Origin of the sequence: Chryseobacterium urinae (assembly GCF_030518295.1) — a bacterium.
Classification (GTDB): Bacteria; Bacteroidota; Bacteroidia; order Flavobacteriales; family Weeksellaceae; genus Chryseobacterium; species Chryseobacterium mucoviscidosis.
On record NZ_JAULSJ010000011.1, the window covers coordinates 57,672 to 138,431 of the forward strand.

The following is an 80,760-nucleotide window of genomic DNA, read 5'->3' on the forward strand; positions in this document are numbered from 1 at the left end:
ATCTTAAAGAGATGTTTCTGGAGTTAAGAAGAGATATTAAAGAAGTTAATGATAAACTCATTTAATAACATTCCAATACACCAGTTTTTGATGTATTAGAAATGTTATTTATCTATGAGAACAAACTCATGACGAAATTTTTCAATTATATTTTTCTTATGCTTGATATTTTTACACCTAAAGTGGCATTTGGAGTATACTGAAAAGATGTAGCAAAAACCTTAAATCTTACAGGTGTAGCCAGATTATTATCAATCATATTTGTCGCAACCCCGAAGCTACCATCGTCTTTGTAAATAGATGTTGTTACAAAATTTCCTTTTTTAGAAATAATAAATTTCATATTATCATTGATTCCCACATTTACTCCGCCGTATCCCCCTGTCGTAAAATAAGCATAATGAGCAGAGTTATTACCTACAGTAACCGCACCAGAATTTTTTTCAGATGTAAGAGTATCGTTAAGAGATGTTGTAATTCCGAATCCTATTGCACCACCAAAAGGATTGTAGTTTGTTCCTACTTTTGTGATCGTTCCTTCAATTACAAAATCGTCGGCTGCAGAAAGAAAGGACTGCGTGTAATATGCTAAGAGAACAATATTATCATTTTGTCCTGCAGCATTAAATAAATCGGCATCATATCCTATATTCAGTTCATTTGGGGTTTTTACCAATTCGTTATCAAACGGAAGATTTCCTATTGTAACTCTGGTCCATTCATTTTTGCTGATATCGACTTCATTTGCTGAATTTTTATCAAATACGGTAAATTTTGCAGGTGTATTATAATCTGCAACTCCATTCCACAATCTTATTGTGTAATCTCCCAAAGAATAAGTCTGAGTATTAAACGAAAAACTAATCATATTTGCATTGAGCAGAGTAACTTTAGAATTATCAATAGTTTCTACTACACTTCCTGATGAATTTATAATTTTAATACTGAAATTGCTCGGATTTAAATTAAGATTAGAGCCAATTAAAGTGATAAATGTCAAATTATTAGAATTGGTTGCTTTTGGAACAACTGAAGGATAAACCAGTCCCACATTCATCGCATTGGTCGTCCATCCTCCATTCATAGATGTCTTCCATGCCGTTTTCTCAGCTTCAGACATTATTGTCGGAATATTCAGAAAAGGTTTTACTCCATTTGACCGTCCAATTATTCCTGCTGCGTTTTGAGATAAAAATGCAGTGAATGTCGCATCATTGGTAACATCATTTAATCCTGTGATTGAATATTTTAGTCCTGAAGTATTTACTGTCCAGTCTGCTCCCAACGTTAAACCGGCTCCGGCTACAGAAGTTAGGGAAGAGTTCGCAATATTTTTCCCCAAATCTCCAGCTGCTTTGGGTGTACCATCTGCAAGAAGCACATAATTAGAATTAAAATATCCCATATCTACTTTCTTGTAATATTTAGCATCACTTTGCTCCTTAGTATAAGAAGTTCCTGAAATTAATTCTCCATTCCCTAATTTAATGTCATTAGTGGCAATATTTTCAGGAATGTCATTTACTCCAAGAATTGTTTTCCAAGATTCAATATCTTCCGGAGAGAAGTCTGAAGCATCTTTATTTGCTTTAATTAATAAAGCATTCTCTAATCCATTAACAGTATGTATAGATAAAGACTCGTTTTTGTGATAATAGCTGTCTATCCATTCCCAAAACTGCTCCTGAGTAGGTTTTAAACCTTCTGAAAACCAACTTTTTAATTCTTTTTTGTCTGTACTCATAATAAATAATTTGTTTTTTGTGTCTATTTTTAATTAAGATATTCCTGAATCTGAACCGTCAGTTTAGGGTGATTTTTCATGTATTGTGCAATTTTTAACCAGCTTTCCTGTTTTGGTTCATAATACTCCAATACATTATTTTGAGTATATCGCATTTTAGGAGGATACCATTCGTATGTTTTTACAAACTTTAAAAGTTGTGTCGCCTTTTTCGTTACTAAACTCCCTCCCTGCATATAAGAATGAAGAGACACCCTGTCGTACCAGCTTAAGACATTGTAAATACTGTCTAAAGCAAGTGCAGAATTTTCGTAGCTGTTACTATTTTCCATATTTTTTGATTTTGCATATGATGTTTGAAAGTTTTTAAAAAAAGTAAATCAGAATTTTTAAGTTTTCTAATGATTAAATTTCATTCCTAAAAACTGTACTTTTCATATCACAAAAATGGATATGCAAAACGCCAAAACTCGACGTATTAAAAATTAATTTTCTAATACAAAGAGCAGACGTTTAAATTTTAAAGCTAAAAATCAATAACCTTCTGGCTAACAATAATATTCTAATTCATCTCAAAACAATATTTATTTATCATTAAAATTCATAAAAAACACGTCACCTTTTGGCGTTTCCTATGTATAGCTTTGTATTTTCAAAATCATAAAATTTTAAATAATGGATAAAGTAAGTTTACAGAGAATTGAAAAACTTCATCCCTATGTAAGGGAAGAGGTAAAACAGATTGTGAAGGAATGCAATGAAGCATTAACCGGAAAAGCAAAAATAAGAATTACACAGGGCTTAAGAAGTTTTGAAGAACAGGAAAAACTTTACGCCATCGGAAGAATTACTTCAGGGAAAAAAGTAACTAATGCAAAAGCGGGACAAAGCATCCATAATTACGGATTGGCAGTCGACATCTGTTTAATGATCGATGGAAAAACTGCAAGTTGGGACACCGCAAAAGATTGGGATAACGATCAGGTTGCCGATTGGTACGAATGTGTAAAGATTTTCGCAAAATACGGCTGGGACTGGGGCGGAAACTGGAAGACCTTTAAAGACCTTCCCCATTTTGAGAAAAAGAATATTCCTACAAAAAAAGGGTTGGCAAAAACAAGCTGGAGAACGCTCTATAAAATGCCCAGAGACAAAGACAATTATCCTGTATTTTAATTCTCTTTTATTTGAAAATTATTTTTTAATGCGTCGAGTTTTGTCGCTGACCCCATTTATCTTTGCCTCAGTAAGATAACATCAAAGCAATTATTATATCAAGCTAAAACCAATAGTCATTTCCCGGAAATCTATTGGTTTTACTTGTCTAAAGTTGTTAAATGTTTCTTTAAAAAAAAGTGAAAATCATATGAAAAAGACAACCATTCTTTCTTTGGACGGAGGCGGAATAAGGGGAATTATCACCTGCATTATTCTGCGTTACATCGAAGAGCAGCTTCAGTTGTATGATAAGCCAAGCGCCAGACTTGGTGATTATTTCGACTTTGTTGCGGGAAGCAGCACCGGCGGACTGATTGCTTCTATTATTCTTTGTCCCGATGAACACCGAAAAGCAAAATATTCTATCCAGAAAGGATTAGAATTGTATGCTGAAAAAGGTGGCGACATATTTCAGGTTTCTTTTTGGGAACGTTTGGTCAATCCTTTCGGACTTCTGAACGAAAAGATCTCTCAGGAAGCTCTTGAAAAAAATCTGAATGATTTTTTTGGAAATTTAGAATTAAAAGAACTCATAAAACCATGCCTTATAACAAGTTACGATATAGAAAACAGAAGAGCAAAGCTTTTCAATTCCTGGAAAGCGAACTTAAGTACCGATAATTTTTATGTAAAAGACGTTTGCAGAGCGACTTCTGCAGCTCCTACATATTTTAGCCCGGTTCAGATAAAATCCATGTACGGACAGATTTTCAGCCTGATCGACGGTGGGATGTTTGCCAATAATCCGGCTTTGTGCGCGTACGCAGAAGCCAGAAAAATTCCGTTTGCAGAAGTTTTGAAAAATCATCAGAAAGCCAATCATCCGAGCGTAAATGATATGATTGTTGTTTCCATCGGAACAGGCATCGAGGCAAGATCTTATTCTTTCAAAAAACTGGAAAAATCCGGAAAAATTGGCTGGGTGAACCCAATAATCGATATTTTGATGTCTGCCAATGCCGAAACAGTAGATTATCAGCTTTCTCAGATGTTTCAGACTTTAGGATTGAGAAATCAGAAAAATTATTACCGGCTTAATCCTTCATTAAAAAATGCTTCTCCTGCAATGGATAATGTAAAAAGATCGAATATTGAAAATCTTATACAGGCAGGATTATGTTATATCGACGAAAACAGAGAAACTTTAAACCAGATAGTACAAAAACTGATTAAAAACAAAATATAAGCTTTAAACCTTATAATAAATCAATATAAGCTTTTTTAATTATATTTAAATAATAACTAATCATTATCAATCATGAAGACAATATTTACATTTCTTATACTCAACATTCTATCTTTTATTGCAGGCTGTTTTATTTTTTGTTAGACTACTTCAATCCTCCGGTCACAAAAGATGGACATCCATATATGCCGATTGAAAATGTAATATGTTCGGTAATCGCTGCTTTTGTCTCTACCATTCTATTTTTCATCTTCATCAGAAAATATATTACAGAAAAATTTTAATTTTTTTGAAAATAATAAATAATACGTCAAGTTTTGACGTTTGCTGCTCCTACATTTGAAATATAAAATAAAACAGAGCAGAAGAACAATTAAAATAAATTTTGAATTCAACATTTACGATAAAAACATATTCAATTTTTAACACCAAATAAAAAAAACAAAATGAAAACACAACATCATTATTCTGACATTATCTTCGACAGAACCCGTTACACCATTGAATGGAGCGATATTGAAAATGCTGAAACAGATTACGACAATTATCTTAATGACATCCAAACCTCTTGCGACGGATTTTTAAAAATGATGACCTTTAAGAAAATATATATCAATTAATTTTTAAACACATCAAGTTCTGCCGCTGTTCAGCAGTCTGGTATACTACTATCCTTGTTTCGTTTTTCTAAATTCTTCATTTTTCAAATGTTGAACAGCCGGAACTGTGTTTAAAAATCATCATCAAAACATCTACATAAATCAATAAACAAAAAATTACATATATTATGATAACAAAAGAAGAACTAAAACTTTACTTTGAAAAAGGGGATCAGCCCACACAAAATCAATTCTGGGAATGGATGGACTCTTACTGGCATAAAGAAGAGAAAATATCACTTAAATCTACTGATCTTTTAGCCACAGAACAACATCTTATGTACTCTTTAACAGACAGCACAGAATTATTAGGTGTAGCCAAAGCAATTGTTATTCCAGAGGGGGTAAAAGTTATTGGCGCAAGTAGTTTTTCTTTCAGCGGTATTACTAAAAATTATATTACAAAAATTACGTTTCCGGATACTTTAGAAAAAATAAAAAACACTGCATTTTTATCTCAATATATAACTGGAAGTATAAATATCCCTAATAATTGTAAAGTCATCGAAATCAATGCATTTAATAGCTATAATATTAATATATCTGAATTAATTCTGGGAGAAAATTTAGAATACATAGGAGCTTCCGCATTTTATTTATCCGGATCCACTAAACTATTCAATCTGTACATCCCAGATTCAGTAAAGTCAGTAGGACAAAACGCTTTTTATATCCCTTCATTACAAACCGTCTCTGCACCCGCTGGTTTAGATCTTAACACCGCAGGAATTCCTGCAACAGCAGTGATTACATACAGAGACTTACCAGAATAACTTTAAAATTAAAAAATGACAACAAAAGAAGAATTAAAACTTTATTTTGAGAAGGGAGACCAGCCTAAACAAGAGCATTTCTGGGAATGGATGGATTCTTATTGGCATAAAGAAGAGAAAATAGCTTTGGATTCTCTGCCAGATATAATTGATACCTCTGAATTTGCAACCTTAACTTACGTGAACGAAAAAATTGGAGCAGATGACGGCGGAGTCTGGATCTTTCCGGATAATTCAAAATAATCAATTATGAAATTTAGAGAAATTATAATAAAAAGTATAAATATTGCAGAAGGCAATTATACTAATAATCAGGACGAAATTAAATCTTTTGAGCCCCTTGAAATATATCTGGTTCCGAGAAAAGAAGGATCACACGAACGTTTTGTTACCGATAATAATGGAATTATTTCCAAACAATCTGCTGACAGCAGTGATACATTTGATAACATAACCAATAGAGGGAACTCTACAACAAAGAATGAAATCGTTTTGGCTTCTGCAAAAGGAAGATCTGCCGCACTTGGATTTAATGAAAAAACTTCCGGATATTATTTTGGTGACATGAATCCCGAGCATACCGGAAGTAATAATTTAGGTTTCGGGATTAATACTTTAAAAAAGTTAAGCTCAGGATCCTATAATACCTCTGTCGGTTGTTACAGTCTTTCTGAAGTCTCAGAAGGAAGCAATAACACAACTCTTGGATACGCTACTGCATATCAGCTAAATAGATCATCTACAAATGTATTCATTGGGCATTATACGGGGTTTAATTTGAGATCAGAAATATTAGAATCGGATTTAGCAAATATTTCTCCCGCAGCAGCAGCTTATATGAAAGAACAAGTTGCGTTATCAGGATACAACGGTACATCATTTAATTCTTCTTTAAACACTTATGTGGGTGGGGCTATCAATAGTAACGGAAGTACTCCTGTAAGAGCAGCCATGTCAACTATTATCGGAGCGTCAACTTTAAATAATACGTTATACAGAAATTTTAATAATATTGTAATTGGTGCAGGAAATTATATGAGGACAGCAAACTCTGCGATGAATAATTCAATCATCATTGGTAACTGCATTAATTTACCTAATCAGGTAGATGCTTTGGTAATTGGCTCAAATAAATCGCGCAGGATTAATTCATCGGAAGCAATTATATATGGAGAGCTGCCCAATAACAGACTATCTATTAACGCTCCTTTAACAATCCCCTCTCAATACATGCCAAATGCTCAGGGAAGTTCCGAGTTTTCCAAAAATATCGTAGCAAAACCAGACGGTACTTTTGGATGGGAAAACAAAACGGAATATATACCCTTTACTGGAGCAGATTCTACAAAACCTGTTACCGGAGATATTTTTATAAAAGACTCTTCTAATTATACGCAACTTACCTCACAATATATTTTTAGCGCAGATAATTCTGACACTGGAAGTCTACTCGGTTCTGATGGTATAAAATTTATTGAAATCGGTTCAGATGTTGCGAGCATATCAAAATCAGGTATTGTAACTCAAGGAGAATCATTTACCATTACTTGTAACAAACCAAAATCAAGAGGGCTCATTGGATATTATGATTACACCGATAATATAGACGAGCTAGATTATGTACAAAAGAAATATATTGACAAAAAATCATCTTACTCTAAAACAGAAATCAAAACAAACGGTAAATGGATTAATGGAAAAACAATTTATACAAAAACGGTATTTTATGATGAAATTCCCCAAAACGGCATTATAGAAATTTATAAAGATTTTGAGAATATAGAAACAATAATTTCCAATCAAATGTTTACAGAATGGTGGGCAAACGAAATTGCTTTTGCAGGAAACCAATGGAATGGAGAACTTTTCATAAGCATAAATCAAATGCTAGTAAGAATACTAAATGTGAAGATTCCAAATTCTGATTATTCTAAAATTGATTCATTTACTCTTACTTTAGAATACACTAAATTAACTGATTAACAAAATACTGATTCAAATTTATGCGAATCACAAATTAGATTCAGAATTTATTTCATAAAAAAATAAAACACGACAAGTTTTGTCGCATTAACCGCATATATTTGTGGTAGAAACTTTTAGCAATGAAAAAAGATTTTTATCTTACAAGATACGCTTTAATTATAAAAAGATTGGAAAGTTCTCCGGCTACCTATTCACAGCTGGAAGAGTATCTGCTTAACTCCTTTGAATTTCAGGATGCGGGGATAAAGGGTTACTCTATCCGTACACTGCAAAGAGATATCCGGGAAATTTCGGATCTTTTCAATCTCTCCATTCATAATAAAAAGAAGGGAGACAATCGTTATTATATTGAGAGCCGCCCGATTATGGAAGTGGATGAATACAACCAGAAGTTACTGGAATCTTTTCAGGTAAGCAATGCGCTGAATCTTCATCCTGATTTTTCTAATCTTATATTTTTCGAAAGCAGAAAGCCGACAGGTGTTGAGCATTTTTATGATCTTTTCTTTGCTATCCGTAACAAAAGAATTGTTTCCTTTGAGCACTACAACTATAAAAATAAGCTGATGACTTCCAGGAAAGTTCATCCGTTGGCTTTGAAGGAATCTAAAGACAGATGGTATCTTATTGCTATTGATACGAAAGACAAAATGCTGAAGTCTTTCGGACTAGACAGAATTAATTATCTGGATGTTTCTAAAAATAATTTTAGGGAGAAATACAAATACAATTTCCGCGAACATTTCAAAAATGCTTTTGGGGTAATGAATCTTGCGGAGCAAAATCCACAGAAAATTGTTCTGAAATGCAGCAGGCATCAGGGAGAATACATCAGAAGTTTTCCTCTTCATCAGTCTCAGAAAGAAACCAAAGAAACACCGGAAGAAATATTTTTTGAGTTTTTCCTGCATCCTACTTACGATTTTATGCAGGAAATCCTTTCCTTTGGAAAAGAAGTTCAGGTACTCGAACCTAAAGTTTTAGTTAATGATATCCGCAAAAATCTTCAGGAGTCTTTAAACAGGTATCTTGAAAGCTAAAAAACTTATCATTTCGATACGTTTTTTTGATTACTTTTACATAAATATACCAAAGTGAAATCTTTTTTTGTACTTCTTTTTTGCGGTGTTTTTTCTTTCTGCTTTTCACAGCAGACAGAGGAATTTAAACTCATTAAGAATTATTATAATCAGCATCGTTCAATGCTTGGCAAAGAGTTTAAGAAAAAATTTGATGCGGAGACCGATAATTATCATAAAGCATCCATAAAGCTAGATTATATGCTTTTCATGCAGAAAATGGACAGTGTAGAAAATGTCGCGCTTACAGGAGCTTTGTTAAAAACCAAAAACCTTGAAGATCTTAGCAAATTAAAATTACTGAAAACTTTGTCTCCTGAGCTTTCTGCGGCTCCTTCGGTAGTTACAGATAAAATGGCAGATTATCCGGGGGGAATAAATCAGCTTCGAAAAGAAGTGGCTGATCTTTTTTACCTCGGTGGTGTATATTCCGAAGTAAAAACCGTAAAAACTAATGTGGCTTTTATTGTAGAGAAAGATGGCAGCATCAGCAACGTTCAGGCAGAGGGAGATAATTTCACGTTCAACAGACAGGCAGAAATTGCTCTTTATTCTGTTTCACAAAAGTTTTCTCCGGCTATCATCAACGGTGATCCGGTACGATATCGTTTTCGGCTTCCTTTAACCATGAATATTGAACCATAAATGTTTACCGACGAATATTTCATGAAAATGGCTCTTCATGAAGCTGAAACCGCGTTAGAAAAAGATGAAGTTCCTATCGGATGCGTAATAGTCTCCAATAACAGAGTGATTGCAAGAGCCCATAATCTCACTGAAACCTTAAACGATGTAACGGCTCACGCAGAAATGCAGGCAATAACTTCTGCTGCCAATTTTCTGGGTGGAAAATATTTAAGAGACTGTACTCTCTATGTCACAATGGAACCTTGTGTAATGTGCTCCGGCGCATTGTCTTGGTCACAAATTTCGAAAGTTGTCATCGGAGCAAGAGATGAACAACGGGGGTTCATCAATAAGAACCTTTCTCTTCACCCCAAAACAGAAATCGTTACAGGTATTTTAGAAAATGAATGTTCTTTAATTGTGAAAGAATTCTTTAAATCTAAAAGATGATATAAAAGTTGAGGTTGAGGTTAAGGTTAGGATATTATTTATCAATCGCTTTTTAAATCTGAACCTCAACCTTTTACTATAAATTTTTACCCAAAAAATATAAGCCTTTCAAAGTATGCAATCTGTCCATCACGTGAATCTTATCCGTTAGAGGTTTGTAGACATGAGAGACTCCGCCGGTTGCCACCACAAAACAATCATCGTTTACCTCATCGTTTATTCTGTCTATGAATCCTTCTACCATTCCCAGAAATCCGTAGACCATTCCGCTTTGCATACAGGTTACCGTATCTAAACCCAGAACGGTTTTGGGCTTTACCAGCTCAATTTCCGGAAGCTGAGCGGTCTGGCTGATCAAAGAATTAAGTGCAGTAACAATTCCCGGGGCGATAATTACTCCCAAAGTTTCTCCGCTTTCTGCAACACAGCTCGCCGTGAGTGCAGTTCCGAAATCCAGTACAATTTTTTTTCTGTCGGGATACATATTATGAGCCGCAACAAGGTTTGCATAAATATCAGTTCCCATCTGTTTAGATTTTGCCTGGACTTCGGAAGGCGTATTTCTGTCAACAATCACAGGATGAATATTGTGGATCTTTTTTATTGCTGCACTCATCACTTTTGTAAGCTGAGGTACAACAGATCCGATAATGACTTTACTGATTTCTGCAGGCTCAATTTTATAGGTCTGATACAGCATCAGCATTTGTACGTATAATTCGTCTGCCGTTCTGTATGGTTTTGTATTAATTACCCAGGAAATATCACAGTTGTCTTCGTTAAAAAGTCCGAATCTGATATTGCTGTTTCCTATGTTTATTACAATTGACTTCATTTATTTATTTTCAAAAAGATGGAAATCTCCGATTAATTTTAAGGCACTAAATTTACTGATTTTAGTAAAACTACGGTTTAGATTTTCTTGTATTTAAGAAACTATTATTTATATTTAAACCTAAAATCACTTCAACTCAAATTTTCATGAAAAAACTGATTCTGCTATTTTTATTTCTTTCGGGAATTAACGCTTTCTCACAGACTGCCGCCGGCGCAAAAGAAGTATTTGAAAAAATAAAAAAAGAAGCAAAGATCGACGGAAGCGATAAGACGGTTTACCATATTCTGGACGAGTTCTACAACAAGAGCTTACAGGCTGAAAATGATGAAATGACCACGAAAACGATTGAAAAAATCCAGAATCTGCTTTCCGATCCTTCTACAAAAAATATTCACCTGCTGATGTTGTTTTTGATGTATCAACAGCATATAAGCCAGACAGCAATGGTTGGCAAAAAGCCTAATTCTGAATTTCAGGTAGAAACAATGAAAATATTGAATAGTGAATTTCAAAAAATATATGGGAAAATTCCTGCCATCATTTATATTTATACTTATGAATCTTTGGACAGTGCAAACAAGAAGGACGAAGCTAAAGCATTTGCTGCGCAGGGTTTAAAAGAATATCCCGATTCTGTTCCTTTAAAAGTTTATCATTATCTCAATACCAATGATGAAGTCCTAAAAAACGATTTGGTTAAAAATCATTCTAACCACTGGATGGTAAAACAGTTTGGAATTCAATAAAAATTCACTTTCAATTATCACGTAATATCATATAAAAAAATCCCTGAAAAAAACTCTTCAGGGATTTATTATGCTTCATTAAATTTAATTCTATTTCACCTCAACGAAATTATCCGCCATATTTACATCAGCAAGTCTTTGGCTGAAATCTATTCCTAAAACCGATAACTGTGATTTTGTATAAGGAATGGTGATGGAGTATTCTTTCTGCGTCCAAGGCCAGTAAGGCATTGTTTTGAATTCTCCGTAAGCATCTTTTTCCTTCCACGTACGAGTCATGTTCATAGGAATCTGATAATTGATTATTTTTTTGTCCGTAGTTATAACACTGAAATCAATCGGCATTGGAACCTGTCCGTTATTCACCAAAGTAATGGTGGTGGATTTTGCATCATATTTTACGTCTTTGATTCCGTAATCTATTGTTTTTGTGGTATTGATCCAGTAATTCTGAAACCATTTCAGATCCATACCCGAAACTTTCTGGGCAATATGTAAGAAATCTCTGTCTGAAGGATGTTTTAGCGCCCATTGATCATAATACTGCTCCAATGTTTCCGCAAGATTCTGTTCCCCCATAATGTAACCCAGCTCAACCAGATACAATTCTCCTTTTACATAAGAAGCATACGTATAGGAAGTTCCGTTATCATGATGATCTCCCAACCAGATTGCCGGTTCTTCGATACCTTTTTTTACAAAATTTCTGTAAGCATTTAAAGAATTGGCAAAAGGATTCGGAAGTTGTTTTGCAGGAGGAAACAACTGATTCATCACATATCCTTCCGCATAACTTGTAAATCCTTCATCCATCCAGGGACGCATCGGTTCATTGGTCGCAAGAATTTGCTGATACCACGAATGCGCTCCTTCATGAGCCATTAATCCCATCAACCCTTCAATATCATTTGCTTCACCTAAAATCATGGTACACATTCCATATTCCATACCTCCATCTCCTCCCTGAATAAAAGAATATGTCGGATACACATATTTCCCGAAATGGGAATTCATCAACTGATAATATTTTGTGATGTAAGGCTGTGCTTCTTCCCAGACTTTTGTTTTATCGTTATTCTGATATACTAAAAAAACTTTCGGACCTTGCGGAACGTCAAAACTTTTTACGATATAGTCTTTATCTGCAGCCCAGGCAAAATCGAGGATATTTTTAGCACTCCACTTCCATGTTGCTTTATTTTTATCTGCTTTAATTTTAGCATTAGCATCATAACCTTTTACTTCAGAAGGATTTTCCAGAATTCCTCCTGCTCCGATGACATACTCTTTGTTGATTTTAATGGTTACATCAAAATCCGAGAACGGTGCGTGAAATTCTCTTCCGATATAATCAAATGTTGCCCAACCGTCGTAATCGTATTCTGCGATTTTCGGATACCATTGCGTCATCGTCATATCCACTCCTTCCCTGTTATTTCTTCCGCTTCTTCTGATTTGCTGCGGAATTACCGCATCCCATTCTAAAGTAAATGTAGTGGATGAATTAGGCTTAATCGGTTCTGCAAGATAAACTTTCATTACCGTCTCCTGAATCTCAAACTTCAGTATTTTCCCGTTCTGTTTGATCCAATGGATATTTTGCGCTCCTTCCTGATCTTTCGGGATCGAAGCTAATCTTGAAACACCGTCTTTCTGCAGTCTGGAATCTCCGTTTTTTCCTTGTCCTGCAACACGCTGATCCATCATCGAATTGGGCTTAAAAGCATTCCAGTACAAATGGAAATAGACAACATTCAGTTCGTCCGGAGAGTCATTTTTGTAATCTAAAGTTTGTTTTCCTTCGTAGGTAAACTTTTCAGCATTCACATCAATATCCATCTTGTATTTCGCACTCTGCTGATAATAAGCTCCCTGCTGAGCATGAAACTGTGAAATGATAAATGCAAACAGGATTGCAACCGATTTTTTCATTTAAAATTTTATTTTTTCTAAAGATAAGTATTTAAAAATAATAATCTATTTAAACACGAATATCACTAATATTCACACAATTTTAAACACAAATAAAATTCGTGTGATTCGTGAAAAATTAGCGTCATTTGTGTTTAATTCAAAAGTTTTTTAATCAAAGTAATCTGTCCCAGATGATAATAGCAATGCTCGATCATGCCATCTATATTTCTGAGATAGGTTCCGTATTTTTCGTCTACAAAAGCCTCGTTCATTTTTGACTCGGGCATTTTCTCTAATAAATCCGCGAACTTTTTGGCATCGCTTAAAAATTTACTTTTCAGGTTTTCCCACTGTTCCGGAGATTCAATCGGAGGTAGGTCGAAGCTGAATTGATCCCTGATTTCCAAATCGCCACCTTCAAAAACGTTAATTAAACCGGCAATATAATAATCAATATGAAAAGTAAGCATTGCGATGGTATTTAAGGAGCCTACTTTGGCTGTTGCCTTTTCCCAAGAAACATCGGAAAGCTGATCTTTAAAGTTGGTATTGGCAATCCATAAACCATCTAATGTGACCTCCCGGAATCTTTTGGCTAATTGTGCTGCTGAACTCATTTGTTTTAATTTTTCTTAAAGATATGTTCTTAACCACAAATTTCACAAATAAAAAACACAATTTTAGGCACAAATAAACTTAGTGAAATTCGTGTGGAAAATTTGCGCCATTCGTGTTTGAATAAACTGAATTCATGTCTCAACAAAAAACCTCAAATGAAAACATCCGAGGTTTATATGTAATTGAAATTAATCAAGTTATTTTTTCGTTGAAGATTCTTTCTTTCCGCTCTGTAAGATCTTTTCTAAGATTCTTAAGGTGATAAGATACGTCGGTTTTACTCCTGTTAATCCTAAACCTCCCGAAGAAAGTGTACTTCCGGTTTCCAAAGGATTATCGGATGCGTAATAGGCATACATCACGAATAAATCCGGAGTAATGTGATGTCTGATCTTCGAAGCCACCTGAATGGCTTTCTGGTAATGCGCCCCTTCCATCTCAAGACCGATCGCTTTCCATGAAGTATTCATAAAATATGAAAGAATATCCCTGTTCTGAAGCGAAGTTCCCAAAACGGTAATCATCGGACCTTCGAAAGCTTTTAATTCATCATCTTTGAAATCATCAAGTTTCAGGGCATTTTCGAACGGATAATTGTCTGCTGTTCCTTCAAAAATATGTGAAGTCGGGATCATGATGTCTCCTTTTCCACCGGCAAGAATTCCCGCTTTACCCATGATGGAAACAGATTTTACCTTCATCATGTACACTTCCCCTTTATGTTCGTAAGGTCTCAGCAATTCGTCCATTATTTCGTAAGCCTGTTCTCCGAATGCATAATCAAAAACCATTACGACATCATCTCCTGCAAATTTAATATCCTGAAAAGGCGTATTTCTGAGATCTGTTTTGCTGAGGTCGATGATCTGCACATCGATATTACTTCCGCTTTTGTCATTAATGTAGATCATTCCCTGTTCCAAAGCGTATTTGGAAACTTTATCGCGAAGTTCTTTTTTGTCGGAAATTTCTCCGTACATTTTGTAATCTACTTCTTTATGATCTTTTTTCTTCAATGCTTCGTTGGCATACAGCATATTTTTCACAGAGTGCATATTGGCAGAAATGATGTGAAGCGGTCTCATGTGAAGATTATTTTCAAACAAAACTTCTTTTACTTTATTCGCCCACTTTTCACCAAAATAGTGATGTCCTACTCTTTCCTTTAAGATAGCACTGAAATGAATTTCCCTTTCTCTGGTCTGTTTTGCATCTTCCAGACTTACTTTCGCAAGGTTGTAGATGATTTTGAATAAACGGTCAGGATTTTCATCATCCCCGAAAGTATTATAAGCCTTTAAAGTTTCATCAAACGTTCTTCCTATTAAAGAAGATAAATGAATAAGGGCAACTTCTTTTTCTCTTCTGCTGAATTTTTTCTCTCCTTTCACCACTTCTTCAATAATTTTGAAGGCTCTTGTCGGTTTCCAGTTTTCATCCTGAATGAAAGCCAGATTGCGAACTTTATCTGCCTCAATAAATAAAAAGGTAAGGTGGGTAAGAATATCATAAATTTCCGAACGCCCCAAAAGAACTTCAATGTTCATCTGGTGTTCATCGATTCTGTAACAGTTTCTTCTTCTTTTTTTAGGAACGATCGGTTCGAAACTTCCTTTATCAAAACCTTCGTCTGATGTAAGATGAATGAAAGCGCATTCTTCGATTCCTTCTGGAAGTCTGTCTAAAACATACATCAAACCATCGAGTTCCACTTTGCTGGGCATACTCATGGTACCGTAAATTTCCGGATTGATCGTCTTCAACAAACTTCTAATGCTTTCTCCTGAAACTCCGCTCGGCTTGAAAAAACCTCTATAAAACAGGTGTCTCATAGATATGTATAGTCTTTCAATTGCCTCGGTGGTTTCTCTTGCTCTAGAATTTGTCATATATTTAAAATTTTTATAAAAAGTCTGCTAAGTTACGAAAAATATTTTAAATGATATTATTAATTTGTTAACCAGCATTTTAACGCAATTAGCGTAACAAACAAAAATTATTTTTCTGTCTTAAAATTAAGATTTTTGAGGTGTTCTTTTCTAAAGTATCAGCAATAAATTTTCTTAATATTAAAAGTTACAGTTTAAAGTTCGATTCATTTTCTCATATATTAATAGGTATAAAAATTTCAATTCGGGAATTCAAGCCCCTTTAAAAACTCATTATATTTTAAAATTATATTAAATTTCAAAAGCACCCCTTAAATTTTTAGGGTAAAATATTTTTCAATTCAATTTTTTTGTAAATTTGCCCCGTAAAAATTAACCTAATATGTCAACTTTAAGATTCAAAGCGTTAGAAACTTTACCATTCAAGGACTTCAGAAGAGATAATTCTGTAGAAGTTCCTGTAAAATTATCAGAATTATTCTGTCAGAATGTTTTCTCTGAGGAAACCATGAGAGAATATTTAACGAAAGAAGCATTCCAATCTATTATGGATGCCGTAAAAAAAGGAAGCAAAATCCAGAGACACATTGCAGATCAGGTTGCGGTGGCTATGAAGGATTGGGCAATGAGCAAAGGTGTAACGCACTACACGCACTGGTTTCAGCCTTTAACAGGTTCTACAGCAGAAAAGCACGATTCATTCTTCACACCAATTGAAGGTGGAAGAGCGATCGAAAGATTCAGCGGAAATTTACTGATCCAGCAGGAACCGGATGCATCTTCTTTCCCGAATGGAGGTATCAGAAACACTTTTGAAGCGAGAGGTTACACTGCTTGGGATCCTACATCTCCTGCGTTCATCATGGGAACTACTTTATGTATTCCTTCGATCTTCATTTCTTACACAGGAGAAACTTTAGATTATAAGGCTCCACTTCTAAGAGCTTTGAACGCGGTAGACGAAGCTGCAACCAATGTAATGCAATATTTCGACAAAAATGTAACAAAAGTAACTCCTACTTTAGGTTGGGAGCAGGAATATTTCTTAGTAGATTCTGCATTATATCAGTCTCGTCCTGATTTGGTTTTAACAGGTAAAACTTTATTAGGACATTCTCCTGCAAAAGGACAGCAGTTGGATGACCACTATTTCGGTTCAATTCCTACAAGAGTAATGAATTTCATGAAAGAATTGGAAATTGAATGTATGAAATTGGGAATTCCGGTTACAACAAGACACAACGAGGTAGCTCCGAATCAATTCGAGTTGGCTCCGATGTTTGAAGAAGTAAACGTTGCTGTTGACCACAACTCTTTGTTAATGGACGTTATGGCAAGAATTGCTCACAGACACCATTTCCATATTTTATTCCACGAAAAACCTTTCGCTGGGGTAAACGGAAGTGGAAAGCACAACAACTGGTCTTTAGCAACTGACACAGGTGAAAACCTTTTAAGCCCGGGAAAAAATCCTAAGAAAAACTTACAGTTCTTAACCTTCTTCGTGAATACAATTAAAGCAGTTCACGAATATGCAGATTTATTAAGAGCAAGTATCGCTTCTGCAAGCAACGACCACAGATTGGGTGCAAACGAGGCTCCGCCGGCAATTATTTCCGTATTCATCGGAAGCCAGTTGTTCAGAGTTTTGGAAGAGCTTGAAAAAGTAACGGAAGGAAAACTTTCTCCGGACGAAAAAACAGATTTAAAACTAAATGTAGTTGGAAAAATTCCTGAAATTTTGTTGGATAACACCGACAGAAACAGAACTTCTCCATTTGCATTTACAGGAAATAAATTCGAGATCAGAGCGGTAGGTTCTTCTGCAAACTGCGCAGAATCTATGACAGTAATGAACACAATTGCTGCAAAACAATTAAACGACTTCAAGAAAGAAGTAGATGCTTTAATTGAAACTGGTCTTAAGAAAGATGAAGCAATCTTCAATGTATTGAGAGAGTACATCAAGCAGTGTAAAAACATTATGTTTGAAGGAGACGGATATTCTGATGACTGGGCTAAAGAAGCGGAAAAGAGAGGTTTAAACAACTTAAAAACAACTCCCGAAGCTCTTAAGCAGGAAATGGATGAGAAATTCTTAGCGCTTTACGAAGAGATGGGAATTTTCACGCACAGAGAAGTTGAAGCAAGAAACGAAATTAAATTAGAAAAATATTCTACGGTTATTGATATCGAAGCAAGAGTGTTAAGTGACATCGCAAGAAACCACATTATTCCTTCTGCGTTAAATTATCAGAACAGACTGATTGAGAACGTTAAAGGGTTAAAAGAAATCTTCGGAGACAAAGAATTCAAGTCTTTGGCAAAAGAACAGATGAGCTTAATCACGAGTATTTCTGAGAATGTTTCTAAAATTAAAGTAGGTGTTGAAGATCTTATCAAAGCAAGAGAAGCGGCAAAAACAGTTACAGAAAGCCAAAAACAGGCTGAAGAATACTGTAATAAGGTAAAACCTTTATTCGACACCATCAGAGAAGCATCAGACGATCTTGAAATGATGGTAGATGATGAGCTTTGGCCAATGACGAAATACAGAGAAATGTTATTTACAAAGTAACATTTGTAAAGTTCCATATTAGTGAAACTCTCCGATTGATCGGGGAGTTTTTTTATGAGGTATGAATTCTTTTTTTAAAACGAATACAGCAGACGTTATAAGAGCCTTAAAAGTAGAGTTAATGAATATAAACACCCGAAAAACCAATCATTTATTAACAAAAATTATAATGGGTATTTTAGAAATATCTGAATTAGGACCCCCACATTTTACGACAATCTGCAATAATTTTGTTAAAGAATCTTAATAAAAAAAACCGCACACCTCCCGAAAACAGGCGGTTGCGGTTTATTTTTTTTTAACATACGTAAAAATTATGTTAAAATGTGTTAAATAAAGAACCTGACAATTGTCATATCGGGGCTCTTTTACTTGGATTCTATATTTTTGTATTGCTTTTGAAAATATACTATCCTTTTTTAACACGGTAATCAAATATATATGAAGAAAAGAGTTTTGTTTTATCTAGTTGCTTTCGTCTCTACTGTATCGTTACAATCGTGTGTTACAAACTACGTAGTTTCAAAACCAGCAACTTACGCTAAAGAATACAAAACAGATGCCAAACTTGCCTCTCTTGAAACAAACAAAATGGAGCAGGATAAGCAGAAATTAATCAACTCATTTCTTGCAGAAAAGGCAGCTACTTTAGCCAACGCAAAAAATTCTATCAAAAATTCTGAGATTGCAAAAGCAATCAAACATAACGCAACAATCGATAACATCTTAAACGAAGCACAGACTTATCTTGGAACGCCTTACCGTTACGGAGGAATGACAAGAAACGGGATTGACTGTTCAGCTTTTGTACTTTCAGTTTTCGGTGCAGCAGCAGGTCTTAGCTTACCAAGAGTAGCAGCTTCACAATCTGAAGAAGGTGAAAGAATAGAAAAAGAAAACCTTCAGAAAGGAGATTTGATTTTCTTTTCTCACGGAAGAAGAATTTCTCACGTAGGAATCGTAGAAAGCGTAACAGAAGACGGAGAAGTGAAGTTTATTCACGCCGCAACTTCAAAAGGAGTCATGATTTCTTCATTGAATGATTCTTATTGGGGTCCAAAATACAGATTCGGAAAGAGAATCATCAACGAAAACGGAGAAGCTTACAATAATCTTGCAACAACAACTCCGGCAGCAAACGCAGCAAGTTTTTAATTTTAAATAATTGATTTAAATAATGAAACCATCAAGATTTTGATGGTTTTTTTATTGTTTAGTTTCTAACTATCCAGTCTTTTGCTTGGCAAAATCCACCCCTTCAGAGAAGGGGAATTGCTTTTTTCTAATACTAAGAAGATAAATAATTTATTTTTAGTTTAATCTGAGTTCGGGATAAGTCTTCTTAAACGCAAGGTTAAACAAAGAGATTAAATTATCAGGAATTCAGCTTTTAAGATATACAAAGGCGTAAAACTTATCAAAGTAATACCATTTTTGTCTTTTTTAAATAAACAAAGTGCCTTTGTTTAGCTTACAAACTTTCAATAAGTAAAAAAATCTTTTGTTTTTCTTTGCGATAAATCAATACAATACTGTAAAACAATTATTTAATTTATTTCTTAATCCGGACTGAGGTTAGTTTAACAAACTAACTTCACCTGTAAAAGCTTCGAGATTGAGCTTAGATCAATCCTTATCTCATTTTGTTATTAAAATACTTTGAAATTGAACTCCTGCGGAGTTCTGATTCTGCATTCTTCATTTATGCTGCACAGATACAATTCCTACGGAATATTTATGTACAGAAAATCCAAAGATAAAATGGTATTAGACAGCAAACGATCGACGATTAACCATCAACTGTAATCTATCCATTTTTATCAATTTCAATATCGAACTGATGAAGGAGTCCATGAATTTCAGAAAGCGAAAATTTAGCCTTCTTAAGCCTGTTTGAAGCCGGATTTATGGAATAGCTGAACGATGTACGGAAATCCGCTTTTTCAAGGTTGGTGTGGTCGAAAACAGCTCCGGAGAGATCGCATCCGGAAAATATTGCGTTCGATAAATCACATTCAGAAAAATCAACCTCAATTAATTTTGAATTTCTGAATAGCGTTTTTTTAATTGTTGTTTTATAAAATATGGAATTGTTGAGAAGACAGCTTTCAAATGTAAACGATAATCCGAATTCGTTGCAGTCGTTAAAATGCAGTCCAAACATTTTACACTCTTTAAAAACCACCTCGCAAAAAGCTGTTGAAACCAGATTCATCATGCTGAGGTTGCAGCCAATAAATTCGCAATCGTTAAAATTATAGCCTGAAAGATTGGCGTATTCTAAATTACAGTTTTGGAAAGTACAGTTTTCGTATTCGCCTTTGTCTAAAGGCTGCGTTAAATTTTTGTTCTCGAAATTCTGATCTGAAAAATAGGATTCTTTCATAAACTTTGTTGAGAGTTATTTTATCTCACGAATTTGGCCGATTACACAGATCTCAAGTATGAAAATTAAAACATAGCATTTTAAACTTCTATCTTCTATCCTCCAGCTTTTAAACCAGACTATTCTTATCCGAATAATTTAATTTAAAGAAAATAAAAGTCATCATTGAGAACGCAAGTAAAGAACTTCCTCCATAACTGAAATACGGCAACGGAATACCAACGGTTGGAAAAAGCCCCATTACCATTCCTAAATTGATGGTAAAGTGCATTAAAAGAATCGAGGCAAAGCAATATCCGAAAACGCGGTTAAAGCCCGATTTCTGCTGCTCGGCGAGATAATAAATCCTTCCGATATACACCATATAACAGAGAATAAGAACAGTACTTCCTATAAAACCCCACTCTTCACCTACCGTACAGAAAATATAGTCGGTTTCCTGCTCCGGAACAAATTTCCCCTGTGTAACGGAACCTTCACGGTATCCTTTTCCCCAAAGTCCTCCGGAACCGATAGCGGTTTTAGAATACAACAAATTATATCCGGAGGTATCTCTGAATGCTTTTTCACCTTTAAAAAGAACCTCAATTCTTTCTCTCTGGTGTTTTGGCAGTTTTTCTAAAATATAAGGCGCACCGAAAGCCAGACCACATAAAAGCAGCACCGAACCTGCAATACTTGAAATGGAAATAATATTCCACGACATTTTGTAATAATTCATTGCAATGTAACCTCCGATAATCAGAACGATGGTAATCGCAACCCAGATCGGATCTATCGCCAAAGAGACGAGGAAAACCCCTGCAAAAAGAAATCCTACTCCAAACAGAACTCCGCTCAATCCTTCACGATACAAGGCAATAAAAAAGGCGATAAAAACCAACATGGAACCAACATCGGGAATGGCGAGAACCACAACAGCCGGAATTCCGACAATAGCCAAAGTGGTTAGTAATGACTTTCTGTTTTTCAGATTAAATTCCGGTCCGGAGACATAATTTGCGAGCATTAAAGCGGTTCCAATCTTTGCAAACTCAACGGGCTGCATGGTAAAACTTCCGAATTTATACCAGTTTTTCTGCCCGAGGATTTCTTTACCAAAAGGGAAAAGTCCTACGAGAAGCAATACTCCACCGATGTAAATAATTCCTGACATATTTTCGAAGAACTTGCTTCGTCCCACGAAAATCACCAATCCGACGAACAGGGAAATGCAGAAGAAAATAAGCTGTTTTTCTCCTAACTTTTGGTCTACACTATAAATATTTGCGATGGCAAAAGCACAAAGCAGGAAATATAAGCCAAGACCTAATTTATCTATTCCTTCTGCCCATTTCATTGTTTAGCAGGTTTTGTTTTATTATTTTTCGTTTCGATGTCTATTTGTTTCTGCAGTTTTGCTTTCTGCTCTTTTATAAATTTCAGACTGTCCTGTATTCTTTTCTGCTTGAGAGAATCTACCGGTTCTTTGTACAATCCTTTACGCTTCAGATCCGCAATCCACTGTCTTTTATATTCAGGCATAAAGCTTGAGGAAGTCATTTTTTTGTAGAGATTTTCACGCTTCAGATCGCCTGTAATAAATTTTTCGGCGATTACCGTTGAGGCTGGACCTGCCCAAGTCGCTCCAAATCCGGCGTGTTCCATTACCGCTGCAACCACAATCTTAGGTTTATCAGCCGGAGCAATCAAAACAAAAATGGAATTATCTTTTCCCTGCGGAACCTGTGCAGTCCCTGTTTTTGCCAACTGGGTAAAATCGTTGGATTTTAAGCCATGTGCCGTACCTCTTAAAACTACGGCTTCCATTCCTTTCAGCACCGGTTCAAAATGTTTTTTATCAACTAAAGTCTGATGTTTCTTTTTGAATCTCGGATCCGGATTGGGCTTTCCGTCGATCGATTTTACGATATGCGGAGTGTAATACCATCCTTTATTGGCAATTGCAGCCACATAATTGGCAAGCTGAAGCGGAGTTACCAAAACATCACCCTGTCCCATTCCGTTGAAAACAGCCCCGGTTGCCAAAGGATCCCAATTTTTAGGATCTTTTTTAGAACCGCTTGCTTTATAAATGGAAGCCATTCTTTTTTCGTAGAATTCCCCAGTCGGAATTCTTCCTTTTGCACCTACAGCAAAATCATTGTTCAAAAATTCCCCTACTCCGAAGCTGCTCATGATCTTTTTCCATTCGTCAACCCCTTTCGAAGGATTTCCCGGATATTTATTAATGATCGCCAAATACGCGTAGGAAAAGTAACAGTTACTGGAAACCTGAATAGCAGGAATCAGCGGATCTGCTCCACCGTGACCTTTAATTCTCAAGCCTCTGTAATTAAATCCACCACCGCAAGGGAAGATTGTATTTTCATCCATCACGCCCATCTGCATCGCAGACAAAGCGGTTAATAATTTGAATGTGGAACCGGGAGGATAAGCCGCCTGTAAAGACCGGTCGAAAGTTGGTTTGTTCTCGTAAATTGTATCTTTGGATAAAGCGTAGAGGTTTTTAGATTTATTCGGTCCGGTAAAAAGATTCGGATCGATATCCGGTCCCGTTGCTGCGACCAGAACTTCTCCGTTATTGGGATCAATCGCTACAATGGCACCGTGTTTATTGACAAGCATTTCTTCAGCAATTCTCTGCAGATCGTAGTCTATGGTAAGTGTAATGTCTTTTCCTGTGATAACGTCTTTGTCTAAAGATCCGTTTTTGTAAGGTCCTACATTTCTCAGTTTGATGTCCTTCTGAATGTATTTCATTCCTTTCACTCCTCGAAGTTCTTTTTCGTAGGCTTTTTCAACTCCTGTTTTTCCGATGAAATCGCCAGGTAAATAATACGCAGAGTCTTTTTTAATTTCTCTTTCGTTAACTTCACTGGTATATCCCAAAAGATTTCCCGACGTAGAAACTTCATATTGTCGCTGAGGTCTTGAAACAATACTGAAAGCGGGATATTTGAATATAATTTCCTGAACTCTCGCAATGTCTTCACGACTTAGATTTTTCATGAAGGTCATGGGAGTCAGCTTGGAATAATATTTTTCTTTTTTAATATTTTCGATGGTTCTGACGAAATCATTTTTGGAAATCTTCATCAGGTTGCAGAATCCTACGGTATCAAAATCAGGACGCATCAAAGCCTGAGTGAAGGAAATTTCGTAGGCAGGCTGGTTTCCCACCAGAATTTTGCCGTTGCGGTCAAAAATGACTCCTCTTTGCGGAATAACGTATTCAATTTTAATGGAAGTATTCGCTGCATTTAAAGCATAACGATCCGTAAATAACTGTAAATAAGCAATTCTCGCCACAAAAATCAGAGCGATAACGATAAGAACGGAAAAGATTTTTAAATAACGTGTGTTCAAACTTTTTGTTTGATTTTAAAGATTAATGCGTAAATAACTATAAATATAAACGAAATTAAACTAGTTACCAATACATTAAGCAATATTTCAAAAAATCTGCTCAACTTGAAGAATTCAATGTACTGTACTAAAAGCTGATGCAAAAAGATACTTGAAAATAAAAACAGTAAAAACTGCGCCCACTGCAGGGACTGAAAAGAGAAAAAATCTGTAGAAGTATCTGTAGAAGTTCTGAAAATCAAAGTCCTGAAATAAGCAATCAAAGTGGTTGCAAATGCATTCATTCCCCAGGTTCCGAGAAATGCATCTACCGAAAGCCCGATAAGAAAACTTAGTGCTAAAAACTGAAATTTATTTCTGAAAAAAGGATAAAACATAACGAATACGGGATAAAGTACAGGAGTGTACTTTCCGAAAATGGTGATTCTGTTCAGTACAAAAATCTGTAATGAAACAAGAAAAATCATAATCAATATATCCGTAAATAATGTCCTGCTAATCATTTTCCTTTTTTATTACAGCCTGCATGGTATCCTGAATCTTCTGAACTTCAGCTTTTTTGAGGTTTTTTACCACATAAACTTTGCTTAAAGCTCCCATTTTTTCACTAAGTTCCACCGAAATATCCCAGAATCCGGTTTTATTATCCACAGAATATCCCGCAATAGTTCCGATCTGTACTCCTTTAGGGAAAATTGCTGATTTTCCGTCGGTAACCACAGTATCGCCAATTTTTAACGCAACATATTTTGGAATATCCGCCAGATGCATGACTCTGGAATTGTCTCCGTTCCATGTTAAAGTTCCGAAATATCCTGAGTTTTTTAAAGCAGCATTGATTCTGATCTTATTAACACTTAACACCGACTGAACCAAAGCATAGCTGTCTGTAGAATTAATAACGATTCCGGCAATCCCTTTCGGAGCCATCACGCCCATTTGCGGAAAAACACCGTCTCTCCTGCCTCTATTGATGGTAAAGTAGTTATTTCTTCTGTTGATGCTGTTGAAAACAATCTCTCCGTCTACAAAAGTATAGATTTGTCCGCCTCCGATGGTATCATGAACTTTTCTGAACATTGGATTTTTTGCCCCCTGTTTTCCGTAAAGTTCCACCATCAAGGCTTTATTTTGTGCCACAAGATCTTCGTTGATCTGTTTCAGCTTAAGATACGAAACTCCTTCATCGATATATCCCGAAACCCAGGAATTGAAAGCAGCAGACTGCCCTGCAATCCATGATTGCTGCATTGCGTTTTTAGAGAATATCAGAACAAGAGCAATGATTTGCAGAAATATAAAGAAGACAAATAGCGCATTCTTTGAAAATAATCTCAGCAAAAATCCCATTCAGATGTGTTTCGTAAAAAGTTAGAATTATTTAATTAAGAAATTGAATTTATCCATATTCTTAAGTGCAATACCTGTTCCGCGAACAACCGCTCTCAACGGATCTTCTGCTACAAATACAGGAAGACCTGTCTTTTTGTGCAATCTGTCTGCAAGACCTCTTAATAATGCACCGCCACCGGCAAGATAAATTCCTGTCTTATAAATATCTGCCGCCAATTCCGGAGGAGTAAGAGAAAGAGTTTCCATTACCGCATCTTCAATTCTGATGATTGATTTGTCCAATGCTCTTGCAATCTCTTTGTAACCCACCATAATTTCTTTAGGCTTTCCTGTAATAAGGTCTCTTCCCTGTACCGGAATATCTTCGATATCTACGTCTAAGTCTTCAACGGCAGAACCAACTTCGATTTTAATTCTCTCCGCTGTTCTTTCTCCGATATATAAGTTGTGATGCGTTCTTAAGTAATACGCGATATCATTCGTAAATACATCTCCCGCAATTTTTACAGATTTATCGCAAACGATACCTCCTAAAGCTACAACAGCAATTTCTGTAGTACCGCCACCTATGTCGATGATCATGTTTCCTTCAGGTTTCTGTACGTCGATTCCAACCCCTATTGCGGCAGCCATTGGTTCGTATATTAAACGAACTTCTTTAGCGTTTACTTTCTGGGCAGAATCTCTTACCGCTCTTTTTTCAACCTCCGTAATTCCGGAAGGAATACAGATAACGATTCTTAACGCAGGCTGAATAAATTTCCCTTTAATTCCCGGAATTTTTTTGATAAATTCCTTAATCATGTGTTCAGAAGCATGGAAATCGGCAATTACCCCGTCTTTCAACGGACGGATTGTTTTGATGTCCTCATGAGTTTTCCCCTGCATGTGTTTCGCCTGTTCACCCACGGCAATCGGTCTGCCTGTCGAACGCTCGATCGCGACAATAGACGGCTGGTCTATAACAATTTTATTATTATGGATGATAAGGGTGTTGGCAGTACCAAGGTCTATCGCAATTTCTTGCGTAAACATATCGAATAAACTCATACTTTTACTTCTGATTTTTTAAAGAGTTACAAAGATATAAATTTAAGACTACCAAAGAAATTCCGCGGGCATATAATTTGGTTAAATTTTTATTAAAATTTGTAATCGGCTATTAACTTTTGCTCTAAGCATTTACAGAATTTATTTTAAGCTGGATTTAAGATAAACACAGGCGTAATGCAGGCAAAACGGCAGTCCTTAACTTCTTCTTTTTTGTGAAATATCTTTACGGAGTATCCAAATGATGAAAATTTATCTTTTTTAAAAAATAATTTTAACGTTTATTAACAACAAGGCATCCTATTTTACCATCTCCCAAATAGTTTTTTACGATAATTATCATATACATTTTAAGAAAGTGGTTTGCTAAAAAAAACGTAAATTTGCCACGCTTATGTTACAATATTCAAACATACATCAGACGTCTAATTTTGCTGTGCTTTCCGTTAGTTTCGAAAAAGCTGACGCAGAAACAAGAGGTAAATTTGCATTTTTTGATGAAAACATTAAGAATTTCGTTACCCGGATCCATAATGAAGATTTAGGGGATTCATTTGTCGTTTCGACTTGTAACAGAACCGAAATTTATACCACTTCTCCCAACTATCTTCTTGTTGCTGAAGAATACTGCAAAACCATCGGGGTTAATCTGATGGATTTTCTTCAGTTTGCGAATATTTTAACGAAGGAAGAAGCTTTAATCCACCTTTTCAGGGTTGCAGCCGGACTTGAAAGCCAGATTATCGGGGATTTTGAGATCATCGGACAGATTAAAAAAGCCTACAACCGCTTCAAAAAAGAAAGACAGAACTCTAATCCCTATCTTGAAAGGGCCATTAATTCTGCCATTCAGATTTCGAAAAGAATAAAAAACGAAACCGGAATTTCCAACGGAGCAGCTTCTGTTTCTTATGCGGCGGTTCATTATATTTTAAACAGCCAGAAAAGAATTACCGAAAAAAATATTCTTCTGCTTGGTGTAGGAGAAATCGGGCAGAATACAGTTGAAAATCTGGTAAAACACGTCTACCAGCCGAAAATAAAAATTGCCAACAGAACTCAGGAAACGGCAGCTAAGATTTCCGAGAAGTACAATATTCCGCATATTGATTACGCCGATTTTGATAAAGAATTAGGCAATACAGATATTCTTATTGTTGCGACCGGCGCAAGACATCCCATCGTGAACAGATCTCATTTCCCGAATGGAAAAGAAACTTTGGTAATTGATTTATCCATCCCGAATAACGTGGATAAAAATGTAAAGGAGAATGAAAATGTAACGCTGATCGATGTGGATGAACTTTCCAAACAGATTCAGGAAACCATTCAGCAGAGAGAAAAAGAGATCCCGAAAGCCGAAAAAATCATCAAGGAAATGACGAAAGACTTCCTTGAGTGGGAAAAAAAGAGAAAACTGGCGCCCAATATTCATCATTTCAAAGCGGTTCTTAAGAATATGGAACGCAATGAAATGCATAATTTTTACAAAAAAAATAAATACATAAACATCACGGATATGGAACTTTCTGATAAAATGATCCAGAAAATTACCAACCGTTTTGCAAAATATATCATCGATAATCCTTTAAAAGCCGAAGAAATTAGTAAATTAATGCACGAAATATTAGTTGAACAACCAAACAACGAATTCAATGAAAAGCATTAGAATCGGAACCAGAAATTCTGCACTGGCACTTTGGCAGGCTAGAGAAGTTGCGAGGCATCTTCAGAACAACAATTATTTAACGGAAATCGTTCCTATTGTCTCTTCAGGCGATAAAAACCTTACACAACCCCTGTATTCATTAGGAATTACAGGAGTTTTCACCAGAGATCTTGATGTTGCCTTATTAAATGACGAAATTGATATTGCCGTACATTCTTTAAAGGATGTTCCTACAAAACTTCCCGAAAACCTTGAGATCGTTTCTTATCTGGAAAGAGATTTTCCGCAGGATGTTTTGATTCGAAAGGAATCTGCAAAAAACAAAGAACTTCACGAGCTTAAACTGGCAACCAGCAGTTTAAGAAGAAGAGCATTCTGGCTGAAAAACTTCCCCAATGCTGAATTTTCGGACATTCGTGGAAATATTCAGACAAGGCTTCAAAAACTGGAAGAAGGAGATTTTGATGCGACCATTCTGTCTCTGGCAGGAATTAAGAGAATGAAAATGGACATTGATTATGAAATGATTCCGTTTTTAATTCCGGCTCCTTCGCAGGGAGTGATTGCTGTCGCAGGACATTCAGACAAAACTGAGATCAATGAAATCATCAGACAGTTTACCAATCATAAAAACACGCAGATCTGTGTGGAAATGGAAAGAAATTTCCTGAGCACTCTGGAAGGAGGCTGTACCGCACCTATCGGAGCATTTGCAGAACTTTTTGAAGATCAGATCCGCTTCAAGGCAGCGCTTTGTTCTCTGGATGGTAAAAACAGCATCGCAACCGATGAAAGCTTCATATATAATAATGAAGAAAATTTCGGGGAAAAATTTGCAAAAACTGTTCTTGAAAACGGCGGAAAAGAATTGATGGCGGAAATTAAAAGCCAGATCTAAAATTCACTTTTTACATTTTAACTTTTAAGGTTCCGGACTTCTATGAAGAAATATTTCTCAATATTTATTGTAGTTCTTTGCGTGTTTTTTGGAAAAGCACAGAATCAGTTTGCCCAAAAATTGTCTGATGCGGCTTTAAGCCTTACAAAAGACCATGTAAGTTACGATCCTGCCTATTTCAACATCAAATACCCGAACGGAGACGTTCCCGCAGACAAAGGTGTCTGTACCGATGTCGTGATCAGAGCTTACCGAAAACTGGGGATTGATCTTCAGAAAGAAGTGCATGAAGATATGGCGAAAAATTTTTCTAAATATCCTAAAAAATGGGGACTGAAAAAGCCCGACACGAATATCGACCACCGCAGAGTTCCCAACCTGAGAGTGTTCTTTGCCAAATTTGGAAAATCAAAATCCATTGAAACCAAACCGGAATTATATGTTCCCGGAGATATTGTAACCTGGGATCTTCCGGGAAATTTAACGCACATCGGAATTGTAGTGAACAGAAAGTCTGTCGATGGCAAAAGATATTTAATTGTGCACAATATCGGAGGCGGACAGGTTTTGGAAGACTGTTTGTTTAAGTTTACCATTACAGGACATTATCAATATCAGAAATAATGACGAAAAATGTAATCTGCTTATTGGTTTTTATGTTGATGGGTTTTGCATCAGCTCAAAAAAACGAACTGAAAATCATCAATAAACCTATCAATTATTCTGAAGAAAGAATTCGTTTAAGTTTGGAATATCTGAAAGAGCATCATGGTCTGGTTCAGAAAACACCAACGATTGTTCCGAAAATGATTGTTCTTCATTATACGGCAGGCGGAAATGTGGAAAGCAATTTTAAATATTTCAACAAAACGCATCTTGAAAACGCAAGAAATACCCTGAAAAAGCAAAGTACGCTGAATGTTTCTTCACAATTCATCATTGACAGAGACGGAACGGTTTATCAGTTGATGGAACCGAATCAGTTTGCCAGACATACGATTGGTTTGAATTACTGCGCCATCGGAATTGAAAATATCGGAAGTAAAAAAGAACCGCTTACGGACAAACAGGTTTCCGCGAATGCACAACTGATACGGTATTTAACCCAAAAATATAAAATAGAATACCTCATCGGACATTCGGAATACGGAATCTTCAGAAATTCAAAACTCTGGAGAGAATCTGACCCGAATTATTTCACAGGAAAAGAAGATCCGGGAAAGGATTTTATGAACAAAGTAAGGCTTCAGACCGCCGATTTACATTTAAAAGATAAACCGTAATGAATATTTTATTTACCAAAAACCTAGATCCGGCGATTGTAACCAAAGAATTGGGAGACGATGTTTCGTTTGACTGTGTTGAGGTAATTAAAACAAGCTCTCTAACAATTGAGTCTTTTGATCTCAAAGATTATTCATTAATTTTTACCAGCGCAAAAGGAGTAAGTTCATTTTTTAAAAACGGATTTAAACCTAACGAAGATTTTACGGCGAAAAACTACAATAAAATCTACTGCGTCGGTGAAAAGACGAAAAAAGAGCTGAGAAAAAACGGTTTCGGAACGTTTAAAGTCCTGAAAAACGCGGAAGAACTTTCACGGTTTATTATTATGCACTGTCAGCAGGAAAAATTTCTTCATTTCTGTGGAAATATCGCATTAGACGTGCTTGACAAAAATCTTCCCCTTCAAAACATCAGCTACAGAAAAATAACGGTGTACAATACGGAGGAAATCAATCCGTTGATAAATGAAAAATATTATGCCGCAGTGTTTTTTAGTCCGAGCGGAGTTCGTAGTTTTGCAAATCGAAATTCTTTTGGGGATATGATTCTGGTTTCCATTGGAGAAACTACTGCCAATGAACTCAGAAAGCATACTTCAAAGCCTGTTTTGGTTTCGGAAGGAAGCACATTACTTTCTGTTCTGAAGCTGATCCGAAAAGAGATTTTAAACAAAAATTGATATTTTAATTGTCATTCTTGGCAATAAAGTCTAGTATATTATGATTAAAAACGACCTATACTTAAAAGCACTTCGCGGAGAAACCGTAGAAAGACCACCGGTTTGGATGATGAGACAGGCTGGAAGATATTTGCCGGAATTTATTGCATTACGCGACAAATACGACTTCTTCACAAGATGTCAGACACCGGAACTTGCTTCCGAAATTACCGTACAGCCGATCAGAAGATTTCCTTTGGATGCAGCGATTTTATTCTCTGATATTCTTGTTGTTCCGCAAGCGATGGGAATTGATTTTAAAATGAAGGAATCTGTAGGTCCATGGCTGGATAATCCCATCAGAACGATGGAAGATGTGCAGAATGTGGTGGTTCCGGATGTGAATGATACGTTAGGTTATGTTTTTGATGCCATTGAACTGACTTTACAGAAATTGGATAATGAAATTCCTTTGATCGGTTTTGCAGGTTCTCCATGGACGATACTCTGCTATTGTGTGGAAGGTAAAGGAAGCAAGGCTTTTGATATTGCTAAGTCTTTCTGCTTTACGCAACCGGAAGCGGCACATTTATTACTTCAAAAGATTACCGATACAACGATCGCTTATCTTAAAAGAAAGGTTGAAAAAGGGGTTTCTGCGGTTCAGGTTTTTGATTCCTGGGGCGGAATGCTTTCTCCGGCAGATTATCAGGAATTTTCATGGAAATACATCAACCAGATCGTTGAAGCTTTAAGCCCTTTAACGCACGTTGTGGTTTTCGGAAAAGGGTGCTGGTTTGCTCTGGAAGATATGGCGCAGTCTCCTGTTTCTGCTTTGGGCGTTGACTGGACGATTAAGCCTGAGTTTGCAAGAACATTGACCAATCATACAATGACGCTTCAGGGAAATTTTGATCCTGCAAGACTGCATTCAACTCCGGAAACAATTAAAAAAATGGTTACTGAAATGATCAACCGTTTCGGCAAAGACCGTTACATTGCCAATTTAGGACACGGCATTTTACCGAATATTCCTGTGGAAAATGCAGAAGCGTTCATCAGAGCGATCGTGGATTGGAAACCGAATGCTGAGTTTTAGTATTTAAATACATATAGAATAAAAATCCCTTTCAAAAAACCAATTGAAAGGGATTTTTATTTTAAAATAATTTTTATACATTTGATTATCAAATATTTCTAAAAATGGATATCCAAAGCAGAAAATTAGCTTTTATACAGGCTTTTCTCAACCTTCAGAGTGAGGAAATGATTGTTCAGTTTGAAAAACTCATGAAGAAAGCTAAAAATATGGATGAAGAAAATCAATTTAAGCCTTTCTCCACAGAAGAAATGAATGAAAGAATTTCAAGATCCGAAGATGACTTCAACAATAAAAAATTCAAAACCACTTCTGAACTTCTGTCAAAATACGAAAGGTGAAATATAAAATCATTTGGTCGGAATTTTCAGAAAAGCAGATTGATGATATTTTTAATTACTATGAATTAACATCAAGAAGCTACAAAGTTGCTTTAAAAATTGTTACTAGAGTTCTAACAGCTCCGGATAAATTAATTGACAACCCTAAAATGGGTCAGAGAGAATTTTTACTTGAAGACAGAATCATCCCGTATCACTACATTGTAGAGTCTAACTATAAAATTATTTACTCTGTAGACGAGGAAAATCAGTTGATTAAAATTGCAGATGTTTTTGATACAAGACAAAATCCTAAAAAGATAGATCGCGAAAAATAAATAAAACACCCTTTCAATTGCTGAAAGGGTATTTTTATGAGTAAAATAATCAATAATTACTTGATTTCTGTAATAAAGTCTTCTTTTGGTTTTCTTACTTTGGTTAAATTCACTAACCAGTCGTTAGAAGCATCTCTGTACCCGATTGGTAATAAAAGAACGCTTTTTAAACCTTTTTCCTGCAGGTTTAAAATCTTATCAACTTCTTGCGGAACAAAGCCTTCCATTGGGGTAGAATCTACTTCTTCGAAAGCGGCTGCAATAATCGCTGCTCCAAAAGCGATATAAGCCTGTTTTGCGGCATGAGTGAAGTTTTCTTCTGCAGATCTTTGCGGGTAAGTATTTAAAAGACTTTGTCTGTAATTTTCCCATCCTTCATTTTTAAATCCTCTTACTTCATTGGTAAGATCAAACATTCTGTTGATTCTTTCTTCTGTGTAATTATCCCACGCTGCAAAAACCAATAGATGAGAACAATCTGTGATCTGCGGCTGATTCCACGCATGAGGTTTGATCTGTTCTTTAACTTCCTGATTGGTAATCACTATAATTTCAAAAGGCTGAAGACCGCTTGATGTAGGAGCCAGTCTTGCAGCTTCTACTATTTTATCCACTTTTTCCTGTGGTACTTTCTGACCGTTCATAGCTTTGGTAGCGTATCTCCAGTTCAGTTTTTCAATTAATTCCATAGATTAAATTTTAACTTTCACAAAATTAAATGATGTACCACAATTTTTGATCTATGATTTTCAAATTTCATTTATTGGTATTATCTATAATACAGAATCTTCTTCCACCGGACTTGAAATCTGATCTGCAAAATACTGCTCCAGATCTTTCAGGGTTTCAGGATTGGTCTGAATATCTTTTACCAATTGTCCTTTGTTTACCACTACAATTCTGTTGCATACTTCTGTTGTATGGGAAAGATCGTGGCTGGAAATAAGGAAAGTCACCCCATCCTGTTTAGACAGTTCTTTAATTAAGTTTTTAAGCTTGATCTGTGTGGAAGGATCCAGATTGGCGAAAGGTTCATCCAGAATAATGATTTCGGGATTTCCGATGATGGCGCCCACAATTCCTACTTTTTTCTGGTTTCCTTTAGAAAGATCGCGGACGTATTTTCCGGAGTTTAAAATTTCTCCGCTGAAAAGATCATGAAACTGTTTTAAAAAGGCATCAACAGAAGCTTTGTTCTGCCCTCTCAGTTCCCCGATGAAATAGAAATATTCTTCCGGTGTAAGATAACCGATGAGGAAAGAATCGTCTACAAAAGCGGAAACTTTGTTTTTCCATGCTTCAGATTCATTTACTTTTATCCTGTCGATGCTTACAAATCCTGTAGAAGCCTGAATAAGATCAAGCATTAAGCTGAAAAGGGTGGTTTTTCCGGCTCCGTTATTTCCTACCAGACCGAACGTTTCCCCTTTCGGAATTTCCAGATGTTCTATATTTAAAACGGTTGCTTTTCCGTATGTTTTTGTTAAATTATTAATGGTGATCATATTAATCTTTGTTTTTGAATGCTTCTAATGTGCTGTATTTTTCTACTTTGTAGTGTTTTACGATAATATCGAAGATCTTTTCTCTGATAAAAAATCCGATTACTCCTAAAACTCCGATACTGATAACTCCCGCTGTAATACTGAAAAACTTCTGCATCAATGCGAAAACAAGCATCGGAAGAAACATCTTCGGAATAAGCAGCAAGAGCGCTTTTACGTTAAAGCTGTTTTTCTGTCCGAATCTTTTTTCTTTGGCATTAAGATCCATCTGCGTTTTGTTAAAAGCGCCCGACCAAAGTGTAAACTGAGAATTTACCCCGATATTGTAAATGCCGGCAGCGAAGAAGGTAAGATACATTTCCCAGCCGAAATAGGCGTAGCAAACCGCCAGAATCATGGAAAAAGCGGTGACAATATTCATCAGCCACCATTTTGCTTTCAGGTATTCTTTGTAAGGAACATTCAGCGTCATCATCAAAGGATAATAAGAGCTGTCGAAAGCAGGAACCCGCTGTCCGAACATAAACTGAAATCCTCCGGTTACAAATAATCCCATGAACATCATCATTGCAGGTGTTTTGTAAATCGGTGACGAAAACATCAGCAATCCGTAGAAAAGAAACATAATGCTTCCCCACAAAATCCCTTTCGTTACCTTATTGCGTTTCAGCATTTTAATATCATTGTTGATGAACGTTCCGATCGCTCCGTATTTGTTGAGAAAGGTAATATTCTCGGTTCTTCCGATTTCTTTTTTAGCTTCCAGACCTTCATCCAGATAAAATATTTTCCGGATATGGTTATAACAGATTTTCCACAACCCGAAAAACAACCCGATGGAAATCACTACAAAATAAGGTCTTTCAAAAAAATTATAAAAAAACTGCTCAGAATAATCCAGAACCGGAACAATATTGTAATACGCCAATCCTGAAACTGCTGCAAAAATACATCCGACAACAATAGCAATGGTTTCTTTATCGTTAAAAAGAATGTTGATAAAATTATTCAGGTAAAATAACAGCGAAATCCCGATCAGCCATCCCACAACGCCTAAAACATCATATCCGTTGAATAATGCAATGATGGAAAAAGTAATCAGGAACAGGGAATTGAACCAACTGAAAGCTGACAGAAATGTTTTTCCCAGCATATAATTCACCAATGTCTTTTTGGGAATATTGAGCGTAAGAAACGGCTTTATATTCTGCGTCGGCAATTCCTGCCAAATATATTTGGCAATGAGGTCGACCGCCCAAGCTGCAATCATGAATTTTGAAACCACTTTAATGGGATTCTGATGCATTTCTTCCTGAATATAAAAAAATGCGCCGAAAGCTCCTCCCACAAGACAAGCCATAAAATAAAGAATCCCGATAAATCGAAGAATCTTCATTGCCAGATTGATCCCTAAAGAACTGCCCCGAAAAAAGCTTTTGATTTCTAACCTGAGGAATTTTAAAAACATAGCTATCTTTTATTACATTAGTTTGTATAAAGATAGAATTGTTACAGAAATTGAATGTTGTATTGATGGAAAAAGAAAACCGCAGAAAATTTCTGCGGTTTGACATTTCATTTTAGCTTTTTGTAAATTTTGAAGTCATTTAAATCAACGCTTAATAATTCAGTCTTTCCAGACGAATTTTATTGAATTTTTCTTTTTCATTGAATTCACGCAGCAGAATATAACCTTCTTTCGCAACATACGGCGTTACTACATAATTATCTTTTTCTGAAATAGGAACAACTTCCTGCTTGAATTTCCCGTCAATAATCGTATTGATAAAAAGATTCCACTTCTTTTCTTTGGTTACCTGATCTTTCTGATAATCGCGGAAGAAAAAGACAACGTCTTTACCGTCATTCAGATATTGAGAAAAAAGATAATCGCTGTTTACCCACTTCGATTTTTCTTTTTCAAAAACCTGTACATCTTTTACCTTAAAATCTTTATCGGTGTTAATGTAAACCAGATCAGTTGTTTTCGGAGCATTGTACTGTCCCGCAGGTTTGAATTTCTCCGAAAGAATTCCAACACTGCCATCGCTCATAAAATACGCATCCTTTGTCTGAAGATAATAGCCGTTTTCTACGCCTCCGTCTGCGCTCAGTTTTGGAATGTGATTGGAAAGATCCGGTTTGTAGCTGATGGTTTTCAGATCTACATTATAATTGTTTTTATCAAGGATAAATCTTGCAAAGCCTCTGTTCTCTTTGGAAATATAGTTTCTTCCCAGCAAAACTACTTTATCATCAAAAGTTTTATCATTATCAATTCCGCTTAAAGCATCAATATTATAAATGGTTTCCGGAGAAAGTCCCGTTATCGGTTTGTTGGAAAGTTCTTTTCCTGTCTTCATATCAATCACTACAAGAGAGAATGTTTTGTCGTCATCATTTACCTTTCTCAGGATTCCGTAGATGCGGTTTTCGTCCTTTTCCAAAATGGAAAGGTCGGAAAATACTTTTTTATCTCCGTTTGTATTGTAGCTGTATCGCCAGATTTCTTTCTTATTATCATCAAATTTTATCAGGCTGTTTTTATTGATGTATTTTCCGTAATCGTTGTATTCTAAAGCCAGATAACCGCCTTCTTTAATTTCTCCGACCACGGAAACATAATTGTACCCTTTTTCTTTCTTCTCGGCGCGGTTTTCTTTTCTTTCTTCTTTAAAAGTTTTGGGCTGTGAGATTTCTTTAAACGTTCCGTCTTCCTGATAATCGTAATACACTTTGGGCTTTACTGTATTGGTTTTAGGATCAATAACCATAGAAACAGGAGCCGCTGCATCTTTGGAAAAAGCCTGAAGATAATTGATGTCCGAAGGCTGAAGAATAATCTGCCCTTTAAAATCCACATATCCGAAATAATTGGAAACCAGAAGTCCCGCTTCAAATTCTTTATTGGCAACCGGATTCAGGTTTTTATCTAAAATAACGTATTCGAATTTCTGTTTTTTATTGTCTGTTTTTCCGTAGGAATAGATAGAAACATAGCCGTAAAGATTGTCTTTGGTATCAAACAGCGCATTCATTCCCACATTTTTTCCCGATGCTAGAGAAGCCAGATCCTGAGTCTGAGAATATGCAATTGTCTGAATAAGACCAAAAACCAAAAGTGTTAATTTTTTCATGGTTAAAATTTGAATTTCAAAAATAGCAAATTCGGGGATATGTTCTAAAAAAATAAAAGCCCTGATTTCTCAAGGCTTTCGGTCTATATTTTAGAAAGTAAATTTCTGAAACTTGTCTTTTCGTCGATAATTCTTCTCAACTCAGAAACTGGAACTCTTTCCTGAACCATCGTATCTCTATCTCTTATCGTCACCGTATGATCGGTTAAAGAATCATGGTCGATCGTGATACAGTAAGGTGTTCCGATCGCATCCTGTCTTCTGTAACGTTTTCCGATCGCATCTTTTTCTTCGTAGAATAAATTGAAATCGTATTTTAAATCATTGAAAACTTTTTCTGCATATTCTGCTAATCCGTCTTTCTTCATTAACGGAAGAATTGCTGCTTTAATTGGCGCTAAAGCCGGAGGTAAAGATAAAACCGTTCTTTCGGAACCATCTTCCAAAACTTCATCTCTTAAGCAGTGAGAGAAAATAGAAAGGAATAATCTGTCTAAACCAACCGAAGTTTCCACCACATACGGAACATAGTTTTCGTTTCTTTCCGGATCGAAGAACTGAAGTTTTCTGCCTGAAAATTCTTCATGCGCTTTTAAATCGAAATCCGTTCTTGAGTGAATACCTTCCAGTTCTTTGAAACCGAAAGGAAAATTAAATTCAATATCCGCGGCAGCATTTGCGTAGTGAGCCAGTTTTTCATGATCGTGGAATCTGTAATTTTCGTCACCCAAACCTAAAGCTTTATGCCAGTTCAGACGTTTTTGCTTCCACTGCTCGTAGAATTCAAGTTCTGTTCCCGGAGCAACAAAAAACTGCATTTCCATCTGTTCGAATTCACGCATTCTGAAGATAAACTGTCTTGCAACAATCTCGTTTCTGAAGGCTTTTCCGATCTGTGCAATACCGAAAGGAAGTTTATGACGTGAGGTTTTCTGAACATTCAAAAAGTTAACGAAAATTCCCTGCGCAGTTTCCGGTCTTAAATAAAGATCCATCGCAGAATCTGCAGAAGCCCCTAACTTAGTTCCGAACATCAGGTTGAACTGTCTTACTTCCGTCCAGTTTTTAGAACCGGTATCCGGATCAGCAATTTCCAGCTCTTCAATTAACGCTTTTACATCAGCAAGATCTTCATTTTCTAAAGATTTTGCCAGTCTGGAAAGAATCGCTTCTCTTTTGGCTTTATATTCCAAAACTTTTGGATTTGTTGCCACAAACTGTTCTTTATCAAAAGCCTCACCGAATCTTTTCGCTGCTTTTTCAATCTCCTTGTTCTCCTTATCTTCAATTTTAGCACAGTAATCTTCCACCAAAACATCTGCTCTGAAACGTTTCTTAGAATCCTTATTATCAATCAATGGATCGTTGAAAGCGTCTACGTGCCCCGAAGCCTTCCATGTAGTCGGGTGCATAAGGATCGCCGAATCAATACCCACAATATTTTCGTTAAGCTGTACCATCGCTTTCCACCAGTATTGCTTGATATTATTTTTTAACTCGGCTCCGTTTTGTCCATAATCATAAACAGCGGATAAACCATCGTAGATCTCACTCGAAGGGAAAATAAAACCATATTCTTTAGCGTGAGAAATCACTTTCTTGAAAACATCTTCTTGCTTTGCCATAATTTTTTAACGTCTGAAAGTGCAAAAATATGAATTTGAATCCCAATTCCATGAAATTCAATAAAAAAAGCCGTCAACAGACAGCAAATATTTACATTTTTAAATTTCAGGAGTCGGGAACCTGCTTTCACTACTCGCTTTTTTCTGTTTTCAGCGCGGCGGAGCCGCCGCGCTGAAAACAGAAAAAGAGCTCAGACATGCCGTTCAATCAGGACTACTAAGAACAGCATAAAAAAAGCAGTTGTAAAAACTGCTCTTGTATATCTTAGAAATTGTAGGATAATCCGATGCTGTTTCCTGTGATGTCTAACCTGTAAGAAGCGGTTTTTGCTTCTCCGCCTTCCGGATTCTGGTTTTGCGTATCCACAGCTTTCTTCAGATTTTTTCCGGAACTGATCGCAAAAGGAATCCCGATTCCCACAAATCCGGCTCCGATTCCTACCAATCCCCAACCGCTTTTATCTTTTACTTTGTAGGCTACGCCATTGTGATAAGCTGTTTTAGTACGTAATATCTGTTTTGCCAGTCCGAAGCCGATAAAACCACCGCCAATTGCTCCGAAAATCTGAGAAACGGTACTGTTCGTGTTCGCTTTCTTCATATAGTTCAGCGCTTCAGGATTGGTGAACACTTTTTTATACTCGGAAAACTTAAATTTCTGATCTCCTTTGATAAAAAACTCTCTGTTGGATTTTCCCAACTTCAGTGAATCTGAATTCTGGGCAAAAGAAATTAATGGAAAAATACTAAGTAATAAAGTAAATAATAGCTTTTTCATAGTTAAAAATTTGCGCGAAAATAAAGATTCTCTCTTTTATCAAAAGAATTTAAAATGTTAATTTTTTTCAATATCAGAGGTATGAAATCATTTTAATTATTATTGTCTTAATTTGAGACAATTTATCGTAATTTGCTTTATTTAAATTGAATTATGAAAAAATCAAAATTATTAATTATTGTTTTCCTTTTGGTAAGTCATTTGTTTTTTGCACAGAAAATTTCCGGGGGAAAGATCGTTACAACCTATATTACCGCTAAAACATTACAGAATAGCGCAGGAGAAAATCCTAAGCGAAGAGTAAGCGTTTATCTTCCGCCGGACTATGAAAAATCCTCCAAAAGATATCCCGTTATTTATTTTTTACACGGTTTTTTCTGGAGCGATAGTTTGCTGGTGAGCAACGATAAGATCAATCATATTTTTGATCGTGCGATTTATTCAAAAAAGATAAAACCCGTTATCGCAGTCATGCCCGATGAAAGCTCTGTTTTTAAAGGAAGTTTTTACGCTAATTCAAAATCTTCAGGAAACTGGTCGGATTTCACTTCTGTTGAGCTGGTCGATTTTATTGATAAAAATTACAGAACAATAGCAAATAAAGACAGCCGCGGAATTTCAGGGCATTCCATGGGCGGAAACGGAGCGCTGAGAAATGCCATACTTCATCCCGAAGTTTTTTCTTCTGTGTATGCACTGTCTCCCGGAATTTTAGACGCGCGTTTCTTTGCACTTTCAGAAATGGAACTCTATAAAAATGCTGATCAAATTAAAAACATTCAGGATGTATCCAAACCTGAAAATGCAAGATTAAATATTGTCTTTGCCATCGCAAGAGCTTACAACGGAAATAAAAATAAAGCTCCCTTTTTTGCAGATCTTCCATTTTCTTTTGAAGGTGAAAATGTAAGGATTAATTCAGCCATTTTAGACGAAATGAACAGAAACTCCACTTCAGAACTGCCTTTTTCACAATATGAAAATCTGAAAAAATTAAAAGCCATAAAATTCGACTGGGGTAGAAACGACGAGCTGAAACACATTCCGCCAAGCTGCCTGAATTTCAGCAAAACACTGGAAATACTCGGTATAAAACATGAAGCTGAAGAATACATAGGAACGCACGGAAGCGAAGTAAGCAAGGAAAACGGAAGAATTGAAAATCAGATGCTGCCGTTTTTTAATACACATCTTAAGTTTGAAGAATAAATATAAATCTTCTACTTTTGCCTGATGTTAGAAATTCTTTATCGCGATGAACATCTTATTGCCATCAACAAACCCAGCGGATTGTTGGTTCATAAATCTTTTTATTCGGGAGAAGCCGATACGTATGCGATTCAGGAACTGAGGAAGCAGATCGGACAAAAAGTGTATCCTGTTCATCGCATAGACCGGAAAACTTCGGGCGTTTTGCTGTTTACTTTAGATAAACATACACTGAGAATGATGAGCACTCAGTTTGAAGAAAAACAGGTTGAAAAGAAATACATTGCCATTCTTCGAGGCTGGACAAAAGAAGAGGAAACAATTGATTATGATCTGGTTAATGAAAATGAAGTCAAACAAAATGCAATTACGTATTACCGTCGTTTACAGACTTCCGAAATCGATTTGCCTTTTTTAAAACATCAGACTTCCAGATACTGCTTAGTAGAAGCCATCCCTGAAACGGGACGATTTCATCAGTTGAGAAAGCATTTTAAACATATTTTACATCCGATTTTAGGCTGTCGAAAACATGGCTGCAACAAGCAGAATAAATTGTGGCTTCAAACCTTTGATATTAATAAAATGACGCTTCATGCCCATCAGTTAATTTTTAATCATCCGATTTCCAACGAACGAATTACGGTAAATGCTGCAATAGATGAGGATTTTAAAAGAGTAGGGGATATTTTGAAATTGGATTTGAGCGCATATTCTTAACTTTTACAGCTATTATTCTGGCTCTTTCTTGTTGTTGTAAATCTATTAGAACTCATTCAAACCTCATAGGTTTTTAAAAACCTATGAGGTTTATATTTTACCGAATAACTATCAAGCTCTTTAAATTGGCTTTATCAAATCAACTTGTTGATTCCTCTTTGCTCACTTCATACTAAAACATAGAAATTGAAACTTTACGTCAAAAATTATCCATTGAGTTGCCAATTACATATTTAAATTTTATAGATACCATTGATAATATCTTTTTCCATAAAATATCATACGTTAACCGGACATTAATTTTAAAATGAGTATTTTTGTAAAACTTTTTTTCAATGTACAAATCGCTCATTCGTCCGATTCTTTTCAAATTCGATCCTGAAGAAGTGCACCATTTTACTTTTTCGATGCTTAAAAATTTCGGATTTCTTACCAAATTATTTTTTCCAAAACCTATTGAAGACAAACGTCTGGAAAGAGAAGTTTTTGGCTTGAAATTTAAAAATCCTGTTGGTTTGGCGGCCGGTTTCGATAAAAATGCAGTTTTGTTCAATGAATTGGGAGATCTTGGTTTTGGATTTGTGGAAATTGGAACCGTAACGCCGAAAGCTCAGGCGGGAAATCCTAAGAAAAGACTGTTCCGTTTAATTGAAGATGGCGGAATTATCAACCGAATGGGCTTTAATAACGACGGTTTAGAAGCAGCGATTGAAAAACTGAAAGGCAACAAAGGAAAAATCATCATCGGTGGAAACATAGGAAAAAATACGAATACTTCTCCCGAAAATTACACTCAGGATTATCTGGAATGTTTTGAAAGGCTTCATCCTTACGTAGATTATTTTGTGCTGAATGTAAGCTGTCCGAATGTAGGAAGCCACGCCAAACTGGAAGATGTAGATTACCTTCGTGAACTGATTACGGAAGTGAAAAAAATCAACCAGTCGAAATCTGTACAGAAACCAATTCTCCTAAAAATTGCTCCGGATCTGAATACCAATCAATTAGATGAAATTATTGAACTGATTGCAGAAACAAAGATCGACGGAATCGTAGTTTCCAATACATCAGTGAACAGAGAAGGGCTGAAAACGTCACCTGAAGTTTTAGCGGAAATCGGAAACGGCGGTCTTAGCGGAAAACCTATTCGTGAAAGAAGCACAAAAATGATCAAATATCTGTCTGATAAAAGCAACAGAGCATTCCCGATTATCGGAGTTGGCGGAATTCATTCAGCAAAAGATGCGCTTGAAAAGCTGGATGCAGGAGCAACGTTGGTTCAGTTGTACACAGGTTTTATCTACGAAGGTCCGGAATTGATTCAAGATATTAATAAAGAAATTTTGACGAGAGCGGGTCGTTTACCAAGATAAGTTGAAACGATAAAAATATAGAAGTATAATAAACTTTTTTACTAAACAGTAATTCAAAAACTACTGTTTAGTAGTTGAAAGTTTTACTTAAGGATTCACAGAACCTGCACAAACACCATTAATGCATGCGCCCGCTAATGTAGCTGGTCCTGAATTATTTCCTATAGCACCTGGTCCGAATCTTTGTGGGCAAATACTTTTAGAATTACAAGGACATCCTACAGGAACAATTTCAAGTGCACTTTGACAATAATTGTTGTCAGGATCATATACTACTAAATTTGTTAATCCACCTGTTATTTCTTTTAGAGCTTTTCTTGATAATGGAGTTGCTCCATTTAATAATTTTTTCATATTAATGAGATATTTATCAATCTCGAAAATACTCTTTTCTTTCAATAAGAAAAACAAAAAAAAATTATAAAATATGTTAATTTTTCATCTTGACTTTGTAATTGAAGCATTTTTCACGTCTACAGTCAATTGAAAATGAGTCCGATGTTTTTTAATGTTGACTTCCAAAATTATAAAGATGTAAATTAGCCAAATCATAAACTCCCGTCAAGGGAATTTTCTTTTTGTATTTATCATAATAATACCAACCTTTCACAAAATGCTGATACTGATGATAATCGATAATTCCATCATAGCTCAACTGCATTGTGACAGGATTTCCGGCAATCTTTCCTTTGAAAATTTGAGAACAATCTATTACTTTTTTTAATTCAATTTTTTGGCAAAGTAAAAATGTTAGGCTTAAAGAAAATAACAGTGAGAGTGTTTTTTTCATGGTTTGATTTTAACTTAATTTAAAATGGTCACAAGAAAAAATGCGCAATCGTATAAATAATCAGCCCCACCAAACCACCCACGATCGTTCCGTTCACACGGATGAACTGAAGATCTTTCCCTACTTCCAGTTCCAGCTTTTCGCTTAATTCTTTTCCCTGCCAGTTTCCGACGGTCGAGCTGATGAGATTTCCGAATTGATGGGTATTTTTTAGAATATATTTGTAAGCGGTAACACGAACCCAGTCGTCGATTTTTTTCTGAAAATTTTCGTCGTTTTTTAAATTCTGTGAAAATTCATTCAGATTTTTAGACAGATATTTTTTTAATGAAGATTCATCGTCCTGAAGTTCTTTCGTTAACGTATTTTTAATGGAAATCCAGATGTCGTTGGAATATTCATTCAGCTTGTCGTTTTTGAGGAGATCATTTTTAATGTTTTTGAATTCCTCTTCCCATTTCGGATCCTGTTTGAGTTCATTGGAGAAATCATAGATTTTCTGGGTGATCAGATTTCGTATTTCGTGGTTCGGATCTTGTTCAATCTCTTTGAAAAAGTCAGAAAGTCCGGAGGTAATTTTATCAGCAATTTTATTATCCACAAAAGCAGGGATAAAAGTATAGCTTCCTTTTTTCACGCGGTCTTTAATCATTTCATCATTTTCAGCGATGTAATTTTTAATCTGAGAAGAAAGATTGGTAATAATCCTTTGATGATCGTTTTTGTCTAAAAGATAGTTGATTCCGTTGCCTAAAATGGCGTTCAGTTTGATGGTATTGGTCATTTCAGACACTTTGTTGCTGATAAAACGGCTTACTTCCGAGTCATCGAGCTTATTTAAAATATCAAGAACAATATCCGAAAGGTTTTTAAGCAAAACATCCTGATTCTTTTCTTTTCCGAGCCATTCTCCCACAAAATTCGAGATTTTTAATTTCTGGATATAAGGTCTGATGTTTTCTGGAGAAAGAAAATTAGTTACGACAAAATTTCCCAGATTGTCTCCCAGTTTCTGTTTGCTGTTTTCAATAAGATTGGTGTGCGGAATCGGTAATCCGAGCGGATGGCGGAAAAGGGCTGTTACGGCAAACCAGTCTGCCAAAGCTCCCACCATTGCCGCCTCGGAAAAGGCACGAACATAACCTATCCAGTGCGAGTCTATGGTTTTTTGCAATAGAGTAGTCCCGATAAACAGAACTGCCATCAACACAAATAATCCTGTGGCAAAAGCTTTGTATTTTCTGAGCTGTTTTCTTTTGGCTTCATCGTTCATATGCTCAAATTTAGTAAATTTGGTTGTGAATTTTTAAGGATAAATTTTGCTGTAAAAATTAGTAATTTATACTTCTGATTTCTCGGAATCATTGTTTTTACGGCTTAAATTTTGTCTCTGTTATAAAAATATTTAAAATTCTATGGAAAACCAAGCAAAAAACAATCCATACTACTCCAGAACAGACACTTCAAAACTCGATATTCCTAATGAAGAATGGAGAAAAATTCTGTCTCCGGATTTATACGCTATTGCCAGAGAAGCCTCAACAGAAAGACCATTCACCGGAAAATACAATGAATTTGATGAATTGGGAGAATATTACTGTGCGGTGTGCGGAAACCATTTATTCCGATCCACTTCAAAATTTTCGAGCAGTTGTGGCTGGCCAAGTTTTTTTGAAGCAGATAAAGAAGGAGTGTATTACAAAAGAGATACGACTTATGGAATGGAAAGGGTAGAAGTGCTCTGCAAAAGATGCGATTCGCATTTGGGACACGTTTTCGATGATGGTCCTCAACCAACGGGATTGCGCTACTGTATGAATTCCGTAAGTCTGGAATTTGTTGCAGATTCTGAAAAATAATATCATGATGAGCTATGAAAGAAGTTATTAATTTTGATGAACGGAAACCTATTTGGATTGCATTATCTGATCTTTATTTGGATACGGAATTAAAACAGGATTTTCATTTAAAATATATAGCTACCACAATATTCCAAAGCTCGTATACTTTTGATGAGGTGAAAAAAATTAATAAGTATGAAGTTTTTCCTGTACTTTTTTCAAATTTGCTGCAGCCTGCAGGCGAATGGTTTGCGTTTGATGAAAGGATAACTATAAATGGTATTATAGAGTGGATAGAATCAAAAAAACATTTAGATTTACTGGCTGTTGAATGGGTTTACATGGTATATAAAGACATCAATGAAGAATATTGGGATGAAATTGAATATCTATATAATAAAATAAGAAGTAGCTCATTATCTGGTAGTTAAAATTTCTTAAATTGCGTTAAACTTTGTGGAGTTATTGCGCTTACCCTAATTATGTTTTATACATTTGCTGACTCAATTGGATTTAACATAATAGTGAAATAGTGAATGAAAGCATTGTATAGCTTATTAGGTGCAGCTTACATCGTTACTACTTCATTCTATTTGTCTCCAAAAAAGGCAATCGAAAAGAATGAAATCAGTACAAAAAAAATTGTAAGATTAGCCGACACGAAATCTGAGAAATCTGCGGCAACAGCAGCAAGTTCATCAGAAGAATTATACAAATCTATTGTTTTCGAGCAGGGACACGAACTTAATGAGGAGGTTTTTTTCAAAGCAGTAACAGGTTTTGAAAATATGAAGAAAGCAGGTTTGCTTAACGGGGATTCGCATTTACTTACGGTATGCGATTTTTCTATGTCTTCGAATACAAAAAGACTTTGGGTAATTGACATGAATGAGAAAAAAGTATTGTTTAATTCATTGGTTGCACACGGAAAAAATACAGGCGAAGAATTTGCTACGAATTTTTCTAACACGGAAAGTTCGTTGCAGAGCAGCTTAGGATTTTATATTACCGATGCAACGTATGACGGCGACAACGGCTATTCTCTTAGATTACTTGGAATGGACAAAGGATTTAATGATGCAGCCTACAGAAGAGCCATCGTTATGCACGGCGCAGATTATGTAAGCGAAGAATTTGCCGCCATGCACAAAAGAATCGGCAGAAGCTGGGGATGTCCCGCAGTTCCGAGAGATTTAACAAAACCGATCATTAATACCATAAAAGGAAGAAATCTTCTTTTTATTTATTATCCGGATCAGAATTACCTTTCCAAATCGGAGTGGTTGAAAGCATAACAGAAAAGCAGTCGGTTTGACTGCTTTTTTTATTTCTATTAAATTAAAAATTTCTTGCACGTTTGTCATTCTGACGAAGGAAGAATCTATTGAATTACTATTTTTCGTTGATTAAGAGTGGATGATACAGAATTGTTTTATCTGCTCAATCTTCCAGAAATTTACTCTAAAAGCTTAAGAAAACTTCTTAAAAATCAACGTGGCATTATGTCCTCCGAAACCAAAAGCATTACTCAATGCATAATTGATATTCTTTTCTTTCGCTTCTCCAAAAACAATATTCAGGTCTTTTGGGATGTCTTCATCAATCCTATGAAGATTAATCGTTGGCGGAATAATTCCTTTTTCTATCGCTTTGATTGAAAGAATGGCTTCCGCGGCTCCTGCAGCTCCCAGCAAATGTCCGGTCATGGATTTTGTGGCACTAATGTCAAGATTGTTACTTCCTTTAAATAATTTATTGATTCCGTTTAATTCCACCAAATCTCCCATTGGAGTAGAAGTGGCATGAGGATTAACATAATCAATATCTTCGGTGTTGATTCCTGCTTCCTGTAAAGCCAGTTGCATCGCTTTAATGGCTCCGACTCCATCGGGATGAGGTGCTGTCATGTGATACGCATCTGCTGTCATTGCTGCTCCCACCAATTCTGCGTAAATTTTTGCGCCTCTTGCTTTAGCGTGTTCGTATTCCTCAAGAATTAAGGCTCCTGCGCCTTCTCCCATCACAAAGCCGTCTCGTTCTGCATCATAAGGGCGGCTTGCGGTGGAAAAATCATCATTTCTTGTAGACATGGCTTTCATAATAGAGAAACCACCGACTGAGGCTGGAGTAATTGCGGCTTCAGAACCACCGCTCACAATCACTTTGGCTTTTCCTAATCTGATGTAGTTAAAAGCATCCATCAAAGCAGTATTTCCTGTTGCACATGCAGAAATCGTTGTGTAATTGATTCCCTGAAGTCCGAATTTCATTGAAATCATTCCTGAAGCCATGTTGGCAATAAATTTAGGTACGAAGAAAGGATTGAATCTTGGTGTTCCGTCTCCTTTGGTAAATTCCATCACTTCACTTTCGAAAGTCCACATTCCGCCCTGTCCGGTTCCCCAGATTACTCCGGTGTCGAACGGATCCATTTTTTCAAGCTCTAATCCGGAATCTTTTAAGGCTTCCGCTGTGGAATACATCGCATATTGGGAAAAAAGATCGCTTCTTTTGATTTCGTTATGTGTTAAATGAAGTTTCGGATCAAAATTTTTAACCTCACAGGCAAAATGAACTTTAAATTTTTCTGTATCGAAGTGGGTGATTTTGTTGGCTCCGCTTATGCCGTTGATGCTGTTGTTCCAGAATTCTTCAACATTATTTCCTAAAGGCGTTACTGCGCCAAGTCCTGTAATGACAACTCTTTTCATTTAGTTACTGATTTTGAATAAATTAGAGGTTCCTCTTGCAATTAGGCGCGTTTTATCTGCATTCCAGATTTCGCACTCTGCGTTTACAAACTGCTTTCCTCTTTTGATGATTTTCGTTTCAGCTACAATATTATCATTTTCTTTTGCTGTTGAAAAATAATCGATGCTGTTATTTATGGTTACGATAAAGTTTTTTTCGTTTAACGAGAACATGGTGGCTCCGATAACATCATCAAAAATGGCTGCGGTAACCCCGCCATGAAGATTTCCCATCGGGTTCAGCCATTCCTGCCTTACTTTATATTGGAACTCCAATTGTCCTTCTTCTGCCGAAAGAACAACGGGATTCAGCCATTTCATAAATGGGGAAGGAGATGCTGTAAACTCTTTTCCGATGAATGATTTTATGATTTGTAATTTATCCATATGAATTATGAGATATTTTGTTTAATTTCTTTGTCGATAACCTCTAAAATCCTGTCTAAAGCGAGATTGAGATATTTTTCGTCTTCTGTGGTTTTGGATAAAAGAATACCGCCTTCAATCATCATTACCAATAAAGAGGCAAATTCTTCAGCGTTAATTTCAGGCTTGAATTCTCCGCTTTTTTGCCCTTCAATGATAATGTTTGAGATGGTTTTTATCCAGTCCTCAAAAGAATGCCGTACTTTCTTTCTAAGTTCCGGAAAGGAGTCACTACATTCTGTCGCTGCATTCATTAGCGGACAGCCGCCGTTTTGGAAGACAATTTTCCAGTTTTTTCTGTAAAATTCGATGAAAGCATACAGCTTGGTAGACATTGTAGGATATTCTTCACCAAAAGATCTCTGCATATTTTTCTTCAGAATTCCTGCGTTGAACTGATATACTTCAAGAGCTACTTTATCTCTGTTTTCAAAGTTTCCGTAAATACTTCCTTTGGTTAAACCCGTCGCTTTTGTAATGTCCGAAAGGGATGTAGAAGTGTATCCTTTGGTATTGAACAAAGAGGCGGTCTTCTCAATAATAAATTGTTTTGTCTTTTCTGCTTTTGACATTTTTCTGTTGAATTGATGCAAATATATAAAAAATATACCGATTGGTATATTTTATAATAAGATTAAATGCATCCGTGTATATTAAACCATTAAGATTTTATTTAAGAAGTTTAGATTAATTAAGTTGAATATTTTATTTTTAAATTTTGGCTAAAGCCTTATGGTTTATTTTTTGAATGAAAAAACGGGCTGAAGCCCGTTCCTATTCATGTTGATATTAAGATTTTAAATAATTTACGTGAAGAGCTTAATTAATCTAAACTTCTTAAATAAAATCTTAATGGTTCAAATTCTTAGTTCGCCAAAGTAGCTTCCAAAGTAATTTCGAAATTGAAAGCTGCACTTACAGGACAACCTTCTTCCGCAATTTTTGCATATTTCTGGAATTCTTCTTCTGAAATTCCGGGAACTTTAGCCGTTAACGTCAATTCTGATTTTGTAATTTTTCCTGCGCTCGGATCCAAAGTAATAACAGATTTTGTCGTTAATTCTTCCGGAGTATAGCCTGCCTGAGAAAGTTCTGCACTTAGTTTCATGGTGAAACAACCTGCGTGAGCCGCTGCCAGTAATTCTTCAGGATTTGTTCCCACTCCGTCTTCAAATCGGCTGTTAAAAGAATACTGAGTCTGGTTTAAAGTGGTGCTTTGTGTGGTAAGATGTCCTTTTCCTTCTTTAATAGTTCCGTTCCAAACGGCTGTTGCGTTACGTCTCATAATGTTTTTGTTTTAATATTGTTATTTTGATGTGACAAAGGTTTTGCAGATTTCGTTCCAGATAAATACACAAAAAGAACTAACTATTGTACTTTTTTCCCGAATTGTAATTTTTTTTGAAATTTGCAGGAGTACTTCCGATTTTTTGCGTGAAAAGACGGTTGAAATAAGCCGGATCTTCATAGCCCAGATCGTAAGCGATTTCTTTCACCGGTTTATCGGTATAAAATAAAAGTCTTTTGGCTTCCAGTAAAATTCTGCCGATGATAAACTGGTTAGGAGATTCCAGATTTAAATTTTTGAATTTATGTGTGAGTGTCTTTGGAGAAATATGAAGCAGTTCTGCATAATCAGCCACATTATGTTTTTCCCGGAAATGAAGTTCAAGCAAACGGCTGAAATCCCTGAAAATATCAAGTTCGTGTGCCGGAATTTTTATTTCATCATTATTCAGATTCTGCTTTTTCCATTTTCTGGTGGCGCGGATGATGATTTGTTTAACGTAGGTTCGGATCATTTCTTCTGCGGAAGAATCTTTCCATTCCAGTTCGTTTCTGATGTTTTGAAATAAATGTTGAATTGCAGAATTTTCTTCGGCATCGAGTTCAACAAAAGGAATTTCAAACACATTATGAAAAAGCAGTCCGTCGCAGGCGACTTCCTTATCATGAATCTGAATACAGTAAAAATCGCGGTTATAATAGATCAGATGAGATTCGTTGCTTCCATTTTCAATTTGCAGATGCTGATTCGTCAGAAAAAATAAAGCCGGATTTTCTGTTTTATAATGTCTGAAATCCACAGACAGGTTATATCCTGCAGGAATATAGAAAATTTTAATTTCAGATTTGTACTTTTTGTCTTTAAAATCGTGCAGATTGTTTTTGGAAAAAGTTTCGAATCCCAGTTTCTTGTACTGGTCTTCAAAGATAAGTGTTTGCGACATCCTTTTGCTTTCCTATAAATGTACAAAAAAGCATGATTCCAACACTATTAAATTATTGAAACCATGCTTAATAATATACATTTAATTGCTGAATTTTCTGAACTATTAAGAGGATTTAAGTGGTTAAGTTTAGTTTAGAAAAACAAATTGATTTTAATAAGGATAAAACTAAAAAAGCGAAGCTCATCTTAATATTCTAAACTCCTTAACAGAAATCTTAATAATTTAAACTCATTGCAAATAATATTAATTCTGGTTTTTAGCTCACGACTCCAACTCACTAACGCTAGAACCCTCCAACTCTAAAACTTAAAAAGTAACATCCAGTCCCACATAAAAATTAGCTTTCATGATTGGAGCATACACCATTCCGCCGTCAAAATAATTTCCGAAAGGATTTTTAACATCAACAATGGCGTTTTTCTGATAATAGGAAGTTAAATTTTCTCCTCCAAGATAAGCCCTGATTTTCTTATTGAAATTCCTTGAAATCTGTGCATTTAAAACCGCATAAGATTCGGAATAGGAAGGAAGCTGAAATTCCGCAGGATTCGATGAAGTATTGGGAAGTCTCTGTTTTCCGACTGCATTCAGTGTGGTATCAAAACTCCAGAATCCACCTTTGCTGTTTTTGTTGGTAGAGTAGGCAAAATTCACAAAACCTCTGTGTTTCGCCATGAAAGGAACCTCACGTCTTCCATCCAGATAATCTGCCTGAACATCGTAATATTTGTAAGCCAGTCTCACCTCAAAATTTTTGAAAGGAATGAAATCCCACTGAGTCTGGAAAGAATTGGCGAAAGACTTTCCGTCAAGATTATAGAAAGTTAATTGTTGAGGAGACCGGTCAAGATCCACCATCACCTGATTCTGAAAATCCGTTCTGAAAAAATCAGCAACAACGGTAGATTTTCTTCCGAAAAGTTTGAATTCCTGCTGTAAACTGGCTCCGTAATTCCAGGCAATTTCAGGTCTTAAACCGTAAATATTCCCTCCGTTCTGCAATACCTGAATGGATCGGCCGGATGCAAAATACTGCTGACTTTCGGCAAAAATATTGGCTGTTCTGAACCCTCTTCCTGCGGAAAGCCTCAAAATCGTCTGCGGGGTAAAATCATATTTAAAATTCAGTCTCGGTGTAAACTGCGTTCCGGCAAGATTATGAAAGTCTACTCTTGCTCCGGCAACTAAGGTGTATTTTAAACCTGTTAAAGTATATTCCGCAAAAGCTCCCGGAACAATCTCGTTTCTTTTGATCGTTGAGGTTAAGTATGTTTCGTCATATCCATCATACATGAAGCTTGCTCCGGCTTTGTATTTATGATTGGTATTTCCCAAAATACTTTCAAAAATTAAATTGGAATAATACGTCTGCTGCTTTCCGGAATAATTTCTCAATCCGAAAAAGCTGTCCTGCTGATGAAAAGTATATTGGTTCATCCAGCCCAGACTCTGGTAAGGTTTTCCTTTAAAAACATAGCCTGTTTTATTCCAGACCTGAAATCTGGAGATGTCAATTCCAACTCCGTACAGCGACTGCTTTTCCTGCGGAACTTTTTTATCAAACCCGATCTGTCCCGAAGTTCTCTCGTCTTTGATGAAATTAATTCCAAAATGCGAACCCAATCCTGAGTTCTCCAAATCGTTGTAAGTCAATAAATAAGCTGAGTTTAACTGAGTTCCTTTCGGTCTGTCCAGAAATCCGTCATCATTCATATCCGTATCTCCGAAAGTTCCGTTTCCGTGAAGTAAAAATGTCTGCGACCATTTTTTGTTGATGGGTGAAACACTGGTGATATTGGCTTCTGCTCTTCCGTTAAAATCTGAAAATAAATTCAGTGAAGTTTCCGGCTTTTCTGCATTTTTCAGCAATTCTGTATTAATTTGTCCTGTAATGCTTTCATAACCGTTCGTTACGGTACTTCCGCCTTTGGTAAGCTGAATGCTTTCAATCCATCGTCCGGGAATGAAACTCAGTCCGTAAGCGGAAGCCAATCCGCGGATTTCGGGAAGTAATTCTTTTGTTAAGCTTGTATATTTTTGGTCTAAACCTAACATTTTCAGTTGTTTTGTCCCTGTAACGGCATTGCTGAAAGAAACATCAACCGTTGCGTTGGTTTCAAAACTTTCAGAAAGGTTACAGCAGGCTGCTTTCAGCAGTTCTTTTTTATCAATATTAAAAATAAGCCCTGCTTCTTTTTTGTTTAAAGACGTTGCTGCTTTTGATCCGTTTACCGTAACGCCTTCAATATTTTTTTCATGACTGCTGTGATTTTCAACCGCTTCATGATGATCAGCGTGATCTGTGTTTTCAGAAGGATTTCCTTCTTCCGCATGAACTTTCGGATTTGCTTCTCCAAAAGGAATTTCTCTATCGTAAAGACAGCATGAAGGCAGATTTTTATACGTGTTGTCACTGGATTTATACTTCTCGTTATCATGACCAACTTCCGCAATTTTCTTCAAAATTTTGTCTGATGATGTTTTCTTCGAATCAAAATTCAGCGTTACAATTTGTCTTTCGGCATCCCATTCTGCGGAATCTGCTCCGGCATCTTTTGCCGCTTTTTCAATTCTTGCTTTGCAGGATTCGCAATTGCCTTTTACATAAAAATCAGTCTCTTTTTTAGTGTTGTTTTCGTGATTTTCAGTGGTTTGCGGCTGTAAGTCTCTGGTGTAATGACAACATCCCGGAAGAGCTTCATACGTTTCAGCAGAGGCTTTGAATTTTTCATTGTCATGACCTGCTTCGGCGACTTTTTTTAAGATTTCATCAGAAGAAGCATTGTTGTCTGTTTCAATGGTTAATATTTGTTCAGCAATTGAATAGGTTGCTGTTTTTGCGCCTGCATTCTTAGCAGTGTTTTCGATTCTTTCTTTGCACATTTCACAGTTTCCTTTTACTTTGAACTGGTTTTTAGAAAGATTCTGGGCAAAAATAAATTGTATGGATAATAAGAATACACCAAGAATGATCCTGGAAATATATAATTTCATTTTGTTTAAAATTTAGATTAATTAAAGCTTGAATGCTGCAATATAAACATCAGGTCGGTAACCAGTCATTCTGATGCCGGTCAACCGATGTTTAGTAACATTATTTTTAATTAAGCTATTTTTGGCGGCTGCCAGATTTCTTTTAAACGGCTTGAAAGATAAGGATCAGAATATTCGAACTGTGAATTTTTATTCGATTTGTAGTATGAATATTCTAACTGTAAACTCTTGGAAAAAGGAGTTTCTATAAAAGTATAACAGGCTAAACAAGTTGAACAGCAATCGTCGTTACAGCTTGATTTCTGTTCTTTTTTGTGATGATTGTTTTCGGAATTTTGAGAATGATCTTTTTTACAGCAGCTCATTTCAGAATCTTTTTTGCAACAGTTTTCCTGCATATTCTGTGCATAGAAACTGTCCTTAGGAACTAAAAAAATTCCCAGACAAAAGATAATGGATAAAAGTTGAATAAATTTCACCATACAAAGGTAGGAAAAATGTTAATGATGATGGTTATTCTCTAAAATTAATTCGGATTTTGGCTAACTTATCTTCAAAATCTTTTTCTTCATATCCTCCAAAATAGCAGGTGAAAAAAGGTTTTCCCAAATGAATTCTTTTAAACTCTTTCTCGTTTTTTTTCCAATCCATATAGTTTTTTAATTCAATAATATCTTCGTTTTCGAGTATTAAAGTTGAATTAAATATTTCTACAATATCTTCCAGATCTCTGTTAGCGGGAACCTCATAGAATCCTGTTTCGGAGCCACGAAAATTTTCAAAACTTCCGTCACCAAATTGAGCAAGAAAGTAATGGGTGGGGTAAAAACTGAATTTTTTCTGAAATTCTTCGGGAAAAGAATATTTACACTTTTCGATCTTCTCAATATCTGACAGAGAAACTGTATTGTCTTGAACTATCAAGCCTTCAATAATCCCTTTTTGAACGTAATCCTGAGGTAATTGGTTTCTGTTGGTTACTCCCGAATAATATGTTTTGTGCAATCTTTCAAACTGTAATTTTATCGCTTTTCCTAGATGTCTTAAAGTCACACAGGGAAGAAACGTCTTGTCTCGCAATGTTACGGAGACATGATATTCAAGACCAAAAAAGTTATGATGATGTGGCTTAATAAATCGATCAAGACTATTCATCAGAAAATCTTCATGAATAGTTTCGCCGGTGTTCTGGCTGACGTCGTAAATAAGCATAATTCTTACAGAGCTTCTCCAACTTTCTTCGCACAGTCATGCCACGGCTCTCCATGCGGAGGATTTACCGCCGGTTTCGGACCTGTTGGAGCAGGGGTCGGAGCGGGTGCGGGAGTGTTTTGTGCCATATTCTGCTGTACAGGCTGCTGAACCGGAGCCGGTTTGCTGTTTAAAGGCTGTCCTACCGGAATGTCGCATCGGTGTCCCGGTTCTCCGTGAGGCGGATTCATCCCTTTCGGAGTTTTAACGGTTTTTGCTTTTCCGCTTTGGTCTACGGCAAATTTTCCGGGTTTAAGAGAATTCGGATCAATCTGAATGGTCTGTCCCTGTGGAGCATTTACCGCAACATTCTGATTTCCCTGTTGAGGTTGTGTAGGAGCAGAATTTAATGGCTGTCCTACTGGAATATCGCATCTGTGGCCGGGTTGACCGTGTGGCGGATTCATTCCCGGAGAAGTAACGGTTGACGTTCCCGATCCTGTTGTTGTTTTAATTCCCGCCTGATCCAGAATAGAAGCTTTAGAAGCCTGATTAACCGCTACAGGAGCCTGCTGAACTCCGGTTTCTTCTTTAAGATAAGTAGCTCTCTCATCCTTCTTACACGATACAGTAAATATAGAAATGGCAAGTATGCCTAACAATGTATTTTTCATATAAAACAAAATTAGCAAAACATTTTTAAATGCTTTGCCAATTTTATAATAATAGTGATATTTTAGAATTAATTCTTAACCAAAAGTCTGAATCCTTCTCCGTGTACGTTGATGATTTCCAGTCCTTCGTCGTCTTTCAGAAGTTTACGAAGTTTAGCAATATAAACGTCCATACTTCTTGCTGTAAAATAGTTTTCTTTTTTCCAGATCTTTCTCAACGCTAAGTCTCTCGGCATGAAATCGTTTCTGTGGATGCAAAGAAGCTTCAACAGTTCGTTTTCTTTTGGAGAAAGCTTGTATTCGTTATCGCCGACTCTCAGTTGTCTCAACATAGAATCAAAGAAAATATTGCTGATCTTGAACTGTTCCTGCTCTTCATTTTCCAACGTGGAACTTCTCTGAAGAATTGCTTTAATTTTATATAAAAGAAGTTCGGTATCAAATGGTTTTGTGATGTAATCATCTGCTCCCAACTGATATCCTTTTAAGATATCTTCTCTCATATTTCTTGCAGTTAAGAAAATGATCGGTGTATTTTTATCTATTTTTTTTACGTCTTCTGCTAATGAAAAACCGTCTTTTTTAGGCATCATCACGTCGAAAATACAGATATCGAATTCGTTTTCTGTAAATTCTTTCAACCCCTGTTCTCCGTCTGTAGCAAGAGTAACTTCGAAGTTATTTATCGTTAAATAATCCTTCAGCACTGCCCCAAAACTCTGATCGTCTTCTACTAATAATATTCTGTTGCTCATAGTTTTAACTATTAATCGTTAATAATTTTGAATGAACAAGTCATTCTCCTCTTTTCTAATATTTGTTTATTGGTTAAATTTTTATCTATGCCATCGGAAGCTTAATCGTAAATGTACTTCCTTTTCCTTTTTGTGAATCTACAATAATCTGTCCTTTATGGAGTTCCACAATCTTTTTAACATAGGAAAGTCCTAAACCCTGTCCTTTCACATTATGAATATTTCCTGTTTCTTCCCTGAAGAATTTTTCGAAAATTTTCGTTTTATTCTGGGTTTCCATTCCCATTCCTTTATCTGAAACTTCAATTACATAAAAATGTCCTTCATTTCTTGTTTTAATAGAGATTTCAGGCGTTTCCGGCGAATATTTATTAGCATTGTCCAAAAGGTTTACCAGCATATTCGATATGTGGAATTCATCAATTTTAAAATTATAATTGGTTGCATTAAATTCCTCTCTCAGCGTGCCATTTCTCTGTTTTACAATAAGGCTGAAAGATTCTGTCGTTCTTCTGATGAGTTCTCTTACATTGGTTTCTTTCAGGAATAATTTCACTTCATTACGTTCGAGTTTAGACATATTCAGAACGTTTTCCACCTGCTTTTTCATCCTCAGATTTTCCTGCTTAATCAGTTCTGAATAGTATTTTACCTTTTCCGGATTAGTTGCAATCTTATCATTCGCCAAAGAATCTGTTGCCACAGAAATTGTTGCCAGAGGAGTTTTAAACTCGTGAGACATGTTGTTGATAAAATCCGTTTTTACTTCCGCCAGTTTTTTCTGCCTCATCATATAATTAATGGAAATAATATAAATTCCCAAAATGGTAAGAAGCGAAAGAAAAGTTCCCAAAAGCATCGGCCAGTTGTTCATGGCTAAAGAATAATCTTTCTTTGGAAATACCAGAGCGAGACTGTAAAGTGTTCTTTCTTTTTGGTCTGTAAAAAGCGGATAACTATACGTATTGTTGTCTTTTTTCTCCTTATAGTCTTTATTAAAAACCTTGGTAAGATTGTTATTTTTATCAATAATTCCGTAGCCAAATTTCGCGCTGATTCCTCTGATTTTTAATTCTTTGGTGATCACTGAATCTAAAATTTTTGCATCAACTCTTTTGCTGATCGGTAAATTATTTCCTATAATCTTCGCATATTCTTTCATCGCATAATCTCCGTTCTCCAGATCTTGGTTAATGTCTGCGGTAAGGATTTCACGATTGGTCGTATCTCTTTTTATTTTATATGCCGCTTCGTCAGAATACAATTTTGTAAGCTTAATGGAATCTCCCTGTTTGGAAATCGGAAGCTGGCTTTTTTCAATAATATTTTTAGAGTAAATGATCTGTCTCTGTGTTCCGGAATCTTCTACCTGCTGAATCGTCGTTAACGTAGGCTGATCGCTGTTTGCTAAGATATTGTTTCTGAAATCCTTATTATCAATATTTAAATATTTATCTACTTCAATTTCTTCCATGTTTTTGGAAGTACTTTCCAATGCGGAATACACTTTATTGGAAAACTCCTGTTCCAGTGCACCGTAATAATTTTTCAGCCAATAAAATTGGAGCGTAACAAAGACAATCAGTGAAATCGTCATAAACACCGAAATTATTGGGATGAACTTATTATTCATTTACTTTATTTTAATCGATTTTGAAATAATGAGTGTTAAAATTAATTATTTTATGACTTGATAAACAAAAAACGCGCCAATAAATTGTGTAATTTTTCTTAAAAACGCGTTATTTAACATTTTTTTATAAATTTTTAATTTTTTATTATAACAACCGCTGTGCATTAAAATAAAAAAGGAAAGTAAAATGTACTTTCCTTTTTATCACTAAAGTATTTCCTCATCCTGAAAATACTGAATAATTGCTTTCTTCATCAAAAGCTGCTGCTCATTCGGTTTCAGTTCCGGAAGATCTTCCAGCTTATCGAAGTGAGGATATCCATCGTCGTCGTAATGCGAAAATTTATAATATCCGAAAGGCTCCAGTAATCTGCACACTGCAATGTGGATTAGGTTCACCTTATCATCTTTTGTGTATTTCTGCTGTCCGCTTCCCAGTTCCTGAAGTCCGATCAGAAAAAGGTAGGTTTCTATCGGAGCATTTTTTTCCGTATCGAAATTTTCAATGAAAAATTGCTCTACTTTTTGCCATAGTTCCGCTTCGTTCATCATAATGTATCAATCAATTCTCCTTGTTATTATTTTTGTCCTGCTCCTCAGATCTTGCCGCATCCTGTTTTCTTGCGAGATCCAGAAGCTGTTCGAATTTTTCATTCTTCCTTTCGCGGAGGTATTCCTGTTTTTCAATTCTGTTGATTCTGTTTTTCTGAAAAAGGTAATACACCACTGCAAGACCAAAGAAAATAATCAGGAGTGTCATAAAATCGGTTTAATATTTATTTTCTAATTTCATCAGGAAAGCATATTCCAGAGCATCTTCTTTCAGAGATTCAAATCTTCCGCTCGCTCCGCCGTGTCCTGCGCTCATGTCTGTTTTGAAAATCAGGATATTGTTATCCGTTTTCAGTTCTCTCAGTTTTGCCGTCCATTTTGCCGGTTCCCAATATTGTACCTGAGAATCGTGCAATCCTGTTGTAATTAACAGATTTGGGTAATCTTTAGCTTTTACATTATCATACGGCGAATATTCCTTCATGTAATGATAATATTCTTCATCATTCGGATTTCCCCATTCGTCGTATTCTCCTGTCGTTAAAGGGATGGTTTCGTCCAGCATGGTCGTTACAACGTCCACAAAAGGAACCTGTGCTACAATTCCGTTAAACAGGGAAGGTTCATAATTCATTACCGCTCCCACCAGTAATCCTCCTGCGCTTCCGCCCATCGCGTACAAATGTTTTGAGGAAGTATAATTTTCTTTAATTAAAAATTTTCCGGCATCAATAAAATCAAAAAATGTGTTTTTCTTGAACAGCATTTTTCCGTCTTCATACCATTCTCTTCCCAGATATTCTCCGCCTCGTATGTGGGCAATTGCGTAAATAAAACCTCTGTCTAAAATAGAAAGCCTCACGTTTGAAAAACTTGCATCAACAGTGTGTCCGTAACTTCCATAACCATATAAAAGTAAAGGTGTATCTGCAGATTTTGGGGTATCTTTATGGTAAACCAGAGAAATGGGAACTTTCGCTTCTCCGTCTCTGGAATCTGCCCAGATTCTTTCGGAAATATAATTTTCGGCAAAGAATTTTCCGCCCAAAACTTCCTGCTGTTTCAGAAGCTTTGTGGTTTTTTCCTTCATATTATATTCGTAGGTGGAACTTGGCTGTGTAAGAGAAGTGTAGCCGTAACGTAGAACTTCCGTATCGAATTCCAGATTTACTCCGATGTAAGCGGTATAAGTAGGATCCGAAAAAGGCAGATAATGCGATTCCTGCGTTTTTTCGTCAATGATCTTAATCTGTAACAGACCTTGTTCTCTTTCCTCAAGAACCAGATAGTTTTTAAAGATCTCAAAACCCTCCAGCAGAACTTCCGGACGATGCGGAATGACATCCACCCAGTTTTCCATTCCGCAGTTATAGATCTTTGTCTTTACAATTTTGAAATTAAAAGCATCGTCTGCGTTGGTAATGATGTAGAATTCATCTTCGTAATGTTCAACCGAATATTCCAGATCATCTATTCTGGGTTGAATAATCGTCCAGTCTGCGAAAACATCATCCGAAGGAATAAATCTGTGCTCATCCGAAATGGTACTCGAACTTGCAATAAAAATATATTCTAAAGATTTTGTCTTGAAAACATTTACATCAAAAGTGTCATCCTCTTCATGGAAAATCAGCACATCATCTGAAGAATCTGTCCCCAGTTTGTGTCTGTACACCTGAAAAGCTCTTAAACTTTCATCTTTTCTGATGTAGAAAATATGCTCGTTATCATTTGCCCAGACTGCTTTTCCTGTAGTGTTTTCAATTTTATCAGGAAGAATTTTTCCGTTCTGTAAATTTTTAAATTTAATGGTGTAGATTCTTCGGCTCACATTGTCCGTTGAAAATGAAGCCAATTGGTTGTTTGGAGAAACAGCAACATTTCCGACTTCAAAATAACTTTCACCTTCTGCCAAAATATTAACGTCCAGAATAATTTCTTCTTCGTTTTCGAGACTTTGGTATTTTCTGCAGAAAATAGGATATTCTTTTCCCTCTTCGTAACGAACGATGTACCAGTATTCGTTAAAGAAATAAGGTAAAGATTCGTCATCTTTTTTATAACGGGCTTTCATTTCCTCAAAAAGTTCTTCCTGAAAAGACTCTGTATCTTTCATGATGAAATCTGCATATGCATTTTCCTCTTCAAGATATTTTATAACTTCCGGATTTTCTCTTTCATTGAGCCAGAAATAGGGATCTAACCTTTTATCACCGTGTATTTCAAGTGTTTTTTCTATTTTTTTTGCCTTTGGAGCTTCCATTCAATATTAATTCTTGTTCAAATTTAGTTAAAAAAAAACCATCTTTCCGGTAAGAAAAGACGGTTCCTGTATATTTTTGTATTAAAACTTACTTGTGTAGCGCTTTAATATACTTTTCCAAAGCCATCGTCATGGACGGAGTTTCCTTTGTAGGAGCCATTAAATCTACTTTTAGCCCTGCTTCTTCTGCTGCTGCTGAAGTGGTTGCGCCAAAAACGCCGATTTTTGTTTCTTCCTGTTTGAAATCCGGAAAATTCTGCTGTAAAGACTTTATTCCCTGCGGACTGAAGAAGATCAGCATATCATAATCTTTTACATTGATATCTGTAAGATCGCTGCAAACGGTTCTGTACATGATCGCTCTTTTCCAGTCTACATTAGAAGCCTCCATTGTTTTGGTAATATCCGGACTTAAAACATCTGATGAGGGCAAAAGATATTTTTCGCTCGGGAATTTTTTAAACAGTGGAAGAAGGTCCGAGAAATTCTTTTCCCCGAAGCTGATCTTTCTTTTTCTGTATACAATATGCTTTTGAAGATAGTTCGCAATGGCTTCCGACTGACAGATGTATCTCATCGTATCAGGAACCGAAAAACGAAGCTCTTCAGCTAATCTGAAGTAATGGTCGATCGCATTTTTACTCGTGAAAATAATTCCGGTATATTGTGTAAGATCGATCTTTTGTGTTCTAAGCTCTTTATTGTCAACTCCTTCGACGTGGATGAAAGGGCGGAAATCAATCTTTATCTTTTCCTTCTTTGCAATTTCCAGGTACGGAGACGACTCACTTGGCGCTGGTTGAGAAACCAATATAGACTTTATTCTCATCATTGACAGTTATTAAAAAAACAATAGTTTCCAAAGCAACAAAACGGGTGCGATTTGGAGCGTGCAAATATACAAAAATTTATAATACCATTTCTCGGGTAAAATGTTGTTCTTATGAAATAAATAGAAAAACACCTTGAAAATGAATACAAAAGAGAAAAAGAAAATGTAATATAAAAACATTTTATTTCTGTCGATCGGGAAATAATAGTGGGTTACACATAAAATTATTAACAAAAAAGACAGGATAAAATAAAATTTTGTAGAGGTAAAATAAAAAACAGTCCATTTTTTTCCGTCACCAATGCTTTGGAAAAATAAAAATCCTAAAGTTGATTTTACTGCATAAAAAAGAATAACCGCAATTAAGCAAAAACCGAATTTATTAAGCTGATATCCCAAAACCTGAAGATCAGCAACAAATTTAGGAACAACAGGAATATACTGGGAGATCAAAACCGAAAGCGTAAGTGTAATAACACAGGATGTGATTACCCAGCTCGGAAGGTTGTTGCTGGCGTCAAAATACTTTTGAAGCAGAAAGTCTTTCAGGTTGGCTTCTCTTTCTACGACGTTCATCATAAAAAGGTATAAAAAGATACAGCCCAGCAATATAAAGATTACCCAATCGTTATTTTCAGGTATTCTTACATGATTTATAAATGTTTGTGATAACGGCAACGGAATTTTTTTGCAAAATTATAGATTATTTTGTATAAAATAAAAAGGTTAAATAAACTATCTTTGCAAACTGAAATGAAAAAACTGGTCATAATTCCGACTTACAACGAAAAGGAAAATATTGAAAATATTATTTCCGCAGTTTTTGCATTGGAAGATGACTTTCATATTTTGGTAGTGGATGACTCGTCTCCTGATGGAACGGCGGATCTGGTGAAGGATTTACAGAAAAAATTCCCGCACTATCTTCATCTTTCGGTACGAAAAGTGAAAGATGGTTTGGGAAAAGCATACATTCATGGTTTTAAATGGGCAATCGAAAACAAGTATGACTATATTTTCGAAATGGATGCCGATTTTTCTCACAACCCGAATGATCTTCCTAAACTGTATGAAGCCTGTTTAAACGCAGATATGGCAATCGGTTCCCGGTATTCCAAAGGAGTAAATGTGGTAAACTGGCCAATGGGACGGGTTTTGCTGTCTTATTTCGCTTCAAAATATGTACGGTTTGTTTTAGGACTTCCGATTCATGATACCACGGCAGGTTTTGTCTGCTTTTCAAGAAAGGTTCTGGAAGAAATTGGTTTGGATAACGTAAAATTAAAAGGATATGGATTTCAGATCGAAATGAAATTCAGGGCTTTTAAAAAAGGATTCAGAATTGTAGAAGTTCCTATTATTTTTACAAACAGAATTCTCGGAGAAAGCAAAATGAATGGCGGTATCATTCATGAAGCCGTTTTTGGAGTTTTAAATTTAAAATGGAAATCCATCATCAACAGATTATGAAAAAGCTGATCTTCATTTTTGTTCTGATGTGTCTGTTTTCATGCGGAGACTACATCGATAAGCCTAAAAATCTGATCCCGAAAGATCAGATGGCAGAAATTATGGCTGATCTTTCCATTAACGATCAGGCGACTTTCATGTATCCCAACACGAATCTGGAGGCAGGAACAAGATATATCCTGAAAACGCACAACGTAAAATCTCAGGATTTTGTGGAAAGCTTCAAATATTATGTAGTAAAGGAACAGATGAGCAGTATCGCAGATGATGCCCAGAAAATAATATTAGAGAAAGATCCGAAAGCGGATCAGTATGTAAAGGATAAAAAAAATAAAACAGGAAATCTTCAGAATCCTCCTGCTTTATCGAGATAATTTAAGATGCAAAAGTTTTTTAATATAGAAAAAACCTCTGAGGGAAAGGCAAGAGCCGGAGAACTTACCACAGATCACGGGACAATTCAGACGCCTATTTTTATGCCTGTAGGAACCGTTGCAAGTGTAAAAACAGTTCATCAGAGAGAATTAAAAGAAGATATCAAAGCCCAGATTATTCTGGGGAATACCTATCATTTATACCTTCGTCCAGGAATGGAAGTCATGCAGGAAGCCGGAGGTTTGCATAAATTCATGAACTGGGATCTGCCGATTCTTACGGATTCGGGAGGTTTTCAGGTGTTTTCACTGGCAAGCAGCAGAAAAATGTCTGAGGAAGGAGCCCGATTTAAATCTCATATCGACGGAAGTTACCATATGTTCTCTCCTGAAAAATCGATGGAGATCCAGAGACAGATCGGGGCCGATATTTTTATGGCTTTTGATGAATGTGTGGCGTATCCATGCGAATACAATCAGGCAAAAACATCCATGGAACTTACACACCGTTGGTTAAAAAGATGTATTGAATGGACTGAAAACAATCCTGAGTTGTACGGTCACAAACAAAGACTTTTCCCCATTGTTCAGGGATCTACTTTTTCAGATTTAAGAAAAATTTCCGCAGAAGTCATTGCGGAAGCGGGTGCTGAAGGAAACGCAATCGGAGGTCTTTCTGTAGGCGAACCTGAAGAGGAGATGTACAGAATTACGGATGAGGTTACCGATATTCTGCCAAAAGAAAAACCGAGATATTTAATGGGAGTGGGAACTCCGTGGAATATCCTGGAATCCATTGGTCTAGGTATTGATATGATGGATTGTGTGATGCCGACGAGAAATGCCAGAAACGCAATGCTTTTCACTTGGAAAGGGGTAATGAATATGAAAAACGAAAAGTGGAAGAAAGATTTTTCGCCTCTGGACGAATTTGGAACAAGTTTCGTAGACAGAGAATATTCTAAAGCGTATGTAAGACATTTGTTTGTTTCTAAAGAATATCTGGCAAAACAGATTGCTTCCATTCATAATTTAGCTTTTTATCTGGATCTGGTAAAAGTGGCAAGAGAACATATTATGGCTGGAGATTTTTACCAGTGGAAAAACTCGGTGGTTCCAATTCTTCGTCAGAGATTATAATTAAAAATAAAAACGCAGTAAAATGCTTAAAATAATAGACCGATATATCGTTAGAAAATATCTTGGAACATTCAGTTTCATGCTGATATTGCTGTCTATTGTTGTTTTGGTGATCGATGTTCAGCAGAAAATTCCAAGAATTGAAAATGCAACGGCATTAGACCCGAAACTTAACGTTACCTATTTCCTGATTCATTTTTATCCTTTCTGGATCGTGAATCTGGTGATGACGTTCCTTTCTATTCTCGTCTTTATTTCGGTAATTTATTTCACCTCAAGAATGGCAAACAATACCGAGATTGTTGCCGTCATCAGCAGTGGAGCGAGTTTTCACAGGTTTGCAAGACCTTATTTGCTTACGTCGCTGTTTATTGCTGTTTTGTCGTTGGGAATCAATCACTTTCTGCTTCCGTGGGCGAATATTCAGAAAAACCAGCTTGAAGCCTATACCTACAATGCAACCAATAAAGAGAAAGTTTTAGGAACAGCTCCGGTTTCTGCGCAATTAAGCAAAACCGAATACATCTTTATCAATTCATGGAATAAAAGAGACAAAAGAGGTTCAGGATTCGTCTATCAGAAGTTCGATAAAGACAGAAGAATGACGTACGAATTAAAGGCTTCTGATGTTTCGTGGGATAAAGACAAAAAAGAATTTGTCCTGAATTCCTATACGGAAAAAACCATCAATAAAGACGATACCGAGAAATTATCCAGCGGTTTCGATCTGAAGAAAAAATACGGTCATGATCCGGAAGAACTTTTCCCCAATGAACTTTTAGGGCAGAATAAAACAACACCAGAACTGATAAAATTCATCAAAAGAGAAACCGAAAAGGGAAACAGCAACTTAAATGCGCACTTAAACGAGCTGCACCAGAGAACGTCGATGCCTTTTTCCATCGTTATTCTTACCTTTTTGGCACTGTCGCTTTCTTCACAGAAAAAACGAGGCGGATTGGGAATTAACTTAGCTCTGGGTATTTCTTTAGCCTTTGTTTTCGTATTTTCCTTTGAAGCTTTAAAAGTTGTTTCGGAAAATAAAAGTATTTCGCCCGCTTTGGCAATGTGGCTTCCCAATATGATCTTTTTCCCGCTTGCTGCTTTTCTTTACATTAAAAGAGCCAATCAGTAAAGTAATTTTACCTCTTTGTGATAGAAACACTGTAGTCCGTCATTTTCAAGATAAATCCAGAGCTCACCATTTTCATCAGCCTTTTTGATGATGCCATTTTGGCGTGTTTTTTCAATTTCGAACACCGATATTTCGTCTTTGCGGAATAGGTTTTCATTGAAAAGTTTAAGGATTTCCTCTTCCAAAGGAATATTTTTCAGTTTTTCGGTTAAAAAATCATGAAGTTGTAAAGTGAAATCATTCAGGTCAAAACTTCTTCCGGTCTGCGTTAAAAGCGATCCTGCATTGGAAATTTCAAATTTTTCCTGCAAAATATTGAATCCGGCTCCGATGAGGAAATATTGATTTTGATTAAATTTTTTCTTTTCAATAAGAATTCCTACGATTTTTTTACCTTTAAGAATTATATCATTCGGCCATTTTATTTTCACATCACTGTCAGTCAAATTGGCAAGGAAATCCCGTATTGCAATTGCGGTATAATAATTGAACATAAAATCCGAGACTGTAAAGTGTTCAGCCTTTACAGCAAGAGTATACGCCAAATTTTTTTCAGCCGTTGAAGACCATGTATTTCCGTACTGTCCGCGACCTTTCGTCTGATTGAATGTGTGAAGTGCAAAAAAATCTGAATCTCCGTAAAGTAAAAACTTAGATATTTCGTCATTAGTAGAAGAACATTCTTTCAGATAAAACAGTGCACTCATTTAAGAAAACTTTAAGACTTTAAAAGGCTAAAAATAAGGCTAAAGTAAAAGAAAAACAATAAATTTGCAGATTATAGTATTTTTTAATGAATAAAACAGTAGAAAAACAAGCGCTAATAGATAAAATTGTAGAGGCTATCCAGGATGTAAAAGGTGAAGATATCATGATCTTTGATCTTTCCAATATCGAAAATTCAGTAGCAGAAACGTTCATCATTTGTAGCGGAAACTCAAATACGCAGGTTTCGGCGTTGGCGGGAAGTGTAGAGAAAAAAGTAAGAAACGACCTTAAAGACAGACCTTGGCACGTAGAAGGTACCGAAAATTCCATGTGGGTTTTGGTAGATTACGTTTCCGTGGTAGTCCACATTTTCCAGAAAGAAGTAAGAGAGTATTATGATATTGAAGAACTTTGGGGAGATGCTGTGATTACGAAAATCGAAAATTAATTATTAAATTTTAAAAAGTATAAATGAACAATAAAGGATTTAACTGGTTTTTTCCTATCATGATTGTAGCACTTGTGCTGTTCTTTGTTGCCAATTCTATGGGCGACAGCACGGGTAAGACAATTGATGAAGACGGTTTCTTCAGAGAAATGCAGGCAGGGAAAGTCCAGAGAGTTTTAATTGACAAACAGGCTCAGAAAGCTGATGTATTTTTAACACAGGCTGCCAAAACAGCAACTGTAAAGAAAGACGATAAATCCAATCCTTTTTCGGGGCTTATGATGACTCCAAAGGCAGATTATTCGCTTAAATATGGAGATCTCAGACTTTTCCTTGAAAAATTTGATGCCATCAGAATGCAAAATCCGGCGATAAAAACGTCTAAAGATTATGCGGAAGGCGAAAGCCCATTAACGAGCTTTTTAATTCAGGCATTAATCTGGATTGCGATTTTAGGAATTTTCTATTTCCTTCTTTTCAGAAAAATGGGAAGCGGAGGCGGACCCGGCGGACAAATTTTCTCCATCGGAAAGTCTAAAGCGAAACTTTTTGACGAAAAAGAAAGAATTCAGGTAACATTTAAAGATGTTGCAGGTTTGGAAGGTGCTAAAGAAGAGGTTCAGGAAGTTGTAGATTTCCTTAAGAACTCAGAAAAATATACCAAACTGGGAGGTAAAATTCCGAAAGGAGTTCTTTTGGTGGGTCCTCCGGGAACCGGTAAAACATTATTGGCAAAAGCAGTAGCCGGAGAGGCGAAAGTTCCTTTCTTCTCGCTTTCAGGTTCAGATTTTGTGGAAATGTTTGTCGGGGTAGGAGCTTCAAGAGTAAGAGATCTTTTTGCTCAGGCTAAAGCAAAATCTCCTGCGATTATCTTTATTGATGAGATTGACGCCATCGGACGTGCAAGAGGAAAAAATAATTTCTCAGGCGGAAACGACGAAAGAGAGAACACGCTGAACCAGTTGTTAACTGAAATGGATGGTTTCGGAACCGATACAAACGTTATTGTAATGGCTGCAACCAACAGAGCGGATATTCTGGATAAAGCTTTAATGAGAGCCGGACGTTTTGACCGTTCCATTTATGTAGACCTTCCGGAATTGCACGAAAGAAGACAGATTTTTGATGTTCATTTAAAGAAAATCAAACTTGATGATAATGTAGACCGAGAATTTTTGGCAAAGCAAACGCCGGGATTCAGTGGAGCAGATATTGCGAATGTTTGTAATGAAGCTGCGCTGATTGCCGCAAGAAATAACCATACTTCGGTAACGAAACAGGATTTCCTTGATGCAGTTGACAGAATTATCGGGGGGCTTGAAAAGAAAAATAAAGCCATTAAACCTTCTGAAAAAAGAAGAGTTGCTTATCACGAAGCGGGACACGCTACGATTTCATGGTTGGTAGAACACGCTTCACCGCTATTGAAAGTAACGATTGTTCCGAGAGGACGTTCTTTAGGGGCAGCTTGGTATCTTCCGGAAGAAAGACAGTTGACGACTACAGAGCAAATGCTGGACGAAATGTGTGCAACATTGGGTGGTAGAGCTGCAGAGCAGGTAATATTCAACAATATTTCTACAGGAGCGCTTTCTGATCTTGAAAGTGTAACGAAAAGAGCTCAGGCAATGGTAACCATCTACGGTTTGAGTCCGAATATCGGAAATATCTCTTACTATGACAGTTCAGGGCAGTCTGAATATTCTTTCGGAAAACCTTATTCTGAAGAAACAGCGAAGAAAATTGATATTGAGATTAAAGGAATTATCGAAAATCAGTATGACAGAGCAGTTCAGATTTTAACTGAGAATAAAGACAAGCTTGATGCTTTGGCAAGTAAGCTGTTAGAAAAAGAAGTAATCTTCCGTGAAGATCTTGAAGAAATTTTCGGAAAGAGAGCATGGGATCCGGAATTAACGGAAAAACCGGTTACCAATACAATTCCGGACGGGAAGGAACCGCAAGAACAGATTCTTGTTGAAGAGAAAGAAGGAGACAGCGAAATTCAGGCTCCTGAAAGTCCTACACAGCTTTAAAATTTCTTAGAATTTAAATAACACAAAACCTGACAGTTCCAAAATTGTCGGGTTTTTTTATATTTCTCGGTATGTTTTTGGATTTCTATATGATTAATTTATATTTTTGTATAAAGTTGACTAAAAATAGATCAAATTGAATTTATTTAAGAAGATTGTAAGCAAACTTACCAACCAGCCTGAGCAGGAAGAAAAGCAGAGTCTGGAAAAGTTAGGAGATTCCCTGAAAAATGCGGATCTCGACTATAAGTTTGCCCAACTGTTTACGCATTCCGGAGGTTTTTTTAACTACTGTGCTGATGAAGCGGAGGCGTTACAGACTTTGAACCAGATTATTAAAATTGAAGGAATTCACAATATATTCTGTTGGGATAAAGATCTTCAGAATTTTCTTAATGTGGTAAAAACACCGTATGCTTCTGAACTTCAGAGCAATAACGATGCAAGTTTCATTACCTGCGAATATCTTATTGCCTATGACGGAAGAATTATGCTATCTCACAATAATATCCTTCATTATCATTCTTCCAGACTGCCGGATAAAATTATCATCATGGCAAATATTTCACAGATCGTGAACAACCTGAATGATGCGATGGGAAAGATCAAAAGAAACGGAAATATCAAAAATCTGACTTCCATCAGCGGCGGACAGTCGAAAATGGATACTTCTTCCCATACCAACACAAAACTGTTTTTATTGTTGCTTGAAGATTAAGCATCAGATTTAAAATTTTAACATCTTGGACAAAAATCTCATTCAAAGAACCTTATCAGGAATTGTTTACGTAGCAGTTATTATTCTTTGTACCACTCCGCTTGGAGCTCATTTAATCAACAGTATTTCGCCGGATCTTGTGAAGCAGCAGTATCTGTATTACGGATTAATCACTCTTTTAATGGGAGTCGGTTCTTGGGAATGTTTTAAAATCATGAAATTCGGGAAAGGCTATGAACAGTTTGTTGTTTTTCCTTTGGTAATTTTTATTTTTTATGTATTCTCGAAAAGGTATTTCAATTTTGATTTCTTTTTCGATTTCAGACTGAGTGAAATCCTTGCAATGGTTCTTATTGTGATTGCTGCTGTTACATTATTTAAATTCCCGAACGAATTATATTTTGACAGCGGAAAGCTTATTTTTACCGTAATTTATGTCGCACTGCCTTTCAGCTTTGCTTTGGGACTTCCTAAATTTACAAGCTATGACGACAGTTTTTCTTTAGAAGTACTGTTTCTGTTCATCCTGATCTGGAGCAGCGATACCTTTGCTTATTTAACCGGAAAATTCTTCGGAAAACATAAAATGGCGCCTAAAATTTCTCCTAAAAAAACATGGGAAGGTTATATTGGCGGTGTTGTTCTTACTTTAATCCTGTCTTACTTTGTAGAACATTATCATCCGGATCTTCGCGGAAACTGGATGGTAGTAGGTTTTCTGGTTGCTGCCTTCGCGCCGATCGGGGATTTGGTAGAAAGCCAGCTGAAAAGAAATTTCGCGGTGAAAGACAGCGGAAACATCATTCCGGGACATGGAGGTGTATTAGACAGGCTGGATAGTTTCATTATTTGTGTTCCTGTCGTATATTTGTACTTTATTTTAGAAAAATTTATTTAATCTCATGAAATTACACAGAGAATCAAAAGGAACCATTACCGTTGCCACTATTCTGTTCATCATTTTGGGCGCATTGGCGATTTATTTTCTTGAAATGTGGTCGTTGGTGATCATTCTGCCATTACTGGTAATCTACAGTTTAGTATTTTGGTTCTTCAGAGTTCCGAATCGTGAAATTCTCGATCACAAAGAAAATGTTATTGCTCCGGTAGACGGAAAAGTGGTAATGATAAAAGAAGTAGAAGAGGATGAGTTTATCAAAGGGAAAGCGATTCAGGTTTCTATCTTTATGTCTCCGCTGAATGTTCATATCTGCCGATATCCGGTTTCAGGAAATGTAATTTATAAGAAATACCATCCGGGAAAATATCTGGTAGCTTGGCACGAAAAGTCTTCTACGGAAAACGAGAGAACAACCGTTGCGGTGGAAAGTTTAACCAATCATAAAGTGGTTTTCAGGCAGATTGCTGGATATGTGGCAAGAAGAATCGTTTTCTACTGCAATGAAGGTGATACGGCAAAAGCGGGGCATGAGTTCGGATTCATTAAGTTTGGGTCCAGAATGGACGTATTTCTTCCGTTAGATACAGAAATTGTATGTAAAATCGGGGACATTACGAAAGGAGGTCTTGATGTGATCGCCAGAATGAAGGAAGAATAGAATCTGATACAAAATTATTATAATACAGAGAGAGGTTTTTTTAGCCTCTCTTTTTGTTTTTTTAAGAGTTTGCACAGTCTTTTATTACGCTTTACTACGCATACGTATAATTGAGTGGAAGCGTAGTGTGTAAAAGATCCTCTGATCTGCTAACTTTACCTTTAATTGACGCCAGACAATTTACCAATAATTTCGATGTATTACTTTATTGGAATTTATTCTTCAATGTAAAAATCGGGGTTTTAAGATGTTTGGGTTGAAGGTAAAAATAGTTTATCAGGTTTTAGTATATTTGCAATATTGAATTTAAAGTACTAAACGATAAATTCAGTTCTAAAAAAACACACTCAATGATTTACAAATTTTTCTTCCATAAAGGAGAAAAAGTGGATAATTCTGAAAATGGTTATGATCAGTTAATTAATCGCTATTTACTTTTTCTTTTTTTTATATTTTTATTTTATTCTCTTTTTATAATTACTTTTTACAGGGATATTATTGCTTCTGTTTTTCTGATCATCATTACCTTGTTCTGGATATTGATGATCTCAATTGAAGATAAGGTAAAAAAGTCTCATAAAAATATCAAGATAACAGTTACCAGCATTCTTGTATTCCTTACTCTTATTGTAAGCTTTTTTAATATCTATACATCAAAAATGGCAGGGATAGAATATTTCTATTTCAGTATTCTGTTTGCCATACCTCTTTTCTTCAATTACCGTAAAGACAAGATTGAAATTTATTTTTTAGCTCTGTTCATCAGCTTTAATTTTATTATCTGTCTTTATTATGATTTTAGCTTTTTACCGAGAAGCAAATTTTTACAAAACAAAGATTACATTACCATAAAACTCATTAATATTTTATTTTCTATCGTTTCTTTTTTAATAGATATGGTATTTATAAGCCAGAAAGATGAACTTATCAACGGATTAATGAAAAACACAAAAATTAAGGATTCAACAATTGAAGATCTTATAAAAACCAATACTCAGCTCATGAAAAACCAGATGTTGGTAAATCATCTTACGGACGAAAATATTGAAGAAATATTCAGACTGGCAGAGAAAAATTCAGTTTTGTTTTTTGAGAGATTTCAAATCTTTTTTCCGGGTTTTATCCCCGCTATTTTAGAGATTAATCCTAACCTCATTCATTCAGAACTCTATTTTTGTGCATTAATGAAACTGGATTTTGATACTAAAAAGATTGCCCAGTGTACCAATAACAGCATAAGAGCCGTAGAAAGTAAAAAATACAGAATACGAAAAAAACTGAATATTCCTTCTGATATTAATATCAACAGCTTTCTTCTTAAAATATAAGACCATGCAGTTTTCAGATTTTTATCATCCGGAATTCTGAATTTGTGTTAAAATATTAATAATGTGTGAGTTTTACTACGCGTGAGTAACATTGCGTATCAAAAATTTTGTTACATCATTTTTACAGAGACTAATTTTGCAGAGATTATAATCTTTATTTAAAATTTTAATCTAAAAATAAAAAATGATGAATACAAAAATTACCAGATGTTTAGCAAGAACATTACTGATTGTTCTGTTCTTTGCTTTTGAAAATTTTTTTTCGCAGTACAACGGAGCAGTAGGGATTAATACTTCTTCGCCCAATACCAATTCTGTTCTGGACATTGTTTCAGGAAATAGCAATAAGGGAATTCTCATTCCGCGTCTTACAGAAACTCAGCGAAATGCCATAGTCATCAACTCGGCAAATGATGATGGTCTTACGGTTTACAATACCACAGAAGACTGCCTGAACTATTGGAGCCTTGCAGATAATGAATGGAAAAGCGTCTGCGGACAGATAGGAAAATCGGTTTTTACAATCGATTGTTCTAACACAAAAGCTGTGGGAAGTTACGTAAAAGGAAAAGAATTAACCACTTCCAATTACCTTAGTGTGACGGTAAATGTTACTAAAATAGGAAATTATACGATTATGGGCACCACAACTAACGGTTACAATTTCTATGGAACAGGAGTTTTTTTGAACACAGGTATACAAACAATACAAATTCCGGGACAGGGAACTCCTGCCGCGATACAAACAGACACAATACAGCTTTCTGCCAATGGAGTTGATGTTACGTGTACACCACCAGTTACGATTACTGTTCTAAGCCCTGCAGCAACCTATACAATGAGTTGTGGAAAAGCAATAGTAAATGGTGTATATAAAGTAGGAACACCTCTCACGGCTTCAAATACGATAACATTGCCTGTAAATGTTACTTCTCTGGGAAGTTACACGATTACCACTAATATAGTTGATGGAATTTCTTTTAGTGGTTCCGGAACTTTTACAGCAACTGGAAATCAAAACATTACTTTACAAGGAACGGGCACGCCTACTTCTACTTCGGTTAAAACAATTACCATAACTTCTGATAGCCAAGGTGGTGTATCTACAACATGTACGGTAAGTGTAGTTGTAGTTATACCAATTAAAAGATTACTCGCAATAGGAACGTCAGAAAATGTATATGGGTATAATTTTTCAGGAATAGCAGCATCTGGAAGAATGATTTCTACAGCCTCAAATTTTGGGACTACAGCAACAAGTGTAGTAAAAGCAGAAGGGTTTACAAGAATTAATGGTGGAAATAGTCCTAGTATTGCTCAGTTGCAAGGTTGGCTTTCTGGTTCAAGTCCTGTTGATATTATGGTTATAGGATATTCATGGGCACCTTCTGATGCTGAAGCAGATATTATTGCAGATTATTTGGTGAAAGGAGGAGTTGTTTTGGCATTCAGTGAATCCAATGCAGGTATGCAAAGACTTTTTAGGTATGTATTTAATGATAATACCATTACAACAGGTGGTGTAAATGCAGCGGGTGCTTTGTACAGACTTCCTGTAATTAATGATGAAATTATAAACGGACCTTTTGGTGATGCAAGAGGCAAGACTTGGGGAGAAGATGCTTCAGCAACTACTTATGCATCAGGTATTCCTTCCAGCGAAATAGATATATATTCTACAGATTCTGATCTATCACAGGCTTCACCTGGAGGTACAGCGGGAAGAGTCACTGCATTTAAGCATAAAACACTGAATTTCATATGGATTGGTGATGGTGGTTTTAATTCAAATTGTGGTGCTTCTGATACTATTTGTCCTTTTGAAGTAAACGGAAGTAATTTGCCGGTTGTTAAAACTTCTTATGGAAGAGGAGGAGATGCATTAGATCAGGATGTTTATAATTCAATTATCTCTGCGAATGCTTTTGCATGGGCAATAAAACAAGCTGAATTTAATGGAATAAATACACAATAAAGAATATAATAGTCACAATTATATAGTTTTTAAAGGTAGCTTCTGCATCGTTCATGTTGCAGAAGCTTTTGTTTTGTAGAAATAATAAGCTTAAATGAAGCCATAATTGGAAATTTGAAAACCTGACTCATAAAGATATTGGTTTTTAATCTTGCATTGAAACTGAATCCGTTTAACAAAAAAAGAGTATTCCTCAGGTTTTAACCCTTTCGAAATACTCTTTCTTAATTTTATTGTAAACAGAATTAATCGAAATTCTGCAGTTCTACAAGTTTGTGATAAACACCTTTTTTCGCGATAAGATCGTGATGCGTTCCCTGTTCTACAATATCTCCTTTTTCCATTACCACAATCCAGTCCGCTTTCTGAATGGTAGAAAGTCTGTGGGCAATAACCAAAGACGTTCTGTTTTCCATCATTTTTTCCAGTGCATCCTGAACAAATCTTTCCGATTCGGTGTCCAAAGCAGAAGTTGCTTCATCCAGAATCATAATCGGTGGATTTTTCAATACGGCTCTTGCAATGGAAACCCTCTGTTTCTGACCTCCTGAAAGCTTTCCTCCGTCATCTCCGATGTTAGAATCGTATCCGTCAGGAAGATTCGTAATAAAGTTATCTGCATTGGCAATTTTAGCAGCAGCAATTACCTCTTCTCTGGTGGCTTCAGGTTTCCCCATCAGAATATTATTGTACACCGTATCATTAAATAATACAGATTCCTGAGTAACCATTCCGAGAAGCTTACGGTATTCTTTTAACCTTAAATTTTTAATATTTACCCCATCAATCAGAATTTCCCCTTCAGAAACATCATAAAATCTTGCCAGAAGATTCGCGATCGTTGTTTTTCCGCTTCCGCTTTGTCCGACAAGAGCTACCGTTTTTCCTTTAGGAATACTTAAAGAGAAATTTTTAAGAATGGCGTGTTCTTTATCATAATAAAAACCGATATTTTTAAACTCAATAGCTGTATTAAGCGTCGAAATACTTACAGGATCAGCAACTTCTTCAATTTTTACATCAGCTTCAAGAATTTCCAAAATCCTGTGCAAAGAAGCTTCTCCTTTCTGCACGTTTGAAATCGACTGCGATAAACTTTTTACCGGAGGCAAAATCTGGAAGAACATTCCTAAAAAAACCAAAAAATCCTGTGGCGCAATGCTGTGTTCCACAACAATCTGCTTTCCGCCATACCATGCAATGATTAAGAAGGTAACAGAGCCCAGAAATTCGCTGATTGGAGATGCCAGTTCTTTCTTTCTTCCCAATCGTATTGAGCTGTTGATCCATCTCTGCATAGAACCCATAAAGCGGTTATCCATGATCTTTTCTGCACTGAAAATCTTAATTACTTTTGAAGACTTTAAAGTTTCATCAACAATAGAAAATATCGTTCCCATTTCATTCTGCGCTTCGTGGGAATCTTTTTTAAGACTTTTCCCGATTAACGCGATTAAAGTTCCCATCACCGGTAAAACCAGAAGGGAGAAAAGTGTTAATTCAGAACTTAACAGAAACAGACTTATTAAAGTACTCACAAGCATAAACGGAGCGTTAATAAGCTCCACTAAACTTCCTAAAATACTGCCTTCCACTTCGCCTACGTCATTAGACATACGCGACATCATATCTCCTTTTCTGCTCTCTGTAAAAAATGAAACCGGCAAAGCTAAAACCTTACGGTACATTTCTCCGCGCAGATCTTTGGTAACGCCAACACGATAATTAATCAAAAGGAAAGATCCTAAATATCTGAAAAGATTTCTCAGCAAAAACATAAATGCCGTGATGACGCAGAGCCAAGCCAAAACATTCAGCGTACCATAATCATCCACCAAAGTCTGGATGTAGTAATTGGAGTAGTTTTTAAGATAAGGAAATAAATCTGTAAGGTTTCCGGAATAAACAGGCGGAGATTCAAAATCTTCTCTTTTAATAGTTCCGAAAAGCATTCCCAAAACAGGAAGAATGGTTCCTAAAGAAGCAATCTGAAATACAGAATATAATAAGTTGAAAAATAAACTTCCGAAAATATATTTCTGATGTGGTTTGGCGAATTTTAATATTTTTTTATATTCGTTCATTCAATGAAAAAATTGGATAGCAAAATTACGTAATTAAAATGATAAGACGTTTTTAATCGACTTTTACTTTATAATAAGTTGATGCACCACGTATTTTGTTACAGTCTTTCGGGCATATATTTTCAGAAAAAACAAAGCCATCCGAAGAAAGATGGCTTTAGATATTGAATTTTAAAATTTCACTTTATCGTTATACTTAGGTTCAAAATTCTTTGGCGAAAGTTTGTCTAAAGTCTTCCCGAAATTATTGATGATGGTGGTTAAATTCTCGAAATCCACCACATTTACATCATCGTTTTCATGATGATAATGCGTCGCTTTCGTCATATCAACCGTAGAAAAAGAATGCGCGATAATTTTTTTCTTAACGAAACTCACATTGTCTGATCGGTAGAAAAGCTGTTCTGAAGCATAAGGATCAGGATTTATTTTTAGGCCGTTTGCCGCATTTTTATTAAACAGTTCATCAAGATCGGAGAATTCATCACCCGTCATAAACAAAGCGTTTTTTCCGAATGCAGATTCTGTTGCCACCATTTCAAAATTAAACAGCGCAGTCATTTTATCATAAATCGGATTTAAATTCTCGTCCTTTGAAATGGCTCTGGAACCCAGCATTCCTTTTTCCTCTCCGTTAAATGCCATGAAAACCAAAGAAAACTCCGGTTTTTTATTTTTGAAATAATCTGCAATTCCTACCAGAGTGGTAATTCCGCTTGCATCATCATCGGCTCCGTTGTAAATATTGTCTTTAGGATTATTGCTGGTTCCGATATGATCAAAATGTCCGGAAAATCCTAAGAATTTTTCTGTTTTACCCTTTTTTACGCCGCATACATTATACACGGTTTTTCCCTTGTATTCAAAAGGAACGAGATAAGAATTTCCGGTACAGAAATCTAAATTGTTTTCTTTAAAAAGCTTTGCGATATAATTGGCGGCGTTATCATTTTCAGCAGTTCCGATTTCTCTGCCTTTCATTTCATCGGAAGCCAGAGTTGCAAGCACAGTTTGCACTCTTTCCGTCGAAACTTCCTGTGCAAAAGAAAATATTGAAAAGAGCGAAAAAGTAAGATAAGTGAGTTTTTTCATTTTTAATAATTTATAAACAATCTGTCGCAATATAAACGGAAATGTTGCACGGAAAATATATTCAGTTGAAAAATAATAGGAATACATCTCCTAAAGACGAATAATTCTGAAAATACACAAATAAAAAAACAGCTCCTAAAAGAAGCTGTTCTCACTCAAAAAATCGTTGTAAGGTTATCGAAGTCTGTCTACAGATTTTACGAGCCTCTCATCTTTTTTGATGTAAATGTTTGCAATAAGCAGACAGATCACCGCAATTAATGAGAAAACCGGCTCAATACCCTTCTCAGGAAAATCTATTCCTCCGGATAATTTTAGTAACCAGTACATCAATACACCAATCAACAAAGCGTTTATAATAATGCTGATGTTATTCAGCAGAATTTGTCTTTTTCTGTTTTTAAAGCTGAAAATACTGAGTACTCCCACCAAAACAAGGATAATACATCCGATATTAATCACAGGAAAGCTATCTGAAATAACAACATCCTCTCCTGTAATGAACAGAAACACAGCAGCCAACACTGCTAAAAAAGTCCATATAGTCTGTATTCTTTGTAGCATTGAATATTTAATTCTACGCAAAAGTAATATAAATTTTGCACAATTCAAAAATAAGTGTAGATTTGCATTATACGAATGTACTTGAAAACAACAGTCACCTGACTTACTTTTCTTATTCACAATTAATTACATTTTTTACACTAAATATGTTTAACATTGAAACGTTAAGGTCAAAATCCGTAACGGAACTGACTAAAATCTTAAAGGATTTGGGCGTTAAAGTGGCAAGAAACAGCACTGAAAATGACAAAATCTTTGCAATTCTTGACTTTCAGGCCTCCAATCCAAAAGTAGCAAAAGAATATTTCAACGCTACTGAAATCAGTACGAATACTGAAGAAAAACCGGCAGAAAAACCTGCGAAGGCTCCTGCCAGAAAAGCGGCTCCGAAAAAAACGGCAGCAAAGACAAAAGCTGAAGCGAAACCTGCGGAAGAAACAAAACCTAAAGCAGAAGAAAAAGCGGAAGCAGAAGTAAAAGAACCCGTTTCTGAAGAACAAAAATCTGAAGAAACCAAAGCAGAACCTACCCCAGCAACAGAAGAACAGACTGCAGCAGCACAAGCTAAGAAAAAGAGGAAAAGAGTTTCTCCTGCCAATACAACCAATGCAGAAGCGCCTCAGGAAAAAACAGAAGCTCCCAAAAACACAGAATCCCAAGAATCTGCTTCAGCAGAAGAAAAGCCGAATAATACCCCTCAACAGCAAGCCAGATCCCCAAAAGGACAAAACAACAATCCGAACAACAACGGAAACCAGCATAGAAATCAAAACCATAATCAAAATCCTAATCAACACCAAAACCAAAACCAGCATCAGAATAAGCAGCAACAGCAGCATTCTGAAAGAGTGGAGGAACAGCACGAAGCTCCTAAAAAGGAATTCAGTTTCGACGGAATGGTAAGTATTGAAGGAGTTCTGGAAATTTTACCGGACAATTACGGATTTTTACGTTCTTCAGACTTCAGTTATATCTCTTCACCGGACGACGTATACGTTTCTACGGCACAGATCAGAAATTACAGTCTTAAAACCGGGGATACCGTAAAAGGAATTGTAAGATTGCCGAAAGAAGGAGAAAAATATTTTTCTTTATTAAGACCTACAGAAGTTAACGGTCGAGATCTTGCTTTCATTAAAGACCGTGTGGCTTTTGAATATTTAACCCCTCTTTTCCCACAGGAAAAATTCAATCTTGCCGGAAAAGGCTCTACTATTTCTACAAGAGTGGTGGATCTTTTCGCTCCCATCGGGAAAGGACAGAGAGCAATGATCGTAGCACAGCCGAAAACCGGTAAAACCATGTTGCTGAAAGATATTGCCAACTCTATCGCTGCCAATCATCCTGAAGTTTATATGATGGTTCTTCTGATCGACGAACGTCCGGAAGAGGTTACCGACATGGAAAGAAGCGTGAATGCGGAAGTAATTGCATCTACTTTTGATGAAGCGGCAGAAAAGCACGTAAAAGTGGCTAACCTTGTTCTGGCGAAAGCACAAAGAATGGTAGAGTGCGGTCATGACGTAGTTATTTTGTTAGACTCCATCACAAGACTGGCAAGAGCTTACAATACCGTTACTCCTGCTTCAGGAAAAGTTTTATCGGGAGGTGTTGATGCGAATGCACTCCATAAACCGAAAAGATTCTTCGGAGCGGCAAGAAAGATTGAAGGAGGAGGTTCTCTAACGATCATCGCAACAGCTCTTATCGATACCGGTTCCAAAATGGATGAGGTAATCTTTGAAGAATTTAAAGGAACAGGAAACATGGAACTTCAGTTGGACAGAAAAATTGCCAACAGAAGAATTTATCCTGCAATTGATTTGGTGGCTTCAAGTACCCGTAGAGACGATCTGCTTCTGGATGAAGTTACTTCCCAGAGAATGTGGATTCTTAGAAAATACCTTTCTGAAATGAATCCAATCGAAGCAATGGAATTTGTAGACAAAAACATCAAAGGAACTTTAAATAACGAAGAATTCCTGATGTCGATGAATAAATAAATTGAATTTAATTTGTTAAATAGAAAGCACGGACGTTTAATGTTCGTGCTTTTTTAGTTTTTGGTTAGAAGCGGGACGTTTTTAATGGCTGTTTTTTGAAAATAATTATTCT

General features: G+C 36.1%; 81 protein-coding genes (1 of these 81 cut by a window edge). 40 read left to right on the plus strand and 41 right to left on the minus strand.

Annotation, left to right across the window (positions count from 1 at the left end):
- Positions 1-65, plus strand: the final stretch of a protein-coding gene (locus QWT87_RS08905; protein ID WP_302715744.1) for an XRE family transcriptional regulator. The gene continues 703 nt to the left of window position 1, outside the view; the window shows 65 of its 768 coding nt (coding positions 704-768); its start codon lies off the left edge, out of view; the stop codon is at positions 63-65.
- A gap of 80 nt (positions 66-145) precedes the next feature.
- Here the strand turns inward: QWT87_RS08905 and QWT87_RS08910 are convergent, their stop codons facing one another.
- Together QWT87_RS08910 and QWT87_RS08915 are read right to left on the minus strand one after the other, a co-directional pair.
- A complete protein-coding gene (locus QWT87_RS08910; RefSeq protein ID WP_302715745.1) occupies positions 146-1,744 on the minus strand; it encodes a hypothetical protein in 1,599 nt (532 codons plus the stop codon).
- A 29-nt stretch (positions 1,745-1,773) separates the two neighbouring features.
- Positions 1,774-2,076 carry a hypothetical protein gene (locus tag QWT87_RS08915; RefSeq protein WP_268052434.1) on the minus strand — a complete coding sequence of 101 codons (303 nt, stop codon included), beginning with the start codon at positions 2,074-2,076 and terminating at the stop codon, positions 1,774-1,776.
- A gap of 343 nt (positions 2,077-2,419) precedes the next feature.
- On the opposite strand from QWT87_RS08915, the gene QWT87_RS08920 reads away from it, so the two are divergent.
- The 9 genes from QWT87_RS08920 (at position 2,420) to QWT87_RS08960 (ending at position 9,722) form a co-directional block, all read left to right on the plus strand.
- Positions 2,420-2,920 (plus strand): M15 family metallopeptidase, encoded by a 501-nt coding sequence (locus tag QWT87_RS08920; protein WP_273077787.1) that lies wholly within the window; start codon positions 2,420-2,422, stop codon positions 2,918-2,920.
- A 190-nt stretch (positions 2,921-3,110) separates the two neighbouring features.
- Positions 3,111-4,148, plus strand: coding sequence for a patatin-like phospholipase family protein (locus QWT87_RS08925; protein ID WP_302715746.1), 1,038 nt, complete (start codon positions 3,111-3,113; stop codon positions 4,146-4,148).
- 446 nt (positions 4,149-4,594) lie between these two features.
- A complete protein-coding gene (locus QWT87_RS08930; protein WP_302715747.1) occupies positions 4,595-4,768 on the plus strand; it encodes a hypothetical protein in 174 nt (57 codons plus the stop codon).
- Between the two features lie 167 nt (positions 4,769-4,935).
- On the plus strand, positions 4,936-5,580 hold the full coding sequence (locus QWT87_RS08935; protein WP_302715748.1) for a leucine-rich repeat domain-containing protein: 645 nt from the start codon (positions 4,936-4,938) through the stop codon (positions 5,578-5,580).
- 15 nt (positions 5,581-5,595) lie between these two features.
- Positions 5,596-5,823 carry a hypothetical protein gene (locus tag QWT87_RS08940; protein WP_116098240.1) on the plus strand — a complete coding sequence of 76 codons (228 nt, stop codon included), beginning with the start codon at positions 5,596-5,598 and terminating at the stop codon, positions 5,821-5,823.
- A gap of 6 nt (positions 5,824-5,829) precedes the next feature.
- Entirely contained in the window at positions 5,830-7,563 is a 1,734-nt protein-coding gene (locus QWT87_RS08945; RefSeq protein ID WP_302715749.1) for a hypothetical protein, read from the plus strand.
- A gap of 122 nt (positions 7,564-7,685) precedes the next feature.
- Complete coding sequence (locus tag QWT87_RS08950; protein ID WP_288462347.1) at positions 7,686-8,606, plus strand: helix-turn-helix transcriptional regulator; 921 nt, start codon at positions 7,686-7,688, stop codon at positions 8,604-8,606.
- 162 nt (positions 8,607-8,768) lie between these two features.
- The gene (locus tag QWT87_RS08955; protein WP_302715751.1) at positions 8,769-9,290 is read left to right on the plus strand and encodes an energy transducer TonB; all 522 of its coding nucleotides are present in this window, start codon (positions 8,769-8,771) and stop codon (positions 9,288-9,290) included.
- Positions 9,291-9,722 (plus strand): nucleoside deaminase, encoded by a 432-nt coding sequence (locus QWT87_RS08960; RefSeq protein WP_076391415.1) that lies wholly within the window; start codon positions 9,291-9,293, stop codon positions 9,720-9,722. It begins immediately after the preceding gene.
- 76 nt (positions 9,723-9,798) lie between these two features.
- Here QWT87_RS08960 and QWT87_RS08965 read toward each other — a convergent pair whose 3' ends face one another.
- Positions 9,799-10,557 (minus strand): type III pantothenate kinase, encoded by a 759-nt coding sequence (locus QWT87_RS08965; protein ID WP_087708562.1) that lies wholly within the window; start codon positions 10,555-10,557, stop codon positions 9,799-9,801.
- Positions 10,558-10,703: 146 nt separating this feature from the next.
- On the opposite strand from QWT87_RS08965, the gene QWT87_RS08970 reads away from it, so the two are divergent.
- Positions 10,704-11,306, plus strand: coding sequence for a hypothetical protein (locus QWT87_RS08970; protein WP_288462352.1), 603 nt, complete (start codon positions 10,704-10,706; stop codon positions 11,304-11,306).
- Positions 11,307-11,396: 90 nt separating this feature from the next.
- Here the strand turns inward: QWT87_RS08970 and QWT87_RS08975 are convergent, their stop codons facing one another.
- The 3 genes from QWT87_RS08975 to QWT87_RS08985 form a co-directional block, all read right to left on the minus strand.
- A complete protein-coding gene (locus QWT87_RS08975; RefSeq protein WP_302715754.1) occupies positions 11,397-13,238 on the minus strand; it encodes a M1 family metallopeptidase in 1,842 nt (613 codons plus the stop codon).
- Between the two features lie 134 nt (positions 13,239-13,372).
- A complete protein-coding gene (locus QWT87_RS08980) occupies positions 13,373-13,837 on the minus strand; it encodes a DUF1572 domain-containing protein (protein WP_302715755.1) in 465 nt (154 codons plus the stop codon).
- Between the two features lie 198 nt (positions 13,838-14,035).
- Positions 14,036-15,727, minus strand: coding sequence for a DUF6909 family protein (locus QWT87_RS08985; protein WP_302715756.1), 1,692 nt, complete (start codon positions 15,725-15,727; stop codon positions 14,036-14,038).
- 382 nt (positions 15,728-16,109) lie between these two features.
- Here QWT87_RS08985 and QWT87_RS08990 point away from each other — a divergent pair, with 382 nt between their 5' ends.
- The 3 genes from QWT87_RS08990 (at position 16,110) to QWT87_RS09000 (ending at position 20,111) form a co-directional block, all read left to right on the plus strand.
- A complete protein-coding gene (locus QWT87_RS08990; RefSeq protein WP_302715757.1) occupies positions 16,110-18,305 on the plus strand; it encodes a glutamine synthetase III family protein in 2,196 nt (731 codons plus the stop codon).
- Between the two features lie 441 nt (positions 18,306-18,746).
- Entirely contained in the window at positions 18,747-19,460 is a 714-nt protein-coding gene (locus QWT87_RS08995) for a C40 family peptidase (RefSeq protein WP_076391401.1), read from the plus strand.
- Positions 19,461-19,970: 510 nt separating this feature from the next.
- Positions 19,971-20,111 carry a hypothetical protein gene (locus QWT87_RS09000; RefSeq protein WP_302715759.1) on the plus strand — a complete coding sequence of 47 codons (141 nt, stop codon included), beginning with the start codon at positions 19,971-19,973 and terminating at the stop codon, positions 20,109-20,111.
- A 1-nt stretch (position 20,112) separates the two neighbouring features.
- Here QWT87_RS09000 and QWT87_RS09005 read toward each other — a convergent pair whose 3' ends face one another.
- The 6 genes from QWT87_RS09005 to QWT87_RS09030 form a co-directional block, all read right to left on the minus strand.
- Positions 20,113-20,691 (minus strand): pentapeptide repeat-containing protein, encoded by a 579-nt coding sequence (locus QWT87_RS09005; RefSeq protein ID WP_302715760.1) that lies wholly within the window; start codon positions 20,689-20,691, stop codon positions 20,113-20,115.
- 109 nt (positions 20,692-20,800) lie between these two features.
- The gene (gene rodA / locus QWT87_RS09010; RefSeq protein ID WP_302715761.1) at positions 20,801-22,030 is read right to left on the minus strand and encodes a rod shape-determining protein RodA; all 1,230 of its coding nucleotides are present in this window, start codon (positions 22,028-22,030) and stop codon (positions 20,801-20,803) included.
- Positions 22,027-24,060, minus strand: a complete 2,034-nt coding sequence (locus QWT87_RS09015; protein WP_116098266.1) for a peptidoglycan D,D-transpeptidase FtsI family protein — start codon at positions 24,058-24,060, stop codon at positions 22,027-22,029. Before QWT87_RS09015 ends, rodA begins: the two co-directional genes overlap by 4 nt.
- On the minus strand, positions 24,057-24,563 hold the full coding sequence (locus QWT87_RS09020; RefSeq protein WP_235132487.1) for a rod shape-determining protein MreD: 507 nt from the start codon (positions 24,561-24,563) through the stop codon (positions 24,057-24,059). The genes QWT87_RS09015 and QWT87_RS09020 overlap by 4 nt, the downstream gene beginning before the upstream one ends.
- Positions 24,556-25,410, minus strand: a complete 855-nt coding sequence (gene mreC, locus QWT87_RS09025; protein WP_076391391.1) for a rod shape-determining protein MreC — start codon at positions 25,408-25,410, stop codon at positions 24,556-24,558. Before mreC ends, QWT87_RS09020 begins: the two co-directional genes overlap by 8 nt.
- Before the next feature lie 27 nt (positions 25,411-25,437).
- Positions 25,438-26,463 (minus strand): rod shape-determining protein, encoded by a 1,026-nt coding sequence (locus tag QWT87_RS09030; RefSeq protein ID WP_027381028.1) that lies wholly within the window; start codon positions 26,461-26,463, stop codon positions 25,438-25,440.
- Between the two features lie 394 nt (positions 26,464-26,857).
- On the opposite strand from QWT87_RS09030, the gene hemA reads away from it, so the two are divergent.
- From hemA to QWT87_RS09070, 8 genes are all read left to right on the plus strand, one after another.
- Positions 26,858-28,132, plus strand: a complete 1,275-nt coding sequence (gene hemA / locus QWT87_RS09035; RefSeq protein ID WP_076391389.1) for a glutamyl-tRNA reductase — start codon at positions 26,858-26,860, stop codon at positions 28,130-28,132.
- A complete protein-coding gene (hemC, locus tag QWT87_RS09040) occupies positions 28,119-29,030 on the plus strand; it encodes a hydroxymethylbilane synthase (RefSeq protein WP_256040000.1) in 912 nt (303 codons plus the stop codon). Before hemA ends, hemC begins: the two co-directional genes overlap by 14 nt.
- Before the next feature lie 42 nt (positions 29,031-29,072).
- Positions 29,073-29,654 carry a DUF1287 domain-containing protein gene (locus QWT87_RS09045; RefSeq protein ID WP_302715765.1) on the plus strand — a complete coding sequence of 194 codons (582 nt, stop codon included), beginning with the start codon at positions 29,073-29,075 and terminating at the stop codon, positions 29,652-29,654.
- Positions 29,654-30,313 (plus strand): peptidoglycan recognition protein family protein, encoded by a 660-nt coding sequence (locus QWT87_RS09050; RefSeq protein ID WP_302715767.1) that lies wholly within the window; start codon positions 29,654-29,656, stop codon positions 30,311-30,313. The genes QWT87_RS09045 and QWT87_RS09050 overlap by 1 nt, the downstream gene beginning before the upstream one ends.
- Complete coding sequence (locus QWT87_RS09055; protein WP_302715768.1) at positions 30,313-30,996, plus strand: uroporphyrinogen-III synthase; 684 nt, start codon at positions 30,313-30,315, stop codon at positions 30,994-30,996. The genes QWT87_RS09050 and QWT87_RS09055 overlap by 1 nt, the downstream gene beginning before the upstream one ends.
- Positions 30,997-31,036: 40 nt before the next feature.
- Complete coding sequence (gene hemE / locus QWT87_RS09060; RefSeq protein WP_302715769.1) at positions 31,037-32,074, plus strand: uroporphyrinogen decarboxylase; 1,038 nt, start codon at positions 31,037-31,039, stop codon at positions 32,072-32,074.
- Positions 32,075-32,178: 104 nt separating this feature from the next.
- Entirely contained in the window at positions 32,179-32,415 is a 237-nt protein-coding gene (locus tag QWT87_RS09065) for a hypothetical protein (protein ID WP_087708537.1), read from the plus strand.
- On the plus strand, positions 32,412-32,732 hold the full coding sequence (locus tag QWT87_RS09070; RefSeq protein WP_302715770.1) for a type II toxin-antitoxin system RelE/ParE family toxin: 321 nt from the start codon (positions 32,412-32,414) through the stop codon (positions 32,730-32,732). The genes QWT87_RS09065 and QWT87_RS09070 overlap by 4 nt, the downstream gene beginning before the upstream one ends.
- 56 nt (positions 32,733-32,788) lie before the next feature.
- On the opposite strand, the gene QWT87_RS09075 is transcribed toward QWT87_RS09070, so the two are convergent.
- The 6 genes from QWT87_RS09075 to QWT87_RS09100 form a co-directional block, all read right to left on the minus strand.
- Positions 32,789-33,421, minus strand: a complete 633-nt coding sequence (locus QWT87_RS09075) for a nitroreductase family protein (RefSeq protein ID WP_302715771.1) — start codon at positions 33,419-33,421, stop codon at positions 32,789-32,791.
- Positions 33,422-33,505: 84 nt separating this feature from the next.
- Positions 33,506-34,237: an ABC transporter ATP-binding protein gene (locus QWT87_RS09080; RefSeq protein WP_302715772.1), complete on the minus strand. Its 732-nt coding sequence runs from the start codon at positions 34,235-34,237 to the stop codon at positions 33,506-33,508.
- A 1-nt stretch (position 34,238) separates the two neighbouring features.
- Positions 34,239-35,705: a DUF5687 family protein gene (locus QWT87_RS09085; RefSeq protein ID WP_302715773.1), complete on the minus strand. Its 1,467-nt coding sequence runs from the start codon at positions 35,703-35,705 to the stop codon at positions 34,239-34,241.
- Between the two features lie 151 nt (positions 35,706-35,856).
- Positions 35,857-37,374 carry a hypothetical protein gene (locus QWT87_RS09090; protein ID WP_076391507.1) on the minus strand — a complete coding sequence of 506 codons (1,518 nt, stop codon included), beginning with the start codon at positions 37,372-37,374 and terminating at the stop codon, positions 35,857-35,859.
- 83 nt (positions 37,375-37,457) lie between these two features.
- Positions 37,458-38,999, minus strand: coding sequence for a glycine--tRNA ligase (locus tag QWT87_RS09095; protein ID WP_302715775.1), 1,542 nt, complete (start codon positions 38,997-38,999; stop codon positions 37,458-37,460).
- A gap of 265 nt (positions 39,000-39,264) precedes the next feature.
- Positions 39,265-39,777, minus strand: a complete 513-nt coding sequence (locus tag QWT87_RS09100; protein WP_076391512.1) for a hypothetical protein — start codon at positions 39,775-39,777, stop codon at positions 39,265-39,267.
- Positions 39,778-39,930: 153 nt separating this feature from the next.
- Between QWT87_RS09100 and QWT87_RS09105 the strand changes: the two genes are divergently transcribed.
- The 3 genes from QWT87_RS09105 (at position 39,931) to QWT87_RS09115 (ending at position 43,079) form a co-directional block, all read left to right on the plus strand.
- Positions 39,931-40,986 (plus strand): alpha/beta hydrolase, encoded by a 1,056-nt coding sequence (locus QWT87_RS09105; RefSeq protein WP_302715777.1) that lies wholly within the window; start codon positions 39,931-39,933, stop codon positions 40,984-40,986.
- Between the two features lie 24 nt (positions 40,987-41,010).
- On the plus strand, positions 41,011-41,706 hold the full coding sequence (locus QWT87_RS09110; RefSeq protein WP_302715778.1) for a pseudouridine synthase: 696 nt from the start codon (positions 41,011-41,013) through the stop codon (positions 41,704-41,706).
- A gap of 335 nt (positions 41,707-42,041) precedes the next feature.
- A complete protein-coding gene (locus QWT87_RS09115) occupies positions 42,042-43,079 on the plus strand; it encodes a quinone-dependent dihydroorotate dehydrogenase (protein ID WP_302715779.1) in 1,038 nt (345 codons plus the stop codon).
- An 87-nt stretch (positions 43,080-43,166) separates the two neighbouring features.
- Here the strand turns inward: QWT87_RS09115 and QWT87_RS09120 are convergent, their stop codons facing one another.
- The 3 genes from QWT87_RS09120 to QWT87_RS09130 form a co-directional block, all read right to left on the minus strand.
- Positions 43,167-43,433: a hypothetical protein gene (locus tag QWT87_RS09120; protein WP_123956575.1), complete on the minus strand. Its 267-nt coding sequence runs from the start codon at positions 43,431-43,433 to the stop codon at positions 43,167-43,169.
- A gap of 151 nt (positions 43,434-43,584) precedes the next feature.
- On the minus strand, positions 43,585-43,869 hold the full coding sequence (locus QWT87_RS09125) for a hypothetical protein (protein ID WP_185207296.1): 285 nt from the start codon (positions 43,867-43,869) through the stop codon (positions 43,585-43,587).
- Positions 43,870-43,897: 28 nt separating this feature from the next.
- Complete coding sequence (locus tag QWT87_RS09130) at positions 43,898-45,142, minus strand: DUF445 domain-containing protein (RefSeq protein WP_302715780.1); 1,245 nt, start codon at positions 45,140-45,142, stop codon at positions 43,898-43,900.
- A gap of 142 nt (positions 45,143-45,284) precedes the next feature.
- On the opposite strand from QWT87_RS09130, the gene msrB reads away from it, so the two are divergent.
- The 3 genes from msrB to QWT87_RS09145 all read left to right on the plus strand — a co-directional run bounded on the left by msrB (position 45,285) and on the right by QWT87_RS09145 (position 47,005).
- Entirely contained in the window at positions 45,285-45,728 is a 444-nt protein-coding gene (gene msrB / locus QWT87_RS09135) for a peptide-methionine (R)-S-oxide reductase MsrB (RefSeq protein ID WP_302715781.1), read from the plus strand.
- A gap of 14 nt (positions 45,729-45,742) precedes the next feature.
- Positions 45,743-46,141, plus strand: a complete 399-nt coding sequence (locus QWT87_RS09140) for a DUF7079 family protein (protein ID WP_302715782.1) — start codon at positions 45,743-45,745, stop codon at positions 46,139-46,141.
- Between the two features lie 105 nt (positions 46,142-46,246).
- Positions 46,247-47,005 carry a murein L,D-transpeptidase catalytic domain family protein gene (locus QWT87_RS09145; RefSeq protein WP_302715783.1) on the plus strand — a complete coding sequence of 253 codons (759 nt, stop codon included), beginning with the start codon at positions 46,247-46,249 and terminating at the stop codon, positions 47,003-47,005.
- Positions 47,006-47,179: 174 nt separating this feature from the next.
- On the opposite strand, the gene fabF is transcribed toward QWT87_RS09145, so the two are convergent.
- The 16 genes from fabF to QWT87_RS09225 form a co-directional block, all read right to left on the minus strand.
- A complete protein-coding gene (gene fabF / locus QWT87_RS09150; protein ID WP_302715784.1) occupies positions 47,180-48,421 on the minus strand; it encodes a beta-ketoacyl-ACP synthase II in 1,242 nt (413 codons plus the stop codon).
- On the minus strand, positions 48,422-48,847 hold the full coding sequence (locus QWT87_RS09155; RefSeq protein WP_076391530.1) for a PaaI family thioesterase: 426 nt from the start codon (positions 48,845-48,847) through the stop codon (positions 48,422-48,424).
- Positions 48,848-48,852: 5 nt separating this feature from the next.
- Positions 48,853-49,458, minus strand: a complete 606-nt coding sequence (locus tag QWT87_RS09160) for a TetR/AcrR family transcriptional regulator (protein WP_302715786.1) — start codon at positions 49,456-49,458, stop codon at positions 48,853-48,855.
- Positions 49,459-49,751: 293 nt separating this feature from the next.
- Entirely contained in the window at positions 49,752-50,171 is a 420-nt protein-coding gene (locus tag QWT87_RS09165) for an OsmC family protein (protein ID WP_076391534.1), read from the minus strand.
- A 79-nt stretch (positions 50,172-50,250) separates the two neighbouring features.
- Positions 50,251-51,117 (minus strand): helix-turn-helix domain-containing protein, encoded by an 867-nt coding sequence (locus tag QWT87_RS09170; protein WP_302715788.1) that lies wholly within the window; start codon positions 51,115-51,117, stop codon positions 50,251-50,253.
- A gap of 309 nt (positions 51,118-51,426) precedes the next feature.
- Positions 51,427-54,114, minus strand: coding sequence for a TonB-dependent receptor domain-containing protein (locus QWT87_RS09175; RefSeq protein ID WP_302715789.1), 2,688 nt, complete (start codon positions 54,112-54,114; stop codon positions 51,427-51,429).
- Positions 54,115-54,224: 110 nt separating this feature from the next.
- A complete protein-coding gene (locus tag QWT87_RS09180; protein WP_302715790.1) occupies positions 54,225-54,596 on the minus strand; it encodes a hypothetical protein in 372 nt (123 codons plus the stop codon).
- 31 nt (positions 54,597-54,627) lie between these two features.
- Complete coding sequence (locus tag QWT87_RS09185) at positions 54,628-55,326, minus strand: hypothetical protein (protein ID WP_302715791.1); 699 nt, start codon at positions 55,324-55,326, stop codon at positions 54,628-54,630.
- Between the two features lie 5 nt (positions 55,327-55,331).
- Positions 55,332-55,979, minus strand: coding sequence for a hypothetical protein (locus QWT87_RS09190; protein WP_302715792.1), 648 nt, complete (start codon positions 55,977-55,979; stop codon positions 55,332-55,334).
- 68 nt (positions 55,980-56,047) lie between these two features.
- Entirely contained in the window at positions 56,048-56,734 is a 687-nt protein-coding gene (locus tag QWT87_RS09195; protein WP_027380477.1) for a response regulator transcription factor, read from the minus strand.
- Positions 56,735-56,819: 85 nt separating this feature from the next.
- The gene (locus QWT87_RS09200) at positions 56,820-58,367 is read right to left on the minus strand and encodes a sensor histidine kinase (RefSeq protein WP_302715794.1); all 1,548 of its coding nucleotides are present in this window, start codon (positions 58,365-58,367) and stop codon (positions 56,820-56,822) included.
- 207 nt (positions 58,368-58,574) lie between these two features.
- The gene (locus tag QWT87_RS09205; protein ID WP_076391546.1) at positions 58,575-58,919 is read right to left on the minus strand and encodes a hypothetical protein; all 345 of its coding nucleotides are present in this window, start codon (positions 58,917-58,919) and stop codon (positions 58,575-58,577) included.
- A gap of 10 nt (positions 58,920-58,929) precedes the next feature.
- Positions 58,930-59,127, minus strand: coding sequence for a hypothetical protein (locus QWT87_RS09210; RefSeq protein WP_302715795.1), 198 nt, complete (start codon positions 59,125-59,127; stop codon positions 58,930-58,932).
- A gap of 9 nt (positions 59,128-59,136) precedes the next feature.
- A complete protein-coding gene (locus tag QWT87_RS09215; RefSeq protein WP_302715796.1) occupies positions 59,137-61,182 on the minus strand; it encodes a S9 family peptidase in 2,046 nt (681 codons plus the stop codon).
- A gap of 88 nt (positions 61,183-61,270) precedes the next feature.
- On the minus strand, positions 61,271-62,011 hold the full coding sequence (locus QWT87_RS09220) for a uroporphyrinogen-III synthase (protein WP_076391975.1): 741 nt from the start codon (positions 62,009-62,011) through the stop codon (positions 61,271-61,273).
- 12 nt (positions 62,012-62,023) lie between these two features.
- Positions 62,024-62,692, minus strand: a complete 669-nt coding sequence (locus tag QWT87_RS09225; RefSeq protein ID WP_116099427.1) for a DUF4271 domain-containing protein — start codon at positions 62,690-62,692, stop codon at positions 62,024-62,026.
- 75 nt (positions 62,693-62,767) lie between these two features.
- Here QWT87_RS09225 and QWT87_RS09230 point away from each other — a divergent pair, with 75 nt between their 5' ends.
- From QWT87_RS09230 to QWT87_RS09245, 4 genes are read left to right on the plus strand one after another with little or no spacing between them, the layout of a single operon-like run.
- A complete protein-coding gene (locus QWT87_RS09230; RefSeq protein ID WP_087708623.1) occupies positions 62,768-63,484 on the plus strand; it encodes a polyprenol monophosphomannose synthase in 717 nt (238 codons plus the stop codon).
- Positions 63,481-63,858 carry a DUF4296 domain-containing protein gene (locus QWT87_RS09235; protein WP_256039772.1) on the plus strand — a complete coding sequence of 126 codons (378 nt, stop codon included), beginning with the start codon at positions 63,481-63,483 and terminating at the stop codon, positions 63,856-63,858. Before QWT87_RS09230 ends, QWT87_RS09235 begins: the two co-directional genes overlap by 4 nt.
- Positions 63,859-63,864: 6 nt before the next feature.
- Positions 63,865-64,998, plus strand: coding sequence for a tRNA guanosine(34) transglycosylase Tgt (gene tgt / locus QWT87_RS09240; RefSeq protein WP_076391557.1), 1,134 nt, complete (start codon positions 63,865-63,867; stop codon positions 64,996-64,998).
- Between the two features lie 22 nt (positions 64,999-65,020).
- Positions 65,021-66,133 carry an LptF/LptG family permease gene (locus tag QWT87_RS09245; protein ID WP_288462276.1) on the plus strand — a complete coding sequence of 371 codons (1,113 nt, stop codon included), beginning with the start codon at positions 65,021-65,023 and terminating at the stop codon, positions 66,131-66,133.
- Here the strand turns inward: QWT87_RS09245 and QWT87_RS09250 are convergent.
- On the minus strand, positions 66,127-66,840 hold the full coding sequence (locus QWT87_RS09250; RefSeq protein WP_288462274.1) for a biotin--[acetyl-CoA-carboxylase] ligase: 714 nt from the start codon (positions 66,838-66,840) through the stop codon (positions 66,127-66,129). The genes QWT87_RS09245 and QWT87_RS09250 overlap by 7 nt on opposite strands.
- A gap of 86 nt (positions 66,841-66,926) precedes the next feature.
- On the opposite strand from QWT87_RS09250, the gene rsfS reads away from it, so the two are divergent.
- The 7 genes from rsfS to QWT87_RS09285 all read left to right on the plus strand — a co-directional run bounded on the left by rsfS (position 66,927) and on the right by QWT87_RS09285 (position 74,905).
- A complete protein-coding gene (gene rsfS, locus QWT87_RS09255; protein ID WP_076391563.1) occupies positions 66,927-67,289 on the plus strand; it encodes a ribosome silencing factor in 363 nt (120 codons plus the stop codon).
- 23 nt (positions 67,290-67,312) lie between these two features.
- The gene (gene ftsH / locus QWT87_RS09260; RefSeq protein ID WP_302715800.1) at positions 67,313-69,325 is read left to right on the plus strand and encodes an ATP-dependent zinc metalloprotease FtsH; all 2,013 of its coding nucleotides are present in this window, start codon (positions 67,313-67,315) and stop codon (positions 69,323-69,325) included.
- Positions 69,326-69,461: 136 nt separating this feature from the next.
- Positions 69,462-70,043 (plus strand): LUD domain-containing protein, encoded by a 582-nt coding sequence (locus tag QWT87_RS09265; RefSeq protein ID WP_302715802.1) that lies wholly within the window; start codon positions 69,462-69,464, stop codon positions 70,041-70,043.
- Between the two features lie 25 nt (positions 70,044-70,068).
- Positions 70,069-70,941, plus strand: coding sequence for a phosphatidate cytidylyltransferase (locus QWT87_RS09270; RefSeq protein ID WP_108409247.1), 873 nt, complete (start codon positions 70,069-70,071; stop codon positions 70,939-70,941).
- A 4-nt stretch (positions 70,942-70,945) separates the two neighbouring features.
- Complete coding sequence (locus QWT87_RS09275) at positions 70,946-71,602, plus strand: phosphatidylserine decarboxylase family protein (RefSeq protein WP_108409246.1); 657 nt, start codon at positions 70,946-70,948, stop codon at positions 71,600-71,602.
- 350 nt (positions 71,603-71,952) lie between these two features.
- Positions 71,953-72,930, plus strand: a complete 978-nt coding sequence (locus QWT87_RS09280; protein WP_116099421.1) for a helix-turn-helix transcriptional regulator — start codon at positions 71,953-71,955, stop codon at positions 72,928-72,930.
- A 184-nt stretch (positions 72,931-73,114) separates the two neighbouring features.
- A complete protein-coding gene (locus QWT87_RS09285; protein WP_302715804.1) occupies positions 73,115-74,905 on the plus strand; it encodes a hypothetical protein in 1,791 nt (596 codons plus the stop codon).
- Between the two features lie 245 nt (positions 74,906-75,150).
- Here QWT87_RS09285 and QWT87_RS09290 read toward each other — a convergent pair whose 3' ends face one another.
- From QWT87_RS09290 to QWT87_RS09300, 3 genes are all read right to left on the minus strand, one after another.
- Positions 75,151-76,989: an ABC transporter ATP-binding protein gene (locus tag QWT87_RS09290; protein ID WP_302715805.1), complete on the minus strand. Its 1,839-nt coding sequence runs from the start codon at positions 76,987-76,989 to the stop codon at positions 75,151-75,153.
- 171 nt (positions 76,990-77,160) lie between these two features.
- The gene (locus QWT87_RS09295; RefSeq protein ID WP_185207253.1) at positions 77,161-78,081 is read right to left on the minus strand and encodes a M28 family peptidase; all 921 of its coding nucleotides are present in this window, start codon (positions 78,079-78,081) and stop codon (positions 77,161-77,163) included.
- A 174-nt stretch (positions 78,082-78,255) separates the two neighbouring features.
- Positions 78,256-78,645 (minus strand): DUF4293 family protein, encoded by a 390-nt coding sequence (locus tag QWT87_RS09300; protein ID WP_108410436.1) that lies wholly within the window; start codon positions 78,643-78,645, stop codon positions 78,256-78,258.
- 146 nt (positions 78,646-78,791) lie between these two features.
- On the opposite strand from QWT87_RS09300, the gene rho reads away from it, so the two are divergent.
- Positions 78,792-80,648, plus strand: a complete 1,857-nt coding sequence (gene rho / locus QWT87_RS09305) for a transcription termination factor Rho (RefSeq protein ID WP_302715807.1) — start codon at positions 78,792-78,794, stop codon at positions 80,646-80,648.
- Positions 80,649-80,760: the final 112 nt, after the last annotated feature.

What these genes read in the sequence shown, in the direction of transcription:
- QWT87_RS09115 (WP_302715779.1), top strand. Translation starts at nt 42,042, where the DNA reads ATGTACAAATCGCTCATTCGTCCGATTCTTTTCAAATTCGATCCTGAA.
- rsfS (WP_076391563.1), top strand. Translation starts at nt 66,927, where the DNA reads ATGAATAAAACAGTAGAAAAACAAGCGCTAATAGATAAAATTGTAGAG.
- QWT87_RS09120 (WP_123956575.1), bottom strand. Translation starts at nt 43,433, where the DNA reads ATGAAAAAATTATTAAATGGAGCAACTCCATTATCAAGAAAAGCTCTA.
- QWT87_RS08930 (WP_302715747.1), top strand. Translation starts at nt 4,595, where the DNA reads ATGAAAACACAACATCATTATTCTGACATTATCTTCGACAGAACCCGT.
- QWT87_RS09055 (WP_302715768.1), top strand. Translation starts at nt 30,313, where the DNA reads ATGAATATTTTATTTACCAAAAACCTAGATCCGGCGATTGTAACCAAA.
- QWT87_RS09210 (WP_302715795.1), bottom strand. Translation starts at nt 59,127, where the DNA reads ATGACACTCCTGATTATTTTCTTTGGTCTTGCAGTGGTGTATTACCTT.
- QWT87_RS08950 (WP_288462347.1), top strand. Translation starts at nt 7,686, where the DNA reads ATGAAAAAAGATTTTTATCTTACAAGATACGCTTTAATTATAAAAAGA.
- QWT87_RS09065 (WP_087708537.1), top strand. Translation starts at nt 32,179, where the DNA reads ATGGATATCCAAAGCAGAAAATTAGCTTTTATACAGGCTTTTCTCAAC.
- QWT87_RS09030 (WP_027381028.1), bottom strand. Translation starts at nt 26,463, where the DNA reads ATGAGTTTATTCGATATGTTTACGCAAGAAATTGCGATAGACCTTGGT.
- QWT87_RS08935 (WP_302715748.1), top strand. Translation starts at nt 4,936, where the DNA reads ATGATAACAAAAGAAGAACTAAAACTTTACTTTGAAAAAGGGGATCAG.
- hemA (WP_076391389.1), top strand. Translation starts at nt 26,858, where the DNA reads ATGTTACAATATTCAAACATACATCAGACGTCTAATTTTGCTGTGCTT.
- QWT87_RS08960 (WP_076391415.1), top strand. Translation starts at nt 9,291, where the DNA reads ATGTTTACCGACGAATATTTCATGAAAATGGCTCTTCATGAAGCTGAA.
- QWT87_RS09185 (WP_302715791.1), bottom strand. Translation starts at nt 55,326, where the DNA reads ATGCTTATTTACGACGTCAGCCAGAACACCGGCGAAACTATTCATGAA.
- QWT87_RS08920 (WP_273077787.1), top strand. Translation starts at nt 2,420, where the DNA reads ATGGATAAAGTAAGTTTACAGAGAATTGAAAAACTTCATCCCTATGTA.
- tgt (WP_076391557.1), top strand. Translation starts at nt 63,865, where the DNA reads ATGCAAAAGTTTTTTAATATAGAAAAAACCTCTGAGGGAAAGGCAAGA.
- QWT87_RS09180 (WP_302715790.1), bottom strand. Translation starts at nt 54,596, where the DNA reads ATGGTGAAATTTATTCAACTTTTATCCATTATCTTTTGTCTGGGAATT.
- QWT87_RS09080 (WP_302715772.1), bottom strand. Translation starts at nt 34,237, where the DNA reads ATGATCACCATTAATAATTTAACAAAAACATACGGAAAAGCAACCGTT.
- hemE (WP_302715769.1), top strand. Translation starts at nt 31,037, where the DNA reads ATGATTAAAAACGACCTATACTTAAAAGCACTTCGCGGAGAAACCGTA.
- QWT87_RS09220 (WP_076391975.1), bottom strand. Translation starts at nt 62,011, where the DNA reads ATGAGAATAAAGTCTATATTGGTTTCTCAACCAGCGCCAAGTGAGTCG.
- QWT87_RS08940 (WP_116098240.1), top strand. Translation starts at nt 5,596, where the DNA reads ATGACAACAAAAGAAGAATTAAAACTTTATTTTGAGAAGGGAGACCAG.
- QWT87_RS09045 (WP_302715765.1), top strand. Translation starts at nt 29,073, where the DNA reads ATGAAGAAATATTTCTCAATATTTATTGTAGTTCTTTGCGTGTTTTTT.
- QWT87_RS09235 (WP_256039772.1), top strand. Translation starts at nt 63,481, where the DNA reads ATGAAAAAGCTGATCTTCATTTTTGTTCTGATGTGTCTGTTTTCATGC.
- QWT87_RS08990 (WP_302715757.1), top strand. Translation starts at nt 16,110, where the DNA reads ATGTCAACTTTAAGATTCAAAGCGTTAGAAACTTTACCATTCAAGGAC.
- QWT87_RS09075 (WP_302715771.1), bottom strand. Translation starts at nt 33,421, where the DNA reads ATGGAATTAATTGAAAAACTGAACTGGAGATACGCTACCAAAGCTATG.
- QWT87_RS09090 (WP_076391507.1), bottom strand. Translation starts at nt 37,374, where the DNA reads ATGAAAAAATTAACACTTTTGGTTTTTGGTCTTATTCAGACAATTGCA.
- QWT87_RS08910 (WP_302715745.1), bottom strand. Translation starts at nt 1,744, where the DNA reads ATGAGTACAGACAAAAAAGAATTAAAAAGTTGGTTTTCAGAAGGTTTA.
- QWT87_RS09285 (WP_302715804.1), top strand. Translation starts at nt 73,115, where the DNA reads ATGATGAATACAAAAATTACCAGATGTTTAGCAAGAACATTACTGATT.
- QWT87_RS09295 (WP_185207253.1), bottom strand. Translation starts at nt 78,081, where the DNA reads ATGAAAAAACTCACTTATCTTACTTTTTCGCTCTTTTCAATATTTTCT.
- hemC (WP_256040000.1), top strand. Translation starts at nt 28,119, where the DNA reads ATGAAAAGCATTAGAATCGGAACCAGAAATTCTGCACTGGCACTTTGG.
- QWT87_RS09170 (WP_302715788.1), bottom strand. Translation starts at nt 51,117, where the DNA reads ATGTCGCAAACACTTATCTTTGAAGACCAGTACAAGAAACTGGGATTC.
- QWT87_RS08970 (WP_288462352.1), top strand. Translation starts at nt 10,704, where the DNA reads ATGAAAAAACTGATTCTGCTATTTTTATTTCTTTCGGGAATTAACGCT.
- QWT87_RS08975 (WP_302715754.1), bottom strand. Translation starts at nt 13,238, where the DNA reads ATGAAAAAATCGGTTGCAATCCTGTTTGCATTTATCATTTCACAGTTT.
- QWT87_RS09205 (WP_076391546.1), bottom strand. Translation starts at nt 58,919, where the DNA reads ATGATGAACGAAGCGGAACTATGGCAAAAAGTAGAGCAATTTTTCATT.
- QWT87_RS08925 (WP_302715746.1), top strand. Translation starts at nt 3,111, where the DNA reads ATGAAAAAGACAACCATTCTTTCTTTGGACGGAGGCGGAATAAGGGGA.
- QWT87_RS09005 (WP_302715760.1), bottom strand. Translation starts at nt 20,691, where the DNA reads ATGAAAGAATCCTATTTTTCAGATCAGAATTTCGAGAACAAAAATTTA.
- QWT87_RS09245 (WP_288462276.1), top strand. Translation starts at nt 65,021, where the DNA reads ATGCTTAAAATAATAGACCGATATATCGTTAGAAAATATCTTGGAACA.
- QWT87_RS09110 (WP_302715778.1), top strand. Translation starts at nt 41,011, where the DNA reads ATGTTAGAAATTCTTTATCGCGATGAACATCTTATTGCCATCAACAAA.
- QWT87_RS09145 (WP_302715783.1), top strand. Translation starts at nt 46,247, where the DNA reads ATGAAAGCATTGTATAGCTTATTAGGTGCAGCTTACATCGTTACTACT.
- QWT87_RS09020 (WP_235132487.1), bottom strand. Translation starts at nt 24,563, where the DNA reads ATGATTAGCAGGACATTATTTACGGATATATTGATTATGATTTTTCTT.
- QWT87_RS09230 (WP_087708623.1), top strand. Translation starts at nt 62,768, where the DNA reads ATGAAAAAACTGGTCATAATTCCGACTTACAACGAAAAGGAAAATATT.
- QWT87_RS09290 (WP_302715805.1), bottom strand. Translation starts at nt 76,989, where the DNA reads ATGAACGAATATAAAAAAATATTAAAATTCGCCAAACCACATCAGAAA.
- QWT87_RS09250 (WP_288462274.1), bottom strand. Translation starts at nt 66,840, where the DNA reads ATGAGTGCACTGTTTTATCTGAAAGAATGTTCTTCTACTAATGACGAA.
- QWT87_RS09175 (WP_302715789.1), bottom strand. Translation starts at nt 54,114, where the DNA reads ATGAAATTATATATTTCCAGGATCATTCTTGGTGTATTCTTATTATCC.
- QWT87_RS08995 (WP_076391401.1), top strand. Translation starts at nt 18,747, where the DNA reads ATGAAGAAAAGAGTTTTGTTTTATCTAGTTGCTTTCGTCTCTACTGTA.
- rodA (WP_302715761.1), bottom strand. Translation starts at nt 22,030, where the DNA reads ATGAAATGGGCAGAAGGAATAGATAAATTAGGTCTTGGCTTATATTTC.
- QWT87_RS09160 (WP_302715786.1), bottom strand. Translation starts at nt 49,458, where the DNA reads ATGTCAAAAGCAGAAAAGACAAAACAATTTATTATTGAGAAGACCGCC.
- QWT87_RS09155 (WP_076391530.1), bottom strand. Translation starts at nt 48,847, where the DNA reads ATGGATAAATTACAAATCATAAAATCATTCATCGGAAAAGAGTTTACA.
- ftsH (WP_302715800.1), top strand. Translation starts at nt 67,313, where the DNA reads ATGAACAATAAAGGATTTAACTGGTTTTTTCCTATCATGATTGTAGCA.
- QWT87_RS09200 (WP_302715794.1), bottom strand. Translation starts at nt 58,367, where the DNA reads ATGAATAATAAGTTCATCCCAATAATTTCGGTGTTTATGACGATTTCA.
- QWT87_RS09190 (WP_302715792.1), bottom strand. Translation starts at nt 55,979, where the DNA reads ATGAAAAATACATTGTTAGGCATACTTGCCATTTCTATATTTACTGTA.
- QWT87_RS08915 (WP_268052434.1), bottom strand. Translation starts at nt 2,076, where the DNA reads ATGGAAAATAGTAACAGCTACGAAAATTCTGCACTTGCTTTAGACAGT.
- QWT87_RS09100 (WP_076391512.1), bottom strand. Translation starts at nt 39,777, where the DNA reads ATGAAAAAGCTATTATTTACTTTATTACTTAGTATTTTTCCATTAATT.
- QWT87_RS08965 (WP_087708562.1), bottom strand. Translation starts at nt 10,557, where the DNA reads ATGAAGTCAATTGTAATAAACATAGGAAACAGCAATATCAGATTCGGA.
- msrB (WP_302715781.1), top strand. Translation starts at nt 45,285, where the DNA reads ATGGAAAACCAAGCAAAAAACAATCCATACTACTCCAGAACAGACACT.
- QWT87_RS09275 (WP_108409246.1), top strand. Translation starts at nt 70,946, where the DNA reads ATGAAATTACACAGAGAATCAAAAGGAACCATTACCGTTGCCACTATT.
- QWT87_RS08945 (WP_302715749.1), top strand. Translation starts at nt 5,830, where the DNA reads ATGAAATTTAGAGAAATTATAATAAAAAGTATAAATATTGCAGAAGGC.
- mreC (WP_076391391.1), bottom strand. Translation starts at nt 25,410, where the DNA reads ATGGGATTTTTGCTGAGATTATTTTCAAAGAATGCGCTATTTGTCTTC.
- QWT87_RS08955 (WP_302715751.1), top strand. Translation starts at nt 8,769, where the DNA reads ATGCTTGGCAAAGAGTTTAAGAAAAAATTTGATGCGGAGACCGATAAT.
- fabF (WP_302715784.1), bottom strand. Translation starts at nt 48,421, where the DNA reads ATGAAAAGAGTTGTCATTACAGGACTTGGCGCAGTAACGCCTTTAGGA.
- QWT87_RS09165 (WP_076391534.1), bottom strand. Translation starts at nt 50,171, where the DNA reads ATGAGACGTAACGCAACAGCCGTTTGGAACGGAACTATTAAAGAAGGA.
- QWT87_RS09125 (WP_185207296.1), bottom strand. Translation starts at nt 43,869, where the DNA reads ATGAAAAAAACACTCTCACTGTTATTTTCTTTAAGCCTAACATTTTTA.
- QWT87_RS09095 (WP_302715775.1), bottom strand. Translation starts at nt 38,999, where the DNA reads ATGGCAAAGCAAGAAGATGTTTTCAAGAAAGTGATTTCTCACGCTAAA.
- QWT87_RS08980 (WP_302715755.1), bottom strand. Translation starts at nt 13,837, where the DNA reads ATGAGTTCAGCAGCACAATTAGCCAAAAGATTCCGGGAGGTCACATTA.
- QWT87_RS09280 (WP_116099421.1), top strand. Translation starts at nt 71,953, where the DNA reads ATGATTTACAAATTTTTCTTCCATAAAGGAGAAAAAGTGGATAATTCT.
- QWT87_RS09300 (WP_108410436.1), bottom strand. Translation starts at nt 78,645, where the DNA reads ATGCTACAAAGAATACAGACTATATGGACTTTTTTAGCAGTGTTGGCT.
- QWT87_RS09085 (WP_302715773.1), bottom strand. Translation starts at nt 35,705, where the DNA reads ATGTTTTTAAAATTCCTCAGGTTAGAAATCAAAAGCTTTTTTCGGGGC.
- rho (WP_302715807.1), top strand. Translation starts at nt 78,792, where the DNA reads ATGTTTAACATTGAAACGTTAAGGTCAAAATCCGTAACGGAACTGACT.
- QWT87_RS09105 (WP_302715777.1), top strand. Translation starts at nt 39,931, where the DNA reads ATGAAAAAATCAAAATTATTAATTATTGTTTTCCTTTTGGTAAGTCAT.
- QWT87_RS09050 (WP_302715767.1), top strand. Translation starts at nt 29,654, where the DNA reads ATGACGAAAAATGTAATCTGCTTATTGGTTTTTATGTTGATGGGTTTT.
- QWT87_RS08985 (WP_302715756.1), bottom strand. Translation starts at nt 15,727, where the DNA reads ATGACAAATTCTAGAGCAAGAGAAACCACCGAGGCAATTGAAAGACTA.
- QWT87_RS09140 (WP_302715782.1), top strand. Translation starts at nt 45,743, where the DNA reads ATGAAAGAAGTTATTAATTTTGATGAACGGAAACCTATTTGGATTGCA.
- QWT87_RS09195 (WP_027380477.1), bottom strand. Translation starts at nt 56,734, where the DNA reads ATGAGCAACAGAATATTATTAGTAGAAGACGATCAGAGTTTTGGGGCA.
- QWT87_RS09215 (WP_302715796.1), bottom strand. Translation starts at nt 61,182, where the DNA reads ATGGAAGCTCCAAAGGCAAAAAAAATAGAAAAAACACTTGAAATACAC.
- QWT87_RS09130 (WP_302715780.1), bottom strand. Translation starts at nt 45,142, where the DNA reads ATGAACGATGAAGCCAAAAGAAAACAGCTCAGAAAATACAAAGCTTTT.